At 62.5% G+C, this 112,856-nt stretch carries 107 protein-coding genes and 7 pseudogenes (2 of these 114 cut by a window edge); 38 read left to right on the top strand and 76 right to left on the bottom strand.

Annotated elements, in window-relative coordinates:
- The 18 genes from IVA91_RS34875 to IVA91_RS34790 all read right to left on the bottom strand — a co-directional run.
- Positions 1-32, bottom strand: the beginning of a protein-coding gene (locus IVA91_RS34875; RefSeq protein WP_247460672.1) for a DUF2274 domain-containing protein. It extends 214 nt beyond the left edge of the window; the window shows 32 of its 246 coding nt (coding positions 1-32); the start codon lies at positions 30-32; its stop codon lies beyond the left edge, outside the window.
- 3 nt (positions 33-35) lie between these two features.
- Positions 36-1,244 (bottom strand): TrbI/VirB10 family protein, encoded by a 1,209-nt coding sequence (locus IVA91_RS34870; protein WP_247460670.1) that lies wholly within the window; start codon positions 1,242-1,244, stop codon positions 36-38.
- A complete protein-coding gene (gene trbG, locus IVA91_RS34865; RefSeq protein ID WP_247460668.1) occupies positions 1,241-2,272 on the bottom strand; it encodes a P-type conjugative transfer protein TrbG in 1,032 nt (343 codons plus the stop codon). Before trbG ends, IVA91_RS34870 begins: the two co-directional genes overlap by 4 nt.
- Entirely contained in the window at positions 2,269-2,952 is a 684-nt protein-coding gene (gene trbF / locus IVA91_RS34860; protein ID WP_247460666.1) for a conjugal transfer protein TrbF, read from the bottom strand. Before trbF ends, trbG begins: the two co-directional genes overlap by 4 nt.
- A gap of 93 nt (positions 2,953-3,045) precedes the next feature.
- Entirely contained in the window at positions 3,046-4,275 is a 1,230-nt protein-coding gene (gene trbL / locus IVA91_RS34855) for a P-type conjugative transfer protein TrbL (protein WP_247460664.1), read from the bottom strand.
- Positions 4,272-4,643 (bottom strand): putative entry exclusion protein TrbK-alt, encoded by a 372-nt coding sequence (trbK-alt, locus tag IVA91_RS34850; protein WP_247460662.1) that lies wholly within the window; start codon positions 4,641-4,643, stop codon positions 4,272-4,274. Before trbK-alt ends, trbL begins: the two co-directional genes overlap by 4 nt.
- A complete protein-coding gene (gene trbJ / locus IVA91_RS34845) occupies positions 4,643-5,371 on the bottom strand; it encodes a P-type conjugative transfer protein TrbJ (protein WP_247460659.1) in 729 nt (242 codons plus the stop codon). Before trbJ ends, trbK-alt begins: the two co-directional genes overlap by 1 nt.
- The gene (gene trbE, locus IVA91_RS34840; RefSeq protein WP_247460657.1) at positions 5,368-8,082 is read right to left on the bottom strand and encodes a conjugal transfer protein TrbE; all 2,715 of its coding nucleotides are present in this window, start codon (positions 8,080-8,082) and stop codon (positions 5,368-5,370) included. The genes trbJ and trbE overlap by 4 nt, the downstream gene beginning before the upstream one ends.
- Positions 8,082-8,408 (bottom strand): TrbC/VirB2 family protein, encoded by a 327-nt coding sequence (locus tag IVA91_RS34835; protein WP_247460655.1) that lies wholly within the window; start codon positions 8,406-8,408, stop codon positions 8,082-8,084. Before IVA91_RS34835 ends, trbE begins: the two co-directional genes overlap by 1 nt.
- 1 nt (position 8,409) lies before the next feature.
- Complete coding sequence (gene trbB / locus IVA91_RS34830) at positions 8,410-9,324, bottom strand: P-type conjugative transfer ATPase TrbB (RefSeq protein ID WP_247460653.1); 915 nt, start codon at positions 9,322-9,324, stop codon at positions 8,410-8,412.
- A 226-nt stretch (positions 9,325-9,550) separates the two neighbouring features.
- Positions 9,551-10,885, bottom strand: coding sequence for an MFS transporter (locus IVA91_RS34825; RefSeq protein WP_247460651.1), 1,335 nt, complete (start codon positions 10,883-10,885; stop codon positions 9,551-9,553).
- A gap of 136 nt (positions 10,886-11,021) precedes the next feature.
- A complete protein-coding gene (locus IVA91_RS34820; protein WP_247460649.1) occupies positions 11,022-11,447 on the bottom strand; it encodes a CopG family transcriptional regulator in 426 nt (141 codons plus the stop codon).
- Positions 11,448-11,453: 6 nt separating this feature from the next.
- Positions 11,454-13,436, bottom strand: coding sequence for a conjugal transfer protein TraG (locus IVA91_RS34815; protein WP_247460647.1), 1,983 nt, complete (start codon positions 13,434-13,436; stop codon positions 11,454-11,456).
- Between the two features lie 35 nt (positions 13,437-13,471).
- Entirely contained in the window at positions 13,472-15,235 is a 1,764-nt protein-coding gene (locus tag IVA91_RS34810; RefSeq protein ID WP_247460645.1) for a DUF3363 domain-containing protein, read from the bottom strand.
- A 556-nt stretch (positions 15,236-15,791) separates the two neighbouring features.
- Positions 15,792-16,880: an IS110 family transposase gene (locus IVA91_RS34805; RefSeq protein WP_247355557.1), complete on the bottom strand. Its 1,089-nt coding sequence runs from the start codon at positions 16,878-16,880 to the stop codon at positions 15,792-15,794.
- Positions 16,881-17,529: 649 nt separating this feature from the next.
- Entirely contained in the window at positions 17,530-18,423 is an 894-nt protein-coding gene (locus IVA91_RS34800; protein WP_247460643.1) for a lytic transglycosylase domain-containing protein, read from the bottom strand.
- 2 nt (positions 18,424-18,425) lie between these two features.
- The gene (locus IVA91_RS34795) at positions 18,426-18,938 is read right to left on the bottom strand and encodes a S26 family signal peptidase (protein ID WP_247460640.1); all 513 of its coding nucleotides are present in this window, start codon (positions 18,936-18,938) and stop codon (positions 18,426-18,428) included.
- The gene (locus IVA91_RS34790) at positions 18,935-19,399 is read right to left on the bottom strand and encodes a DUF2840 domain-containing protein (RefSeq protein WP_247460638.1); all 465 of its coding nucleotides are present in this window, start codon (positions 19,397-19,399) and stop codon (positions 18,935-18,937) included. The genes IVA91_RS34795 and IVA91_RS34790 overlap by 4 nt, the downstream gene beginning before the upstream one ends.
- 278 nt (positions 19,400-19,677) lie before the next feature.
- On the opposite strand from IVA91_RS34790, the gene IVA91_RS34785 reads away from it, so the two are divergent.
- Complete coding sequence (locus tag IVA91_RS34785; protein WP_247460636.1) at positions 19,678-20,727, top strand: IS110 family transposase; 1,050 nt, start codon at positions 19,678-19,680, stop codon at positions 20,725-20,727.
- Positions 20,728-21,314: 587 nt separating this feature from the next.
- On the opposite strand, the pseudogene IVA91_RS34780 reads toward IVA91_RS34785, so the two are convergent.
- The 5 genes and pseudogenes from IVA91_RS34780 to IVA91_RS34760 all read right to left on the bottom strand — a co-directional run bounded on the left by IVA91_RS34780 (position 21,315) and on the right by IVA91_RS34760 (position 23,844).
- A pseudogene (locus IVA91_RS34780) lies at positions 21,315-22,197 on the bottom strand (replication initiator protein A).
- Positions 22,198-22,219: 22 nt separating this feature from the next.
- Complete coding sequence (locus IVA91_RS34775; protein WP_172789037.1) at positions 22,220-22,501, bottom strand: helix-turn-helix domain-containing protein; 282 nt, start codon at positions 22,499-22,501, stop codon at positions 22,220-22,222.
- A 133-nt stretch (positions 22,502-22,634) separates the two neighbouring features.
- The gene (locus IVA91_RS34770; protein ID WP_247460634.1) at positions 22,635-23,144 is read right to left on the bottom strand and encodes a DUF2285 domain-containing protein; all 510 of its coding nucleotides are present in this window, start codon (positions 23,142-23,144) and stop codon (positions 22,635-22,637) included.
- A 67-nt stretch (positions 23,145-23,211) separates the two neighbouring features.
- Positions 23,212-23,406: a DUF6499 domain-containing protein gene (locus IVA91_RS34765; RefSeq protein WP_247460632.1), complete on the bottom strand. Its 195-nt coding sequence runs from the start codon at positions 23,404-23,406 to the stop codon at positions 23,212-23,214.
- A 165-nt stretch (positions 23,407-23,571) separates the two neighbouring features.
- Positions 23,572-23,844 (bottom strand): DUF2285 domain-containing protein, encoded by a 273-nt coding sequence (locus IVA91_RS34760; protein WP_247460630.1) that lies wholly within the window; start codon positions 23,842-23,844, stop codon positions 23,572-23,574.
- A 110-nt stretch (positions 23,845-23,954) separates the two neighbouring features.
- Here IVA91_RS34760 and IVA91_RS34755 point away from each other — a divergent pair, with 110 nt between their 5' ends.
- On the top strand, positions 23,955-24,236 hold the full coding sequence (locus IVA91_RS34755; RefSeq protein ID WP_247460629.1) for a helix-turn-helix transcriptional regulator: 282 nt from the start codon (positions 23,955-23,957) through the stop codon (positions 24,234-24,236).
- Between the two features lie 206 nt (positions 24,237-24,442).
- Here IVA91_RS34755 and IVA91_RS34750 read toward each other — a convergent pair whose 3' ends face one another.
- From IVA91_RS34750 to IVA91_RS36715, 6 genes and pseudogenes are all read right to left on the bottom strand, one after another.
- The gene (locus IVA91_RS34750; RefSeq protein WP_346015554.1) at positions 24,443-25,255 is read right to left on the bottom strand and encodes an aminoglycoside phosphotransferase family protein; all 813 of its coding nucleotides are present in this window, start codon (positions 25,253-25,255) and stop codon (positions 24,443-24,445) included.
- Positions 25,256-25,305: 50 nt separating this feature from the next.
- Complete coding sequence (locus IVA91_RS34745) at positions 25,306-26,115, bottom strand: phosphotransferase (RefSeq protein WP_247460625.1); 810 nt, start codon at positions 26,113-26,115, stop codon at positions 25,306-25,308.
- 296 nt (positions 26,116-26,411) lie between these two features.
- The gene (locus IVA91_RS34740) at positions 26,412-27,749 is read right to left on the bottom strand and encodes an extracellular solute-binding protein (RefSeq protein WP_247460624.1); all 1,338 of its coding nucleotides are present in this window, start codon (positions 27,747-27,749) and stop codon (positions 26,412-26,414) included.
- Between the two features lie 54 nt (positions 27,750-27,803).
- Entirely contained in the window at positions 27,804-28,820 is a 1,017-nt protein-coding gene (locus IVA91_RS34735) for a methyltransferase (protein WP_247460622.1), read from the bottom strand.
- Between the two features lie 58 nt (positions 28,821-28,878).
- Positions 28,879-29,292 carry a tripartite tricarboxylate transporter substrate-binding protein gene (locus IVA91_RS36720; protein ID WP_253075420.1) on the bottom strand — a complete coding sequence of 138 codons (414 nt, stop codon included), beginning with the start codon at positions 29,290-29,292 and terminating at the stop codon, positions 28,879-28,881.
- A pseudogene (locus tag IVA91_RS36715) lies at positions 29,237-29,692 on the bottom strand (tripartite tricarboxylate transporter substrate-binding protein); the annotation flags it as partial. The gene IVA91_RS36720 and the pseudogene IVA91_RS36715, both read right to left, overlap by 56 nt.
- A 339-nt stretch (positions 29,693-30,031) precedes the next feature.
- On the opposite strand from IVA91_RS36715, the gene IVA91_RS34725 reads away from it, so the two are divergent.
- Positions 30,032-31,603 (top strand): winged helix-turn-helix domain-containing tetratricopeptide repeat protein, encoded by a 1,572-nt coding sequence (locus tag IVA91_RS34725; RefSeq protein WP_247460620.1) that lies wholly within the window; start codon positions 30,032-30,034, stop codon positions 31,601-31,603.
- A 184-nt stretch (positions 31,604-31,787) separates the two neighbouring features.
- Here the strand turns inward: IVA91_RS34725 and IVA91_RS34720 are convergent, their stop codons facing one another.
- From IVA91_RS34720 to IVA91_RS34695, 6 genes and pseudogenes are all read right to left on the bottom strand, one after another.
- Positions 31,788-32,126 (bottom strand): hypothetical protein, encoded by a 339-nt coding sequence (locus IVA91_RS34720; RefSeq protein ID WP_247460618.1) that lies wholly within the window; start codon positions 32,124-32,126, stop codon positions 31,788-31,790.
- A gap of 247 nt (positions 32,127-32,373) precedes the next feature.
- Positions 32,374-32,694 carry a DUF736 domain-containing protein gene (locus tag IVA91_RS34715; protein WP_247460617.1) on the bottom strand — a complete coding sequence of 107 codons (321 nt, stop codon included), beginning with the start codon at positions 32,692-32,694 and terminating at the stop codon, positions 32,374-32,376.
- A gap of 539 nt (positions 32,695-33,233) precedes the next feature.
- Positions 33,234-33,716 (bottom strand): hypothetical protein, encoded by a 483-nt coding sequence (locus IVA91_RS34710; protein ID WP_247460615.1) that lies wholly within the window; start codon positions 33,714-33,716, stop codon positions 33,234-33,236.
- Between the two features lie 141 nt (positions 33,717-33,857).
- Entirely contained in the window at positions 33,858-34,781 is a 924-nt protein-coding gene (locus tag IVA91_RS34705; RefSeq protein ID WP_247460614.1) for a DUF2493 domain-containing protein, read from the bottom strand.
- Between the two features lie 334 nt (positions 34,782-35,115).
- On the bottom strand, positions 35,116-36,177 hold the full coding sequence (locus IVA91_RS34700; RefSeq protein ID WP_247460612.1) for a toprim domain-containing protein: 1,062 nt from the start codon (positions 36,175-36,177) through the stop codon (positions 35,116-35,118).
- A 133-nt stretch (positions 36,178-36,310) separates the two neighbouring features.
- A pseudogene (locus IVA91_RS34695) lies at positions 36,311-36,620 on the bottom strand (DNA-binding protein); the annotation flags it as partial.
- 1,571 nt (positions 36,621-38,191) lie between these two features.
- Here IVA91_RS34695 and IVA91_RS34690 point away from each other — a divergent pair.
- Positions 38,192-39,493, top strand: a complete 1,302-nt coding sequence (locus tag IVA91_RS34690) for a hypothetical protein (protein WP_247460610.1) — start codon at positions 38,192-38,194, stop codon at positions 39,491-39,493.
- 49 nt (positions 39,494-39,542) lie between these two features.
- Here the strand turns inward: IVA91_RS34690 and IVA91_RS34685 are convergent, their stop codons facing one another.
- Positions 39,543-40,325: an enoyl-CoA hydratase/isomerase family protein gene (locus IVA91_RS34685; RefSeq protein WP_247460608.1), complete on the bottom strand. Its 783-nt coding sequence runs from the start codon at positions 40,323-40,325 to the stop codon at positions 39,543-39,545.
- 136 nt (positions 40,326-40,461) lie between these two features.
- The gene (locus IVA91_RS34680; protein WP_247460606.1) at positions 40,462-42,552 is read right to left on the bottom strand and encodes a molybdopterin-dependent oxidoreductase; all 2,091 of its coding nucleotides are present in this window, start codon (positions 42,550-42,552) and stop codon (positions 40,462-40,464) included.
- 234 nt (positions 42,553-42,786) lie between these two features.
- Here IVA91_RS34680 and IVA91_RS34675 point away from each other — a divergent pair, with 234 nt between their 5' ends.
- The 4 genes and pseudogenes from IVA91_RS34675 to IVA91_RS34650 all read left to right on the top strand — a co-directional run bounded on the left by IVA91_RS34675 (position 42,787) and on the right by IVA91_RS34650 (position 47,066).
- Positions 42,787-43,761, top strand: a complete 975-nt coding sequence (locus tag IVA91_RS34675; RefSeq protein WP_247460604.1) for a tripartite tricarboxylate transporter substrate binding protein — start codon at positions 42,787-42,789, stop codon at positions 43,759-43,761.
- Between the two features lie 15 nt (positions 43,762-43,776).
- Complete coding sequence (locus IVA91_RS34670; RefSeq protein WP_247451071.1) at positions 43,777-44,247, top strand: (2Fe-2S)-binding protein; 471 nt, start codon at positions 43,777-43,779, stop codon at positions 44,245-44,247.
- A pseudogene (locus IVA91_RS34665) lies at positions 44,244-46,371 on the top strand (molybdopterin cofactor-binding domain-containing protein). The gene IVA91_RS34670 and the pseudogene IVA91_RS34665 overlap by 4 nt, the downstream one beginning before the upstream one ends.
- Entirely contained in the window at positions 46,368-47,066 is a 699-nt protein-coding gene (locus IVA91_RS34650; protein ID WP_247451075.1) for a substrate-binding domain-containing protein, read from the top strand. Before IVA91_RS34665 ends, IVA91_RS34650 begins: the two are co-directional and overlap by 4 nt.
- 14 nt (positions 47,067-47,080) lie before the next feature.
- On the opposite strand, the gene IVA91_RS34645 is transcribed toward IVA91_RS34650, so the two are convergent.
- From IVA91_RS34645 to IVA91_RS34630, 4 genes are all read right to left on the bottom strand, one after another.
- A complete protein-coding gene (locus tag IVA91_RS34645; RefSeq protein WP_247451077.1) occupies positions 47,081-47,887 on the bottom strand; it encodes an SDR family oxidoreductase in 807 nt (268 codons plus the stop codon).
- A gap of 22 nt (positions 47,888-47,909) precedes the next feature.
- Positions 47,910-49,202, bottom strand: coding sequence for a TRAP transporter large permease (locus IVA91_RS34640; RefSeq protein ID WP_247303475.1), 1,293 nt, complete (start codon positions 49,200-49,202; stop codon positions 47,910-47,912).
- Positions 49,193-49,738 carry a TRAP transporter small permease gene (locus IVA91_RS34635; protein ID WP_247451079.1) on the bottom strand — a complete coding sequence of 182 codons (546 nt, stop codon included), beginning with the start codon at positions 49,736-49,738 and terminating at the stop codon, positions 49,193-49,195. The genes IVA91_RS34640 and IVA91_RS34635 overlap by 10 nt, the downstream gene beginning before the upstream one ends.
- 65 nt (positions 49,739-49,803) lie before the next feature.
- Positions 49,804-50,775 carry a TRAP transporter substrate-binding protein gene (locus IVA91_RS34630; protein ID WP_247451081.1) on the bottom strand — a complete coding sequence of 324 codons (972 nt, stop codon included), beginning with the start codon at positions 50,773-50,775 and terminating at the stop codon, positions 49,804-49,806.
- 305 nt (positions 50,776-51,080) lie between these two features.
- Here IVA91_RS34630 and IVA91_RS34625 point away from each other — a divergent pair, with 305 nt between their 5' ends.
- Positions 51,081-51,863: a cyclase family protein gene (locus IVA91_RS34625; protein ID WP_247460602.1), complete on the top strand. Its 783-nt coding sequence runs from the start codon at positions 51,081-51,083 to the stop codon at positions 51,861-51,863.
- A gap of 4 nt (positions 51,864-51,867) precedes the next feature.
- On the opposite strand, the gene IVA91_RS34620 is transcribed toward IVA91_RS34625, so the two are convergent.
- Positions 51,868-52,596 carry a Crp/Fnr family transcriptional regulator gene (locus IVA91_RS34620; protein ID WP_247280613.1) on the bottom strand — a complete coding sequence of 243 codons (729 nt, stop codon included), beginning with the start codon at positions 52,594-52,596 and terminating at the stop codon, positions 51,868-51,870.
- Positions 52,597-52,890: 294 nt separating this feature from the next.
- Positions 52,891-55,584: a bifunctional acetate--CoA ligase family protein/GNAT family N-acetyltransferase gene (locus tag IVA91_RS34615; protein ID WP_247460600.1), complete on the bottom strand. Its 2,694-nt coding sequence runs from the start codon at positions 55,582-55,584 to the stop codon at positions 52,891-52,893.
- 336 nt (positions 55,585-55,920) lie between these two features.
- On the opposite strand from IVA91_RS34615, the gene IVA91_RS34610 reads away from it, so the two are divergent.
- From IVA91_RS34610 to IVA91_RS34600, 3 genes and pseudogenes are all read left to right on the top strand, one after another.
- Complete coding sequence (locus tag IVA91_RS34610) at positions 55,921-57,447, top strand: bifunctional aminoglycoside phosphotransferase/ATP-binding protein (protein WP_247460598.1); 1,527 nt, start codon at positions 55,921-55,923, stop codon at positions 57,445-57,447.
- Positions 57,448-57,472: 25 nt separating this feature from the next.
- Positions 57,473-58,444 carry a CHAD domain-containing protein gene (locus IVA91_RS34605; RefSeq protein ID WP_247460596.1) on the top strand — a complete coding sequence of 324 codons (972 nt, stop codon included), beginning with the start codon at positions 57,473-57,475 and terminating at the stop codon, positions 58,442-58,444.
- A 2-nt stretch (positions 58,445-58,446) separates the two neighbouring features.
- Positions 58,447-58,626 (top strand): annotated as a pseudogene (locus IVA91_RS34600) (CBS domain-containing protein); the annotation flags it as partial.
- Positions 58,627-58,645: 19 nt separating this feature from the next.
- Here IVA91_RS34600 and IVA91_RS34595 read toward each other — a convergent pair.
- The 3 genes from IVA91_RS34595 to IVA91_RS34585 all read right to left on the bottom strand — a co-directional run bounded on the left by IVA91_RS34595 (position 58,646) and on the right by IVA91_RS34585 (position 61,477).
- Positions 58,646-59,107, bottom strand: coding sequence for a RidA family protein (locus tag IVA91_RS34595; protein WP_247460592.1), 462 nt, complete (start codon positions 59,105-59,107; stop codon positions 58,646-58,648).
- A 15-nt stretch (positions 59,108-59,122) separates the two neighbouring features.
- The gene (locus tag IVA91_RS34590) at positions 59,123-60,814 is read right to left on the bottom strand and encodes a benzoate-CoA ligase family protein (RefSeq protein WP_247460590.1); all 1,692 of its coding nucleotides are present in this window, start codon (positions 60,812-60,814) and stop codon (positions 59,123-59,125) included.
- A 144-nt stretch (positions 60,815-60,958) separates the two neighbouring features.
- Positions 60,959-61,477 carry a MarR family transcriptional regulator gene (locus IVA91_RS34585; protein WP_247280608.1) on the bottom strand — a complete coding sequence of 173 codons (519 nt, stop codon included), beginning with the start codon at positions 61,475-61,477 and terminating at the stop codon, positions 60,959-60,961.
- 250 nt (positions 61,478-61,727) lie between these two features.
- On the opposite strand from IVA91_RS34585, the gene IVA91_RS34580 reads away from it, so the two are divergent.
- A complete protein-coding gene (locus IVA91_RS34580; RefSeq protein WP_247422131.1) occupies positions 61,728-62,903 on the top strand; it encodes an ABC transporter substrate-binding protein in 1,176 nt (391 codons plus the stop codon).
- Positions 62,904-62,992: 89 nt separating this feature from the next.
- Positions 62,993-63,448 (top strand): cupin domain-containing protein, encoded by a 456-nt coding sequence (locus IVA91_RS34575; protein WP_080136282.1) that lies wholly within the window; start codon positions 62,993-62,995, stop codon positions 63,446-63,448.
- A 9-nt stretch (positions 63,449-63,457) separates the two neighbouring features.
- Here IVA91_RS34575 and IVA91_RS34570 read toward each other — a convergent pair whose 3' ends face one another.
- From IVA91_RS34570 to IVA91_RS34555, 4 genes are all read right to left on the bottom strand, one after another.
- Positions 63,458-64,708 carry a flavin-dependent oxidoreductase gene (locus IVA91_RS34570; protein WP_247460588.1) on the bottom strand — a complete coding sequence of 417 codons (1,251 nt, stop codon included), beginning with the start codon at positions 64,706-64,708 and terminating at the stop codon, positions 63,458-63,460.
- A 51-nt stretch (positions 64,709-64,759) separates the two neighbouring features.
- Positions 64,760-67,111, bottom strand: a complete 2,352-nt coding sequence (locus IVA91_RS34565) for a bifunctional salicylyl-CoA 5-hydroxylase/oxidoreductase (protein ID WP_247460586.1) — start codon at positions 67,109-67,111, stop codon at positions 64,760-64,762.
- A gap of 94 nt (positions 67,112-67,205) precedes the next feature.
- Positions 67,206-68,042 (bottom strand): enoyl-CoA hydratase family protein, encoded by an 837-nt coding sequence (locus IVA91_RS34560; RefSeq protein ID WP_247354505.1) that lies wholly within the window; start codon positions 68,040-68,042, stop codon positions 67,206-67,208.
- Positions 68,043-68,085: 43 nt separating this feature from the next.
- Positions 68,086-68,847 carry an SDR family oxidoreductase gene (locus IVA91_RS34555; RefSeq protein ID WP_247460583.1) on the bottom strand — a complete coding sequence of 254 codons (762 nt, stop codon included), beginning with the start codon at positions 68,845-68,847 and terminating at the stop codon, positions 68,086-68,088.
- Between the two features lie 210 nt (positions 68,848-69,057).
- Here IVA91_RS34555 and IVA91_RS34550 point away from each other — a divergent pair, with 210 nt between their 5' ends.
- The 5 genes from IVA91_RS34550 to IVA91_RS34530 are packed head-to-tail and all read left to right on the top strand — an operon-like array spanning position 69,058 to position 74,776.
- Positions 69,058-69,855: an alpha/beta fold hydrolase gene (locus IVA91_RS34550; protein WP_247354507.1), complete on the top strand. Its 798-nt coding sequence runs from the start codon at positions 69,058-69,060 to the stop codon at positions 69,853-69,855.
- A gap of 12 nt (positions 69,856-69,867) precedes the next feature.
- Entirely contained in the window at positions 69,868-71,157 is a 1,290-nt protein-coding gene (locus tag IVA91_RS34545; RefSeq protein ID WP_247354508.1) for an acyl-CoA dehydrogenase family protein, read from the top strand.
- Positions 71,158-71,159: 2 nt separating this feature from the next.
- Positions 71,160-72,695, top strand: a complete 1,536-nt coding sequence (locus IVA91_RS34540; RefSeq protein WP_247460582.1) for a long-chain-fatty-acid--CoA ligase — start codon at positions 71,160-71,162, stop codon at positions 72,693-72,695.
- On the top strand, positions 72,692-73,780 hold the full coding sequence (locus IVA91_RS34535) for an NAD/NADP-dependent octopine/nopaline dehydrogenase family protein (protein ID WP_247460581.1): 1,089 nt from the start codon (positions 72,692-72,694) through the stop codon (positions 73,778-73,780). The genes IVA91_RS34540 and IVA91_RS34535 overlap by 4 nt, the downstream gene beginning before the upstream one ends.
- Before the next feature lie 3 nt (positions 73,781-73,783).
- Complete coding sequence (locus IVA91_RS34530; protein ID WP_247460580.1) at positions 73,784-74,776, top strand: 3-hydroxybutyryl-CoA dehydrogenase; 993 nt, start codon at positions 73,784-73,786, stop codon at positions 74,774-74,776.
- Here the strand turns inward: IVA91_RS34530 and IVA91_RS34525 are convergent.
- The 6 genes from IVA91_RS34525 to IVA91_RS34500 form a co-directional block, all read right to left on the bottom strand.
- Positions 74,773-75,819 carry a peptidase M29 gene (locus tag IVA91_RS34525; protein WP_247303441.1) on the bottom strand — a complete coding sequence of 349 codons (1,047 nt, stop codon included), beginning with the start codon at positions 75,817-75,819 and terminating at the stop codon, positions 74,773-74,775. The two genes, IVA91_RS34530 and IVA91_RS34525, sit on opposite strands and share 4 nt — an antisense overlap.
- A gap of 37 nt (positions 75,820-75,856) precedes the next feature.
- Positions 75,857-76,624 (bottom strand): ABC transporter permease subunit, encoded by a 768-nt coding sequence (locus IVA91_RS34520; protein ID WP_247332757.1) that lies wholly within the window; start codon positions 76,622-76,624, stop codon positions 75,857-75,859.
- A complete protein-coding gene (locus tag IVA91_RS34515) occupies positions 76,621-77,406 on the bottom strand; it encodes an ABC transporter permease (RefSeq protein WP_247354513.1) in 786 nt (261 codons plus the stop codon). Before IVA91_RS34515 ends, IVA91_RS34520 begins: the two co-directional genes overlap by 4 nt.
- Positions 77,403-78,248 (bottom strand): ABC transporter ATP-binding protein, encoded by an 846-nt coding sequence (locus IVA91_RS34510; RefSeq protein WP_247460579.1) that lies wholly within the window; start codon positions 78,246-78,248, stop codon positions 77,403-77,405. The genes IVA91_RS34515 and IVA91_RS34510 overlap by 4 nt, the downstream gene beginning before the upstream one ends.
- A gap of 123 nt (positions 78,249-78,371) precedes the next feature.
- The gene (ilvD, locus tag IVA91_RS34505; RefSeq protein WP_247460578.1) at positions 78,372-80,066 is read right to left on the bottom strand and encodes a dihydroxy-acid dehydratase; all 1,695 of its coding nucleotides are present in this window, start codon (positions 80,064-80,066) and stop codon (positions 78,372-78,374) included.
- 77 nt (positions 80,067-80,143) lie between these two features.
- Positions 80,144-81,127 carry an ABC transporter substrate-binding protein gene (locus IVA91_RS34500; protein ID WP_247332800.1) on the bottom strand — a complete coding sequence of 328 codons (984 nt, stop codon included), beginning with the start codon at positions 81,125-81,127 and terminating at the stop codon, positions 80,144-80,146.
- On the opposite strand from IVA91_RS34500, the gene IVA91_RS34495 reads away from it, so the two are divergent.
- The gene (locus IVA91_RS34495; RefSeq protein ID WP_346015553.1) at positions 81,021-82,217 is read left to right on the top strand and encodes an NAD(P)-dependent oxidoreductase; all 1,197 of its coding nucleotides are present in this window, start codon (positions 81,021-81,023) and stop codon (positions 82,215-82,217) included. The genes IVA91_RS34500 and IVA91_RS34495 overlap by 107 nt on opposite strands.
- 16 nt (positions 82,218-82,233) lie before the next feature.
- On the opposite strand, the gene IVA91_RS34490 is transcribed toward IVA91_RS34495, so the two are convergent.
- The 4 genes from IVA91_RS34490 to IVA91_RS34470 form a co-directional block, all read right to left on the bottom strand.
- On the bottom strand, positions 82,234-82,797 hold the full coding sequence (locus tag IVA91_RS34490) for a flavin reductase family protein (protein ID WP_247332752.1): 564 nt from the start codon (positions 82,795-82,797) through the stop codon (positions 82,234-82,236).
- 9 nt (positions 82,798-82,806) lie between these two features.
- A complete protein-coding gene (locus tag IVA91_RS34485; RefSeq protein ID WP_346015552.1) occupies positions 82,807-84,036 on the bottom strand; it encodes an acyl-CoA dehydrogenase family protein in 1,230 nt (409 codons plus the stop codon).
- A 177-nt stretch (positions 84,037-84,213) separates the two neighbouring features.
- Positions 84,214-85,479: a CoA transferase gene (locus tag IVA91_RS34480; RefSeq protein WP_247460577.1), complete on the bottom strand. Its 1,266-nt coding sequence runs from the start codon at positions 85,477-85,479 to the stop codon at positions 84,214-84,216.
- A 724-nt stretch (positions 85,480-86,203) separates the two neighbouring features.
- Positions 86,204-86,503 carry a hypothetical protein gene (locus tag IVA91_RS34470; RefSeq protein WP_247422153.1) on the bottom strand — a complete coding sequence of 100 codons (300 nt, stop codon included), beginning with the start codon at positions 86,501-86,503 and terminating at the stop codon, positions 86,204-86,206.
- A 183-nt stretch (positions 86,504-86,686) separates the two neighbouring features.
- Here IVA91_RS34470 and IVA91_RS34465 point away from each other — a divergent pair, with 183 nt between their 5' ends.
- The 3 genes from IVA91_RS34465 to IVA91_RS34455 all read left to right on the top strand — a co-directional run bounded on the left by IVA91_RS34465 (position 86,687) and on the right by IVA91_RS34455 (position 89,082).
- Positions 86,687-86,923: a hypothetical protein gene (locus tag IVA91_RS34465; protein ID WP_247422155.1), complete on the top strand. Its 237-nt coding sequence runs from the start codon at positions 86,687-86,689 to the stop codon at positions 86,921-86,923.
- Between the two features lie 55 nt (positions 86,924-86,978).
- Complete coding sequence (locus IVA91_RS34460; RefSeq protein WP_256465509.1) at positions 86,979-87,323, top strand: response regulator; 345 nt, start codon at positions 86,979-86,981, stop codon at positions 87,321-87,323.
- Between the two features lie 226 nt (positions 87,324-87,549).
- A complete protein-coding gene (locus IVA91_RS34455; protein WP_247460576.1) occupies positions 87,550-89,082 on the top strand; it encodes an FAD-dependent monooxygenase in 1,533 nt (510 codons plus the stop codon).
- An 827-nt stretch (positions 89,083-89,909) separates the two neighbouring features.
- Here the strand turns inward: IVA91_RS34455 and IVA91_RS34450 are convergent.
- A complete protein-coding gene (locus tag IVA91_RS34450) occupies positions 89,910-90,395 on the bottom strand; it encodes a DUF417 family protein (protein WP_247280585.1) in 486 nt (161 codons plus the stop codon).
- Positions 90,396-90,743: 348 nt separating this feature from the next.
- Here IVA91_RS34450 and IVA91_RS34445 point away from each other — a divergent pair, with 348 nt between their 5' ends.
- The gene (locus IVA91_RS34445) at positions 90,744-90,944 is read left to right on the top strand and encodes a hypothetical protein (RefSeq protein WP_247280584.1); all 201 of its coding nucleotides are present in this window, start codon (positions 90,744-90,746) and stop codon (positions 90,942-90,944) included.
- Positions 90,941-91,147 carry a hypothetical protein gene (locus IVA91_RS34440; RefSeq protein WP_247280583.1) on the top strand — a complete coding sequence of 69 codons (207 nt, stop codon included), beginning with the start codon at positions 90,941-90,943 and terminating at the stop codon, positions 91,145-91,147. The genes IVA91_RS34445 and IVA91_RS34440 overlap by 4 nt, the downstream gene beginning before the upstream one ends.
- Here the strand turns inward: IVA91_RS34440 and IVA91_RS34435 are convergent.
- Positions 91,141-91,410 (bottom strand): hypothetical protein, encoded by a 270-nt coding sequence (locus IVA91_RS34435; protein ID WP_247280582.1) that lies wholly within the window; start codon positions 91,408-91,410, stop codon positions 91,141-91,143. The two genes, IVA91_RS34440 and IVA91_RS34435, sit on opposite strands and share 7 nt — an antisense overlap.
- A gap of 772 nt (positions 91,411-92,182) precedes the next feature.
- Between IVA91_RS34435 and IVA91_RS34430 the strand changes: the two genes are divergently transcribed.
- Positions 92,183-92,509: a nuclear transport factor 2 family protein gene (locus IVA91_RS34430; protein ID WP_247301792.1), complete on the top strand. Its 327-nt coding sequence runs from the start codon at positions 92,183-92,185 to the stop codon at positions 92,507-92,509.
- 264 nt (positions 92,510-92,773) lie between these two features.
- Here the strand turns inward: IVA91_RS34430 and IVA91_RS34425 are convergent.
- The 3 genes and pseudogenes from IVA91_RS34425 to IVA91_RS34415 form a co-directional block, all read right to left on the bottom strand.
- Positions 92,774-93,808, bottom strand: a pseudogene (locus IVA91_RS34425) (IS110 family transposase).
- Positions 93,809-94,048: 240 nt separating this feature from the next.
- Positions 94,049-94,462, bottom strand: a complete 414-nt coding sequence (locus tag IVA91_RS34420) for a hypothetical protein (RefSeq protein ID WP_247280579.1) — start codon at positions 94,460-94,462, stop codon at positions 94,049-94,051.
- Positions 94,463-94,731: 269 nt separating this feature from the next.
- Positions 94,732-94,908 (bottom strand): hypothetical protein, encoded by a 177-nt coding sequence (locus IVA91_RS34415; protein WP_247460575.1) that lies wholly within the window; start codon positions 94,906-94,908, stop codon positions 94,732-94,734.
- 486 nt (positions 94,909-95,394) lie between these two features.
- Here IVA91_RS34415 and IVA91_RS34410 point away from each other — a divergent pair, with 486 nt between their 5' ends.
- The 4 genes from IVA91_RS34410 (at position 95,395) to IVA91_RS34395 (ending at position 98,254) form a co-directional block, all read left to right on the top strand.
- On the top strand, positions 95,395-95,709 hold the full coding sequence (locus IVA91_RS34410) for a hypothetical protein (protein ID WP_247280577.1): 315 nt from the start codon (positions 95,395-95,397) through the stop codon (positions 95,707-95,709).
- 12 nt (positions 95,710-95,721) lie between these two features.
- Positions 95,722-96,348 (top strand): hypothetical protein, encoded by a 627-nt coding sequence (locus IVA91_RS34405; RefSeq protein ID WP_247422167.1) that lies wholly within the window; start codon positions 95,722-95,724, stop codon positions 96,346-96,348.
- A 234-nt stretch (positions 96,349-96,582) separates the two neighbouring features.
- A complete protein-coding gene (locus IVA91_RS34400) occupies positions 96,583-96,768 on the top strand; it encodes a hypothetical protein (protein WP_247301804.1) in 186 nt (61 codons plus the stop codon).
- A 199-nt stretch (positions 96,769-96,967) separates the two neighbouring features.
- Positions 96,968-98,254: a divalent metal cation transporter gene (locus IVA91_RS34395; RefSeq protein ID WP_247280574.1), complete on the top strand. Its 1,287-nt coding sequence runs from the start codon at positions 96,968-96,970 to the stop codon at positions 98,252-98,254.
- Between the two features lie 67 nt (positions 98,255-98,321).
- On the opposite strand, the gene IVA91_RS34390 is transcribed toward IVA91_RS34395, so the two are convergent.
- Positions 98,322-98,606: a hypothetical protein gene (locus tag IVA91_RS34390; RefSeq protein WP_247460574.1), complete on the bottom strand. Its 285-nt coding sequence runs from the start codon at positions 98,604-98,606 to the stop codon at positions 98,322-98,324.
- A gap of 115 nt (positions 98,607-98,721) precedes the next feature.
- Positions 98,722-99,699 carry an arginase gene (gene rocF / locus IVA91_RS34385; RefSeq protein ID WP_247422180.1) on the bottom strand — a complete coding sequence of 326 codons (978 nt, stop codon included), beginning with the start codon at positions 99,697-99,699 and terminating at the stop codon, positions 98,722-98,724.
- A 258-nt stretch (positions 99,700-99,957) separates the two neighbouring features.
- On the opposite strand from rocF, the gene IVA91_RS34380 reads away from it, so the two are divergent.
- Positions 99,958-100,218: a hypothetical protein gene (locus IVA91_RS34380; protein WP_247422181.1), complete on the top strand. Its 261-nt coding sequence runs from the start codon at positions 99,958-99,960 to the stop codon at positions 100,216-100,218.
- Positions 100,219-100,371: 153 nt separating this feature from the next.
- Here IVA91_RS34380 and IVA91_RS34375 read toward each other — a convergent pair.
- A pseudogene (locus tag IVA91_RS34375) lies at positions 100,372-100,760 on the bottom strand (EAL domain-containing protein); the annotation flags it as partial.
- Between the two features lie 218 nt (positions 100,761-100,978).
- On the opposite strand from IVA91_RS34375, the gene IVA91_RS34370 reads away from it, so the two are divergent.
- The gene (locus tag IVA91_RS34370) at positions 100,979-101,809 is read left to right on the top strand and encodes an alpha/beta hydrolase (protein WP_247422184.1); all 831 of its coding nucleotides are present in this window, start codon (positions 100,979-100,981) and stop codon (positions 101,807-101,809) included.
- Between the two features lie 461 nt (positions 101,810-102,270).
- On the opposite strand, the gene IVA91_RS34365 is transcribed toward IVA91_RS34370, so the two are convergent.
- The 4 genes from IVA91_RS34365 to IVA91_RS34350 form a co-directional block, all read right to left on the bottom strand.
- Positions 102,271-102,612, bottom strand: coding sequence for a phasin (locus IVA91_RS34365; RefSeq protein WP_247301816.1), 342 nt, complete (start codon positions 102,610-102,612; stop codon positions 102,271-102,273).
- Positions 102,613-102,752: 140 nt separating this feature from the next.
- Complete coding sequence (locus tag IVA91_RS34360) at positions 102,753-102,938, bottom strand: hypothetical protein (protein WP_247280633.1); 186 nt, start codon at positions 102,936-102,938, stop codon at positions 102,753-102,755.
- Between the two features lie 497 nt (positions 102,939-103,435).
- Positions 103,436-104,011 (bottom strand): hypothetical protein, encoded by a 576-nt coding sequence (locus IVA91_RS34355; RefSeq protein WP_247460572.1) that lies wholly within the window; start codon positions 104,009-104,011, stop codon positions 103,436-103,438.
- 47 nt (positions 104,012-104,058) lie between these two features.
- Entirely contained in the window at positions 104,059-104,592 is a 534-nt protein-coding gene (locus IVA91_RS34350) for a GcrA family cell cycle regulator (protein ID WP_247460570.1), read from the bottom strand.
- A gap of 166 nt (positions 104,593-104,758) precedes the next feature.
- Between IVA91_RS34350 and IVA91_RS34345 the strand changes: the two genes are divergently transcribed.
- The gene (locus tag IVA91_RS34345; protein ID WP_247280567.1) at positions 104,759-105,367 is read left to right on the top strand and encodes a S24 family peptidase; all 609 of its coding nucleotides are present in this window, start codon (positions 104,759-104,761) and stop codon (positions 105,365-105,367) included.
- A gap of 96 nt (positions 105,368-105,463) precedes the next feature.
- Positions 105,464-105,739, top strand: a complete 276-nt coding sequence (locus IVA91_RS34340) for a hypothetical protein (RefSeq protein ID WP_247460568.1) — start codon at positions 105,464-105,466, stop codon at positions 105,737-105,739.
- A gap of 40 nt (positions 105,740-105,779) precedes the next feature.
- On the opposite strand, the gene IVA91_RS34335 is transcribed toward IVA91_RS34340, so the two are convergent.
- Positions 105,780-106,754 carry a quinone oxidoreductase gene (locus tag IVA91_RS34335; protein WP_247460565.1) on the bottom strand — a complete coding sequence of 325 codons (975 nt, stop codon included), beginning with the start codon at positions 106,752-106,754 and terminating at the stop codon, positions 105,780-105,782.
- Positions 106,755-106,979: 225 nt separating this feature from the next.
- Between IVA91_RS34335 and IVA91_RS34330 the strand changes: the two genes are divergently transcribed.
- The 3 genes from IVA91_RS34330 (at position 106,980) to IVA91_RS34320 (ending at position 109,656) form a co-directional block, all read left to right on the top strand.
- Positions 106,980-107,180 (top strand): hypothetical protein, encoded by a 201-nt coding sequence (locus tag IVA91_RS34330; protein ID WP_247460564.1) that lies wholly within the window; start codon positions 106,980-106,982, stop codon positions 107,178-107,180.
- Positions 107,181-107,326: 146 nt separating this feature from the next.
- Complete coding sequence (locus IVA91_RS34325) at positions 107,327-108,274, top strand: MoxR family ATPase (protein ID WP_247460562.1); 948 nt, start codon at positions 107,327-107,329, stop codon at positions 108,272-108,274.
- A 5-nt stretch (positions 108,275-108,279) separates the two neighbouring features.
- The gene (locus IVA91_RS34320) at positions 108,280-109,656 is read left to right on the top strand and encodes a VWA domain-containing protein (RefSeq protein ID WP_247460560.1); all 1,377 of its coding nucleotides are present in this window, start codon (positions 108,280-108,282) and stop codon (positions 109,654-109,656) included.
- A 25-nt stretch (positions 109,657-109,681) separates the two neighbouring features.
- On the opposite strand, the gene IVA91_RS34315 is transcribed toward IVA91_RS34320, so the two are convergent.
- Positions 109,682-109,864 carry a hypothetical protein gene (locus IVA91_RS34315; protein WP_247460558.1) on the bottom strand — a complete coding sequence of 61 codons (183 nt, stop codon included), beginning with the start codon at positions 109,862-109,864 and terminating at the stop codon, positions 109,682-109,684.
- Positions 109,865-110,234: 370 nt separating this feature from the next.
- Here IVA91_RS34315 and IVA91_RS34310 point away from each other — a divergent pair, with 370 nt between their 5' ends.
- A complete protein-coding gene (locus tag IVA91_RS34310; protein WP_247460556.1) occupies positions 110,235-110,456 on the top strand; it encodes a hypothetical protein in 222 nt (73 codons plus the stop codon).
- A 131-nt stretch (positions 110,457-110,587) separates the two neighbouring features.
- Here IVA91_RS34310 and IVA91_RS34305 read toward each other — a convergent pair whose 3' ends face one another.
- Together IVA91_RS34305 and IVA91_RS34300 are read right to left on the bottom strand one after the other, a co-directional pair.
- Positions 110,588-111,952: a hypothetical protein gene (locus IVA91_RS34305; protein ID WP_247460555.1), complete on the bottom strand. Its 1,365-nt coding sequence runs from the start codon at positions 111,950-111,952 to the stop codon at positions 110,588-110,590.
- A 72-nt stretch (positions 111,953-112,024) separates the two neighbouring features.
- Positions 112,025-112,856, bottom strand: the 3' portion of a protein-coding gene (locus IVA91_RS34300; protein ID WP_247460553.1) for an allantoate amidohydrolase. 452 nt of this gene lie beyond the right edge of the window; 832 of the gene's 1,284 nt are visible here — the last part of the coding sequence; its start codon lies off the right edge, out of view — the gene reads right to left on this strand; the stop codon is at positions 112,025-112,027.

Here is a 112,856-nt window from a genome sequence, read left to right as displayed (position 1 = left end):
TCGGGCAGCGCTCCTATTCTAAGCTTTGGCATCTCCTACCCTCCGTAAGGCGCAAGTATAAGGTCACGATTGACGACAACGCGAACTGGGAAGCCGGGTCGCACGGTAAGAGTAGGCTGAATGTTGAGGCTGCGCCGAACTACCTGCTGCCCGGTTTGGTTCAGTGAATCCGAGGCGCCGTGGCGCAATGCCTGGATAATTGCGCTGTCGTTGCTGTTGGTGTCCGAACCAGCCCCCAGTTCGGTCCCAACCGCCAGAAACGTCGATAGTGCCGCAGCTTTGAACAGCTCACTCCAGTGATTATCAACCTGATCTTCGAGGCCTGCGTACCCGGCAGCATCAGCGCCAGGCTGTCGCTCGAGAACGATAGAACGGCCATTCGGCATTATGAGGCGGGTCCAGACAAGCAGGACGCGGGACTGGCCGAAGGTAACCTGGTTATCGTATGTGCCGATCAAACGCGCTCCCTGAGGCACAAGCAGAAAGCGGCCGGTCGGGGTATCAAATACATTTTCTGTAACCTGCGCGCTAATCTGGCCTGGCAGGTCCGACCGGATTCCAGTAATCAGGGCGCCCGGAATAACAGTCCCAGCCTGCACAATATACGGGGAAGCCGGCCTGGTGATGCGGTCGGGGCTGACCGTGCGACGGTCCACAGAAGCGTTCACAAAGGCAAGCTTCCTGTCCTGGCCGTTCTGGGTGAGTCCATCGTCGCTGTTGCGTGGACCAGCTGGCATAATGCGGTCGCTCCCTACAACAGGGACGGCCGGCGAACGCGCTTCTCTTCCATTGGTCGAAGCAAACAGATGGCTGACCCGGGCCGCTTCAGTTTCCTGGTCTCGTCGCTGTTGGTCGGGATCGGCGCCGCTTGGTGCCAGCTGGCCTTGAGCTGCAAGGATCGGCCGGCCAAGGTCGCCAGGAAGGGGCGGACCAAGCTGCGGGACGGAATGCGGTGCAGCGCGGGCGTAGTCCTTCGGCAGCGTCGTGATGCCATCGGCAACGTTGTGATGCTCGGTGCTGTAGAACTCGTCCGCCGTCTGGGATCGGGGATGGTTGCTCCGCAGTGACCACAACACGGCTCCGCTGATGACGAGCAACGCGAAGGCCGTTCCGCCAGCTAAAACTTTCCGCGACAGCCGCGTCACGCGCGGAGGCTCGGCCCTCAGCCGAAATCGCTCGGTTGGCTCGCCTGAGGGTGGGGCCGGAGCCGCACGCCCCTCGTCATTTGCATTCAGGATGTTCATGACGAGGGCCTCCCGTCGGTCCTGACAATCCTGACCTTCCGCTGGTGCTCTCCGCCGAGGCGAAGCTCGGCGGCTGCGAAGAGCCGGTCGACGATCAGCACGTTGCCATAGGCGCGATAATTGACGAGTTCGGTCTTGCCATCAGGGCCGATCACGAACAGCGGGGGCATTTCACCCTGCACGATACCGGCCGGGAATTCGATATAGACCTTGCGACCATCGTCATAGGCGGCAAGCGGTCGCCAAGGTGGGCTGTCCCCTTCGATCGCGTAGCGAGAGATACGCTGCGCCGGATCCGGAAGAACGGGTCTCAGAGCGGCGGCACGTGATCGTTCACGGACCGTTTCCGGATAGTACCAGGCAACGGATGGCATGTAGGGCCTCTCGCGGGAACGGAGCTCGATCAGGTAGGTGCGCCGATCGGTATTGACGACGAGATTGGTCTCGATCGATGTACGGGTAGGCTTGACCAGGATATGGATGCGCCGCGTGTCCCCGCTCCCGCTTTCAGTATCGCCCACAACCCAGCGCACGGTGTCGCCGGCTGCTATGGGTCCGGATCCTGTCAGTTGCTCTCCTTCCTCAAGCGCAATATCCGTGATCTGTCCGGGTGAAGCGTAAACCTGGTACAGCGCGCCCGGGCTATAGGCATAGATTTGCGCTGCGTTGAAGTACCCTCGCTTGCGCGGCTCAACACGAGCTGCGCTGTTTGCCGTCTCAACCCGGCTCACCGGTTCAGGCTCTTCCTTTCCTCCTGCCTTGCCGCCGAGAGCCGGCTTCCAGAGTGGTGGAACGTGAAGGGGTCGCGATCTGTCGTCGAGCGGCGGTGGTAGCGACGGCAACGGAGGCACTTCCGCGTCGTAGCTGATCTCGGGCGGAATGTAAGTCGCGCACCCACCGAGAGCCGATGAACAAATAAGAACGGACATTAGTGCTCGCTTCGCGGCCAGGACGTGAGACCAAGTGGAATTAAACGCCAGGCGCGGGATTGGACTCTTCGAACAAGCATCGGACGGCGTCTTGGTCACTGACTCAACTCCTTCGACCAGTTGATGGCGCGGACGTAGACGCCAAGAGGATTTTTGCGCAGGCGTTCGGCATCGTGCGGCGGCTCGATCACGATGGTGAGAATTGCGGTCCACCGCTCGGTCGAACTCAACGAGCCGTTGTCGTAGGTGCGCTGAGTCCATGCGACCCGAAAGCTCTCCGAGGAGGCCCGAATGACGCTCGAGACCTCGACGGAGATCTGCGCCTTGCCCAACTTGGCAAAGGGATCGTTGTTACGCGCATAGTCGTTGAGTGCGGCGGCGCCGCGATCGGTCGTAAAGTCATAAGCCCGGAGCCAGTTCTGGCGTAGGACAATCCCGTCCGTGGGAAGGCCCCTGACGTCTTCGATGAACCGAGCCAGATGGTAGGCGATCTGCGCATCATTGGGCTGATAGTCGAAGTTGGCGGGCGCGACCCTTTGGGCTTGGCCGAGGTGATCGACCTCGACCACCCAGGGAGTGATTGATCCTTGGTTCGATTGCCAAACAAGTCCGCCCGCAAGCCCCGCGGATAGCAACAGGCAGCCAAACGCCATCAGGCGCCAGTTCTTGGCTTGCACGCGCGCCGATCCAATGCGTTCATCCCAAACCTGAGCTGCCTTTTGGTAAGGCGTAGTCGGCTCAGGCATTCGTCCGTAGTGAACTAACGGTCGTTTGAACATCGATATTTGACCCCGAGATTAAGTGATCGATTTCGCGGTGTGCAGGTCTGAGGCGCTACCACGAGGCGAATAGTGAAAGCGAAGCGGCTGCGGTCAGCGCTCTCCATCGGACAAATCGACCGAAGAACCGCTGCCACCGTGATCGCCGGAGCGGACCGCGTGGCCGGCCGCCGATGCACCGTGCCGAATGGCCTCGGCACGTTTCATGCGTCGCGCCCAATTGGGTTGCCCGTCGGCCGAAGTGCTTGCGGCCTGCTCGCCTGCGTGCCCACCTCCGCCGAGCGCAGCCGCGGCGCGGCGCAAAGGGCTCATGGCAGCCGATCCACCGGCCTCAGCGACGCCAGCAAGGCCTCCGGTTCGGTAGGCGGCGGATACTCCACTCAAGACCGCGCCGCCACCGCGCGCGGCGCCTGCAATGGCGCCGCCGGCAAGACCAGCACCACCGGCGGCAAGTCCCGCGCCGGCAGCCACAACTCCGCCGGCGGCAAGTCCGGTACCGACAGCCGCACCGGCACCGAGTTGTGGTCCGCCGGAGACCAGGCCGTTTGCGATTCCGGGACCGAAGATACCGAGGCCCAGCAAAGAGAGCGCCGCAAGCACCAACGTCATTGCGTCTTCGATCGTCGGCTGTGCGCCGCCGAAGCCAGCGGTAAATTGCGAGAACAGGGTCGAGCCGATGCCGACGATGACGGCCAGGACCAGGACCTTGATTCCAGAAGAGATAACGTTGCCCAGCACCCGCTCTGCCGCGAAGGCAGTCTTGCCAAACAAGCCAAAGGGAATGAGGACGAAGCCTGCGAGCGTCGTGAGCTTGAACTCGATCAGGGTCACGAAGAGCTGGATCGCTAGAATGAAGAAAGCGAGCAGAACCACGACCCAGGCGAATAGGAGAACGACGATCTGGATGAAATTCTCGAAGAAGCTGATGTAGCCCATCAAGTTTGAGATCGAGTCGAGCAACGGTCGGCCGGCATCGAGCCCTACTTGGGCGATCTTTCCCGGTCGCAGAAAATCTGCCGCGGAGAGGCTTGCGCCGGACGCTTTCAGCCCAAGACCGGCAAAGCTTTCGAAGACGATGCGCGCCAGGCTATTCCAGTTGCCGATGAGGTAGGCAAAGACGCCGACGAAGAGCGTCTTTTTGACGAAGCGCGCGATGATGTCCTCGTCCGGCCCCCAACTCCACAACAACGCGGCGAGTGTGATGTCGATTGCCGCAAGGGTCGTTGCGAGATATCCGACATCGCTATCCAGCAGCCCGAAGCCGTTGTCGATATAGCGCGTGAACGTTTCTAGGAACTGGTCCATGATTCCGGTACCGGTCATGGCTTGCTCGCCTCAGGTATCGCCAAGGGCGGATATCCTTGCGGCATCCGGCTCTGATCCTTTGGGGCGGGCGCCAAGGTTGCGGCAGAATCATCATGGCCAGGAACTGCCGCACCGTCTTTCCCGGCAAGGAAGCGACGGCGGTTTTCGGCCCAAACCTGCTTGCAATGTTGATAGGCTGCCGATTCCTCCGAAGTGACGCTGCGGCAACGTGCGAGGTCTGAGCTCGTTACGCCTGTCGTCTGCTCCGCCTTGGGCGACGACGGAGATTCCTCTCCACCACGAAGCTGAATCGTACAAGCGGCGACGGCCACTAGGCCGATTGTCATGAGCAGCGACAGCGCCTTGAATGCCTTTACGTCGGTCATCAGTGGAACATCCGCACGTTTTGGGACTGATAGCCCTGTCCGGGGGTCAGGAACCGCCTGAGCTGTTCTCGCCCCTGGTCCTGGGCCGAGGCGCGCTGAGCCGCTTCGAGGCTCTGCGCCCTGCCCTGCGCGGCCACGGCAGCCGTGAGATCGGCGAGCTGTTGCGCTTGAAGCGCGAGGATCTGATTGCCGGCCTGAGTTGCCTGTAAGGCGCCACTGGCAGCCTGACTTGAAGTTACAAGCGCTGACGTCTGGACGCGGTTGGTGTCGAGGTTGCCGACGACACCGGCCTGAACACGGAGCGCATCCTGCAATGCGGCTACAGAATTTTGCCACCGCGATTGAGCGTTGGTGATCAAAACCTGGTTGGACTGGCTTCCAGTGACCGGCGCATAGCTGGTCGAAAACGCGCGATCGATCTGCTGGACGTCGTAAGCGATCCGCTGGGCCTGGGCCAGCAATTGCTGGGTCCGCTGAATCGATGATTGCAGTTGCTGCAACGACGAATAGGGCAGACTTGCCAGATTCCTTGCCTGGTTGATCAGCATCTGCGCCTCGTTCTGCAAGGAGGTGATCTGGTTGCTGATCTGCTGGAGTTCCCGCGCCGCAGTTAGGACGTTCTGAACGTAGTTGTTGGGGTCAAAGACGATCAGCGCCCGTGCGGGCACCGAGACGCCAAGTACCAGCGCGATGGTGCTAGCGGCTGCCAACAGGCCAAGACCCTTCATGGCGATTTCTCCAGATTGACGAGATTGGGGATCAGGTCGGTCGCCCAGTCGACGCCACGATGCTGGAGCCAGGCGGACACGAAGCCGTCAGGTCCATGTTCGGCGAGGAGCTGCGCGATCGCAGCCTGGTCGGTCTTGGAGGAAGCCGCGGTGAATGCGAGCGCAACTTCGCCGAGTCCAAGTTCAAACATCCGGTTGCCCCGGCGGGACTGGCAGTAATAGTCGCGCTTCGGCGTGGCTCGGCTCAAGAGCTCGATCTGGCGGTCATTCAGGCCGAACCGGCGGTAGATCGCAGTGATCTGAGGCTCGATCGCTCGTTCGTTCGGCAGCAACAGGCGCGTCGGGCAGCTTTCGATGATCGCCGGCGCAATTGCGGAGCCATCAATGTCCGAAAGCGACTGGGTAGCGAAGATGACGGATGCGTTCTTCTTCCGAAGTGTCTTCAGCCATTCGCGGAGCTGGCCGGCAAAATCGTCATCGTCGAGGGCCAGCCAACCTTCATCGACAATAAGAAGCGTCGGCCGGCCATCGAGACGGTCTCCGATACGATGGAACAGATACGCCAGCACGGCTGGGGCCGCGCTCGTTCCGATCAACCCTTCGGTTTCAAACGCTTGAACCGAGGCTTCGCCCAGCCGCTCGAATTCGGCATCAAGCAGGCGCCCCGAGGGGCCACCCAGGCAATAGGGTTGCAGGGCACGCTTCAGGGAGTTCGATTGCAGCAGGACAGACAGGCCCGTCAGGGTCCGTTCCTGCATTGGCGCCGAGGCGAGCGACGTCAGCGCCGACCACAGGTGATCCTTGACCTCCGGGGTGATCTCGATTTTCTCCCGTGCCAGGATCGCGCCGATCCATTCCGTGGCCCATCCGCGCTCGGAAGGATCGTCGATCCAGGCCAGCGGCTGCAGCGCAACGGGTTGGTCGCCTCCGTCGGTCAACGCACCGCCGAGGTCGTGCCAGTCTCCGCCCATGGCGAGCGCGGCCGCCCGGATCGAGCCGCCAAAATCGAACGCGAATATCTGAGCATTCGGGTAGCGGCGGAACTGCAGTGCCATTAGGGCCAGCAAGACGGACTTACCCGCGCCCGTCGGTCCGACCACGAGGGTATGGCCGACGTCGCCAACGTGGAGCGAGAATCGGAACGGTGTCGATCCCTCCGTCTTGCCGAACAGGAGGGGCGGACCCTTGAAGTGCAGATCCCTCGCCTCGCCCGCCCATACGGCCGACATCGGGATCATATGGGCAAGATTGAGGGTCGAAACCGGTGGCTGCCGTACGTTGGCGTAGACGTGCCCGGGTAGACTGCCGAGCCAGGCTTCCACGGCGTTCACTGTCTCGATCATGCAGGTGAAATCGCGGCCCTGAATGACCTTCTCGACCAGACGGAGCTTTTCATCGGCTGCTCCCGCATCGCCGTCCCACACCGTGATGGTCGCCGTGACAAGGGCTTGTCCGATCTGGTCTGAGCCCAGTTCCTGTAGCGCCGCGTCAGCGTCTATCGCCTTGTTATGAGCGTCGGTATCGAGGAGCGTCGATGCCTCGTTGGTCATGACCTCCTTGAGAATGGCGCCAATGGATTTTCTCTTGGCGAACCACTGCCGGCGAATCTTGGTCAGCAGCTTGGTGGCATCGGTCTTGTCGAGCATGATCGCACGGGTCGACCAGCGGTACGAGAATGCCAGGCGATTCAGGTCGTCCAGAATTCCCGGGGTCGTGGCGCCCGGAAAGCCCACGATCGTGAGAACCCGCACATTGGCCGAACCTAGCATCGGCTCGAGCCCGCCGGTCAGCGGCTGGTCAGCCAACAGCGCATCGAGGTACATCGGAATTTCTGGCACGCGAACGCGATGACGCTTGGTCGAGATCGTCGAGTGCAGGTAGGTCAGGGTGTCCTGATCATCGAGCCATGCGCATTCGGGCATGAACCCTTCGACCAGTTGCAACACACGATTGGTTTGATCGGCAAACCCGCGGAGCACCTCGCGTGCATCGGCTCCGACGGTGCGATCGCGGCCCTCATAGAGCAGGCGCTCTGCCCGGGCGGCCCCCTCCTCTGGCGGCAGGTAGAGGAAGGTCAGGAAATAGCTGGACTCATAGTGGGCGCCGGCCTCTTCAAACTGAGCTCTGCGCTCGGCGTCGACCAATGCGGATGCGACATCCGGAAAGGTGCTCGGGGGATAAGCACCCGCAGAGTGACGCTGCGCCTCAACGAACACGGCCCAGCCGGATCCCAAGCGACGCAGGGCGTTGTTCAGACGACCGGCGACGGCGACAAGCTCAGCCGGCACCGCGCTGTCGAGGTCGGGTCCCCGGAACTTCGCGGTCCGTTGGAACGAGCCGTCCTTGTTGAGGATGATGCCCTCGTCGACCAATGCTGCCCAAGGCAGGAAGTCGGCAAGACGCGCGTTGGAATGACGATATTCCGCAAGGTTCATCATGACCGTGAGCTCAAGTGTTGAGATGACTGGGAATGCGCAGATGTCGGCGCACGACATCGACAAAAGCGGATCGCGCTTGGCGGCCCACACGGCGGCCATGTGGCCGATGAACCAGATAACGAGGCCCGCAATCCAGAGCCGCAAGCCAAGTCCAAGGGCCGCTGCAAGCGTGCCGTTTACGATGGCGACTGACCGGGGTGCCCCGCCCATCAGGATTGGTTCGGTGAGTGCGCGGTGAACGGGCACCACAAAACCTGCGACCGGTTCATCCATCAGATCACCACGCCGCCGCCGAAAGAGAAGAACGACAGAAAGAAGCTCGAGGCGGCAAACGCGATCGACAAACCGAACACGATCTGGATCAACCTGCGGAAACCACCCGACGAATCTCCGAACGCGAGCGTGAGCCCAGTCACGACGATGATGATGACGGCGATGATCTTCGCGACCGGCCCCTCGACCGACTGCAGGATCTGATTGAGTGGCTGCTCCCACGGCATGTTCGAGCCAGCGGCCCATGCCGGCGCCGTCGCCAGAAGAACGATGCCGGAAGCGGCCAATGAAGTGGCTCCTCGAAGAATGCGAGATAGCGAACGCATGTCAGTCTCCTGCTGGTGAAAGGCTGTAGTCGCCGGCGGCACCAAGCCCCGTGACGAGGGCGAGCTCGGCAAGACGGCGGTCAGCGCCACGCCCCGCAAGAATGGCGACGAGGTTGATGGTCTCGGCGATCAGGGCGCGCGGAACAGTGATGACGGCTTCCTGGATGAGTTGCTCGAGCCGCCGCAGCGCGCCGAGCGCGCTGCCCGCGTGAATAGTTCCGATGCCGCCGGGATGACCGGTGCCCCACGCCTTAAGCAGGTCGAGCGCTTCCGCACCGCGAACCTCGCCGATCGGGATGCGATCCGGGCGCAGCCGCAGTGAGGACCGAACAAGGTCCGATAGCGTGGCCACGCCATCTTTGGTCCGCAAAGCCACAAGATTGGGTGCCGTGCACTGCAATTCACGGGTATCTTCAATCAGCACGACGCGGTCGGAGGTCTTTGCCACCTCGGCCAGGAGCGCGTTTGTCAAGGTTGTCTTGCCGGTCGATGTGCCACCGGCGACGAGGATGTTCTTCCGTGCGGTGACTGCGTTCTTCAGGATCTTGGCCTGCCCCGAGGTCATGATTCCCTTGGCGACATAGTCGTCGAGTGTAAACACGGCGACCGCGGCCTTGCGGATAGCAAAGGCCGGTGCGGCAACGACCGGAGGCAAGAGTCCTTCGAAGCGCTCGCCGGTTCCAGGCAGTTCGGCCGAAACCCGGGGCGCGCCGGCATGCACCTCGGCACCAACGTGGTGCGCTACCAGGCGAACAATGCGCTCGCCGTCCGCCGCGGACAGAATTTCACCCGTGTCGATCAGGCCATGCGAGAGCCGATCGATCCACAGCCGCCCATCTGGATTGAGCATGACCTCAATGATGGCTTCATCTTCTAGGTAGCTCGCGATTGCCGTGCCAAGCGCGCTACGCAGCATTCGCGCACCGCGCGAATTTGCCTCCGATTGAAAGGAATGGATTGCCACTGCCGTCCCCACAAATGAGGACGTTGAAGGAGCGCCCTCAGATGGGATGATTAGAAAAGCCACCGATGGATTTGGCGCAACAAGCGCTTTCGGTGATCGTAGACCGGCGTAGAAAAAGAAAGACCCGACAACTGATATGTGCGCCTAATCAGTCGAGTCGTTCGCTACGAGTTGCTGCTCACCACTCGCCGCCGTCATCCGCCGGCAATAGGACGACCGAATCTTCATACGAGACAACCGACTCGGCAGCGTTGGAAGCATTAGCCGGTATGACGAATGGAATTGAACTCATCCATGAAGCGAAGGATCGGCACCAAGGCAACGCGAAACAGACCAACGCCGCAATCTGCAGTGCTACGTTGAGACCGAACGCGACTTGATAGGCCTGGACGGGTCTATGGCCATCGCTCGAGGACCATTGCTCCAGGATCATGCCCATTGCGTATTGGGCTAGGAATGCCCAACCAAAATGCAAGACGTTCAAAGCGCCATTGGCACGACCGGCAAGCTCCGGCGGAAAGTAATCCGCTATTGCGGCAAAGCTGATCACGGTTGCCGCTCCGACAATCGCGACAACGGACCAGGGCAAGATGGACGGCATAGGCACTCGTAGGATCAACGCCAACTCGGCTGCGATGAACAGCACCGCGACTATCGCCAATACTGTCTCAGCCCCGGTTCCTCGCCGTCTCATGCAATGGACCGTCGCACCAAAAAGCCAGGCACCGCCGCAAAGTACGATCGACATGATGAAAAGCAGTCCGACCAGGCCCGCACGATCGACGCCCTCGACGTCCATTAACCATGGCGATGCCCACAATCCCTGCAGAGACCATGCCGACCCAACGCAAGTCGCCGACAACGGAGCAATTCGCCAGAAACGTTTATCGCTGAAAACGGACCTGAGGGTGGCGGAGCTTGACGCGGTCGATTGGACAATGACCCGTTCAGGAACCACGGCATAGATGAGCATGGCCGCCGCAGCGGTGGCAGCTGCCAGGATTTCAAAGAGCTGTCGCCAACCCATCCAGGCGAGCAGGTGCTCGGCGGGAGCCGTAGCAGTCACCGCCCCCAGTGACCCCAGCATAATCATGTAGCCGTTCAGCAGGGCTGCTCGTTCCGCGGGAAACCAGAGAACGATGGACTTCAATCCAGCCGTCAGGGCCGCCGCTACGCCGAGCCCGATCATCGCACGCGCGATCAAAAGTGACAGGAAACCGGTCGATATCGCGAACAGTTCGGCGCCGACGGCGGCGACCAAGAGCAGAACACTCTGGACTCGGCGCGGACCAAAGCGGTCCAACAATATGCCGACCGGGATCTGAGCCGCCGCGAAAACGAGGAAATAGACTGACGTAAGCAGTCCAAGGTCGGCGGTCCCAAGCCCGATATCCGAGCTGAGCTGACTGGCGATCAAAGCATTGATCGTTCGGAACAGATACGAAAGATAGTATCCAGCGGCAAAAGGGAGAAAAACGCGCGCGAGTCGACGACATGCTGTTGAGATTTGCATGCTGGCCCTTCCTGCTCCTCAGCTCATTCGAGCCGATAGCGCGTCCAGCCTTTTGTCAGTCGGGCTAAATCGCTGCAGTCGTAGGCTGGCGTAGAAATAGGAGGGCCCGACGCGATATCGTATTCAGGACCCTCAGTCAGGTTTCGTCGGCCGATCCCTGACCGCGGATATCTTCCGGAATCTCGCGCAGAAAGCTTTGCCCCTTTTGCAAACGACGCCCAAGCGCCTCGACAAATCCTTCAAAGCGTTCCCTGCCCTTTAGTTGCGCCGCCGGCTGCGCGTCGTTTGGCAACGGCGGCGTAATCGTCAGCCAGAAGCGGATGAAGAGCGCCAGGGTTTCGGCAGTCAAACCAACGTCTCGCTCCAGCCTCTGCATCTGACGCGAGAGCCGATCCAGGCGACGGGTGAACGCTGCCTCCCGCCTGTCTGCTCCATCCGGTGACAGAAAGGAAGCGACGGCCGCTTCCACGATCGCAGACCGGGAAAGCTTCTTGCGATCGGCGAGGTCCGAGATCTGTCTCAGGAGCTCTGGCGGGAAATACACATTCATCCGGTCGCGCATATTGCCTCAGAGCTCCATACCGTCATTCGGGTCCATGGCGACCTGACGGGCCACACCGCGCATCTGTTGGCGTAGTAGCCGGGACTGACGGACCGCGTCCTCATCGTCATCAAGGACGACAGCAAACTCCTCTGCCGGCGTCGGTTCGGTCGTCTCCTTGACGATCGCGACGTGATCGGGGAGTTCAGGTTCGCGACGCAGACCGCTGTTCGCCGTGTCTTCCTCTTGCCCCTCGACGGTTGGAAGCGGCGCCGGCTTCAGCGGTCCAAGGGTTGACCATCCGTCCGTCCGCGATGATCGACTGGATGCCGCCGGATCGGGCGGCAGCAGGACCCGCTCGGTAAACCGCCGGTCCTCGTAATAGCGGACCTTCTTCGCCCGGATCGGCGGCGTACCCGCCACCATGACGATCTCGTCCATCGGCGGAAGCTGCATGACCTCGCCTGGGGTCAAAAGCGGCCTCGCCGTCTCCTGGCGCGAGACCATGAGGTGCCCCAGCCAGGGGTTCAACCTGTGGCCGGCATAGTTCTTCATCGCCCGCATCTCGGTCGCCGTGCCCAGCGCATCGGATACTCGCTTGGCCGTCCGCTCGTCATTGGTCGCGAAGCTGACCCGGACGTGGCAGTTGTCCAGGATCGCATTGTTGGGCCCGTAGGCCTTCTCGATCTGATTGAGTGACTGCGCGATTAAAAAGCTCTTGATGCCGTAGCCTGCCATGAACGCGAGCGCGGACTCGAAGAAATCAAGCCGGCCCAGCGCCGGGAACTCATCGAGCATCATCAGCACTCGATGCCGGCGATCACGGGCGTGCAGATCCTCGGTCAGGCGTCGCCCGATCTGATTCAGCACCAGGCGGATCAGCGGTTTGGTTCGCGAGATGTCGGAGGGCGGCACTACGAGGTAGAGCGTCGTCGCGCGGCTATCTGCAATCAGATCCGCGATGCGCCAATCGCAGCGGCAAGTCACCTGCGCTACGACGGGATCTCGGTAGAGCCCGAGGAACGACATCGCCGTGGACAGAACGCCCGAACGCTCATTCTCGGACTTGTTGAGGAGTTCGCGCGCGGTCGAGGCGACCACGGGATGAGCGCCGTGCTCGCCAAGGTGCGGCGTGGTCATCATCGCCTTCAACGTCGCCTCGATCGGCCGCTTCGGGTCGGAGAGGAAAGCAGCGACTCCGGCCAGGGTCTTGTCCGCCTCGGCGTACAGGACATGAAGGATGGCGCCGACCAGGAGCGAATGGCTGGTCTTCTCCCAGTGGTTCCGCTTGTCGAGCGAGCCTTCGGGGTCGACCAGGACGTCGGCGACATTCTGGACGTCGCGAACCTCCCATTCCCCGCGCCGGACCTCGAGGAGCGGATTGTAGGCCGAAGACTTGGGGTTGGTCGGGTCGAATAACAGGACGCGGCCATGTACCGAGCGGAAGCCCGCGGTCAGTTGCCAGTTCTCACCCTTGATGTCGTGCACGATGGCCGATCCGGGCCAGGCCAGCAACGAGGGAACGACCAGGCCAACACCTTTGCCGGACCGTGTCGGTGCAAAACATAGCACGTGCTCCGGTCCGTCATGACGCAGATAGTCGCGGTCGAGCTTGCCTAACACCACACCATCCGGGCCAAGAAGTCCGGCCGCTCGAACCTCCTCGAGACCAGCCCAGCGCGCCGAGCCATAGGTCTCGACATCCTTGGCTTCGCGCGCCCGCCAGACCGACATGCCAATCGCCACAGCGATCGAAACGAAGGTCCCCGACGCTGCGATGAAAGCCCCCTCGACAAAGACCTGAGGTGCATAGGCGTCGTAGACGAACCACCACCAGAAGAAGACAGGCGGATAGTAGACCTTGAAGCCCAGCAGCTCGAACCAGGGCCGCCCGAGCTCCGGCTGCCAGGCGAGCCGCCAAGCCGTCCACTCGGTTGCCCCCCAGATGGCCAGCAAAACGATCAGTCCGACAGCGATCACTTGTCCCCAGAGGATCTTGGTTCCGGACATCTCAAACGCCTTCCGCAATTGAGTTGGAGAGATTGCTAGAGGCCGAGGTCGCGCCTGCGGCCAAAGCCCCATTCGATGCCGCCGCCATCCTTCACGAAGCCGGTGACGTGTTGGCCGAGTCTCTTTTCGAGCTCGGGCGACCAGGGGACGAGCTGGAAGCCAAGACCATTGTCGATCATGGCGAAGCGTCCCGAGGCGAGCGTCAGCCGCTGGCGATACGTGCCCGCCACATGCTCCCCAGAGTCAGGCTTCACGTTAGGCAGCCGAGTGTCGGCCGAGAGTTTTGCTGCCACCTCGTCCAGTTCACGCCGGCGCAACGTGTTCAGGAGGTCGCGCTGCAGGATGATGCGTTGGCCCTGCCGCCGCGCCAGGCCGTCCTGGATTAGATGCTCGGTACGGGCTTCCATGGCATCGCGGGTCTCGCGGCCGAATCCGCCCATGGCGAGCGGCGTCGGGTCGCGTTCGACCAGCCTGTGGTCGAGCCAAGTCGCTCCTTCTGCAGTGATCTGTCCCCTGAGATCGAGATCGGAACGGGTCGCGAGCACCAAGGTGGGACGCGGATCGCCGGCTCGACCGAAGCGCCGGATTTCAACGATACCGCCGATCGGCGGTGCGTGGTCGAAGGCCTCGACCCCTCGGAAGCGCACGTGGTGGGCACGTCCGTCGGTTCCATCGATCAAGGCGTAGGCCTCGCTAGTCAGTTCGTCATGCAATCCCCGGGCGACCAATCGTCCGATGATCTGGGAACTCTCCAGTCCACCCTCGATAACGAAGTCGGCAACGCCGCGCGCTTCCCCGCGCTCGGTAAAGACGCGATGCATTGTCTTGATGATGTCGCCGCGCATACCGAGCTCGTGTAAGCTGCGCTCAGCCTCCAGCCCAACCATCCATTCCCCCGGCGCGGCGGATGCGGCAAGGCCCATCTTCCCCAGGTGCTGAAGGCGTCCGACCATCAGGCGCCGTATCTCGGCATCGGACTTGCCGGGATTCTCCGGGCGAAGATCGATATAGCCGGTCTCATCTGCCGCCAGCCGGATTTCCCGATCGAGCCGCGTCCATCGCTCTGCCGTGACTTCCCTCTCCAGCGAATTGCGGATCTCGTGCTCCGGCTTTGGGCCCAGTTCGATGGCGACCAGTTCCTCGGCGCGTGAACGCAGGCCCCGGCTGATGTAGTCGCGGGAGATCACGAGATCGCCCCCTTCCTCGTCGACTCCCCGAACAAGAAGATGGACGTGGGCATTGTCCGTGTTCCAGTGATCGACGGCGACCCAATCGAGCCGCGTGCCGAGATCGGTCTCCATCTGCCTGGCCAGATCGCGGGTGAAGGCCTTGAGGTCGGTCATGTCGCCGGCGTCCTCGGGCGAGACGATGAACCGGAAATGATGCCGGTCGTCCTTGCAGCTTTCTGCGAAAGCCGCGCTATCGGCACGGTCGCTGCCGGCATCGAACATCTCGGCTCGCTCGCCACTACGGATCACACCATCTCGCTTAAGGTATGTGAGATGGGCCGTCAGTGGTGCTGAGCGGAAGGCTCGCCCTTTGTGACGAACCACACGCGCCTTCACCACAACGCGCCGCGCCGGGCTGAATAACCGGCTGCGGTTAAAGGACAGCCGGCCGCGGCCAAATGTCGAGCGCCCGTAGGCAGCAGAACGCCTGCCAGCCGTCGCTTGGCCCGAGGTGTGTCCGGCCTTCTTCGCTGCGCGCAGCACCTGGTTAATGAAGCTCTTTTGCTTCGGCGCGCGTGTGCTGCGGATGCGCCCAGGCCGAATGCGTAGGTCGCTGTCGCGCACGCTCACGGCAGGACCTCCGAACCATCAAAAGCGCGCAAGGTGCCGTAAACGCCCTTGATTGCGTTCTTGAAAATGCAAGGCGCGGCACGCGCCCCGACCGACCGGCACGCCGGAACCCAAGCCATGCCAATGGCTTGCGGTTCGACCGGCGAGCCTCTTTTATCTCGCCCTCTTAATCGGTCGTGTCGTCTCTCTGATCTCACCCATTCTCGCTTCCTTTCTCGCTTGCGACAAGGCCCTCTGCGCCACGCTTGAACACGCTGCGCCACCACAGCCACGAGTCCCGGTGCGCCGTGCACTCTTCCGCGCTCATCGACGGCATAATCTCGCTGCAGCAAGGCAGCGCGGACGCCGTCGCGGCGCATCTTTCCATCGGCATGACGGAGCCACATCACAGGCAGTCCGGCGTGGTCCACATTGCACGTCACGTGCGTGGCCACAGGCAAGATAGCGTGCGTTCCGTCGTCGTTGATCTGCACCAGGTCTCTTCCGCTTGTGGCGGAGCTCCGTGTTCAAAGCCTTGCGGTCATCGGGTCATTGATCTGCAATTGGCTCGGGCTGGTCATGCATGGGCTCCGAGCAGCTTGCGGTGCTTCGCGGCGGCACGTGCGCTCACGTCCGCCCTCGATGCGCCCGGATCGCCACAATAAAACGTGCCATCGACCCACATCGCATGCATGATCACCGCAAGCTTGCGTGCCACCGCAACGGTCGCCTTGCGGTGGCTCGTGCGCTTGGCGATCGCAAGCCCCCATGTCTTGACCTTGTCCTTGCGCTTGAAGCGGGTCAGCAACGCACTTGCCGCCTCATAAAGCGCCCGCCGCACGTCGCCATCGCCCGCCTTGCTGATCCGCCCCTGCACGTCGATCGACGTGCCGGACTGCCAACGCCGCGACGTCAAGCCAAAATAGGCCGCCACGTCACGCGACCGCTTGAAGCGTGCGGGGTCGTCGATCGCCGTCATGAAGCTCAGTGCGGCCACCGGGCCGACGCCGGGGATCTGCATGAAGCGCCGGCACAGTTCATGGCTCGCCACCAGCTTGACCACGAGATGGTGCAGCCGGCAGTACTCTTTCCACAGCGCCGCGCGCGCGTTCAGCATGGCATCGATCAGCTCGCTGACCAGCGCATCACCCGCCACCGCCTCGCGCACCGCTTGCGCAAAGCCGCCGCGGCCAACATGACTGAGGCGAATGCCAAACACCTTCAACGAGTGCCGAATCGCGTTTTCCAGATCGAGAAACTTGCGCTTCAGATTGCGCCGGTGCGTCAGGAGCAGCCGCAGCCGGTAGCAGGCTTCGCTCTTGATATGCGCCTTGCGGAACCAACCGGTGCGCATCAAATGCGCCAGGCCGAGCGCGTCCGTCCGGTCGGTCTTGTTGCGCTGCGCCTTCAGCGCGGCGCGGACGTGGAAGGTTTCAAGGCAGACAGCCGGCAAGCCGAGCTTCAACAGTTCCGGGTGCAGCCAGGGCGACAGCGACCCCGCCTCGTGGCCGAGCCGCCGCAAGCGGCCACGATACGGCTCGAGCGCCGTCTTGATCGCGTCCGGATCGGTCACCACCGCGACTTCCAGCGCCACCTTGCCGGTGCCGTCCACCACGCAGATTGCCGTCTCGTCCATGCCGACATCCAAACCACAGAAGAATTCCATCACACGCCTCCCGCGTTGCTGAGGCGGCGTAGTGTGCGGGTTATTCATCGCGCAGACCACTTGCTCGGCCGCCGCAAGACCCGGCGCGGACCGATTACGGGCGGCCGTCCTGCCGTCGTGGTCTCCCAGTCGCCGGATCCCGACAGAGCCGCAGCGACTTGGCAGCCAACTCGCGAAGCCCCCACTGCTTCCGCGCGCTTGCGATAGCGATCGTTACCCGAAGGGCCGAGACACCCGTAGGGTGGCTCGGTGAGGAGCGAAGCGACGAGTAGAGCGCGGGCCGAAGGCATCGCCCATACGCCGTCAGCTTGCGAACCCGCACGCTTGGTCATTGCGATGCTCCCGAATCGATCGAGGCACGAACACGCCAATTGGCCGAGAGAACCATGTGCCCGTCCTGCCGTCGTGGTCTCCCGGTCGCCGGTTCCCGAAACAGCCGCCGCGACTTCGCAGCCAACTCGCGAAGCCCCCACTGCTTCCGAGCGCTTGCGATAGCGATCGTTACCCGAAGGGCCGAGACACCCGAAGGGTGGCTCGGTGAGGAGCGAAGCGACGAGTAGAGCGCGGGCCGAAGGCATCGCCCATACGCCATCAACACGCGGCACCTGCTTGGTGAAGCACACTAAGGCTTGCGAACCCGCGCACTTGGTCATTGCGATACTCCCGCATCCGATCGAGGGACGAACACGCCAATAGGCCGGGGGACCATGGGCGAAACATCGGGCGCAGAGATTGCGGTCGTGACTCCGCTCGACGGCATGAGAGCCAGCAACCGATCGCGCTTTTTCATGAGATCGGATCGCGTGACGAATAGCGTTGCAGCTGCTGCTGACTGTCCGCTGGACGGCCATCTCGGCGGCAATTCGATGCCAAGTAGATTTGCAAGCTTCGCGACGTAGGCTCGCGTCTCCTCTGGCAGAGAGCCGCCTGCGAGATGCTCTTCATAGCGAGATGGTCCCGCGTTGTACGCGGCAAACACGCCAGGCGAGCCGTACCGGTCGAGCAGTTCGCGCAAATAGGCCGTACCGGCCAGAATGTTGTCGTGCGGGTCGTAGGGGTCGTTCCCGAGATTGTAGCGCTCGCGAAGTTCCACCCAAGTCGCCGGCATGATCTGCATCAGGCCCATTGCGCCTTTGGGCGACTTGGCGTGCAGGTCTCTAGCGCTTTCGACGTTAATGACCGAACCGATCCAGTTCACCGGAATTGCAAAACGCTTCGAGGCTTCGTCGACGAAAGCTGCAAACGGGTTGCTTGCCTGAGCAACCGCTTGAGCTAACACTGATCCACTCTCGGCTAGAGCAGCACTGTCCGACGCAGCGAAAACAAGCAGCAGCGACACGACAGCCCAAACACGCGCGCCCGACCGAGCCAAGCAGGCCGCCGTGCTCGCGAGCGTCCAGGGTAAAGCGGCTTCGCGCCGGCCATTCGGCCGCCCTGGACTGCCGCTGCGCGCGTCGGCCTTGCAGACTTCGATCAGAACGGAAGAATGATCCCGCAATCGATCGAACAGAGGAATGGCGAGATGAAAACGTCGAATACACACGATCACTCCTCCCACGTCCATATCGGGATCGCACTGCCGATCACGCTAGATGCCGGAAGAAATCCAAAATACCGACCATCAAGAGAGTCGTCCGACTGCCAGTTCATGAGAAAGAGCTCATCGTCGCCGACGACGCGGCAGCCCTGCCACTTCGGCAGCGGACGGCCGCGTCCGTCGCGATCCTTCGCCTCGCCGACCGCGATGGTATCGACCAAAATCGTGAGGCCGATTCTGCAGACCGTTTGCCCGGGCAGCGCCAAGACCCGTTTGAGCATGGGGACGCCAAGCGGCAGATAGCCGTTCAGGTCGAGGAAAGTCGCAAGCGGCTCCGGCGGCTCGACGGCGAGCAGGTCGGAGACCTGGAAGCGCGTCGTCGGCCGTAAACGATAGAGACCGACAGGCACGCTAGCCGATGCATTCCACAGGTAGAGTGGAAGTGGCTCGATGACGATGGTCGCAACGAGCGCAGCAGCAGCGCCAAACGCCGCGGCCAGGGTCTTCAGGCGGCTGGTCATCGCATCACCCTCTGACGGTGAAGCCAAGCCTGATGGCGTGCCTTGGTGTAGGGACGCGGGTTTTCGTTGACAGACAGGCGGTTATGAACGTGATGCCAGTGATCAGGTGCGACGTCGGCGGGATCGATGCCAAGTGCCTCGATGGCATCGACCATCTGCAGCACCCGTTCGACCTTTTGCCAGCCGGAAAGCCGCAGCAGGATCTCTCCACCAGGCTTCACATAAGGGACGGTCAAGCAGCGCTGTCCCGGCGAGACCGCTCGCAATATGTCGATCCGAGAAATGATTGTGCCGAAGTCGTTGGAGGTCCAACGGACGAAGGCAAAAATGCTGCCCGGGGCAAATGACAGGACACGCCGGTGACGATCAAGCTTCCGTTCGTTGACGATACGGCCGAACCGAATGCGGTTTTCGATACGCTTCTCGAGCCACAGCACTTCCACCTCGGTGAGGTCGCTCATGCCGCCGCTCCCTGCAGCCGGAACGGGCAACCGTGGGCTTGAGGCTCGGTGGAGATCGCGTGCGGTTTGCGAAGGCAAGCAGGACTGACAGCACCCTGTTGCCGGACGCCTCCAATGCGGCTTTCGGCCTGGTCCGTTAGAAGAAATCCGAAGGATTTCTGGTTAGCCGGGGTACTGACTAGTGCCCACTCGGCGGCGGCGTTGCGGCGATGATGCTTCGCAACGATTCGCGAACGGAACGCGCGGTGCGGTCCGGCGGTCGGCGGTGGAGGCGAACGATGGACTTTTATGCAGGGCTCGACGTGTCGCTGGAGGCGACGAATATTTGCGTGGTGGACGGCGACGGCAATGTCGTCCGGGAAGCGAAACTCGACACCGATCCGGACGCGATCGAGTTGTTCCTGGCGGAATGGGGCATCCACCTCAAACGCGTCGGGCTGGAAGCGTTCTCGTACTCCGCGTGGCTGTTCACGGCGCTCGTCGAAAAGGGCCTGCCCATGATCTGCATCGAAACCCGACACGCCAAGGCGGCGCTGAACGCGATGCTGAACAAGACCGATCGCAACGACGCCAAGGGCATCGCCCAGATCATGCGAACCGGCTGGTTCCGCGCGGTCCACGTCAAGTCGGACGGCGCGCAAACGCTGCGCGCGCTGCTGGTCGGACGCAAGGCGCTGCTCGGCAAGGTGCTGGACATGGAGAACATGATCCGCGGCCTGTTGCGGCCGTTCGGCCTGAAAGTCGGCGAGATCTCGGTCGGCCGTTTTGACGCGCGGGTGCGCGAGATCGTGGCGGGAAAGAAGGAGCTGGAAGCGATTGCGGCGCCATTGTTGGACGCTCGCAACGCGATGCGGCTGCAGCTGGCAAAACTGCACCGCTTGGCGCTGGCGGCAGCGCGCAGCGACAACGCGGTGCGGCGGATGATGACCGTGCCCGGCGTCGGCGCGCTCGTGGCGCTGACATTCCGCGCCACCGTCGACGATCCGGCTCGATTCAGGAAGTCGACCAATGTCGGCGCCCATTTTGGCCTGACGCCACGGCGCTATCAATCCGGACAGACCGACCGCATCGGCAGCATCTCCAAATGCGGCGACGAGCTGACGCGGGCGATGTTGTACGAGGCCGCGATCGCGATCCTGACGCGCATTCCGAAGAACTTTAAGCTGCGGCTGTGGGGCCTGCGGCTGGCCAGGAAGAAGGGTCTGAAGCGCGCGGCGACCGCCGTGGCGCGCGCGCTCGCCGTGCTGCTGCACAAGATCTGGACCAGTGGCACCACGTTCCGGTTTGGCGCCGGCGGCAAGCGCGGCCGGGTCGCTGCGGCGGCTTAAAAGCCTCCGCGACCCGGCCGCTTCCACGCGCGCCTTTTCCTTCCGCCACGGCGGAGCGGCGTCTCCCGGGGAGACGGGGATTTGGGTGAGATCGCAACTTTTCTTGCCGGCGGCTTCATGCAGACCATTGAAGCCATCACGCACGGCGCTGGTTAGCCTGACCGCCCTTTCCTCAGATTCCGGCTTGTGGTGGCCATCGTGCCAACCACGGATGTTAGCGAGTTCTCCTCGACGAGCGAGCGGCTGCAAAAGGACCGAACGCGCACCAGGCGATGATGTTGACGTGAGTGCTTGCGCAGACTTGCGCGCGATCGCGTTGGCGCGCGTGCATTGGCGACAAGAATCGCATTGCAGCGAAGCTTTGCGCGTGAGAGAGTGGATACATGAGGCATCCTCAAAGCACGCGCTGCCGACTTGTTCACAACGTACTGATTCACAACAAGAAGTTAGTGTCAGTATGTTAGTAAAGTTAGAGCGGCTGGAAGACGTCGGAAAACAAACACTTAGGCTCGATTCCGGTCCCCGATAGCACGAGGATCGGGTCCCCGATAGCACGAGAGTTACGGTCCCCGATAGCACGAGTTGATTCACAGGTTGTCCTCCGAATTTGCAATGAGACCGCGCTTGCGCAAGCGTGCCGCTAAAGGGATCAATAGGCGTAGGTGCGAAGTTCAGTCGCTCGCTGCCGTTCCGGTCTCGCGTGAGCACGAGCTGGTAACCGGGCAATGTCTGGCGCTGGACGATCTGACGTACGTCGTATGCAAAGTGCTTGAGCGGCGAGATGATGCCGGACTTGGCATAGAGGTGCACAAGGTCAAAGCTCCAGCCGCCATCCTGGCGACCGCCATGCTTACGCACGAGGCGGTAGAGCCACCGCTCAAGCCCGCCCGTGAGTTCGAAATAGGCGCGATCGATCGTCAGCACGAGCGCGTCATCGATGACGCCAGCGTAGAACCAATCCGGCAGGATCAGCTCGATCCCAAATGGCCGACCGTTTGCATCGGCCGTCTCCTTCCACTCGTTGATCCAGGAGAAGCGGTGCCGTCGCCGCTCTGCCGGCTGGCGGATCGATGTCAGCACAGTCGTCGACTGAAGTCTGTCGAGACCCGCCTTCAGCCGGTCGTAGTCACGCGCGCTGGTGCCGCGGCCGACGAACGTCAGAATTTCGTAAGGCGTTGCAGCCATCAGGCGCGACGTCTTCAAGCCGGCGTCACGCGCTTCGACGATCTGAGACGCGGCCCAGATCAGAACGTCTGCATCCCAGATGGTCGCCATGCCGTGCTCAGGCACTGCTTCGACACGAATTGCGATCGCACCCGCACGGAAATCGATCGGCACGATCCGCTTGGTCTTTGCGAGCGAGAAGAAAGGATAAGCCATCAAGTCCTGCGCGTCGCGAGGCGCAAGATCGCCGGGCAGCGCCCGAAACAGCTCAAGCTGGTCGCGCTCGGAATGTTGTTTACGCCGCATAGTCACAGCTCTCACGCTGATATCAGCGACGTTCCTGACCTGCGTAGGGACGCAGGGCCGGATGCTTTTTGGCGGGTAGCACAGTCCCCTTGCCGGGATCCGATGTCGACGTCTTAGCGCCTCGGTCTGCCCATGCTTTCAGGTCATCGACCGCGTAGACAACACGTCCGCCAATCTTCCGATACGTCGGCCCGGTGCCGTACGTCCGATGCTTCTCGAGTGTACGACCGGAGAGGCCAAGGTAACGCGCGGCTTCCGGTGTACGCAGGAAGCGCGGGGGCAGTCCGGCCATCGAATCGGGCATTTGAGAACTCCAAGGTGACAGCGCACCGCGTTTGGCGGCGTCGGCGTGTGTGCGGTCATGATGGAGAAGCGCGATCTCGGAGGGGGATGCCGAATATTGAGGGTATGATTTTCGATACCCCTCGGCCGAGGGGCTATTCGTCCCTGCGGCCGGGCCGCAGAAGTTTGCGGTAACCTACGCGTGCCAACGCGAGACCACCTTTCACCAGGCGGACCGTTCGAGTGCGCAAATCGTGCGTCTTCCAGGCGCGTTCAGGGATGCGCTTTTTGCCGAAGAGCGCTTCGGCCACGGTGCGATAGCTACCGCCGGCGCTGCGAGCATCGAGCGCACGGATCGCGGCGCTCAGACGTTCGCGCCGCTGTTGAGATAGTTTGTGAAATGCAGGACCTGGCGCGCGTCCGTCCATCGCGCGCCACAGCCGTCGGGCTGCATACGCGCGCGCGTCGAAATTGCCGTCAAACGGCAATTCGGCTGCGTATGACGCGCCGAGCACCGGCGGCTCCTTGGACCAGACACGGTGATCCACCGCGCCGATGCGCAGCACGGCGTGCCAGCCATCGGCGGCGCGGCGCACCTGACTTGCTGCAAGATCGAGCAATGGCTGAGACGCGGAACCGCGATCGGCGCCCGAGGCAACCGTCACTGGAACAACCGTCGCTAGAACCTCAGGCGCCCAAAAGATCGTCTGCTCGTCGAAGGACCTCTGCGGGTCATGGGCGAAAGCAGATGCCCCACCTCCTCCTGAACTCGGCGGTCGCTTGACCATCTGGGCTACTAGCGATCATCGCTTCGTAGTCGCGTCGGTAGTCAGCGTTGCGGCGAAGACATTCCCAGGCGATGTCGGTGATTTCGGCGTCTTGTAGACTCTTGTAGGAATCCGGCGACCGCCAGTCGAACTCAGGCATTGCTTCCGTCCCATTGAACTCAGCTAACAACGATTGCGGCGCAATAGGTATGAACGAAGCGGTTGTAGGAAGCCCCTAGTTTGGCACCACGTGGTGCACCGGAATGACCACCGATTAGCAAAAGGAAATAGTTCTGCCCGCAAGTCGCCAGCCAGCGATTTTCTTCTATTTCGAGCCGGTGCCGCGTAACAGGCGCCCTTGCTCAGTTAACCATTTGGCGCGGACGAGATGACTCTGATACGCAGTCCGCGCACGGTGAGGCTCTCGCTCCGGATCGATATGTAGCACAACGCGAGCCACCTCCCGCCAGTCCGCTCCTTCGCCCTCGGCCTGCAGAAGGCGAATGTACGTGACGACATGCTGCTCGTCATAAGCCGTCATCACCGATTCATTTGGCGCCGCATCTGCAACGTCGGGGTCCACTGGCGGTCGATTCATGTAAGATACGTCGGCTCCTTGAAGCCTTAGCCTCTCTTGTGGGCCAAACTATCGAAATAGATCGGTTATAGCCAGTGGTTTGATGGCCCACCAAATGGCTGCCTTTGCGCATGAAAGCTCGTGCGCTTGTGGCCTGGAATGTTCGCCGGATCCGCGTTGATCGCGGCATTCCGCAAGAGCAATTGGCATACGATGCCGGGATCGATCGATCATACATGGGCGGGCTTGAACGGCAATCGGAGAACCCAACGATTGATCTGCTCGACCGACTGGCGGAAACGCTTGGTGTTCAGTTATCGGAATTTTTTGTGCAGCCTCCCAAAGGAGCGACGACGCCCAAGACGTTGCCCAAGGGTCGCAAGCCGATCCGACTGAATCGCAAGAAGAAGTAATTGTCTGCCGCTCTCGCGTCTTGGAACTGGCTAAATGCCAAGAGCCACACTTCTTTCTTGGGCGTGTACTCATAGAACAAAGTCGGCTGCTGACGATAACGCGGAAAACATCTCCGCGGGTTAAGCTTTCCCAGTTTTGACCCAAAAAGAGACACTGACGCGTTGCTTCGACAGGCCACTCCGCTCGCGCGCGCGACCAAAATAATTCAGACTTCCGGGCGCAAAGCCGCTTCGATGCGCTGGATCAGCCGCTCTCGCAAGAAAGGCACCACGTTGCCAAGGACGACGAAGGTCCGGACGATGGGCAAATATGGCTCCATGGCCGACGTCAGCTCTGCGACAGACATGCCCGCCAGCCGCGCATATTCGGATTGCGCAGCCACATTGGTCGCGCGCGGACGCTCGGGATTGTCGGCGATTTCCGGGCCGAGTTCGGACAGGATGATGTGCAAGAAGCCAAGCTCGAAGGCGGCGGGCCCGCGCCTCGCCCCGCTCCAATCGACGAGCTTTGGGCCTTCTGCTGTCATGATCACGTTGCCCGGGCTAAGGTCGCAATGGCAAAGCCGGTCGCCCGGCGACAGGCCATCGATCAGCGCGAGGATCTCAGTGGCGATGCGCTTCGGAACCTTGCCGTCGTCGCCCCGCAGCTCATTCTCCATATAGTCACGTATCGAGATGACCTCCGGCGGCGGGGGCGTCTTGTGAACGGACATGGCTATAGCCGCGATGATCGAGCCCGCCTGTTCGAACGTTACCGCGCCGGTTCGGGTCAGGTGCAGCAGGGTCGGTCCGTCGAGGCGACGCAGCACGATGCCGAACCGCCCGTCCAGGGTCACCTCGCCGAACACCTCCGGCACCGGAACGCCGGAGGCGTGGACGGCGCGGAGCATGCGCACTTCGAACCAGGGCATCCATCGCGACACGCCGGGTTTGAACAGTTTGACGACTTGCCCAGGCGCCCAGGCATAAGCTTCGGAGTGGGCTCCTTCACCGATCTTTTCTCCCAGCGATCCCTGCATCTTTAGTTCCCCGCGTTCCTGTGACCCTCATCCTATGGGGCCGCTCGTCATCACCCCGCCGAGCGCAGGTCCGCCTCGACGCGCTCGATCTGCCGCGCCCGCATCTCAGGCTTGGCCCCGCCGAGCAGGAGGAAGACGCGGACGATCGGCAAATAGGGCTGCATCGCCGCCTTCAGCGCCGCAGGCGCTATGCCGGAAAGCCGCGCATACTCCGCCTGCAGAGCCGAATTGACCGCGGCCCGCTCCGGATCGTCGGCGTATTCCGGGTCGAGTTCGGCAATCAGGACGTGGCACTGTGCAATTTCGTAGGCGGCGGGCGCACGCGCCGCGCCGAGCCAGTCGATCAGTCTCGGACCCTGCGCCGTCATGATCACGTTGCCGGGGTGAAGATCGGAATGGCACAGCACGTCATCGGGCGCGACGTGCTCGATCAATGCGAGCACGCCAGTGATGACGCGCTCCGGAAGCACGCGGCCTGCGAACCGCAATCTGGCGTCCATCGCCTCGCGCAGCGAGAGTGCGCTCGGTGGCGGCCGCGTCTTGTGAACGGCAAGGCAGAGCGTCGCAAGGATTGCACCCGCTTGTTCACGCGTGACGGCGCCGGTGCGCGTAGCCTGCAGCAGGGTCGGCCCATCGAGCCGCGGCAGCACGAAGCCGAAGCGCCCGTCCAGGAGGACTTCGCCGAGCACCTCAGGCGCCGGACCGCCGGCGGCGAAAACCGCGCGGGTCATTTGCGCCTCGTGCTGGACGACCCACTGCGGGATACCCGGCTTGAACAGCTTGACGACCTGACCGGGCGCCCAGGCGTGGACATCAGCGAAGACGCCTTCACCGATCTTCTCTCCCAGCGATCCCTGCATGCCCATCCTCCGCTTTGCAGAGGAAACACGGCTGCCAGCAAAAAGAAACCCCTCCCGTCGCGGGGGCGGTGACCAAGTCCGGTTGTGGCTCCTTCGCAGCCATGTAGCCATCGAAAGTTAGGTAGTTATCGGGTGCGAAGCGTCCGCGGTCCGCCGATTCCGAGGCCCACCGGAAGCCGACGATCGTGATCTTTATCGTAGCGGCACGACAGTCCCGTCCAAAGTATAGTCGCGACCCTGTCAGCGCAGGAACGCGCCGTAGATCGATTCCATTGCGTCGTGCACGCCAACTCTTTTCAGGTCCGCATGAAGCCCTCGCATTCGCCTTCGGCCCAGGCGAGAACCCTCTCCATCGCCTCACCTTGCGCGTAACGGAGACACATCTTGGTTAGCGTCGCCTGGACATTGATCTGCAACGCAATCTTCGGCGGAGCCGGCGAAGCCGCGATGGAGAGCTTCTGATGATTGTAAGGATTGGGGTAGTGATAAAGGGTGCCCTTGGGTGGCTCTGCTTCCGCCCAAGTCTTCAACGTCGTGAACTTCTCGTAGGCCGGAAGATCATAGCCTCCACTTGCCACCACCATTCTCTCAATCGATGACGGCTGTGAGAGATGAACGAGGAGACTCTTGGCGGCTTCCTTGTTTTTGGAAAACTCCCATATCGCCCAGAAGAAGGGCAGATACGGCGCGAAGCGGCCTTTCGGACCTGCCGGGAAGCCGTGGGTCCAGCATTGCGAGGCGATCTGTGGCGCATCTCGCTTCGCCACCGCCCAGGCACTAGGCGCATTCATGATCAGCGCTCCTCTGCCGGAGATGAGCCATTTGTTATTGGATGCATCGTCCCATGCCGCTACGTCGAGAGGCAGAAACGCGATCAGCTTCCTGTAAAATTCCAGAGCCTGGCGCATTTCGTCGGTCTTGACGGTGACCTTGCCGTTGGCATCGACCAGCTGTGCGCCGAATGACTGGAAGAATGCGCCGGCGGCAGCCACGCTATCGATCGTCTCGCCCAATCCGATGCCGAAGGGAAATCCTCCCTTGTGACAGGCTTCTGCTGCCTTCAGGAAAGTTTCTGTTGTCCAATTGTCGGCTCTCGGCGCTTCTCCGGCCGGATACATGTCCTGCACGTCGATGCCGGTGTATTTTTTCACCAGGTCGATGCGAGAGCATGCAGCCTGGATTTGGCTACCAGCCGTAGCCGGAATGGCCATCCACACGCCGTTCACTTGGCCGAGATACTGCACGACGCCGTTAACTTCGCCGTTCTGCTTGATGATCGGCTCCATGATATCGTTGACCGGCTCGAGCTGCTCGGCATGCGTGTGAGGCCGCCACGTCGACATCGCGAGAATGTCGTGGCCAGCTCTCGCTTGGGCTTCGGCGGCGATGGTCAGCAAGAGCTTGTTGCCCTGGGTTGTAATGTAATCGATCTGAACCTCGACTTTTTCCTTCGTAGCCCATTCCTTGATGAGATCGCCCGACGCCTTGTTGGCCTCGGGCACAAAATGATCCCAGAGACCCATCGATAGCTTGCCGGCAGCGTAAGCACCGCGCACATGAGGCGCCGCGATGAGCGCGGCAGATGACATGGCCGTCGCTGCCGCAAATTGCCGTCGCGATATTCTGCGTGACATGGTTTCCCTCCAAACGGAGAAATCGGCTTTGCGGTGTATTTAAATTATCCGAGATCAGCCGGCGACCTTCTCGAACTGGATCAGGCTGAACGCACCGGCGCCGGACGTTCTGGCAAAAATGAAGCCGGCAGACTCAGCCAGGGTGCGGTATTCGGATTCCGTTCGTTCGACGCCGCCGGTTCCCCGCAGCATGTTGAGATCGCTCATGGCGCGCGAACGGTGTTCGGGGTCGGCCACGGCAGGCTCCGGCATGATCCGTTCGATAATGATCAGCTTGCCGCCGGACGGAAGTGCATCCCGGCAGTTGCGCAGGATGATCCTGCAACGATCGTCGTTCCAATTATGGATGATGCTCTTCATCAAGATCGTGTCGGCGCCGCATGGGACCGTTTCGAAGAAGTTACCGGCGGCGAAGCGACAGCGATTTGCGACACCCAGACGGTCGAAATGTGCCTGCGCACCTTCCTCGCAGCGTGCAAGGTCAAAGGCTATCCCTTCAAGACCGGGGTGGTGGCGCAGCACGCCGCCGAGCAGTTCGCCGGTGCCCCCGCCCACATCCAGGACGACACGCGCGGTCGAGAAGTCGAAGGCCTCAACGATGCTAGGAACCACAGTCCGCGTGAGATTAACCATCGCGCCGTTGAACCGAGCGATCCTTTCCGGTGAATTGCCTCCCGCGGCATAGCGGTCGTCGCCTTCTCCCCGAAGCTGGGTCGCGCTTTTCCCGGTGCGAACCGAATCGATTAGTCCGCTCCAAGTTTGCACGAGCATCTCGCCCTCAAAGAGAGCCCAGTCCTTGAAAGATTGATCGGCGCTGCCGTCGAGCTGCCGCCCAAGATCGGTCAAGGAAAATCGGTCCCGGTCGACCTGCTTGCAGAGGCCGACAGTTGTCATGCCAACGAGTAGTCTGCGTAGCGCGCGCTCGTCCGTGAACACCAGCCCGGCGAGCTCGGCGGCCGATTTCGCATCTTCTCCGATGGCCTCGGCGAGATTGAGCTTCGCCGCTACATAGATCACCGCCGTGATGCGATGCGACTGCACGAGATCATGGATGGATTCTGATTGGCCCATGTATTCTCCCGATGGTTCCTAAAACCGAAACAACTTCCGTCGGTCCGATCTCCGGCTTCTAATCGGTTGGGGCGAAGCCGGTTGCCTGTACGATCGCTTTCCACCGGTCGGATTCGGATGCGATCAGCCGGGCAAAGTCTCCCATGGCGATCGCGTCGGGCTCGACCGCCAATTTTCCCATGCCGGACTTCACCTCGTCGGTGCGTAGCGTCTCCTGGATGACAGTATTGAGCTTTTCGACGACGTTGGCCGGCGTCTTCGCGGGAAGGAAGAACCCATACCATGTGAGGTCCTCTAGCGCTGGATAGCCGGCTTCCCTCACCGTCGGTACCGCGGGAACGAATGGGCTGCGGCGCGGGGCCGGTGGTGGCCAAGGCACGAATATCTCCGGATTGGACGAGGCCGAGCGAGCTGCCCACAGGCATGATCGCCGACGCGATCTCGCCTTTGAGCAAATCCTGAATCGCGCCATTGCCCTGATAGGGTATGTGAAGATAATCGAAGCCCGCAGTGCGCCCCAGCATCGCACCAAGGAAATGCAGGGTGGTCCCGGCACCCGGCGTGCCGTAAGTGGCCTGTTTCGGATTGGCGCGGCACCAAGCGACGAAATCTGTAAGGGTCTTCACCTCGCCTGGCACCTTCGAACCGACCGTCAGCAATGTCGGGGTCGAGGCAATGGTCGAGACCGGGGTGAAATCCTGTGGCTGGTATCTCAGCGTCTTGTAGACGTGCGGAAACAAGATCATGAATCCAAGCGGCGCCAGCAGCATGACCGATCCGTCGGCGTCGGCCGTTTTCGCCGCCTCAACCGCGACACGACCGCCTGCACCCGGCCGGGTCTCGACTATAATCGTTTCCGCATAATCTTTCATCTGGCCGGCAACGAGCCTTGCCAGGGCGTCCTGCAGCCCGGGCGTGAAACCCGACAATATATGCGCGGTTCTTGCGAGCTGTTGTGCGGTGGCCCGCTTCGCGATGTTCGCGGCGGAGAACGCGACGCCAGCCGCCGCCACTGTCAATAAATCACGACGTGTGATCATCAACTGTCTCCTCACCGCGGTTTGATGGCTCGGCCCCCGCTCCACGTTTGCATGTACCACGGCGGGGATGGGGCTGGCTTGGTTTCCGGCTTACTTTTTCCTTACCGTCAGCTTATTCTTGCGCTCGGTTGAAAGAACATCGATGATTTATCGCGGTTGCGGGGAAGTGGCGTGCGCTATTTCTTTGAAGATTTTTCATTCGATACCGATCGGCGCGAGCTACGTCGCGGGACGGATGTAATCGCCATCGCGCCGCAGGTGTTCGACTTGCTCGGCTATTTGATCGACAATCGGAAGCGCGTCGTCAGCAAGGACGACCTCATACGCACCATCTGGGAAGGCCGCGCTGTCTCGGATGTGGCTCTGACCACTCGCCTGAATGCAGCGCGGAAGGCCATTGGTGACTCCGGCGATGAGCAACGTCTCATCAAGACCCTTCCGCGCAAGGGCTTCCGGTTCGTCGGCACGGTACATGAAATGCCCGATCCGGCGAGCGCGACCATCGCGAGCGCCTCGCCGGGAACCGCCTTCGCCGTCCCTGACAAACCCTCACTTGTCGTTCTGCCGTTCGCCAATCTGAGCCCTGACCCCGATCAGGAATATTTCGTCGACGGCGTGACCGAGAGCCTGACGACGGATTTATCACGCATGGCCGGTATTTTCGTGATCGGTCCCAACACTGCCTTCACCTACAAGGGAAAGCATGTCGATCTGAAGCAGATCGGTCGCGAACTTGGCGTTCGTTATGTCCTTGAAGGTTCTGTGCAGCGGGGTGGAGGCCGCATGCGCATCAACGTCCAGCTCATCGATGCCGAAACCGGCAATCATCTCTGGGCCGAACGATTCGATAAGCCGATCGCCGATATCTTCGATATGCAGGACGAAATCGGTGCGCGCCTTGCGGGCCAGCTCGGAACGGAATTGGTCACTGCCGAGGCCCGCCGGGCGGCGCGGGCGCCACATCCCGATTCGATGGATCTGTATTTCCAGGGCATGGCCAGTGTGAACCGGGGAGGAGCCCCCACAATCCTGGCGCAAGCGCGCAAGTTCTTCGAACGGGCCCTCTGCCTGGATGCCGGCAACGTTGAGGCCATGGTTGGGATGGCATTCGTCGATGCCATGCGGGGCACGTCCATGATGACCAGCGACCGAACCGCGCGCCTGTTGGCTGTCGAGGCGTCCCTGGCCGAGATACTGGCACACACGCCAGATCACGCGATGGCGCATTGCATCGTTGGTGTGACCCAGATTTTCACCAAGCGCGCCGCCCAGGGTATCGCCGAATGCGAGCGCGCCTTGGCGTTGGATCGAAATCTAGCCGCCGCTCACGCGTGGATTGGACTTGGCAAGTGCTATCTGGGCCGGGCTGAGGAAACCGAAGCCTGCATCATGAATGCATTTCGGCTGTCTCCCCGAGACAACCGGGCATCTAGCTGGATGAATACCGCGGGCGTCGCGCAGTCATATCTTGCCGCCGATGAGGCTGCGGTCAACTGGTTCAAGCGATCGATCGAGAACAACCGGAATGTCGCGGCGTTCGTTCACTTCTATCTAGCCGCGGCGCTGGCGCATCTCGGGCGGATCGAGGAAGCGCGGGCTTCGTTGCAGGCGGGCCTCGTTCTCGATCCCAATTTCAGCATCGCCCAATTCCACGCCAGTTCGCCAACAGACAATCCGATCTGTCTCGAACAGCGGATCCGGATAGCCGAGGGTTTGCGCAATGCAGGACTTCGCGAGAAGTGAACGGTAAGCAGCCAATCGGGGGCTGAGAACTCAATCTTGCGAACTTGTACTGTTGCTCCGCCTCACCACCCCACGCGAATCTTCCGCCGAGAACTGCCCTCCCCGCGAGGCTTCACTTCGCCGTTCGCGAGTTGGCCAAGTGTCCGCCTTGCCCGCCAAGCCTCCTTACGTCCTTGAGCATGGATCAGGTCATGCTGCCGGGCATGAAACAACGAACCCGTGGGTGGCCGTCGATGTAATATTTCCATACCATTGTCGGCCCGGCACGGTTCGGCTCCTTTACGACGGCGCCGTCAGGAACCACGACCCACTCGCCTTCGATGTGGACGCGATAATGTCCGCGATCAGAGTCCCAATCCGAATCAAGGACCATGTATTCGTCGGCATTCGTGCAGCACTGCCCAAAGTCACTCTGCAGGCTTTCGAACCATGACTTTAGCGGCGAGTTGGCGTAGCGCCCGTCATCACGAGCGAGCACCGGAGTCGCCGCCGCAATCAGGCAAAGTATCAGCGCTGCATGCATTCTCGTGAACATTGCTTCCTCTGTACGATGTTGCAGGCGCGCTATGCGCGTACCTGCTGTCTCGCTCCGTAGCTCATTGTCGCCTCCGCCGCGTTTTCTCGCCTGCCTAGACTGCCGAAGCTCGGCCCAGTGCGCTTTACGAGCGGCTTACATTTTCCTTATCGGTGGCTTATTCCCTTCCATTGCTGATGCCTGGAAGAATGAGCAGCCCCGCCCGGCGGGCCGGACGGGGCTTGGTGGAGTGGGCCTACTCGCCATTCTTTCGCGGGCGCGACCACAGGAGGGTGTAGCCTTCACCACTCTCGTCATCGAACAGGTTCGCGTAGATCGGCGCGTTGAAGGAGGGATCGTCGAGCTTGAGCGAGAGGTAATCGCGGCCCTCTTCGGAGCGCTTCGACCAGGCTGCGCCGATCTCCGCGCGTCCCACATAGATGCGGTGGCTGGGAGCGTTGTCGTTGGACCGGTTGGTCTCGGCGACAATGCGGACGCCTTTGGCTTGCAGGCTCAGGGTGACGATCCCGCCCTGGAAGTCGTTGCCGACCTTCTTGAAAGAACCGATGTTAGCCATGTCACTTCTCCTGTTGTGTTTCGAGCCCGCGACCACTGCGGCCTCGATGGCGATCTAGAGGCCGAGGACGATCGGCGACGCACCCGCTCGCGGGCCGGAGCGCAGCGGAGGACGCCGTTGAGGTGACTTTCTTGTCTCGCGAGGAATGGGCGAAGCCCAGGGGAAGAAAGTCGCAGCAACGGCGTTGCGGCTCAGACGATCGAGGCGAAGCCGGTCTTCGGCCAGATCAAGCCATCAAAGAGGCCACGTGCGTCCGCGTGCTGAACCGCAATCTTAAGGAGAAGACTTGGCGAAGCTCGGTTGAGCTGCACAAGAGGTTGGTACGGTTCGGCGCAGAAAGAGAAACAATCTGCTGCAAAGGGCGGAATCGTCCCGGAAGGAATGATCGAGAGCGGCGCGCCGCTCCACCGCAGCAATGTGGACCAGGCGGATCAAAAGGCTACGAGGAAGAGCGGGATTACCTCTCCCTCAAGCTCGATGATCCCTCGTTCAACGGGCGCCCTGTGCGGCCTTGCTCGACCGATGATGGCGACGAAGCGTCATCGCTCATGCGTGGCTGCTGTGAGCACCGGTCGAGGCATATTCTCCGCCACCCCGGCCGACTCCAACAGGCGGGTCTTCGCGAAAACGGTCAAGCGCGTCCATGCCGTGCCGCCGATGCAAACCGCACGCAGGCAAGCGAAGGCCTCGCGCCAAGCTAGCGAAGGCACCCCGATCTGCGACAGGGCGAACATCACATGATAGCCAGCGATGGCCGCAGGGACGGCGAATGCGGCTGCGATCGTGATGCGCAACGTCCGGATCCGACTGAGGGCGACGGCGACCTGACCGATATCACGCGTCAGTGCGCCGGAGGCCAATCCAATAAGCAGCGCGCCGACGACGCCGGCGCCGCCATGAAATACCAACATCCCGATACTGAGTGCGACGAAAAAAGGCAGCGCATACACCGCCAACGCAAAGATCACCCAGCAGAACAAGCCAATGCCGAGCGTGTTGAGAACAAGCCCAAGGGCGAGCATGGTGGTGGCTCCATGTGCATAGATGTACCAGTCGCGCCTTCCACCACCACCGCGGCGCGGCTTCGGACCTAATATCGAAACGAGGCGAAGTTGCGGCGTGCAACTCCACCTTGGTCGTCTTACAGGCGAGTAAGGCGGCGCTCATGCGCCGCCGAACTTCCAGACGGGGATGCCGAGCCGCTTCGCCTTGTCGGCGAGGCTGTCCTGAATTCCCGTGCCCGGGAAGTGCATGACGCCGATCGGCAGGAGCTCGAGCATGGCGTCATTGCGCTTGAACGGTGCCGCCTTGGCGTGCCTGGTCCAGTCGGGCTTGAAAGCGATCTGCGGCACCTTGCGATTGATCGCCCATTTGGATGCGATCAATTCGGCGCCCTTCGGCGAGCCGCCATGGAGCAGCACCATGTCGGGATGCTTGGCATGAACCTTGTCGAGGCGATCCCAGATGAGGTGATGGTCGTTGAAGTCGAGCCCGCCGGTGAGTGCGATCTTCGGCCCTGATGGCACCAGGACCTCGGTCTCGGCGCGGCGTTTTGCTGCGATGAAGTCGCGGGAGTCGATCATCGCTGCGGTCAGCGTTCGGTGATTGACCAATGATCCCGACCGAGGACGCCAGGCCGAGCCGGTGTGGACCTCAAATCGCTCGATGGCCTGGTCGCGAAAGAGCTCAAGGCAGTTGCGGCGCTCGATCAGCGTGATGCCTTCAGCCGTGAGGCGCTCGAGTTCGACCGATCGTACTTCAGAGCCGTTCTGCTCGCGCTGGCTCTTGTGCTGCGCCTGCTCGTTGTCGTCGAGCTGGCGTTCGATTCGATCGACGGCACGATGGAATAAGTTGACGGTCGACCAGAGCAGATCGTCAAGGTCCGACTCGAGCCGCGTGTCGTTCAGAGTCGCAACCAGGGCATCGAAGATATCGGCCACGGCACCGGAGATCGTCTTGCCTTCGGGAAGCGGTCTCGGATCAGGCTGGTCGTCGAAGGGACGGTAACCGAAGAGCTGTAGTTCGGTGAGGACATGGTCGGTCGGAGAGGAGGCGTGCGGCGGCTCGACGTCGTCATGGTCGGTCATGGAAGGAGGTCCTTTGCCGGGTTTGGCCGCGCCCTTCGCGGCCTTCGTGGCGATCACTCAGACGGCGGGCGGAACGGGCCAGAACCCGAAGGGCCGAAGCGGCAGCGGAGGATGGCGGAGGCCGGCTATTTTGCTTCGCGATGCAAAGCGCGCTGGCTAGACATATGATGTGTGTTTCAATTTCCGGCGCGCGGCGGAAAATAGCCGGACGCAGCCATTGCCGGCCCGGGCCGCTTGCCGTCCGATCGCCTTTAGAAGGCGCAAAGGTCGCGCCCTCTACCGGTATTGGCCTCACCCATGACCGAGCTGTCACGGTCGATCGAACCGTCGGGATCTATTCCGCGGGCACCGTCGACGAATGCAGGAAGCGGACGACATCCTCAGGTACGAGCTGAATCCGCAAGGCCGCTCGGAGATCGTCAAGACCGAAGACGTGCAGATCTTCGTTGAAATCGCCCAGCCGTGGCGACAACGCGATGGCTTCAATGCCGGCGTCTGCTGCGCGCTGGGTCAGAACGGCGAGCCCCGTATCACCGGCGGCATCGGCATCGCGAGCGATATAGAGCCGACGCAAGCCAGACGGCAGCAACATGGCCGCGAGGTGGTTGGCCGAAAGCGCAGCGGCCATCGGCATCGTCGGCAGCACGTAGCGCAGCGACAGCATGGTCTCGATGCCCTCGCCGGCGGCGAGCACGTCGTCCACCACGCCGAAACGAACGGCATTGCCGAGAAGGTCACCCATCGCGCGTCGTGGCGTATCGATCGGAGCCTTGCCCAGCCGAACGCGATCAAAGCCGTCCGGGTCGAGCCAGGTACGGTGTACGCCAGTGATCCTGTCATCGAGGTCCGTGACAGAGGCGATCATCGCCGGCCAGGTCTCGGTCGGCAGGTGCTCGTCCGGCCGATAGTAGCAGCGTGGATGGAAACGCAAGCTGCCGCCATGATGCACATGGGCTATTCCGCGCCCTTGCAAGTAAGTCTCGACCACAGTCCCCTCAATCGAGCTGGATATTGCAAAGAGCCGACGGGCGGCCTCCTGCGATCCGGCCGGTGCTGCCGGACCGACAGGCTTTGAGACGAGCTCCGGTTCAGCGCGAGGCAATTTCAAGAAGCGCCTTGCCTCCGCGGCCACCTCGCGGAAGTCGCGCAAGCCCAGACTTTCGCGGATGATGTCGAGGAGGTCGCCATGCTCACCGGTCGCAGCATCTATCCACTTGCCAGGTCGGCCTTTAGGTGATTCCTGGAGCCGCACGAACAGCGAGCGGCCCGGGGTGTTGTGGACGTCGCCGACGACCCAGTACCGACCCGACCGCTTGCCATTGGAGAGATAGTGTCGGCACACCGCCTCCGCCTCGCGCGCGAGGCGGCGTGCCAATTCAGACGCATCGCGAGACATTACGCAGCCTCCTGCTCGCCGATGGGTGCAAGCGGATAGCTGTCAAGCACTTTCGACTGGATCTCGGTGCCGCTTGCGTCCGTGGGCACGAACATGCGCAGCTTCCAAGAGATGATCTCGTCTCCATTGATGCCCCCTCGCGCACGATAAAAGGAACGGCTTGCGCCTTCGCCATTCGCTTCTGCATCGTGAGAAGTCCGAGCGCGCGGGTAGCGAAGACCGTCCGCCGGCACCTCAAGCATGCCAGTCTCGTTGCCTTCCGCCTCCACAATCGGCCGTACATTGAGGCTCTGCAGCAGCGAACGGTGCGTGATACTTTGGCGAATTGCTCGATCGAACTTCCGGCCGCGAGCCGCCGAACGTTCGATTGTCTGTGTACCAGTTTGTTCGAGGGGGATGTCGCGCGAAGGCGACAGGGTGATCTTTTGGACAGCCTCCGTCATCTCGATGCTCCACGACGGGTTGCCGGGAGCCACTCTCTCGGCCTCCAACCCATCGCGGAAAACCGCCGCAACCCTTTCACTCTCCTCCCGCCTCCCGCGCCGCTGGTGGTCATCATATCGACCTCAGGCTCCGGCAAGGATCCAAGGAGTTAGTTCAGGACCTTGCGAGCTTGTGAAGAAGCCCGCACCATCACGTTGTTCTTTCGAAGGCTGTCGTATAACCCGCCACGGCAAGCTCGGCGTTTGCATCAGAAAATGCGACAATCTACGACGCAGCCGCCTTTCGTCCCATTCTTGATGGGATTGAGGTGCCTAGGGCTGCAGGCGTGACCAGGCGCGCGCCAATGGCAAGTCGCCTCAACTGAAAATGGCACCCGGAGAGCGTGAGCATAGCGACCCGAAGGGGCACGCGGGTCCGAGTGCAGCGACGAGACCGGTTCAATAGCGGCACCCGGGAACGGGGCAGTGATAGCGATCGCCGCAGGCGAGCCCCTTTCCCGAGTGCCCCCGGCGAGGAGCTCCGCAAGTCTTTGCGCGAGGGATCGAAGCCGGACGGCCGAGACGCAGAGCGGCTCGGTTTCAACGAGAGCCCGGTGCGGCGGCAGCCGCACGCGCGCAAGCGAAAGAATCCGCCAATCGGAGGGCCGACATTTCCTTACGCGCACTCCTCTCCATTCCACAATCCTGATCTGGAGCATGGGAGAATGTTGTTCTTCTCACCTTCACCGGCGTCGCCTCTGGTTGCAAACTCGGCTTTGAATCGGCCGATCGCCTCAAGCATGTAGATAGAGGCGTCAGTTCACGGCTTGCTTATGCAACGAGGTGGTCGGGAATCCCCGCATGGGTCGATAAGAGACCGGCCCGATCATTTGGTCTGCGTCCACCACATTCCGACACCGTACAACGCTCGGACAGATTCAGTGCAAGCTCACCGGCGAATCTGTGGGAAAGTCCATTGATGATGCATCTAGAGCAGTTGACTGCCTGCTAGCGGCGCCCCACTCCGCGAACGGAGATACCATTAGCTCCGCTTTCGGGGATTTCGCCGGTCAGAATTGGTTCTCGCCGAGAACTGCACGCTAGGCCTCTTTTTCGCGCGTTAATCTGGCCTATGCCCCCCACGGCGGCACTGCGCAGTAGAGCGGAAAAGTCTTTCATCGTAAAAGTTCGTTTTATGACCCACCGCGACTCTCGCTCCACTGATCACGAGTCGAGCCCAATCTAGATCTTCCAGATCGGACGTCGTCGTTCAGTGAATTCGACTCTTGTTGGACCTAAGCGGCCCCATCAGTGAGATCAGACCGCCCACCTTCACGACGCACAGCGCTGCCTGCTCGCTACCCACCCGCTGGAACCTGGCCAGCGATGATGAGAGCGGATATGGCGGCCGCCTACCTGGACTTTGAAGACACAGGCGAACTTGCGTGCGCGATCCGCCGAGGAGATGCGCCGCCACCGGTCAGCTGTCGTGGAACAGGACGGCTGCGGGAGCCAGTCTGGTCGAAGGCGACCATGGACCATTTCGCAGCACCTCTTGGAAGAAGAGACGCCAGGGAGCCGGAGGATCTCTTATGTCTGGTATGATGTCACTTGATGCGGCACCGAAGCTTCCTCGATATTGTCAACGAAAACTGTTGGCGAACAATACGGTGGCTTACTATTTCGCGCCGCCAACCTGGGCTCGTCGGCAGGGCTGCCATTTGAGGCCTGAAGCTTTAGGGAGCGATTATGCGGGTGCCGTCGAGCGGGTTGAAAAAGTCCTCTTGCCGGCATTCGAGAGTTGGCGCTCACGGGGTCTAAGTGACATGATGCCGGCCTCTCCCGAGCCCGGCACGTTCGATTGGCTGGTCGGCATCTACCAAGCTCACCAGAAGTGGGGCGAAATCGAAAGCACCACTCAGCGGCAGTACAAAAAGAGTCTCGCGCTCTTTGCCAATCACGAGCTGAAAGATGGAAGTCGCGTTGGGTCGAAGCAATTGTCCGATTTTACAAAGGCTTTCGTCGACGCAGTTTATGGAAAGCTGCTAGTCGTAACAAAAGTAGGCAAGAATGGAGAGGTCGTCGTCCGCGAGCGTCGTCGCTACGCAAATGTGGCCATGGCGAGCTGCCGGCGGGCCTGGTTCGTCGGGCAGCGCGCTCAAGAAAAAATGGTACCAGCGAGCAATCCATTTTCACGCATGGGATTAAGATCACGTGCGCCCGGCCAGCCGATACGGCCCACACCAACCGCAACTTGGGATGAACTCGTCGCGTTCAGGGCTGCCGCGAAAAGGCTCGACTATCGCTCCATCGCAACTGCTGCTTTGTTGTCATGGGAGTGGCTGCAGCGAGAGCAGCACGTGTTTGGCTCCTTCGACATGTCGCACTACCGTCCTAGCGAACGGCCAAACAGCGTCAGGATCGTGCACCCAAAGAATGGAGAGGAAGCCTGGTGGCCACTGTTAGACGAAACGGGCGCCCCTCTCTTTCCTGAACTTATGGACGAGCTCGACGAGATGAAAAAGACCTCGCTCCCGGGGCTGGTATTCCGGCGTGACCATGCCCATCGTCGGTCGGTAACCCCGATTCCATGGATTACGCCGCGCAAGGACCTGCGCTATCTGCGCAGCGTGGTGAAAAAGATCATCGCAGCGGCCGACCTTCGTCAGGAACTTTCCTTTACTTCCTTCCGGCACGGAGGCTTCACCGAAGGTGCCGATAGCGATCTCACGGACGCAGAGTTGCGTGCCGCAGGCCGTCATAGATCAAGCCGCCAACTGCCAACCTACGCCAAGCGCACCGGCAAACAGTTGATCACAGCCACAAAGAAGCGTCGCGAGCAGCGCAGAAGAGCGCTCCTTGTTGGACTAAACGCCGATCACTCCTCGGAATAAAGCTGCTTTGAAGGACCACAGCATCCAAACCGTGCCCTGACATGATCGCCTATCTTCCAGTCCAAGATGGCAATCGCTTCTCGCTGAACGCCTTCAATCCCTCCTTGGCGTCCTCGGTCATCGCGAGCAGCGCGATCTGGCTTTCGGTGTAGGCGATGCTCTCGTCGAAAGACATCGACGCGATGGCGCGCATGGCGTATTTGCCGCGGCGGATCGCGGTCGGCGATTTGTCGACGATGCGGCCGATCAGCCAGTCGACCTTGGCGTCGAGTTCGGCCGTAGGCACGACGTAATTGAGGAGGCCCGCGGCCTGCGCCGCCTTGACATCGAACGGCTCACCCGTGAGCGCCCATTCGTTGACAAGCCGCGGCGGCGCGATCCTCTGCAGCAGGCTCAGGACCTGCATCGGGAACACGCCGACCTTCACCTCCGGCAGGTCGAAGATGACGTGATCGGCTGCAACCGCCATGTCGGTCATGCACAATAGGCCCATGCCGCCGGCCATGCAGACGCCGCCAACCCGCGCAATCGCAGGCTTGGTGGCGTTCTGTGACAAACGTAGCAGATCCGCATAGTCGACATTTGGTTTGGAATGATCCATCGCGAAAGCCGCGCCGGAATTCTGCAGGTCGGCGCCCGCGCAGAACGCCTTGTCGCCCGCGCCCGTCAGCACAATGACGCGGACGTCCTTGTCGTCATGCGCGTCGCGATAGCCTTTGCTGATGCCGGCGATGACATCGCCGTTCAGCGCGTTGCGCTTCTCCGGCCGGTTGATGGTGATCCAGAACGCCTGCCCGCGCTTCTCGGTAATCACGGCTGTGGTGTCGCTCATGGCACGCTCGCTTCCTTGGCTCCGTTTTGCTGTCATTTGCGGCAGCTCGGGCGCGAGGTGCAAGCGCAATCTGCGGCGAGGCGCCGCTTTAGCGCCTCGACACAAATTTAGAGAGCAATCGAAGCGACAGCGTGCTTCAGCCCGCGGCCGCCTTCCTGATCCAGACCTTGTTGTCGTGGAATGCCGCCCCGCCGATCGGCGCGATGGTATCCGCGCCCGTCAGCATGTTGATGCCGCGGCCGCCGATATGACCCTTGTTCGGATGAACGGATTCGGCGATCAGAACGCCACGCTGCACGCCGTCGAACGTCGTTGCGACCAGCGTGGTCTCGCCGCGACTGTTGCCGAGCGTCACCGCATCGCCGCCCGCGATGTCGAGCGCGGCCGCATCCAGCGGATGGATCATCACGCTCGCCCTGCCCTCGCGCGCCTGCGAGGACGGCGTCTCGTTGAAAGTCGTGTTGAGGAAGCTGCGCGACGGGCTGGTGGCGAGCCGGAATGGATGGGCCTGATCACTGTGCTCGATCACCGCCCAATGATCCGGCAGCGACGGCATCTTGTCGAAATCGCCCATGGTCTGACCGAACGGCGGATGCGCCCAGTCGGCCCTGAAATGGAACTTTCCGTCGGCATGGGCGAAGCCGTCGAGATAATGCGAGGTGCGGAAATCGGGTTGCAGGTCGCGCCAGATATCAGCCTCCAAGCCGGCGATGTCGCCGTGATTGCTGAGCTTGAGCGTCGCGTCGATCAGTTCGCGGGGCGTCATGTCGAAACCCGGATGCTTCGCACCAAGCCGCGGCGCCAGCCCCTGCAAGACCTCGTGATTGGAGCGGCATTCGCCGGGTGCGTCGATCAGCTTGGGCCCGACCGAGATGTGCTGATGGCCACCGCCGTAATAGAGATCGTCATGCTCCATGAACATGGTCGCCGGCAGCACGATGTCGGCCATCTCGGCGGTCTCGGTCATGAACTGCTCGTGCACCGCGACGAAAAGATCCTCGCGCGCAAAGCCCTGCCGTACCAGCGCCTGCTCCGGCGCCACCGTCATCGGGTTCGTGTTCTGGATCAGCATCGCCTTGACCGGGCCCCTGCCCTGCAGGGCTTCGGCATCGCCGGTGAGGATGCGGCCGATCTGCGACTGGTCGAGCGCGCGCGTGGTCTTGTCGATCGCATCGTGGCCTTCGATGATAGATTCGTTGAAATGCCAGAGCGCGTAATTGTTGAAGAAGGCGCCGCCGCCTTCGTATTGCCAGGCGCCGGTCACGGCGGGAATGCAGAGCGCCGCATGCATCTGCGTCGCGCCGTTGCGCGAGCGGGTGAAGCCGTAACCGAGACGCAGGAAGGTCCGCTTGGTCTCGCCGACCGCCTTGGCAAAGGCCTCGATCTCGGCCACCGGCACGCCTGAGATGGCCGAGGCCCATTCGGGTGTGCGCGTCTTCAGATGCGCCTCGAGCTCACGAGGGCAATCGGTGTATTTGTCCATGTAGGCGCGGTCGGCATAGCCGTCGCGGAACAGGACATGCATCACGCCGCAGGCAAACGCGCCGTCGGTGCCGGGCCGCAGAATGATCTTGATATCAGCCTGCTTCATGGTCTCGTTGTCGTAGATGTCGACCGCAGCGATTCTGGCGCCGCGCTCCTTGCGCGCGCGCGAGGCGTGCGTCATCACGTTGACCTGGGTGTTGACGGGATTTGTGCCCCAGATCACGACGAGGTCGGACAGCGCCATCTCGCGCGGATCGACGCCGGCGATCTTGCCGGTGCCGATCGCGAACCCGATGCGCGCGACATTGGCGCAGATTGTCTGATAGAAGCGCGAATATTTCTTCACATGGGTGAGGCGATTGAGACCGTCGCGCATCACGAGGCCCATGGTGCCGGCGTAGTAATAGGGCCAGATCGATTCCGCGCCGAATTCGCGCTCGGCTTGATTGAAGCGATCGGCAATCTCATCCAGCGCCTCGTCCCAGGAGATCCGCGCAAACTGCCCAGAACCCTTCGGCCCAATGCGGCGCATCGGAAACGTCACCCGCTCGGGGTGATGGATGCGCTCGGCGTAGCGAGCGACCTTGGCGCAGACGACGCCGGCCGTATAGGTCTGCTGCTTCGAACCGCGGACCCGGCCGATGCTGCGGCCCTCGACCACCTCGACATCGAGGGCACAGGCCGAGGGACAATCATGCGGGCAGGTCGAATGGCGGATTTCGATCTTGGCGTGCTGGTTCATGTCCCAGTTCGTAACACCAAAATACCCGTCAGCCGAGGGCATTTATCCGGCAATGCCCATGCGATTTGCTCAGATCACGTGCGCTTCCGGTTCCTGCCGCGACTGCGAAGAGCGGCGCGGCCACACCGACACGGTCGCGATATTCCCGGCACGAGCGGCTTTGTGAGCCGTCGACAGTCCACATCCCCTGCCGCTACAGTGTCGGCCAACAAGAACGACATCAGGGAGGTGGGCATGAAAGCCCGAAGATTCATGCTGGCTCTGGCGGCCGGCGTGGTTGCCGCGTTGTCCGCGGCCTCCTCCTTGGCACAGGATTATCCGACCCGCTCGGTCCGCATCATCGTGCCCTTTGGCGCCGGCGGGCCTGCGGACGTCGCGGCCCGGCTGATCGGCAACGTGCTCCAGGAAAGCCTTGGCCAACCCTTCGTGATCGAGAACCGCACCGGCGCGGGCGGCGTCATCGGCACGGTCGAAGCGGCAAAGGCGGCCGCCGACGGCTACACGCTGTTGATGATGTCCAATACCCAGACCGCGAACGAATCCCTGCTGACGCCGGACAAGCGCAAATACGAGCTGATGCGCGATCTCGCGCCGGTCGCGCCGGTGAACTCTTCCGATCTCGTCATCGTGGTGAATCCGCAAGTCGCAGCAAAGACGTTGCAGGAATTCATCGCGCTCGCTAGGGCGCAGCCAGGCAAACTGAACTACGCCTCCTCCGGCCAGGGCACGCCCTATCACATGGCCGGCGAGCTGTTCAAAGTCATGGCCGGCGTCGATATCGTCCATGTGCCTTATCGCAACAGTGGCGAGGCGCGCAGCGGCGTGATCGGCGGACAGGTGCAGATGATGATCGACGCCGTGCCGGCAATGGCGCCGAACATCGGTGAGAACCAGGTCCGCGCGCTCGCCACCACCGGCAAGCAGCGCTCGGCCGTGCTGCCGAACGTGCCGACCGCGATCGAGGCCGGGGTGCCTGGCTACGAGGCGACGATCTGGCTCGGCCTGATGGCGCCGGCGGGGACGCCGAAGCCTGTCATCGACAAGCTCAACGCGGCCGTCAACGCAATGGTAAAGCGGCCCGACATCATCAGGCTCTGGACAGAACAAGGTGCCGTGCCCATGTCGATGACGCCGGAACAGTTCGAAAAATTCCTGCGCGGCGACATCGAGAAATGGGCCGACGTGGTCAAGAAGTTCGACAAGTCGTGAGGCCTTAGCGCGAGAATGCCTGCCATTCAATTCCAGCTCAACGGCGCAGCGATGGCTGTGGATGTCGATCCTGATCAGATCCTGCTCGACGTGCTACGCAGCCGGCTCGGTGTCAACAGTGCGCATTTCGGCTGCGGCGCCGGTGAGTGCGGCGCCTGTTACGTCATGGTCGACGGCCGCGCGATGGCTTCATGCGACATGCCGATGTGGTCGGTCGCCGGCAAGGACGTCATCACGGTGGAGGGCCTCGGCACGGTCGAGCAACCGCACGCGCTGCAACGTGCCTTCATCTGCGAACAGGCGATGCAATGCGGCTATTGCGTATCGGGGATCCTGATCAGCGCTGCGGCGCTGCTGAAGCGCAATCCGTCACCGACAGAGGCCGAGGTTAGAGCCGCGCTGGACTGCAATCTGTGCCGCTGCGGATCGCACAACCGCATGGTCCGCGCCGTGCTGCGGGCGGCATCGGAGATGGCGACGTCATGAATGTGTCGCCCCCTGCCCCGAAGCTGTCGGCCAGCCTCGCAGCCAATCCAAAACTATCGTCCTGGGTGCGATTCACCGCCGACGGCCGGGTAGCGATCTCGCCCGGCAAAGTGGAAATCGGCCAGGGCATCGTCACGGCGCTGGCGCAAATTGCGGCGGACGAGCTCGATCTCGATATCATCAGGATCGAGATGATCCGCGCCTCGACGGCAATGAGCCCGAACGAAGGCGTCACCTCGGGCAGCCTGTCGATCCAGCAATCCGGCCGCGCACTGCGCCACGCCTGCGCCGAGGTGCGCCAGCGCTTCCTCACTGCTGCATCGGAGCGCTTCGGCGTCGATGCGGCGCTGCTCCGTATCGATGACGGCACGATCTCGGGACCGGGCAATGTCAGCACCAGCTATTGGGAGCTGGCTGGCGAGGTCTCGCTGGACCACGACGTCACCGCGGGCGCGACAGCGAAAAGCGCCACCGAGCGTCTCGTCGCCGGACATTCCGTGCAGCGCGTCGACATTCCCGACAAGGTGTTCGCGCGGCCGCGCTTCATCCACGACTGGGCACTGCCGGGCCTGCTGCACGGACGCGTGCTGCGGCCGGATGTCTCGGGCGCCAGATTGATTGCGCTCAATGAGGAGGCTGCGCGCGCTGTCCCCGCTCTCGTCACGATCGTTCGCGACGGCGGCTTTGCCGGCGTGGTTGCTGACAGCGAGGCAGCGGCGGAAGCCGCTCTGAAAGCCTTACGCAAGGGCGCGACATGGTCGGCCGGCGATGCGCTGCCCGATGAAGATGATTTGACGGGCTTCCTAAGAAGCCAGCCGGTCGAGACCACCATCATCGAGATCAGGACCGCGGCGGCGACGAACAAGCCGGCCCAAACCCTGCGCCGGCAATACACCCGCCCTTACATCGCACACGGCTCGATCGCGCCGTCCTGCGCCATGGCGCAATGGGATGGCGATCGCGTCCATGTCTGGACCCACAGCCAGGGCATCTATCTGCTGCGCGCCGATCTCGCGATCGTGCTGAAGCTGCCGGCCGGGAACATCGTCGTCGAGCACATGGAGGGCGCCGGCTGCTACGGACACAACGCGGCCGACGACGTCGCGCTCGACGCCGTGCTGCTGGCAAAGGCTGCCGGCGGCCATCCGGTGCGGGTGCAATGGTCGCGCCATGACGAGATGTCCCATGCCCCGTTCGGTGCGGCCATGGCTATCGAGATCGAGGCCGATGTCGACGCCGACAACGAGATCGTCGGCTGGCGTCACACCATCTGGAGCAACGGCCACGCGGCGCGGCCGGGGCGCGCGGCGCAGCCGGCGCTGCTTGCCGCGACTGAGATCGCAAATCCCTACCCGCGCATGATCTCGTCCAACCCGCCGGTCGCCAATGGCGGCGGCGCTGATCGCAACTCCGTTCCACTCTATGACCTCCCGGCCTGGACGATCACGAGCCACCGATTGCTGACGATGCCGGTACGCACCTCGGCGCTGCGGACCCTCGGCGCACAAGGCAATGTGTTCGCCATCGAATCCCTGCTGGACGAGATCGCCGCCCTGCGCGGCGAGGACCCGATCGCATTCCGTTTGCGCCATCTGCGCGACGAGCGCGCCAAGGACGTCATCCGCGCCGCTGCGCAACGCGCGGCGTGGAAACCGCAGAAGCGAATCGGCATCGGTCACGGCGTCGGCTTTGCGCGCTATAAGAACATGGGAGCCTACTGCGCCGCGATTGCCGAAATCGACCGACGACATCCGCGTGAAGCGGCTGACGCTTGCCGTCGACGTTGGCGAAGCCATCAATCCGGACGGCGCCATCAACCAGATCGAGGGCGGCGCGATCCAGGCAACGAGCTGGGTGCTGAAGGAGCGTGTCCGCTTCGACCGGGTGCGAATCACATCGACGTCCTGGACCGACTACCCGATCCTGAGATTCAGCGAAGTGCCGGCAGTGGATGTCGAACTCATCCAGCGGCCGGAGATCGAGCCGGTCGGCGCCGGTGAAGCCGCGCACGGCCCGGTGACGGCAGCGATCGCCAATGCGGTCTACGACTGCCTCGGCGTGCGTGTGCGCGACCTGCCAATCACGCGCGACAGGATCATTGCAGCTGCGGAGCTTGCATCGTGACGACAGTGAACATTTTGAGCGGCGGCGCAGCGCAAGGGCTGGTGCGCGGCCTCACCGACGCCTTCAAGGCGCAGACCGGCCTCAGTATCGACGGCGAATTTGGCGCGGTCGGTATCATGGCCGACAGGTTGCGCGCGGGAAAACCGGCGGACCTCGTGATCCTGACGCAAGCCCTTCTTGCAAAGCTCACCGGGGAAAAGCTTGTCACGGCCTCCTCGATCGCTGATATCGGCCAAGTCGAGACTGCACTGGCGGTCCGCAACCGAGATCCCGGGGTGACGGTGAGGACCGAATCCGATCTGCGTGAGGTCTTACGCAGCGCCGATGCGATCTACGTCCCCGATACCAAGGCTTCGACGGCGGGACAGCATGTCGCCAAGGTGCTGGATCAGCTCGGCATTGGCTATGAGGTCGCGTCACGCCTCATGATCTTTCCGAACGGAGCGACTGCGATGCGGGAGCTCGCGGCGTCCACCGCGCAAAGGCCGATCGGCTGCACGCAGGCGACCGAGATCATCGCAACCGACGGCATCGCGCTATCGGGATCGCTGCCGCCGGGCTGCGAGCTCGTGACCATGTACACGGCCGGCGCGACAGCGCGGGCCGCGCATCCAAAGGAGGCCGCCGCGCTGATCGCCCTGCTGACTGGCGCAGAGCAGAAGGAGCTGCGCCGCCGCGTGGGCTTTACTTGCTAGATGCGGATGGCCGCCTATTTGTGCAGCTGGGTAAGGCCTGTCGGTGGGCCGTCCACGGCCGTCCAGCCGCCGTCGACGAACATCGTGCTGCCGCTGACATAACTCGCGGCGTCCGAGGCGAGATAGGCCACCGCGGTGGCGACCTCGTCGGCGCTGCTCCAGCGGTTGAACACGGTGTGGCCGGCGTAGAGATTGTAGATGTCAGGCCGCTGCTTGAACGGGCCGGTCAACGCGGTCTCGGCGATGCTCGGCGCGATCGCATTGACGCGCACGCCGGCATGCCCGACCTCGGAGGCAAAGCCCTTCACCAGAAGGCCGATCGCCGCTTTGGTCGAGCCATAGACGCCGAGGCCCGGCTCGATCGTGACTGCGCGCACCGAGGAGCAGGCGATGATGCTGCCGCCCTTCTGCTCGACCATGATGCGGCCAAAGGCCTGGAAGAACCAGACCGTGCCTTTGACGTTGAGGTTCAGGACGCGATCGAGATCCTCCTCGGTATAGTCGAGGATGGTCTTGCGGATATTGAGCCCGGGCGTCGTCACGGCGATGTCGAGCCGCGGAAACTTCTGCATCACGGTTTTGGCCAGCGCCTTGACGTCCGCGGCGCTTGCGGCGTCGCAGCTCGCCGCTTCCGCCCAGCCGCCCTTGTCGCGAATGCCGGCGGCGGTCGCTCCCGCCGCGTCGAGCGCGCGATCGGCGCAAACGACGCGGGCACCGAGCCCGGCCAGCGCCTCGGCCGACGACTTGCCGATGCCGGATGCGGCGCCGAGAACGACTGCGGTCTTGCCGGTGAGATCGAAAAGCTTGCGATAGTCCGTCACTGATAGCTCCTCCCTGGTGCTGCTATCCCTTGTAGCCCATCAGCAGGCGAGGCAGCCACAGCGAGAACGCAGGGACGTAGGTCACGAACATCAGTGCTGCGATCAGCGCGGCATAGAACGGCAGGATGGTGCGCATCACCGCGCCGACCGAGATGCCGCCGATGGCGCAGCCCACGAACTGCGTCGTTCCAACCGGTGGCGTGTTCAGCCCCAGCGCGCAATTGATCAGCATCAGCATGCCGAACTGCACCGGATCCATGCCCGCCTTCATCGCGATCGGCAGGAAGATCGGGGTGCAGATCAGGATGGTCGCGGCCATGTCCATGAACGTGCCGAGCACGAACAGGATGACGTTGATGAGCAGGAAGATGATCCAGGGTTGGGTCGAGACCTTGCTCATCATCGCGCCGGCGAGATCGGCGACTTCATACAGCCCCATCAGATACTGGAACATGGTGGAGACGCCGATCAGCAACAGCACCACGCCGGTCGTCTTCACCGCCTTGGCGGCGGCACGCAGGAAGTTGCCCCAGGTCATGGTGCGGTAGATGAAGAACGTCAGCAGGATCGTGTAGGTGACCGCGACGGCTGCCGATTCAGTGGCCGTGAAGACGCCGGATAAGATGCCCGCCAGGATGATGCCGACGATCAGAAGGCCAGGCAGCGCGGCGGCGAGCGAGCGGAAGACCTCGGCCCAGCCTGGAAACTTGCCGGCCGGATAGCCGCGCTTCACCGCGACTGCGTAGGCGGCAACCAGCATGCACACCATCAGCACCAGCGCCGGCAGCAGGCCGGCGGCGATCAGCGCGCCGATCGAGACCTTGCCGCCGGCGGCCAGGGCATAGATGATCATGTTGTGGCTGGTCGGCATCAAGGCTCCAACCAGCGAGGCGTGGGTGGTGACGTTGACGGCGTAGTCGGTGTCGAAACCCTCCTTCTTCATCATCGGGATCATCACCGCGCCCATCGCCGACACGTCGGCCACTGGCGAGCCGGAGACGCCGCCGAACAGCGTGCAGGCGACAACGTTGGACATGCCGAGCCCGCCGCGGATGTGCCCGACGAGATTTTTGGCGAGCTGCACGATCTTGTCGGCGACGCCGCCATGCAGCATCAGCTCACCGCTGAAGACGAAGAACGGAATGGCGAGGAACGAGAAAATGTTCATCCCCGACATCATCTGCTGGAAGATGACGGCAACCGGCAGACCTTCGTAGAGGATGGTGCAGATCGCCGAGAGGCCAATCGCGAAGGCGACGGGGACGCCGAGGATCAGGAAGCCGAAGAACGTGGCGCCGAGGATGATCAGTTCCATGAGGGGACGACCTCTTCGCCGCGCAGGAGAGCAACGATATGCTCGATTGAAAAGGAGACGATCAGGACACCGGAGGCGATCAGCGGCACGTAACGGATCACCTCCGGCAGGCCGAGATTGGGGATCTTCACCGTTCCAACCGACGCCCCCAGGATCCAGCCGTTATAGGCCATCGCAATGCCGAACACGGCCACCAGGACGTGGATCACGAGCTCGATCTTCTCCCGCATGTGATCCGGTAGCATCACCAGGAGACTGTCCATGCCGATGTGTCCGGCATCGCGCACACCGACAGCGGCGCCGATCAAGGTGACATACAGGATCAGAACCAGCGCGAGGTTCTCCGTCCAGGTCGGGCTCGAATTGAGCACGTAACGCCCGAACACCTGGTAGAACACGATGATGACGATGCCGAGCAGGCCGGTCACGGACAGATACATGCCCGCGCGCGCGACGGGAGCATTGACCCGCGACAGCAAGCCGGTGGACGGGCGTCCGGCGACCGCCTCGTGGCTTGCGACGTGTGGATCTGTCATCCCGTGTCTCCCCGCGAGGGTCCGGCATCGCACGCTAGGCGACTCCGGACCCGACACCGCTGTGCTTACTTCGTGTCCTGGATGCGCTTGACGAGGCTCTGGAGCTTCTCGTCGCCGGCGAACTTCGTGTAGACCGGCTTCATCGCCTCGACGAATTCCGCCTTGTTGGCGATGGTCACGACCTGAACGCCGGCCGCCTCGACGGTCTTGCGGGAGGCGTGCTCGCGCTCGTCCCAGAGCTTGCGCATGACAGGCACCGATTCCTTGGCCGCCTTGCGGACCATCGCCTGATCTTCCTTGCTCAGGGTGTCCCAGACCTTCTTCGACATCACGAGAACTTCCGGCGCCAGCGAGTGCTCGGTGACATTGTAGAACTTGGCGGCCTCGAAATGGCGCGAGGACTCATAGGACGGCCAGTTGTTCTCGGCAGCGTCCACGAGGCCGGTCTTGAGAGCGGTATAGACCTCGCCATAGGGCATCGGCGTCGGGTTGGCCCCGAGGCTCTGGATCATACCGACCCACAGATCGGATTGCTGGACGCGGATCTTCAGGCCCTTGAGGTCGGCGAGCGACTTGACCGGTGCCTTGACGGTGTAGATGGACCGGGCCCCGCTATCATAATAGGCAAGGCCGACCAGTCCCGCCGGCTCCATCGCCGCCAGGATCTCATCGCCGATGGGACCGTCAAGGACGGTGCGCATGTGCTGCGTGTCCCGGAAGACGAAAGGCAGGCACAACGCGATGGTTTCCGGCACGAAATTGTTCAGCGGCGATGCGTTGATCCGCATCATGTCGAGAGCGCCGATCTTGAGCTGCTCGATGGTATCCTTCTCGGAGCCCAGGGCTCCGTTGGGAAACACCTTCACGCCGAGCTTGCCGCCGCTCGCCGCCGCGAGCTGCTTGCCCATGAACTTGACGGCCTCAACGGTCGGATAATCGACGGGGTGGATGTCGGCGGAGCGGAAATCGCGTGCGGTCGCCAGGGGCGCTGAGACCGCCAAGGCAACGGCTGTGATGATACCGGTGAGCGTCTTCATCTGGGCTTTCCTCCTGGTCGATTGAGTTGATTATGTCGTTGTCGGCCGGCTGCGGGCCGCCTGGGGTCGCTCCACTTCAGGTGTGAAGTCAAGCGCCAATGTCGTCCGTAGGGCGGGCGGCATTCTGAGTCCAAGCCAAATCCAGCATTGATCAATGCCAGACTTGCATCGATCAATTTCGGGCGCAATTCGCATTATGGTGGGGTACGGCGGGCTGGCTCGACGTCGCCGGCAGGTGACTTGACGCCGCCTACCGAGCCCCCTCAACATGTTCGAAACAGCGGACCATATCGAGGGAAATGCCCATGCCGCGGAAGCTGATCGATATCTCAGTGCCGCTCCGAAACGACGTGACTGCCGATCCGCCAGGCAACCATCCGGCGATCCAGTACATCGATCACCAACAGGGCCTGCCGCGCATGCTGCAGTTCTTCGACGGCCTCAAGGCGGAAAACCTTCCGGATGGCCAGGGCTGGGCCGTCGAGCAGGTCGCGCTGTCGACCCATAACGGGACGCATCTCGATGCGCCCTGGCACTTCCATCCGACGATGAACCGCGGCGAACGGTCGTGGACGATCGACGAAGTGCCGCTGGAATGGTGCTTTCAACCCGGCGTGAAGCTCGACTTCCGGCATCTGCCCGATGGCTATGTGGCGAGCGCCGACGATGTCGAGAAGGAGCTGAAACGGATCGGACACACGCTGTCCCCGCTGGAGATCGTGGTCGTCAACACCAGCGCCGGCGCGAAATTCGGCCAAGCCGATTACGTCAATTCCGGCTGCGGCATGGGCTATGAGGCCACGATGTACCTGCTCGAACGCGGCGTCCGCCTGACCGGCACCGATGGCTGGAGCTGGGACGCGCCGTTCGTCTACACCGCGAAGAAATATGCCGAAACAAGGGATGCCGGCCTGATCTGGGAAGGCCACAAGGCAGGGCGGCACATCGGCTATTGCCATCTCGAGAAGCTGCACAACCTCGATCAATTGCCCTCGACCGGCTTCACGGTCTCATGCTTCCCGGTCAAGATCGAACGCGCCTCCGCCGGTTGGACCCGCGCGGTCGCCATCCTCGACGATCAGGTCTGAGATATCACTCGCCGGAGAGGCCGCTCTCCGCGAGTTCGCGCAGCGCATCGATATCCAGCACAACGATGGCGCCGTGCTCGAGACGAACCCAATTGCGGCCGGCCCAGGCGCGCAATTGCTTGTTGATGCTCTCGCGCGTCATGCCCACCATCTCGCTGATCTCCTGCTGGGTGATCGCGAGTGTGCCGCTGCCGGAGTCGAACTTGCGCTCCTCGGTGAGACCGATCAGCGCGCTGGCGAGCCGGCCCGGCAGGTTCTGCAGGATCACCTGCTCGACCTGCTGGCTGGTCCAGCGCAGGCGGGCGCAGAGCAGCTCGATGAATTTCATCGCCAGCGCCGGCTGGCTCTTCACGAATGGCAGGAAATCCCGGCGATCGATGATGTAGAGCTCGCAATTGGTGTTCGCGGTCGCATCCGCCGACCTCGGCGCGCCGTCGAGCACCGCGATCTCGCCAAAGATCTCTCCGGGACCGATCAGATTGAGAATGGCATTCCGCCCATCCGGCGACGAAGAGGAGATCTTCACCGTTCCCGAAATCACCGCGAACAGATTGTTGCCGGGATCGCCCTTGGCGGCGATCGTCGCGCCGCGCTTCACGGTTGTGTGCTTGGCATAGCGGCAGAGCTGATCGAGCGCCTCCGGCTCCAGATCTGCGAAGATCGGGTGCTTGCGCAGAACCGATAGTTTGTTGCCCGCTGACTGTCGGGGGTCGCCGGTCTTGTCCTGAGGCACGCCACGGGGCTCCTAAGACTGCGAGGCATCGAGGTTCCTGCGTAGTCAACGTTATCAGGCTTTTCAACCGGAAAGCATGGGCGCGGTTTTAGGCAAATGCCGCGAAAATGCCGCGGTTAGGCGAAAGGGCGGCATCCGAAGGAGCGTCATGCATTCAGGTCGCTGCAGAATTGCAGGCAATGCAAGTCGCGATTGCGTTGAGGCGCTGCCGAACGGCCGAAACTGGTCGGGCGGGCATCGGTCGGCCAAGGGTGCTGTCACATCACCGGCTGAAGCCCCTCCTAGCGGGTGAGCTCAGAGCTTCAGCCTGACTTCGCAGATATCAGGCTCAGTCCGATCCGGCTTGATCTCGAAGCCGAGCTGGCGGCACATCTCGAGCATCACGATGTTCTCCTGGAGCACGTCGCCCGATATGGTCTTGAGCCCTTCCGACTTCGCGTAGTCGATGATCAGCTGCATCAGGGCCCATCCTAATCCCCTGCCCTTGAGATCGGACCGCAGCAGGATGGCATATTCGCCGCTTTCGTAGATCGAGTCCGAGTGGAGCCGGACGACGCCGACCATCTCACCGGTCTCCTCGGCGAATGCGATGAAGGCCATCGCACGCGCATAGTCGAGCTGGGTCAGGCGCGCGATGAACTCGTGGGTGAACTCCTTCATGGGCGCGAAGAAGCGCAGGCGGAGGTCGTGCGGCGTGACGTGACGCAGGAATTCGTGGATGGTCGGCTCGTCCTCCGGGCGCAAGGGCCGCACGAAGATACGCCAGCCGTCCTTCAGTACAAGGCGGCGCTCCCATTGCGACGGATAGGCCCGAACGGCGAAATTGGCCGGGCCGGAGCCGGCGAACTTCCGCTGCGGCGGCGCCACGGCGACGCGGGCATCGACCGCAGTGACACCGGTTTCGTCCGCGAGTAGCGGGTTGATGTCGAATTCGCTGATTTCGGGAATGTCGGCGGCCATCTGCGCCAGCTTAACCAGCACCGTGGCGACGGCATCCGGCTTCACTGCCGGTACGTCTCGGTAGGCGCGAAGCAGCCGTGACACGCGCGTGCGATCGATCAGATCGCGGGCGAGTTGCAAGTCGAGCGGCGGAAGCGCAAGCGCCTTGTCGTTGATGATCTCCACAGCCGTCCCGCCCCGGCCGAAGACGACGACGGTGCCGAAGGTGGGGTCATCGGCAAGACCGAGGATCAGCTCGCGCGCCTTCGCCTTGACCACCATCGCTTGCACGATGACGCCGCCGATGCGGGCTTCAGGACGCAGTTTTCTGGCCCGGTCGAGAATATCGGTGGCAGCCGCGCGCACCGCATCCGGCGTGGTCAGATTGAGAACGACGCCGCCGACATCCGATTTGTGGACGATGTCACGCGACATGATCTTCAGCACGACAGTCAGGCCTTGCGCGAACATGTCGCGCGCATAGGCCACCGCCTGCTCGACATTGGTCGCAGCATAGGTCGGCACCATCGCGATGTCGTAGGTTTCGAGCAGGTGCTTGATCTCGACCGGCTCGAGCCATTTGCGGCCGTCGGCGATCGCAGCAGTGACGATCCGCTTCGCGGCCAGCGCGTCCGGCACGAACGTATCGGGCATCGCCGGCGGAACCTGGCTCAGCTCCTCCACCACCTCGCGGTGCCGGACCAGATACATGAAGCCGCGCACGGCATCGTCCTCGGTCGGGTAGTTCGGAATGCCCGCGCCGGAGAGCGTCTGAATAATGTCTTGATCGGCTCCGACCCAGGCGGCAAGGACGGGCTTTGCCCATTGGCGGTGCTGCTCGCGGTATTTTCTGACGAACTCCGTCACGCTCGTGGCGATGTCGGCCGCTGAGGCGATCGCCGTCTGCACGTTGAGGACAAGCACGGCATCATTGTCGGGATCGGCGAGCAGCACCTCCAGCGCCGCCGCGTAGCGCGAGGCGTCGGCGTCGCCCACGATGTCGACGGGATTTGCACCGGACCAGGTCGGCGGCAGCACGTCATCGAGCTTCCTGCGCCCGTCCGCCGAGATCGACGCCGGGATTCCGCCAAGCTCGACCAATCGATCGATGGCAAGGACGCCGATGCCACCGCCATTGGTCAGGATAGCAAGGCGCTTGCCCGTCGGCGATTCAACGCGGCCGAGCGTCTCGGCGCAATCGAACAGCTCGCGCAGATCGGAGACCCGCAGCGCGCCCGCGCGGCGGAACGCCGCGTCATAGACGGCGTCGGCGCCGGCGAGCGCGCCGGTATGCGTGGCCGCGGCCTTCGCCCCCTGCGCCATCCGGCCGGACTTCACCAGGACGACCGGTTTCACGCGCGCGGCGGCGCGCGCCGCCGACATGAACTTGCGAGCGTCCTTGATAGCTTCGATATAGAGCAGGATCGCGCGGGTCTTGTGATCCATCGCGAAATAGTCCAGCAAATCGGCAAGGTCGACATCGATCTGATCGCCGATCGAGACAATGCCGGAGAAACCGACGCCGCGCTGCGCCGCCCAATCGACCATGCCGGCCGCGATCGCGCCCGATTGCGAGATCAGCGCGAGACTTCCCGCGCCTGGCATGTGTGCTGCGAAGCTGGCATTGAGGCTCACTCCAGGCATCATGATGCCGAGACAATTTGGACCAATCAGCCGCATGCCGTATTTGCGGGCAGCAGTGATAGCAGCCTCGTGCAGGGATCCCGGTCCGTGGCCGAGCCCGGCCGAGACGATCAGCGCGCCCGCCGACCCGCGACGTCCGGCCTGGTCGATGATGCCGGGAACTTCCCGCGCCGGCGCAGTAATGATCACGAGCTCGGGGACGAAGTCCAACCTGTCCAGATTCTTCACCGCGGCTATGCCGCCGATCTCGGCGTGACGCGGATTGACCAGGCCGAATTCCCCTTTGAATTCTGCGCTGCGGATGTTCTCCAGGACGGCGCGTCCCACGGAGACCGGGCGGGCACTCGCGCCGATCAGCGCGAGGGAACGCGGCGACAGCAGATTCTTGAGGCGGTAGGTCGACATGAAAGCAAATGCGCCCGGTCGCTGGCGGTTCCGATGGTGGAAGATCGCGCCGCAAACTGTTCGGCTTAGTGCGAGATCATAACCCAGCAGGGTGGCTGGCCAATGACGGTCTTTATCACACCGCCCCTAACGTTCAGACGCGAATGATGGCGGATCGCTTTTCCTTGGCCGCCAGAGTAGTCCGGCTTTCGTCGCGACGCTTGATCCTCGTCGAGCCCGGTACCGGCAGCTTGAAGGGACGTTGACCAAAGTCAAGGACTGGCCACCATCTCGTTCCAGAGGGTAACCTGATTGCGGCCGGACTGCCGTCCGACGCATCTGGATGTGCCAGCAGGAATGACAGACGAGTCCGCGACCCAGGACCGGATCTTTGCGGCTCTCACCAATTCCGCCACGCATCCGGGTGTGAGGCGGATCGATACGCACGCAGCTTCGGTGTTTCTCGACGGCGACCGCGCGCTGAAGATCAAGCGGGCCGTGCAGTTTCCGTTCCTCGACTATTCGACTCTCGACAAACGCAAGGCGGCCTGCGAGGAGGAGATCAGGATCAACCGGCCGCTGGCCCCGCAGATCTATCATCGCGTCGTGGCGATCACGGAGGAGCCGGATGGGTCGGTGCAGATCGGCGGCCCCGGCCGGCCGATCGAGTATGCGGTCGACATGTCGCGCTTCGACGAAAGCCAAACGCTGGATCATCTGGCCAAGGCCGGTCCGCTGGATGACGATCTAGCCTCCGCCGCCGCCGACGCGATCGTGGCTTCGCATGCGGCGGCAGGCCACTTGGACGGCAGGGCTTGGATTTCCTCCATCCCTGGTCTGATCGATGGCAACAGCAATGGCCTGGACAATCATTTTGACGCTGAAGAAATCGCGCAGCTCGGCAGAGCCTCGCACGCGATGTTCCTGCGCCTCCGCACCTTGCTTGAAGCGCGCAGCCACCGCGGCTTCGTGCGGCGTTGCCACGGCGACCTGCATCTTGCGAACATCGTCTTGATCGGCGAACAGCCGGTCCTGTTCGACGCCATCGAGTTCGATGCCAAGATGGCAACAGTCGACGTGCTCTACGATCTCGCATTCACGCTGATGGACCTGTTGCACCACGATCAAGCACGCGCGGCCAACGTTGTCTTGAACCGATATCTCGCTGCGACGCCAAACGACAATCTCGACGCGCTCTCCGTCCTGCCGCTGTTCATGTCGATCCGGGCGGCGATCCGCGCTCAGGTGGCGCTGGCACGGCTGAAGCCGCCGCGTTCTGACGACCCCGGCACCCTTGACGACGCACGGCGCTATTTCGGCCTCGCCCGGATGCTGATCCATCCTCCCGCTCCGCGCCTGATCGCGGTCGGGGGATTGTCCGGCACCGGAAAGACGGTTTTGGCGCGCGCGCTCGCACCAATCGTCACGCCACAGCCGGGGGCGATCGTGCTGCGCAGCGACATCGTCCGCAAGCAGATGTTCGGGGTCAAGGACACGCAGCCGCTGCCACCATCCGCATACACGCCAGAGGTCACGGCCCGCGTCTACGACACCTTGGCTCAGTACGCCCGGCGGGTGCTGGCGCAAGGCCATTCGGCGATCATCGACGGTGTCTTCGCCGCCGAGGAGGAACGAGACGCGATCGCCGCACTGGCGCGCGAGCGCAACGTGCCGCTGAACGGCCTGTTCCTCGTCGCCGACCTCGCGACGAGGCAAGCGCGTATCGGAAGCCGCCGGGGAGATGCATCCGACGCCACGCAAGAGGTTGCCGCGCAGCAGGAGCGCTATAATATCGGTCATGTCGGTTGGGCGACCATCGATGCATCCGGGACACAAGAGCAGACGCTCCAGAGCTGTCGGGACGCAATCACTGAGGGCAAATAAGGCAATCTGATTGACGCGGGCAAGGATGGCGCGACCCAGCACGACCTCGACGGCCGCCCGCGCAATGCCGGCAATGCGGCGCAATGCACTGCCCGGCCGCCTCAGTCCCAGCATGGCCTGCGACACGGCGTTCCGGATCATCGCCCGCCGTCACCTCGATGCCGTTCTCGCCCAGCATGACGGCACTTGCCGCGGCGATCCCGATGCCCTGCACCAGATCCGGATCGCGCTGACACATCTGCGCACCGCCATCCGCTTCTTCTCGCCGATGGTCGACGATGCGCTGCGCCCGAATGTCTGGGCCGAACTGAAATGGCTCAACAGCCAGCTCGGCATGGTGCGTGACCTCGACGTGGCGATCGAGCGGCTCGTCGCCGAGACTGGCGACGAGCTCGCCGTGATCGCCGAGCTCCGGCACTGGGACGAGAAGCGCGCCGAGAGCCACCGCCTGCTGGCGCGCGCGCTGCAATCCGCGCGCTATCGCCGCCTGGTCGAGCAGACCTCGGCCTGGATCGAGAGCGGCCCCTGGTCGACTCATCGCAGCAAGGAAGCCATCAGATTGCGTCGCTGTTCGCTCGCCGAGCATGCGACGGCGCAGCTGGCGGCGTGGGAAAAGACGCTGCTCAGGAAGGCGCGGAAGCTGAGCAACCTTGACGTCGAGAAACGGCACAAGCTGCGGCTGCTCAACAAGCGGATGACCTATTCGATCGAATCGCTCGCGGATCTGTTCACCGACGGGGCGGCGACGAAGCAGAAGTCCATGCTCAAGCAATTGCGCAAGGCGCAAAAGTCTCTCGGGCAATTGAACGACGATGCGCGAGGGCAAGCGCTGGCGGCCGCGCTGAACGGTGCCGGTCTCGAGGCCGCCGCTCGCTTTCTCAACCGCAAGCGGGAAAAGAAGCTGCTGCAAACCGCCGCGGCGGCCTACCGCAAACTGGACAGGGCCAAGCCCTTCCGCTCCTCCGACCTCGCGCCGAACGCAGAGCCTGAGAATTAGGTGTGAGGCAGTCGGTCATCTCGGTTAGCCCCGAGATCAGCATCGTCGAGACCGCGAACATCATGCTGAAGCGGCATGTCAGCGGCCTTATGGTCGTCGTCGATACCGGCAAGCTGGTCGGCGTCGTCTCGGAAGGAGATTTCATCCGTCGTAGCGAAATCAGCACCGGAGGCAGGCGCGGGCGCCGCCGGACGGCCGAGCTCAGCGAGGAATGACGGCGGTGGCCTCAATTTCGACGCGCGCCGCCTTCTCGACGAGACGGACCACCTGGACCAGGGCCATCGCAGGATAGTGCGCTCCGAAGACGTCGCGGTAGGCCCTGCCCAGCTCCTTCAGATTGGCCAGGTATTCGTCCATATCGACGACATACCAGGTCAGGCGCACGAGGTGCTCGGGCCGTGCTCCGGCTTCGGCCAGGATCGCAGCGATGTTGCTCAGGGTCTGGCGTACCTGCGCGACGAAGCCGTCCGCGAGGCGCTCTTCGGCATCCCAGCCGATCACCCCGCCAGTGACGACGATCCGCCCGTCAGCAGCCATGCCGTTGGCATAGCCCTTCGGCATTGGCCAGCCAGATGGCTGGAGGATCTGCGCCTTGGGGCGGATTTCCTGCTCGGCTGCTGTCGGCAGCACCGCGAACTGCGGGCCTTTTGACGTCACGGACAATTCTCTATCCTTCTCTCATTCCGCAGCGACGCCTGAGGACGCCGCTGCAGCCTGCGCCAGCTGACGCAGGGCAAAGCGCTTCAACTTGCCGGTCTCGGTTTTTGGCAGTTGCGCAACGAATTCGATCGCGCGCGGATATTTATATGGCGCGATCTCGCGTTTGACATGCTCCTGCAATTCGGTCACGAGCTGCGCGTCCGGCGTCACGCCCGGCGCGACGACGACATAGGCTTTCACGATCATGCCGCGCGCCTCGTCCGGCGCGCCGACCACCCCGCATTCGGCGACCGCCGGATGCGTGAGCAGCGCCGCCTCGACATCGGTTCCTGCGATGTTGTAGCCGGCCGACACGATCATGTCGTCGGAGCGCGACTGGTACCAGAAATAACCGTCGCCATCCATCACATAGGTATCGCCGGTGATGTTCCAGCCGTTCTGGACGTATTTCCGTTGTCGCTCATCGGCAAGATAGCGACAGCCGGTCGGGCCACGCACGGCGAGACGACCCATCGTCCCCGGCGGCACGTCACGGCCTTCATCGTCGACGATCTTGGCCTCATAGCCTGGCACCGGCTTGCCGGTCGCGCCTGGGCGAATCTCGTCCTCGGTCGCGCTGATGAAGATGTGCAGCAATTCGGTCGAACCGATACCGTCCATCAGCTTGATGCCGGTGGCCTTCAGCCAGGCCTCGAATGTCGGCTTGGGCAGCGTCTCGCCCGCGGAGACGCATTTGCGAAGCGAGGAGATGTCACGGCCCGCGAGCTTGCCGAGCATGGCCCGATATGCGGTCGGCGCAGTGAAGCAGACCGTGATCTTGTACTGCTCGATCGCATTCAGAATGTCGTCCGGCGTCGTCTTCTCCAGCACCACGAAGGAGGCGCCAATATGCATCGGAAACAACACGCCGCCGAAGCCGAAGGTGAAGGCGAGCGGTGCCGAGCCGACGAAGCGATCCTTCCGCTCGGCGCGCAAGATGTTGCGCGCATAGCCGTCGCAGACCGCCAGCATGTCCCGGTGGAAATGCATGGTGCCCTTGGGATCGCCTGTCGTGCCCGAGGTGAAGGCGATCAGGCAGACGTCGTCGGAGGGGGTATCGACAGCCCTGAACTCGGGGCTCGCATCCGCGATCAGCGCTTCGAGCGATTCGGCCGCGCCATTGCCCCAATAGACCACGTGCTTGAGGCCGGGCGCCGCGGCCTTCGCCTTCTCCATCTCCTCGGAGAGCTTTCCGTCACACAGCGCGAGCCCGATCTCCGCCTTCTGGATCGGATATGACAGCTCCTTGGCCCGCAGGAGCGGCATGGTCGCCACGACGATGCCGCCGGCCTTGATGACCGCGAGATAGGTCGCGACCATCATCGGATTGTTGGCCGAGCGCAGCAGCACGCGTCCGCCGGTCACGAGACCCAGCTTGCCGACCAGCACATTGGCGATGCGGTTCACGAGCGCTTGCAGCTCGCGATAGGTGTAGCTGACCGCAGGACTGATGACGCAAGGCGCATCGCCGTGGCCTTGCTCGACCCAGCGATCGAGGAAATAGCTGACGCAGTTCAATCGCGCGGGATAGCGCAGCTCCGGTCGCGTGAAGATGAATTCGGGCCAGAGCTCGCGCGGTGGCAGATATTGCCGCGCGAACGTATCGACATGGGCCGTCGCAGTATTGCCGTCACATGAGCCCGACACTTGACCCTTGGCAGCGTTGGCCATCGCACGCTCCTTTCAGCATGGATTGCACCCGGCAGCACGATCTGGAAAACATTTTAGGCTTAAAGCAATTTGGTGCAATAGCGGATTCTGGGCATTCCTTGCTTTTTGCTGCGGCAAATGGGGTCGGCGGCCCGTCCCGGCCGCCTACGGCCGGCTGCGCGCGGCCGATTTCTGCGCCGACGCCTTGGTCTTGGCCAGGAGCCGCATCAATTCCCGCACATCCTTCGGCGTCAGATCGGCGAAGAGGTCGGCAATCCAGGCTTCGTGTTCCGCAGCCATCCTGCGAAACTCGGCGCGCCCGAGTTTTGTGAGGCGGATCACTTGGACGCGGCGGTCCGTCTCCGAGGTACGCCGATCGAGGTGACCGGATTCAACCAGACGCTCGACAAGGCCGGTGACGTTGCCGTTCGACACCATCATGCGCTTGGAGACGTCGGACAGCGTCATGCCGTCCGGCGCCTTGTCGAGCTGCGCCATAAGGTCAAACCGAGGCAGCGTGACGTCGAACCGCTGCCGCAACCGGCCGCGGACTTCCCCTTCGATCAGGGTCGTGCAGGTCAAGAGCCGCAGCCACAGCCGAAGCTCTTCGGCATGGTCCTCCGGCGTTTCCACGGCCTTGGTTTCGGAATCGAGCATGTTGATGCAGTCACTCACGGCCGGCATTGGCGCCGGCACAGATTCCCCAACGTTTTGAGCTTCAAATAAATCGGAGCCGGCCGCAAGTCCAAAGCTGCAACAATCGACCGCAGGTCAATTTCTTTAGGCTTCAAATAATTGGCGCGCCGCTTGCATGCGCTGCTGCCCGCAGGATGCGACGTCTTGAGCTCGGCTTGCCGCGGCGGCCATCATCGGCATAAGCTTGGATTGGAGTACGCGGCTTGCAGCGCAAGCCGATCGTCATGAAGGACAGATCATGAAGACGCAAATGACCTTGGCCGCAGCCGCCATGCTGCTCGGCACCGCGATGAGCCCTGCCCTCGCCCAGGAGAAAATCAAGCTCGGCGTGGTCGTAACCCTGTCGGGACCTGCCGCTGCGCTGGGCCAGCAAGTCCGTGATGGCTTTGCGCTCGCGGTGAAGGATCTCGGCGGCAAGATGGGCGGCCGCGATGTCGAGGTGATCGTCGCAGACGACGAATTGAAGCCCGATGCGGCGGTGACCAAGGTGAAAGGCCTGCTCGAGCGCGACAAGGTCGACTTTGTGGTCGGCCCGATCTTCTCCAACATCCTCCAAGCGATCCACCGGCCCATTACAGAATCGAAAACCTTTCTGATCAGCCCCAATGCCGGTCCGTCGACGTTTGCCGGCAAGGACTGCAACCCGTTCTTCTATGTGACGTCTTATCAGAACGATCAGGTCCACGAGATCCTTGGCAAGGTCGCGCAGGATCGCGGCTACAAGCGCATGTACCTGATGGTCCCGAACTATCAGGCCGGCAAGGATTCGGTGGCGGGCTTCAAGCTCGATTACAAGGGCGAGATCGTCGAGGAATCCTACATGCCGCTGAACACGCTGGACTTCCAGCCGGAGCTTTCGAAGATCTCCTCGAAGAAGCCCGATGCGCTGTTCACGTTCATGCCGGGCGGCCTCGGCGTCAACCTCGTCAAGCAATACCGGCAGGCAGGGCTCGCCGATACCATCCCGGTGCTCTCGGCCTTTACGGTGGATGAATCGACCTTGCCGGCGCAGCAGGACGCGGCCGTCGGCATGTTCGGCGGCGCGAACTGGGCGCCCAATCTCGACAATCCGCAGAACAGGAAGTTCGTTGCCGCCTATGAGGCCGCCTACAACAGCGTGCCCGGCACCTACGCCTTCCAGGCCTATGACGCCGCCATGCTGATCAACAGCGCGATCAAGGCCGTGAAGGGCGACCTCTCCAACAAGGAGGCAGTCGCCGCCGCCTTGAAGAAAGCCGATTTTACCTCGCTCCGCGGCGCCTTCAAATTCAACACCAACGGCTATCCGATCCAGGATTTCTACCTGACCAAGGTCGCCAAGCGTCCGGACGGCAAGTTCCAGACCGAGATCGTGCAGAAGGTCTTCGAGAATTACGGCGACCGCTATGCCAAGGACTGCAAGGCGGCGAACTAAGGCATGATCCGGAAAAGTGCGCAGCGGTTTTCCGAAAAGATCATGCTCAACCATAACCTAAAACCGTATCGCGTTACGGGAGGACTGCAATGAAGAGCGAAATCACCGGCATCACTCGGGCCAATGAGGGCATCCAGGGCATTTCCTGGAACATCCTTGGCCAGACCTATGTGCCGAAGAGCTACGCCGAAAACAGCTTCTCCTGGCATGCGACACTGCCGCCGGGCACGTTCGTGCCGCCGCACATTCACCCCGATCAGGATGAGTATCTGTACATGCTGGAGGGCAAGCTCGATTTCATGCTCGGCAATTCGGAGGCGCAGGCGACCGCGGGCGACCTGATCCGCCTCGGCATGGGCGTGCCGCACGGCATCTTCAACAAGTCGGAGCAGACCGCAAAGGTGCTGTTCTGGGTGTCGCCGAGCCGCAAGCTGTTCGATCTGTTCTGGGGGCTTCACAACATGAAGGAGCAGAAGCCCGAGGACGTGGTGGCGATGGCCGCCGAGTTCAACATCCACTTCCTGCCGCCGCCGCCTGGCGGCTAGCCGCGTCTTTTAAGCGCGCACCGCCGCAAGTCCCGGCACTGCGGCGAAGCCTGCCTTGGTGGCGTAGCCACGCACGATCGCTTCGCGCTGAGAATAGCTCAGGACGTTCTCGACATTGTCGAAGCCATCAGGCGCAAGCTGCTCGACGGCGTCGATGACGCCTTCGGGACCGCCGCGCCGGTTGGAGCGGACGATCTCCGTCGTCATCGGCAGACGCTTCTTCTCGTACTCGACCAGCGCCTGGCGCGGATGCTCGGCGCGCACCAGTGCATCGGCAAGGCAACGCGCATCGAGGATCGCCTGCGAGGCGCCGTTCGAGCCAACCGGATACATCGGATGCGCGGCGTCGCCGAGCAGCGTGACGCGCCCGGACGACCAATAGGGCAAGGGATCGCGGTCGCAGGTCGGATATTCGTAGAATTCGGGCGTCGCCGAGATCAGGCTCTTCACGTCGATGTAGGGGACCGAGAAGCGCGCGACATGCGGCATCAGCTCCTCGCGGCGGCCCGGCCGCGACCAATCTTCTTTCCGCGGTGGGGGTGCATTGCCTTCGCCCACCTTGACCAGCACCGCCCAGTTGGTGAGCCGGCTCGCCGGGCTTGATCCTTCCGCTATCGGATAGATCACCACCTTGGCGTTGAGACCGCCGGCCACGATCATGGATTTGCCGGTGAGGAACAGCGGCCAGTCGCGGGCGCCGCGCCACAGCATCAGGCCGTTCCAGCACGGCGGCCCCTCATTCGGGAACAGCGTGTCGCGGACGCGCGAATGGATGCCGTCGGCACCGATCAGGATATCGCCGCGCGCGGTGTGGACATGGGCGCCGACCCGATCGAAGAAATAAGCGGTGACGCCGCCCTCGTCCTGCGTGAAAGCGCCGAGCCGGCGGCCGGTGTGAATCGCTTGCTGCCCGAGCCGCTCCTCGACGGCGCGATGAATGACGCCCTGAAGGCGGCCGCGATGGATCGAGAATTGCGGCACGTCGTGGCCGGCGTCGATGCCGCGGGCTTCGCGCCAGACCTCCTGGCCGTGGCGATTGAGATAATAGAGCTGATCGGTGCGGATCGCCACCTCGTCGAGCTTCTGCAACAGGCCGAGCCCCGCCAACTCGCGCATGGCATGCGGCAGCGTGTTGATCCCGACGCCGAGCTCGCGAATGGTGTCGGCCTGCTCGAAGATCTCACAATCCAGGCCTCGCGAGCGCAGCATCAATGCCGTGGTGAGACCACCGATACCGCCACCGACGATAATCGCCTTCATCGCCCTCACTCCACTCGAAACACAGGCAATGGGTTAAGGTCGCACGGGCGGTCACTCCGCCGCAAGCGGCTTTGTCGCCTCCGCCTTGAGCTCGGCCCGGGTCTTGGGCTTAGCCTTAATTCTCAGCTCCTCGAGGTCCTCCCGGTCGCGAACGCTGTTGCGGAAAATCTGATCTTTTCCGGGCAGATATTGCGGCGGGCAGAACACGTCGTTTGCCCCGTACCAGGCTGCCGCCTTCATGGTGAAGAACGGGTCGACAAGATGCGGACGGCCGAGCGCGACGAGATCCGCCCGGCCGGCGGCCAAAATGGTGTTGGCCTGATCCGCCGTCGTAATGTTGCCGACGCACATGGTGGCCACGCGCGCCTCGTTGCGGACCTGGTCCGAAAAGGGCGTCTGGAACATGCGCCCGTAGACCGGCTGTGCGTCGCGCACGGTCTGGCCGGTCGAGACGTCGACGAGATCGACACCAGCCTCCGCAAAGGCGCGCGCGATGGCGACGGCATCATCGCCAGTGATGCCGCCATCAGCCCAGTCGGTTGCGGAGATGCGCACCGACATCGGCTTGTGCGACGGCCATGTCGCGCGTAGCGCCTCGAAGACCTCGAGCGGGAAACGCAGACGGTTGGCGAGCGAACCGCCATAGTCGTCCGTGCGGGTGTTCGTGAGCGGCGAGATGAAGCTCGCGAGCAGATAGCCGTGGGCACAGTGCAATTCGAGCATGTCGAAGCCGCAGCGCTCGCCGCGCTCGGCCGCCGCGACGAAAGCGTCCCTCACCGCCTTCATGCCGGCACGATCGAGCTCGCGCGGCACCTGACTGTCGGGGAAATAGGGCAGCGGCGATGCCGAACAGACCTCCCAACCGCCCTGCTCCAGCGGCCGGTCCATGCCGTCCCACATCAATTTGGTCGCGCCCTTGCGGCCGGCGTGGCCCACTTGCAGGCAAATTTTCGCGGCCGAATTGCCGTGGACGAAATCCACGATGCGCCGCCACGCGGCTTCCTGCTCGTCGTTCCAGAGACCGGCGCAGCCGGGCGTAATCCGGGCATCGCGGCCCACACAGGTCATCTCGGTGAAGATCAGCCCGGCGCCGCCGATCGCACGCGAACCGTAATGCACCAGGTGGAAATCGGTCGGCACGCCTTCCTTGGCCGAATACATGCACATCGGCGATACCACGGCGCGATTGGCAACCTCCATCTCGCGCAAGCGGAAGGGTTGGAACAGCGGCACGCTCGGTTTGTCGATGTCGACATCGAAGCCGCTGCTGCGCACCTGCCTGGCGAACGTCTTTTCGACCTCGGCCACAAAATCCGGCGCGCGGAGCTTGAGGTTGTCGTAGGTGATTGCCTTCGAGCGAGTCATGACACCGAAGGCGAATTGCACGGGATCAAAATCCCAGAAGCGGTCGACGTGCTCGAACCAAACCAGCGAGACGTCCGCGGCATGCTGCGTCTTTTCGACCTCCTCGCGGCGGCCGTTCTCATACTCCGCCAGCGCCGCCTCGATGCTGGGCGCCTTCTCCATCGCTTCGGCCAGCGCGATGGCGTCTTCCATCGCGAGCTTGGTGCCCGAGCCGATGGAGAAATGGGCGCTCGCCTTGGCGTCGCCGAGCAGGACCATGTTGTCCTTGACCCAGCGCTTGCTGCGGATCATCGGGAAGTTGCGCCACATCGAGCGGTTGGTCAGCAGCTTGTGCCCATCGAGGAACCAGCCGAAGATCTCCGCCATCCGCGCGGCGGACTGAGCCTCGTCCAGCCCCATCAGCCCGGCGCGCGCAAACGTCTGCGGATCAGTCTCAAAAATCCAGGTCGAATGCCCGGCCTCATACTGATAGGCATGGGCGATGAATGGCCCCCACTCGGTTTCCTGGAAGATAAAGGTGAAGGCATCGAGCGGCCTTGTCGACCCCATCCAGGCGAACTTGTTGGAGCGGACGTCGACCTCGGGCTGGAAGTGATCGACGTATTTCTCGCGGAAGCGGCTGTTGATGCCGTCCGCGAGCAGGATGAGATCGACATCGGCGAAACGGGATTCGTCGTCGATATCCACTTCGAAATGCAGGGAGACGCCGAGCTCGCGTGCCCGCTCCTGAAGAATCAGCAGCAGCTTCTGCCGTGAGCAGCCGCAAAAGCCGTTGCCGCCGACCCGGTGCACCGTGCCGCGGAAATGCACGGCAATGTCGTCCCAATAGGCGAATTCCTGAGTGATGCGGCGGTAGCTCGGAAGATCGTGCTTCTCGAAATTGTCCAGCGTGGCGTCGGAGAACACGACGCCAAAGCCGAAAGTGTCATCGGCTCGATTGCGCTCATACACCGTGACTTCGGCGCCTGGGCGCTGCTTCTTGAGCAGGATCGCAGCGTAGAGACCCGCAGGTCCGCCACCGATGATCGCGATTTTCATGGGAGCCTCGCCAATTCACCTGCAAACTATTTTAAGCCTAAAATAATTTCGCGCAAGCCCCCGTCGCTGGTCTGGCCCCGTACAGACGGTTATCCTAGTCGCCCCTGAAGACCGGCTTCACCTTGTTAGCGAAAGCCTCGAAGGCGCGCTCGAAATCGGCCGTCGTCATGCACAACGCCTGCGCGACGGCTTCCGCCTCGATCGCCTCTTCCACCGACATCGCCCATTCCATCGCCAGCATCCGCTTGGTCATGGTGTTGGCGAAGGTCGGCCCTTCCGCGACCTGCTTGGCCAGCAATTGCGCCTGGGGCAGCACCTGCTCGGGCGTAACGAGGCGGCTGAAAAAGCCCCAGCGCTCGCCCTCCTCCGCGGTCATGAACCGGCCGGTGTAGAGCAGTTCGGAGGCGCGTGACTGACCGATGATCCGCGGCAGGATCGCGCAGGCGCCCATGTCGCAGCCGGCAAGGCCAACCTTATTAAACAGGAACGCGACCTTTGTGCCACTCGCCGCGAGGCGCATGTCCGACGCCATGGCGATGATCGCCCCAGCGCCGGCGCAGATGCCCTCGACGGCAGCCACGATCGGCTGCGGGCAGGCGCGCATCGCCTTGACGAGGTCGCCGGTCATGCGCGTGAAGGCCGTCAGCCCCTTGGTGTCCATCTTCACGAGCGGGCCGATGATCTCGAACACGTCGCCACCAGACGAGAAATTACCGCCAGCGCCGGTGACGACGATGGCCTTGACCGCTTCGTCGAACGCGCAGGCGCGAAAGAAATCGGTCAGTTCCCGATAGCTTTCGAAGGTGAGCGGATTCTTTCGTTCGGGGCGATTGAGCGTAACCGTCGCAACACCATCGACCACCGCCAGCAGGAAATGCTGCGGCGAGTAATCTGCAAGCGGTATGGTGACGGGATTGGCTGGTCTGCTCATGCGATCTCCTTAGCTTCCTTGTTCCGCGCCTGCGCCACACACGCTAGATTTCACCGCCCGCAACCGCGATCGCCTGCCCGGTGATCGCGCCGGCACCCTCGCCACACAGCCACAGCACGGCATCGGCCACCTCTTGAGGCGTGATCAGCCTTCCTTGCGGATTATGTTTGGCGAGCTCGGCAATCGCCTGCTCGCGGGTTCTGCCGGTCTTCGCCATGATGTTTTCGATACTGCCGGCGACGAGATCGGTGTCGGTGAAGCCGGGACACACTGCATTCACGGTCACATTGCTTCCGGCCATCTCGAGAGCGAGCGAACGCACGAGACCGACCACGGCGTGCTTGGCCGCGGCGTAGGCGCTGACATAGGCATAGCCCTTGAGCCCGGCCGTGGACGCAACTGCGACAATGCGGCCATAGGGGCGGTCTTTCATGCCCGGTAATACACCGCGGATGGCATGGACCACGCCCATGAAATTGACATCCATCATGCGGCTGAACAGAGCGCTGTCCGACTTCGCGAATGGCGCCGATTCAGCACTGCCTGCGTTGGCAACCAGGATGTCGATCGGCTTGCGCGTACTCGCCTCAAGGATGGCGGTCTTCAATGAGGCTTCATCAGAGACGTCGGCAACAGCCGCGAAATGCGCCGCGCCTGCGTTGACGGCCCCTGCAAGAGTCGCGGCATTCCGACCGAGCACGGTCACGGTCGCGCCGGCACCGACAAGCGAGGCCGCGATGGCACGGCCGATGCCGCGACCGCCGCCGGTCACCAGCGCGTGCGGCGAATGCGGCAATCCGGACATGCGCTGGCTCCCTGAGATGCTGATCGTTTCCTGGATATATTTTAACCTTCAAATTTTTGCAACGAAAGCGCCGATAGACGATCGGGAACGGCCGCACGGCGATCGGCCCGAAAATTGCTTTAAGTATAAAATTATCCCTTCCCATCGCCCGCGAGCCTGTTAGCATCATAGAGCCAAGCAAAAGGATGTCGCGTGTCGCGGCCAGTGCCAATGATAACAAAGGACGGACGCTTCGCCTACGAAGCCGCGGGCGATCCGGTCGCGACACCTTTGATTTTCCTGCATGGCATTGGCGGCGCGGCGAGAGCCTGGCGGCACCAGCTCGCCACATTCGGCAACCGCTTCCACGCGATCGCATGGGACATGCCGGGCTATGGCGGATCGGCGCCGCTCGCCAGCGTCAGCATCGCTGCCCTGGCGGATGCACTCAAGAGATTCATCGAGCAGCTCGGCGCAAGCAGGCCCATTCTGGTCGGCCATTCGATCGGCGGCATGATCGTCCAGAAGTGGCTGGTGCAGTCGCCGAAACTGGCGCGCGCGGTCGTCCTGGCGCAGACCAGCCCGGCCTTCGGCAAGGCTGAGGGCGATTGGCAGAGATCCTTCATCGCAGCGCGGCTCGGGCCGCTCGATCGTGGGGAGACCATGATGTCGCTGGCGCCTTCGTTGGTGAAGGAGCTGGTCGGCGACGATCCCGATCCAAAGGGAATGGAGCTCGCCCGCGAATGCATGGCAAACGTGCCTGAAGCCAGTTATCGCGCCATGATGCTGGCTCTCATCGGTTTCGATCAGCGCAGCACGCTCAGGGATATTTCAGTCCCAACGCTGCTGCTCTCCGGCTCAAAGGACAACAACGCGCCGGCGCCGATGATGGCGAAGACGGCGACCTTTATTCCTGGAGCTGAATATGTCGAGCTCGCCGGCGTGGGCCATCTCGCCAATCTCGAACGCCCCGATACCTTCAACGAAGCGCTCGGCCGATTCCTGAACTCTCTCGCGACCAAAGCCTAAGGTGATTGCGCCATGACCATGCAAGTCGGCAAGAATATCGGCGCAAGCGACAAGGCCGTGCTCGATGCTCCGATCTTCGATCCTGTCGCATACCGCCTCAGTGACGAGCAGGCCGGCATCATCGCGCGCGCCCGCGAGATCGGCCAGAGCGTGTTCGCCGGCCGCGCTGCGACCTACGATCGCGAGGCGACCTTCCCGACCGAGAATTATCGCGATCTGCATCGCATCGGCCTGCTCGGTATTGCCATCCCCAAGAAGCACGGCGGCCTCGGCGCGAACTACCAGACTTATGCCTTGGCGGCGGCCGAGATCGGCCGGTACTGCGGCGCGACCGCGCTGACCTGGAACATGCATGTGTGCTCGACGCTGTGGTCGGGCCCGCTGGCCGACGATCTCGACATGGACGCGGACACCCGCGCCGCGCACGAGCAGCGGCGCGCGGTCCATTACAAGCGCATCGTCGAGGACGGCGCGATCTACTCGCAGCCGTTCTCGGAAGGTGGTGCGGCGGCGGCGGGCGGTGTCGCTTTCGGCACGGAAGCAAGGCCGGTCGAGGGCGGCTGGATCGTCAACGGCAAGAAGATCTTTGCATCGCTCTCCGGTCATGCCGATTATTACGGCGTGCTCTGCACCGAGATCGAGGTAGGCGGGAAGGCATCGCGCCGCAATACGCTTTATCTGGCTATTCCTGCCAAATCGGAAGGCGTCTCGGTCGTTGGTGACTGGGATCCGCTTGGCATGCGTGGCACCGTCTCGCGGACGCTTCTGTTCACGGACGTGTTCGTGCCGGAGGATTCTGCGCTGATGCCGCGCGGCGTCTATTTTCAAGCCGCAATGCGCTGGCCGCACATGTTCCTGACGCTGTCGCCGACCTACATGGGCCTGGCGCAAGCCGCTTATGATTTCACCGTACGTTATCTACGCGGCGCGGTGCCGGGCATGCCGCCGGTCAAACGCCGGATGTACCCGACCAAGCAGATCGCGGTCGCTCAGATGCAGATCAAGCTAGAGCAGATCAAGGCAATCTGGTTCCAGGCCGTGACCGAAGCCCGCGCCAATCCAAGCAAGGAACAGGTGCTGCGCGCCTACGCCGCACAATATTCGGTGATGGAGGGCGCAAATGAGCTCGCCGCGCTCGCAATCCGCACCTGCGGCGGTCAGGCCATGCTGCGGTCGCTGCCGCTGGAGCGGATCTACCGCGACAGCCGCTGCGGTTCGCTGATGCTGCCCTGGACCGCCGAGCTCTGCCTCGACCGGATCGGACGCGAGGCGCTGTACGAGGCCGGCGAGACGGACGACTGACGGTGGACCTCTGTAGCCTGATCGACCGCAACGCGGCGTTCGCGCCAGACAAGACGGCCATTGCCTTCGAAGGGGAACGGCTGAGCTATGCCGCATTCGCCGCGCGCATCGAACGGACCGCAACTGCTTTGAAGCGGGAACTCGGCGTCGGCCACGGCGACCGCGTCGCGATCCTGAGCCTGAACCGGCCTGACTACCTGGTTCTGCTCTACGCTTGTGCGCGGCTCGGGGCGATGCTGGTGCCGCTGAACTGGCGGCTGGCGGTCGCCGAGCAGCTGTTCATTCTGAGCGATGCCGGCGCCAAGATCCTGGTGCTCGAGCAGGCATTTGAGGGAGTGCTTGGCGAACTTGGGCGGACTGCGCCAGGGACATCGGTCGTCTGCCTCGACTTCACGCCGCCTCGCGGCACGACATTCGAAGATCTGCTGGCTCGCAGCCCGGGCAGCGGCCGCAATCCGCACACCGATCTCTCCTGCCCGCTCCTCATCGTCTACACCTCAGGAACGACGGGACGGCCGAAGGGCGCGGTGCTGCGGCAGGAAGCGCTGTTCTGGAACGGCGTCATGAGCCAGCACATGCACAACATGACGTCGGACGACCACGTGCTGACCGTGCTGCCGTTCTTCCACGTCGGCGGCCTCAATATCCAGACGACGCCGGCGCTGCAGTTGGGCGCAACCGTCACGATCCACGCCCGCTTCACGCCGGATACAGCGCTCGCAGCGATCGAACGCGAGCGGCCGACGCTGACCGTGATGGTGCCGGCGATCATCCAGGCCGTGAGCGAGCATCCCGCCTGGACGACGGCCGATCTCTCGTCACTCAAGGCCGTCGCCACGGGCTCGACGATCGTGCCGCCGCACTTGATCGACCGTTTCGTCGCGCGGGGCGTTCCCGTGCTTCAGGTCTACGGCTCGACGGAAACCTGCCCCATCGCCATCTACACCCGCCTCGGCGGTGACCTCTCGAGGGTGGGATCGACCGGACTGGCCGGCCTGTGCTGCGAGGCAAAGGTGGTCGATCAGGCCGGAGCCGAGGTGCCGGCCGGCACACCGGGCGAAATCGCGGTGCGCGGCGCCAACGTGTTCTTCGAATATTGGGGCAATGCGGACGCCACACGTGATGCGCTGCACGACGGCTGGTATCGCACCGGAGATATTGGCCTGTGCGATGCGGACGGCTATTTCTGGGTGCGCGACCGCAAGAAGAACCTGATCATTTCCGGCGGCGAGAATGTCTATCCAGCTGAGGTCGAGCGCGTCCTGCTCGAACATCCCGATGTCAGCGAATGCGCCGTAATCGGCCGGCCGGACCCGCGCTGGGACGAAGTCCCCATCGCTTATGTCATCCGGCGATCCGGCTCGCATCTCGAAGCGGATGAGCTCAGAGCGTACATCCAGGCACAGCTCGCGCGATTCAAAGTTCCACGCGATATCGTCTTCGTCACCGACCTGCCGCGCACTGCGCTCGGCAAGGTGCAGCATTTCTTGCTGAAGCAGCTCGATTCGCAATCGCGCGCGCAGGGAGAAAGATCTTGAAGATTGCGGTTCTGGGTGGGGGAAACGGCTCGTTCGCAGCCGCGGGCGATTTTGCGCTGGCGGGGAACGAGGTCCGGCTCTGGCGCCGCGATGCGGATCAGGTCGCAGCGCATCGCGCCACCGGCTCGCGCATTCTGGTCAAGGATCATAACGGCCGCCACGACGTGGAGCTCGCGCTGGTCACGGCCGACATCGCCGAAGCCGTCAACGGCGTCGAGCTGATCCTCTGCCCCGCGCCTGCCTTCGCACAGCCGGATATTGCCCGTCAGCTCGCCCCGCATCTGCAGGACGGCCAGGTTATTTTTCTGCCGCCGGCGACATTCGGCTCGATGATATTCGCCCAAGCCGCCCGAGATGCCGGTAACCACGCCGAGGTGAGCTTTGCCGAGACTGGGACGTTGCCCTGGCTGACCCGCAAGCATGGACCATTCGAGGTCGCGATCACGATTCGTGCCAAGCGACTGCCCGTCGGCGTGTTCCCGCTCGATCGTGCCGCACATGCGCTCGAAGTCATTGGACGCGCTTTCCCCGGCGTGATCGAACCGTGCGGAGATGCGCTGTCCGGCGCGCTGATGAATGCAGGGCCTATCATCCATCCACCGTTGATCGTGATGAACGCCGGCCCCATCGAACATTTCGAGCGCTGGGACATTCACAAGGAAGGCACCCAAGCCGCGATCCGCCGGGTCACCGACGCGCTCGACGCGGAACGCATCGCGGTGCGCGAGGCGCTCGGTTACGGCACGCCGCATTTCCCGCTGGCTCATCACTATGCGATGGAAGGCGAGATTTGGATGTATGGCCGCGGCTCGCACGACCGGCTGACCGATTCCGGCGACTGGCGCGAACGGATCGTGCTGACCGAGCACCGCTACATGCGAGAGGATCTGCGGCTCGGGCTGTCGTTGCTGGTCTCCGTCGCCGCCTTGGCTAGCGTGGCCACACCGCTGGCCAAAGCGTTCCTCGCGATCGGCGGTGCGATCTGCGGCGAGGATTTTGCGCGAGAGGGCCGAACGCTCGAGACGCTGAGGCTCGGCAATCTCAACAAGGCTGAATTGCAGACGCTGCTTCGCAATGGATTCTGATCGATGACCAATCGCGTCAATATCGCCTGTCTCGGGGCTGGCCGCATGGGACGCGGCATCGCCGTCGCGTTCGCCTATGCGGGGCACAGGGTCACGATGATCGACATCAAGGCGCGCTCCGCGGACGATTTCGCCAAGCTGGAGGCGGACGCGCTCGGCGAAATCAGGAAGACCTTTGCCAGCCTGTCGAAGCTGGGGCTACTGACGGAGATGGACGTCGATCCGCTGATCGCGCGGGTCTCGGTGGTAGCGGCCGGCGACAGCGGCGCAACGCTGTCCGAGGCCGGTATGGTCTTCGAGGGCGTCCCTGAGGTCGTCGAGCTCAAGCGGGAGGTACTGGCGGCCGCCTCGAGGCAAGTCGGCCCGGACACGATCATTGCATCGACGACGTCGACGATCCTCGTCGACGATCTGTCCGGCGCGATCGTGAACCCTCGCCGCTTCCTGAACGTGCATTGGCTCAACCCGGCCTATCTGATCCCCCTGGTCGAAGTTTCGCCTGGCAAGGCCACCGACCCCGCCATCATCAACAAGGTCAAGGTGCTGCTCGAAGGCATCGGCAAGATACCGGTGGTCTGTGCGGCGACGCCCGGATTCATCGTCCCGCGCATCCAGGCGCTGGCGATGAACGAGGCCGCTCGGATGGTTGAGGAGGGTGTCGCCAGCGCGGAGGAAATCGACAAGGCGATCCGCTACGGCTTCGGCTTCCGCTACGCCGTGCTCGGCCTGCTCGAATTCATCGACTGGGGTGGCGGCGACATCCTGTACTATGCGAGCCGCTATCTCGAAGGTGCACTGGGGAGCGATCGCTATCGGGCGCCAGAGGTGATTTCGCGCAACATGAGCGAGGGCCGGATCGGCCTGCGGACGGGCGCGGGCTTCCTCGACTACTCCGGCCTCGATGTCGATGCCTATCGTGTCGAGCGACTCAGGGCCATGGTCGACCTGCTCCGCCACTTTGGCCTGGCGCGACCGCCCGTGCTCGATCGCGGCTAGCCGAAGACGTCCTGGAGCACACCTTCGCGGACGACGGCAACACCGTCGAGCTCGATCGTCGTTCCCATCATTGGCAGGTCGAAATGACCCGCCGTGTAGCGGCCCGCGAATTCATTCGCACCAGTCGAGAACAGGAAATTGCCCGACACAGCGCGAAGCTCGGTACCGTTGGTATCGCGCTGGTCGTACATCGAGAGCGCCTCGTACCGCGCGCCGGGGTTCATGCCAAAACCGACATGCGAGACCGCATAGGCTTCGCGATCACCCCAGGCGGCGAGATAGCTGCGCATCATCGCGGCATCCGTACCTTCGCCTTCCAGCTCGACGACGTAATCGTCCTTCAGCGTCATCTTCACCGGTGACGTCAGATAACGTTTGAAGGTCAGGTTGATGTCGCCGGGCGCCATCACCAGCGTGCCGTTGATGGTCCCACTCTTGGGGAAGCTGACGACGATGCCACCCGGCCAATGCGCGAGTGTGCCGGGTTTGTCGGTCCAGCCCCACACGCCGACCGTGGAGGCTCCGACCATGTCGACGTCAAGCGCCGTTCCGGCCTTTGAAGTGACCCGCATCCGCTTCGTTCCGCGCAGCATCTTCGCCGCGGCACGAACGCGCTTCTCGAGCGCGGGATCCGGCACCATCCGTTCCAGCGCCTCGGGATGCTCGTTCGAAATCACCAGAATGCGCGCGCCAGCCTTGAGAATTTCGGGTGTCTCCACCGCATGCATCAGGCCCTCGATGGTGCAATCCACCACAAAGCCGGCCTGCTGAAGCGCGCTGATCACCGGCCCCAGCTGCTGGATCGCCTCGCTCGCCCCGGTCGAGCGAACCGGAACGACATGACGGTTACGCGGTGTCGGCATTACCACGTGAAACGGCCGTGCTCCCATCCGCAGCAGCGCGAGCTCCGCCAGATGCACGTTCAACGCGCGCGACTGGGTTTCCGAGAGGATCGCCGCGGTATCGCCTGCCCTGACGGCGCATCGGTCAAAGATTTCGCAAAATGCGTCGATCCATTTTGCCTCGATGCGATCAGCCAGCATGGTCCACTCCCGGTCGTCAGGATTTTCTATTTGTCTGTTACGCTTCGGGGAAGCCCCGGAGCAGATACGATCGCACGGCGCCCAGCAGACCGTTCAGGATCAAACCCAGCAGCGAGATCGTGATCAATGGAACGAACATGTCCACGGCCTGGAAAGTTCGAGCCGCCGTCACGAGCGCATGGCCTAGTCCATCCGTTGACGTGATCATCTCGGCCAGAAACACCACGATGCAGGAAATGACAAGGCCGATCCGGCAGCCGGTCAGGATCGACGGCATCGCCGCCGGCAGCACGACCTTGAAGAGGATTTCATAGCGCGGCGTTCCTGCCGCCATTGCCGACCAGATCAGCTTCTGCTCCACGGTCGACGCGCCGTAATAGGTCGAGAGCAGAATGGGAAAGAGTGCGTCCGCGGCCACCAATGTGATCTTGGATCCGTGGCCGAAGCCGAGCAGCAACAGCAATGCCGGATAGAGCGCGACCTTGGGCAAAGGCGCCAATACGCGCACGATTGGTCGAACCACGGCATCGATCGCGGGACTGGCGGCGGCGGCGATGCCGATACTGACACCCAGCACGACGGCAATCGCGAATCCTGCAAACAGCCGGATCAGGGTCGCCGCGATCTCCTGCTGAAACGTCCACGTTACGAGTTGCTGGAGCAGCCGACTGAAGACATATCCCGGCGGCGGCAGCAGAGCCACAGGCGCAAGGCCTGTTGACACGAGGCCTTGCCACACTGCGATCACCAGTACGATTGGCGCGAGCCCGAGAGCAAGATTTGGGGAGAGAAGGCGCGACATCACGAGAAGCTCAGCGGCAGGTCGAATTGAGGCGCGGACCAGCGGACAAGGTGGGCACGAACCCTTTCGAAAATCGCGTCGAGGCAGATTCCCATTGCCCCCACGATGATGATCATCGCAAAGACGGTGTCGTATTGGCCCATGTCGAGTGCGTTGAACAGGATGTTCCCGGCGCCGGACTGACGGGCGATCATCTCGCTGGTGATCATCGTGATCAGCGCCAGCACCAATCCCGTGCGGCAGCCGGTCAGAATTTCCGGCAGAGCGGCGGGCAACACGATCCGCACCAGGCGCTGCGCCGGAGAAAGCCCCATCGCGGCGCCCGACCACAGCATCTTTTCCTCAACCGCTTTGGCGCCCTCAAAACTGTGATAGATCACGGGCAGGCTGACGCCAAGGAAGATCACCAACGTCTTCGTAACGTCGCCAACCCCCAGCCACAGCATGATGATCGGCATCAAGGCCGCCTTCGGCACCGGATAGATCACCATCAGGAGCGGATTGAAGAAGGCCGCGACAGCAACGCTACGTCCCATTAACAGCCCAAGTGGAATCGAAACAAGCACGGCCACGCCAAACCCGATTGCCATGCGGCGGAGCGAGGCCAGGATATTGATCAGCGCTTCCCTGTCGCCAAGGATGTCCGGAATCGCGCGGATTGCTTCGATCGCCGTGGGAAAGCTGTCATTCTTCAGCGCGAGTGACGCGACCTGCCACACCGCCAGCAGTCCGATGCAGGCGAGCACCGGGGCAGCGCGTTTGACTATGGCGGCCGACGACATCATGCGAGCGAGCCGGCTTGGTCGCTTTCATCGAACATGCGCTCGATGTCGACGACGTACTTCTGGTAGCGCGGATCAAGCAACAGCTCGCTGCGGCGGCGCGGCCGCGGCAGATCGATGTCGATGACCTGCCGGATGCGGCCTGGCGATTTCGACATCATCACGACCTTGTCGGAAAGGAAGACGGCTTCGTCGACCGAATGGGTGACGAATAGCACCGTCTTGCGATCACGCTCCCAGATGTTCAAGAGATCGTTCTGCAAGCGGGTCCGGGTATAGGCGTCGAGCGCGCCGAATGGTTCGTCCATCAACAGGACTTCGGGATGGTAGGCGAGCGTTCGCGCCAGCGCGACACGCTGCTTCATTCCGCCTGACAGCTCCTTGGGGTAGAAGTTCTCGTAGCCCTTGAGGCCGACCATCTCGATCAAGGTCCGGCTCTGCGCTTCGGCGTCGGTGGCGCGCACGCCTTGCTGGCGGGGGCCGTACATCACATTTCCGAGCACGGTCTTCCAGGGAAACAGCGCAAATTCCTGGAACACCGGTCCGCGATCCGGACCCGGCCCTGTGATCGCCTTTCCCTTCATCTTCGCCGCGCCGCTGGTCGGACTGACGAAGCCTCCGACTATGTAGAGCAGGGTCGACTTGCCACAACCGGATGGGCCGAGGATGGAAACAAAAGCGCGTTCCTCGATCGTCAGCGAGATGTCCGACAGCGCCACATGAGCTCTGCGCGCCGAGGTCTGAAAGACCTGCGACACGTGGTCGATCTCGATGATCGCAGGAGCCGGCTCTTGTCGCGTCACCGGTTTCACCCATTTGCTTGATCTTGAAGGCACTACCTTCATCGCGTCTCTCGCCTCGCTCGCGCGCGAATATCGCGCGACACGCCCCGCTGAATGTCCATCAGCGGCAAGACCTTAGCAAGAAACTTGCCAGACTGACGGTCGTGTTCGCACGGGTGCAGTTCGTCATTCGAACCAAGGCCATTCCGCCGGGCCCTCGTGCGTAACGGCTCCGCCCGGCGCCTGCCCGACAAGTCGCGCATACTTTGCGAGCGCGCCGGCGCGATGGCGCGGTGACCGCGGCTTCCAATGGCACCGACGTGCCGCAAGTTCCTGCTCATCAACCAGCAAATCCATCCGTCGGTTTGTGGCATCAATCCGGATCCTGTCGCCGTCACGCACAAGCGCCAAGGGACCGCCAACAAAGGCTTCGGGAGACACGTAGCCGATACACATGCCGCGGGTCGCGCCAGAAAACCGTCCGTCGGTGATCAGGGCCACCTTCTCGCCCATGCCCTGCCCGTAGATCAGCGCGGTGACGCCGAGCATCTCGCGCATGCCGGGGCCGCCGACCGGCCCTTCATTGCGGATCACCAGCACATCGCCTGCCTTGTAGCTGCGGTCGCGAACCGCCGCGACGCAAGCCTCCTCGTCTTCAAAAACGCGTGCGACGCCCTCGAAGAACTGGCTCTTCAATCCCGCAACCTTGATCACCGCGCCGTCGGGGCAAAGATTGCCTTTCAGCACCGACACGCCGCCATCGGGCATGATCGGCGCGCGGGCCGCGTAAACGACCTCACCATCGGGCGCATTAGCCGCACCATATTCTTCGGCAAGCGTGCGGCCTGTGATGGTGATGCAGCTGCCATCGATATGCCCGCTCTGGATCAGTTCGCGGACCACCACGGCGGCGCCGCCGATGTCGTAGACGTCCTTCGCAGTGTATTTGCCTCCGGGCCGCAGATTCCCGATCAATGGTGTCCTGGCAAAGACCTCGCCGACGTCATCGATCGTGAACGCGATGCCCGCCTCGTTCGCGATCGCCGGAAGATGCAGAGCGGCATTGGTCGAACCGCCCGTCGCTGCGACGATCGCCGCACCATTCTCCAGGGACTTCCGCGTCACGATGTCGCGCGGCAGCGGACCGCCGCGGTCCAGCATCTCCATGATTAGGCGCCCGGCCCGGCGCGAGATTTGCGCTCGCTCAGCGTAGACACCGGGGATCATCGAGACGTTGGGGATGGTGAGGCCCAGCGCCTCCGACACCATACCCATGGTATTCGCAGTGAACTGGCCCGCGCACGCACCGATGGTCGGCAGGCAGGCGCGCTCGATCCGCTCGAGCGTCGCGTCATCGATCTCGCCGGTCATAAAGCTGCCGACGGCCTCATAGGAGTCGAGCACCGTCAGGGTCCGCCCGTCCGCGCGGCCCGGCAGCGAGCTGCCGCCGTAGATGAAAATGGACGGCACGTTGCAGCGAACCATGCCCATCATCACGCCGGGAAGCGTCTTGTCGCATCCACCGTATCCGATCAGGGCGTCGTAAGCCAGACCATGGACGACCGCTTCGATCGAGTCCGCGATCAACTCGCGCGAAAACAGGGAGAACTTCATCCCCTCATGATTCATGCTGATGCCGTCGGAAACCGACACGGTGGAGAACTCCCGCGGTGTGCCACCGGCCTCCTCGATTCCGGTCTTGGCCGCGGCGACCTGAAAGTCATGGGTCATGTTGCAGGGCGTCTGCTCGCCCTTCATGCTGACGACGCCGACCATCGGCTTGGCGATCGCGGCATCGTCGAGACCCATTGCGCGCATGAATGCACGGTGTGGAGCTCGGTCGAGACCGTCTGTGGTGACCCGTGATCGCAGCTTCTTCATACGTGGATCTTCTTCATGCTGCGTTCCGGATGATCCGGGACGCCACGACCCCTGGCCTGGATAATTCGCCTGCTCGCTTATTGCAGCGGAGCGACGATCGTCGGATGCTTGAACTGTGCGACATCCAGCTTCGGCAGCATTCCCGTCTCTGCATAGATGTCCAGCATCTTCTGGATCGCGGGGAAATTCGGTGCCGCACCCGGATCGCGACCGAAATCGTTGTCCTTGAGCAGGTAAGTCTCAAGCACCGGAATAGGCGCCTTCAGAACTTCATTGACCACCTTGAGGGTCTCTTCGCGGTTTGCCAACGCTTTCTTCATGCCCGACGTGATGTCGCGGACATAGGTCTTGACCAGTTCGGGGTTCTTATCGACGAAATCGGCACGGCAGGCTTCCAGGATATGCACGATGTTTGGCATGGCCTGCGACAACGAGAACAATTTCCTTGTGCCGCCCTTCGCCTCCGCACGCGCGGCAAAGGGCTGGTTCATGTTGACCGCATCGACACGGCCCTGCCGGAGCGCGTCTTCAGAGACGGCAAAGCCAACCTCGACCAGCTTGATGTCCTTGGCAGGATCGACACCATTCTGCTTCAGGAGCAGGTTGAATGGCCCCTGCGTGCCGCCGCCGATCACAGAAATTCCGACCGTCTTGCCCTTGAGATCGGCAATGGTCTTGATCGGCGAGTCATCCATGACAGCCCAATAGACCGAAAAGCCGCCGGGCTTCTCGAAGACGTGCTGTGCCACGATGTAGGCTTTGAGGTTGCCTCCGACCACGCCATTGGAGAGCGAGAGTGGCGCCTGCGTCGCGCAATCCAGCGCCCCGGCTGCGAGTGCCTGCGTCATTGGGGCGGTGCCCTGAAATTGAGTCCATTCGATGTTGTAGGTCTTGCCGATGTTGGGAAACTCGGCCGGGCGCCGCATCATCCAATACTTGGATTCTTCGGCAGGGATGGTCCAGCCGACGCGGATTGTCTGCTGCGCCTGCGACGGGGCTGCGTCCGCGATCAGGGCCGCAACCGCGCTCATTGCCAGGATCCACCTCGAAACGGTTCGCATCATCCCACTCCGCTGCTCCGGCGCCGACGGGCGCCACCGAACCCGACCTGTCCAAATGTTTCATGGTTCAAACAATCAGGCAAGCCATGCATGCCGACCGGTGTCACCGAACGATACGCCATGTAAGGTAAGTCGGCGGTCGCACGGCGTTGCGCTGCGGCAGAGGAGGCAACCTATGGCTGATGCGAGCAGAACAAACCCGCAAGATGTCGAGAGGCTCGGTTATATCGGCCTTGGGCTCATGGGGGCACCCATGACCAGGCGCCTGCTCAAGGCTGGCCATCAGGTCACCATCTGGAACCGTTCGCAGGACAAGACGACTCCGCTGGTCGAGGCCGGCGCAGTTCGCGCAGCCACGCCCCGCGACGTGATGGCGAAATCGGACATCGTTTTCATGTGCGTGACAGACGCCGCCGCCGTTCAAGAGGTGATCTTCGGGCGCGAAGGTCTTTCATCGGCGCCCGGCGCCGGCAAGCTCGTGGTCGACTTCTCGTCGATCCATCCTGACGCCGCACGCGATCTTGCAGCGCGTCTGAAAGACGCGAACGATACCGGTTGGATCGATGCGCCTGTGTCCGGGGGTACGAAGGGCGCTGAGGAGGGCACCCTTGCGATCATGGCTGGCGGAGAAGCGCGCGACATCGAGAGGGTGCGGCCCTATGTGCTCGCCATGGCGCGCAGGTTCACCCACATGGGCTCGATCGGCGCCGGCCAGACCACGAAGCTGTGCAATCAGGTGATCGTCGGATGCGCGATGGCCGTGCTCGCGGAGGCAACGCGCCTTGCCGTGAACGCCGGAATTGACGCCAACCGATTGCCCGAAGCGCTCGCCGGCGGCTTTGCGGATTCCATCCCACTCCAGCTCTTCGTGCCGCGAATGGTTCAGGGCATTCACACCCCACCGCTCGGTCACATCGCAACGATGCTCAAGGACCTCGATACGGTCGCGGACGTCGCACAGGCGACGTCGACGCCGGTGCCGATGGCTCGCTTGCAGGGCAACTTTTCAGGTTGGCGAAGGCGGCGCGCGGCGCGCAAGCGGATGCGCTTGAGATCTACAAGCTTTCAGGGCAGAGCCTTGCATCGTTGAACGCGACCTAAGTACGCTACGGCGCTTTCTTGCGCTCATCGTCGGACCGGAACCGACCAAATGTCCCACGCGCGAAGAGCAGCGGCTCTTTCGCGTTGTAAGTATAGGCCTCGACCGCGCCGAGAAAGATCACATGGTCGCCGCCATAGTAACGATTCACCGAGCGGCATTGAAAATTGGCAACGCTCTCAGCGAGCACGGGCGCATTGCCGAGGCCCGGCGACCAAACCACGCCAGTGAACTTGTCGTCCGACGACTTGGCGAATTTGTTCGCGAGCGCCTGTTGCGAAGCGCCAAGCACGTTGACCGTAAAATGACTGGCGTTTTGGAATACGGTCAGACTCGAGGAATAAACGACAAGGCTCCACAGAACCAGCGGCGGATTCAGCGAGACCGAGGCGAACGAATTGCAGGTCAGGCCATAGGGCTTCCCATCAGCGGCCGCGGCCGTGATGATCGTCACACCCGTCGCGTAGGTGCCGAGCGCGTTGCGAAAATCGCGGGGGTCGATTGGCGAGTTGTCGCTCGCGAATTCGTTTGCTGGATCGGAAGCGGCCGGCTTCTTCGGCAGATCATTCATCGGCCGGCCTCACAGCGTGAGATTCTCGGACGGCAGGCCCAGCGCCACGCGTCCGTAATTGGTCCCGGCCGCGTCAAAGTTGAACGCCAGATGCGAGTTGATCGCGTGCGCATCGCGGAACTGCCGCTGCAGCACGCCCGTCGTGAACAGGCCGCGCGCTCCGCTCGCGGCAAACAGCATGGAGACCGCCTCGGTGCACAGATTCACCGAAAAGGCTCCATCGCGCCGATATCTGGTCTTGGTCGCCATATCTGGAATACGACCGCACCGAGCGTCCTCCATCGCATTAAGGCAGGCCGAGCGCATGATCAGGCGTCCAGCGTCGATCTTGGCCGAGGCCTCAGCGATCTTGATTTGCGTGCTTTGAAAGTCGCTCAGCTTGGCGCGGTTGTAAGTCGAAATGCGATGACGCGCGACCTCGGCGTAATCGTCGAGGCAGGCCTGCGCGTTTCCAAGCGCAACACCGGACAGGACGTAAGGAAAAAGCGAGAAGACAGGGAGCGCATACAGCGGATTCGGATTGACCTTGCTGCCCGGCGTTGGGCCTCCGGCGAGTTCGCCGACGGCGACCGTCATATGGTCAGCCACGAAGGCGTCCTTGACCTCCACGTCGCATGATCCCGTCCCGCGTAATCCCGCGACATTCCAGGTATCGAGGACTTTGTAGTCGCCTTTGGGCAGCAAGAAGATTCGATACGCGATGCCGTCGGCCTCGTCATCGGAGTAAACGACGCTTGCAAGCATATTCCATTCGCAGGAGGCAACGCCGGAGGAGAACGGCCAGCTACCATGCAGCCGATATCCACCCGCGACCCTGGTGGCGCGGCCGGCCGGAAAAATGAAGGAGGACGCAATCAACACGTCCGGATCGCGGTCCCAGACCAGATCCTGAGCCTTCTGCTCGAACATGCCGAGCATCCAATGATGACTCGCCAGGTTGGCGAGGTTCCAAGCCACGGAGGCATCCGCCGATCCGAGCAGTTCGGCGCAGTCGACCAGGGCGACGTAATCAAGCTCGGCGCCGCCAATCCGCCTCGGCTGCAGCATCCGGAACAGACCGGCATCGTGGAGATCCCTTTCAGTCTCCGGCGGAAGACGCCGCAGCTCCTCTGTCCGCGCCGCCCGCTCTCGCAACCGAGGTAGGAGCGCCCGGGCCTTCGCGATCATTGCCGCATAGGCGCGCTCACCGGCTTCCAGCCCGGCGGGCTCGCTCATGCTCGGCTCTCGACCAGGCGCCATGCCGTATCCCTCCTCACATATTTATGCGGCTGGGCCTTCACCAAATCAAGGGAGGGCTAGCAGGTGCGGTCGCGGGGCACCTCGGCCGGACAATGAAGCAGGATCGCTTGCGCGAGCATTGCAAGGCGGTGATCCGCGGCATCGCCATACTTGCTCCGCGGCGATCAACTGCCTAGCTCAATCGGTCGAAGGCTTGACTGATCCAAAGGCGCCCTTTTCGGCGAACTCCGCGATGCGACGTTCGTCGTAGCCGAGCGTATCGTGCAAGACTTGTCTCGTATGCTCGCCCAGCAGCGGAGCAGCCACGGGATCAATGGCCGCAGTCAGGCTCATCGTGATCGGGGGCTCGATGTTGGGGACCCATTCTGCTGTACGATGCGGAATCCGGCTCAAGCGGTGGCGCTCGCGCGCCTCCGGCGCATTGAACCCCTCCTCAACCGTTCGAAGATAGCCGACCGGGATATTTGCCAGCTTCATCTTTGCCATCCAGTTCTCGAGGGTATCGCTTGCAAAGACCTCCGCAATAGCTGCCCGCAGGAGCTCCTTGTTCTCGGAGCGGGCCTTCCGCGTTGCAAATCGCGGATCGGTGATCAGATCGGGCCGGTTGAGCACCTCGACCACGAGCCGGCGATAGAGCCGGTCGTTGGCACAAGCCATGTAGAGCGGCCCATCGGAGGCCTCGTAGACGCCGACGGTGGGAGAGCCGCTCGGCGAATTGCCAAACCGGCCAGGATTCTCGCCGTTGATCAGATAGGCCATGCCGTAGAAACCCGTCATCCCCATCGCGACATCGAACAGCGCCACCTCGACATGCTGCCCGCGGCCGAGCCGGTCCCGCGCCAGTAATGCCAGCAGGATTGCGTTGCAGGCAGACATTCCCGTTGCCATATCCACGATCGGCGGGCCGGTACGAACCGCCGGGCCGTCGGCAAACCCGTTGAGCGACATGAAGCCGCTCTCCGCCTGCGTGATGGGATCGAAGCCCGGGCGCGAAGCGAACGGTCCGGTGCGTCCGTAGGCGGAGATCGAGCAATAGACCAGCCGCGGATTGAGCGAAGCGACAGCTTCGTAATCGAGGCCGAACCTCTTCATGACCCCACTGGAAAAATTCTCGACGACGACGTCCGCTTTGCGGATCAGGTCGAGCGCGATTTCGCGGGCCTCTGGCACGGCAAGATCGAGCACGATGCCACGCTTGTTGCGGTTCAGGCTAAGATAGGCGGCACTCTCTCCGCCGATTTCGGCGTGTTCGTAGGCACGTGTATCGTCGCCGCCGTCGGGATTCTCGATCTTGATGACTTGCGCGCCGAAATCAGCAAGCGTCTGTGTGCAGGCCGGGCCGGCAACGACACGCGTAAAATCGACAATCAGCAGACCATTGAGCGCAGTTGGCCCTTCCGTCGTCCGCGACGAACGTTCCGGCAATTGAGGCTTGGTAGGCATTGATGGCGCTCCTTTACATCGGCTTATGGCCGCCGAATTTCCTGCAAGACCGCACTTAAAGCCCGACGCTACCGAATTCGCAAGTGTTTCACCCGGCTCGCCTGAAACGCAAAAGGGCCCGGCAGCCATCCAGCTGCCGGGCCTCTTGACACTCTGCGCATTTGGGCTGCGCCACATCTCGTCAGCGAGGTTGGTAGTCGCGTTCCGCATCACGGGAAGCTCAGCGCCACCACTCAGCGCAGCCACTTTCGCCAGCAAAGCGTATGAGACCAGGCCCAGCGCACCTCGGGCTGACAGAGGCCGACAGCCCGTCTGGATGAAGTATTGGCGGACACGGGATTGTCCATCGTATCCCAAACGACGCTGTCCCAGCCGATACCGCGCCCCCTTGCCTCGATGGCTGCCATCAACCTGATTTGGAGCCCGCGCCTCAATGCCGCCGCAAGATCCCGAACCTTGAGAAATAGCCGCAATGTCGCACGGGTGTGGACGATACAACATCGGCAAAAGGCGACTGCGGCATCGCCAGATAGACCAGGCACCAGGTTCCAAGTCGAACCGGGGCATCGCCGCGGCGTCGAAAAACGTCTGCTGATGCAGATCGGCGAAGCTGCCGGCAACGTCATCATCAGACGCTTCGGCCACACAAATTCTGTACATGGCATACCCATCGGGGAGAAGTGACCTTGATCCGTCGTGCGGCGATGTCGCCGCAGTGGAAGCCTCACTTGCTCAGCACGACCTTGACGCCGACCCAGATGGCCCCCATCAGACCGGTGGCGATCACCGTGATTACGACCTTGAATGCATAGCTCTGCGCCTGCTCCACGCTCTTCCGCCATCGCCGCAGATGCTGGAAGTCCGCCCTGAGCTCTTTCCGATCGTCATCCTCAATTCCAAAAGAGGCCAGCACCGACGCCATTGCTTTCAATACGATCGCATCGATGCTCTCCTGCCGCAGTCTGTGTTGCGCGGCCAGCGTCTCGGCAACGATGGCCTTGATTTCGTCGTCCGGCATCTTCACCGCCTGATGATCCTTGCAACGTTCTCGAAGCCGCGCTTGGCGAAGTAGAATGTGGCGACGAGATTGGCTGTGACAGCCGCAAATCCTGCGAGAGCGTCCGTAGAGTCAAGACCAAGCACTTTTACCCAACGTTCAAACGAACTTGCGGGTCTGGCAAAAGTTAGCCGATCAGGAGAATCGGCCATGACACCCAAGGCGACGTCCGAAGAGAGATCGCGAAACCTGCCGGCAGCCAAGCCGCGCAGCGACAACAAGCCGCGGAGCGCTGATAGGCTGCGCATCGACAAGGCGCGAGAGACGCAACAAGTGATCATTGAAGACGCCAGCGAGACCGAGGACAGGGACCCCGACCTCGTGCGCGGCGATGGCGGCACCATCGACCTTCCCACTAAACCCGGCGATTTGTCGAAGGACGATTAGGCGGAACCTACCTGACGCGAGGCGCGTTTACTCTCGTTGGAAGGAACGTTCGTCGATGAGTCACACTGTCCTGGTTGTTGACGACGACCCCGCCGTCCTCGAGGTGATCGTCGGCATGCTGGAAGATCTCGGCTGCCAGGTGGTCAGCGCCCAAAACGGTCGGGATGCGCTCGATCAGATCAAGGAGAACCAGGACATCTCCGTCCTGATCACGGACATCAATATGCCGGGCATGGATGGTCATGAACTGGCCGAGCTGGCCAAGCGAATCCGCCCCGAGTTGAAGATGCTTCAACTATCTGGTCGCGAACCCCGGCGCGGCGGCCTGCCGATGATCAGGAAACCGTTCTCGTTCGAGGAACTCGCTGACGTCATCCAGCGAACCACCGGCATTTGCTGACGTCACGCCCAAAAGAAAGGCCCGCAGCGGAATGCTCCGTGCGGGCTGAACCAAACTCTTTGGACGATGCCATTCTGCCAGTGTTTTGCCCGACGTGTCAAACACCGTCGCACGCAAGAGGAAGCCCTTCCTCCCAGCTAGATATGTGGTGGGCAAGGGGCTTGCTTCAAGTCCCTGCTCCTGCCGTAGAACCCGTGGCCCGGCCAACACATCGAGGGGTCACGACATGCCTGTATTGCTTCCGACGTCCCGTTCGCGCCACGAGGCTCGTCGCGCCGGCGCGGGCAGCGCAGCGACGACCGATCATGCCGTGGTGATCGCCGGCTGTGGCCCGACCGGCCTGATGCTGGCTGCGGAGCTCGCTCTCGCCAATGTCGACGTCGCAGTGGTCGAGCGGCGTGCGAACCAGGAGCTGGCCGAGACGCGCGCCGGCGGATTGCACGCCCGCACCATCGAGATCCTCGATCAGCGCGGCGTCGCCGACCGCTTTCTGCGCGAGGGCCAGATCACCCAGCTCGCCGGCTTCGCCTGGACGCGGCTCGACATCAGCGACCTCCCGACCCGGCACGCTTACGGCCTCGCGCTGCGGCAGAGCCACATCGAACGCATCCTGGCCGGCTGGGTCGAAGAGCTCGCAGTGCCGGTCTATCGCCACGCCGAGGTGACGGGATTTGCGCAGGATGAGACCGGCATCGACGTCGCACTGTCGGGCGGAAAGAAGCTGCGCGCAAATTATCTCGTCGGCTGCGATGGCGGCCGCAGCATCGTGCGCAAGACTGCAGGCATCGACTTCGCCGGCTTCGATCCGACGCTCAGCAATCTCATGGCCGAGGTCGAAATGCGCGAGGCGCCAGCCCTTGGCCTGCGTCACGACGCGCTCGGCTTTCACGGCCTCAGCGAGACCGAGAGCGGCCGCGTGCTGGTCGTCGTGACGGAAGCAACGCTCGAGCGCACCGGCGAGCCCACCTTGCGCGACCTCAGCAAGGCCCTCGTCGCGGTCTACGGCACCGATTTCGGCCTCCACAGCCCCGCCTGGATCTCCCGTTTCACCGATGCGGCACGGCAGGCGGTATCCTATCGCAGCGGACGCGTGCTGCTCGCCGGCGATGCCGCGCATATCCATCACTCCGTCGGCGGGCAAGGCCTCAACCTAGGTGTGCAGGACGCCGTCAATCTCAGCTGGAAGCTGGCGCAGGTGGTCAGGGGCATCTCGCCCGACAGGCTGCTCGACACCTACCATTCCGAACGTCACCCCGTTGCCGCACGCGTCTTGCGCAACACCATGGCGCAGATCGCGCTGCTCCGCCGCGGCGATGACGGCCTCAAGGCCGCGCGCGACGTCGTCTCCGAGGTGCTCGCCATGGACCAGCCGCGCCAGCGCGTTGGCGCAATGATGAGCGGGCTCGACATCCGCTACGATCTCGGCGATGGCCACGCGCTGCTCGGGCACCGCATGCCGGATCCCGGTCTGTCGGTCGAAGGCCAGAAGCTCAAACTGTTCACGCTGCTGCACAGCGCGCGCGGAGTGCTGCTCAATTTTGGCAAGCCCGACGGCATCGACGTTACGGCCTGGGCGGATCGCGTCAGTTACATTGTCGCCGATTACGATGGCCCATGGGAGCTTCCGGCTATCGGATGGGTCGCCCCGCCGAGCGCAGTGCTGGTGCGACCCGACGGCCATGTGGCCTGGGTGGGAGACGAGAGTCAACGCGGACTGGCGGATGCGCTGACAACCTGGTTCGGACCGGCTGCTGCGTAGCGCACGAACGTCACAGCCGCGACACCCCGCGGGCTGATCCGAACTCTTTCGATGATGCCATTCTGCCAGTGTTTACCAGTCCAGAACTCGATCTCGCGCCCGACGAAAGCGGACAATCTCACCGTGATTGTGCCAATCTTCCCATCCGACTGGAAGGGAAGAATGTCGACCCACAGGGTGAAGGGCTGGTCACGAACGGCCGAACGATCGGCTGGACATGTCCAGCCAGAGACTAGAAGGCCGCGCGACTTTGCTAGCCGACACCACGCGGCAGCATTCCGGCTTGCGGCGATCAACGCGCCCATGACCGCGGTGGTTATGCGCGGCAACGAGCAGTCGCTCGTTCTTTCCCAGCATGGAGACGATCAGGTGACCTCGATGCCGCATCGCTACCACCTTACTCCCCGGCCAAGTCGTGGTAGCGTGCGCCCACCGGCCCGAGCCGCCATCGAATGACCGCGATAAGCTCTTTGCCGCAGCGAATGAGCGGCGAATTTGCCAGAGACTGTTGCGGATCGTCACCCGGCTATGTTGCCAAATTCGGATGTCGCGAGCGCAGGATCTTGGCAACGGCGAACATTTCGGGCGTTGCCGGACGTCCAACAAGACCAAAGCGAGAAGCGAATTACTCATCGACCAACCCCGCAGAAAATTTAGGACGAGATTCGCTCCTTCCCCAAAGGTTGAAACTTCAGTCTAGAACAAACAACAATGTCCACAGACCTTCCTTGGCGCGTGTCGCTGAGCAAGAAGATCGGTGTGCGAATTAATTCGAGCATGAGAAAGTCGTTGAGCTAAGTCGCGCCCCTCTTCCACCCCTCAGCTCCTCACTCCCGCACCCGACCCATCGCCTCCGGCAGTGACGCCAACAGCAACACGACGCAGACGCACAGCAGCACGATGTCCTTGAACAGAAACTCGCCGGTGAGATTCCAGGCCATCGGATCGGTCGAGAGGCTCCATGTCACCACGCCCGGCGTGGTGAAGAAGAACGAGAAGGTGACGGCGAAGGTGACGACGCCCATGAAGGCGCCGAGCGCCGACATCAGCGGATTGAACGCGCCGGCGATCAGCAGCGCGCCGATCGCGAATTCGGTGACACCCAGCACATAGGCTTCGCCGCGCAGGCCAAACAGCGAAAGCCAGGAGATGAACGGGCTGTTGCTGATGAACTGCGCGATGCCTTGCGCCGATTGCGGCGTGAATTTCTGCATGCCGAACGAGACGAAGATGATCACCATGACCCAGCGCAGGATCGCGAGAAGGCGATAGGATCCGTTGCCGGCTTCGGCGACGTTGAATTCTGCTTTCATTGGACGTGGTCTTCCCCTGGCTGCTCCCCGCTTGTTGCGGGCTGCCGGTGATACGCAGGCGGCGCCCGGTCCGTTACGCCGTCCCGGTCACGACGGGTTCACGAGCTCGTGGGCGCCGGGTCGGCCGAGGCCGGCTCTGTACAAAATTGGACACAGCCTCGCTGCACTCAGTTGAGTAAGTGGCTCAACTTGCTCTCGAAAATAGTTCTTCGCTTCATATCAAAAGATACTGACTCTGCGCCGCCGTGGGCGTACGGTTCATACATCACCGCAAGGCCCGTGGCATGAGATCGGTGATGAGAACGCCGGATTGCGCTCCCGTCCTATCTCGAACAAGGGAGATGCGCCATGCAGACGCGTCGTCGCTTCAAGCAGACTAAGACACTCACCGAACGGCTCGCAGACGATGCCGCACGCCTGCGCGAGGAAGCGCGCACGCTGACCCCGGGGCGCCGTCGCGAGATGCTGCTGCGCCGGGCGCGGCAGGACGAGACCGCCATGCAAATCGATGCCTGGCTGCATTCGCCCGGCCTGAGGGCGCCCACATGACAAATCAATATCGCGCCTATCTGGTCGGCGAGAACGGCGTGTTCCGCTCCGCCGAGGCGTTCGAGGCGGCCTCCGACGCCTCCGCCCTCACCTTCGCGCGGCAGTTCACGCGCCACGGCAAGGTCGAGGTCTGGCAGCTCGGCCGCAAGATCGCCGTGCTGGAGCCCGAGCAATCGCCGGCGCACCAGCTCACGCGTCAATGATCGCGCCCGCGCGGCCGCGTCTCGTAACTCTCGATGGCGAAGGAGAACGTCACCTGCATCACGGGACCGTTGCCATCGCGAACCTCGATCGCCATCGTCTGCCTGCTGCCGCTTAGCGACGCCGAGAGGATGGCGTCGCGTGCCATGTCGCCCAGCGACTTGGCCGCCTCCGCCTGAACGGCGCGAGGACTGGACAGTTCCAGCCCCTCCTCGTCAAGCGCGGTACCGTTCTCGTCGCGCAGGTCGAAATAATATCGGGGCATTTCGGCATCCTTTGCCCTAATAGGCGCGAAGGCGGCAAAGGTTTCTATGGGGGGCGAAAAAGTTGCCTTGGCATCACCGGATTGTTCCGGCGGCGAGGCCCGTCACCCCGCCGACGTCCGCACGCTCCTCCGTCAGCTTACGCGCGATATATAGGCGTCCACTGTCTCCGCGAACGAGCGCTGCACCCCGATCGCGGCCCCGTGCGCCGCGCTGGAGCTCGCACAGGCCGCGTCCGCGGGCGCCGGCCGGCGTGATGGCCAGATACTGATCGATCGCATTTTCGGCCAGTGGGATCGCCTGGGATCTCCCCTCGCAATCAAGAGACGCAGGAAGCTCGGCCAAACCGGGCATGGGACGCGCCTCATCCGCGGGAGGATTTCGGCCTCGGCGTCCTGATGGGCTGGGTGTGGGTGCCGAACAGCGCCAGCAGCAACGCGACTTCTTCCTTCGAACCGACCTGGATCATGATTGTCTCCTTTTCGCAGGGTTGGTCGGAGGCGACGGCTGTGGAGTTCAGGACAATCGGGTTTCAGCATTGTTTCAGGCGCGTTTCGTCGGGGGCGCCGCCTGGCCACGCGACTTGTGTGCACAATTGAACACCGCAATGCGCGAAGCCGCCGGGCGCCGTCTGCACCCGGCATCGACTAATGCGGCAAGCTCCTGTTCACCCTTCCGACAGATAGGTGAACGGCCACCCGCCACGACTTTCACGTCGCATTCATTGTCCCTGTCCTAAACCGCCGGCCGACGAAACGGCACGTAGGTAGGACGATGTCCTTTGACCCGATGGCCGCTGCGGTCGACTGGCTTGATGCCTACCGCGCCGGCGATATCGAGACCATCCTGGGAATGTATGCCGATGACGCGGTGATTCACTGCGGCTGCGGCGGCATGAAGACGTGCTCCGGCAAGGATGGCCGACGCGCCTATTGGCGCGATCGTCTCCGGGACTATCCCGCCACAAGCCTGAACGACCTCAAGCCGTCGGGAGATACGACGGTCATTTCATATATCGCGAGCGGCGGCGTCGTCAGCGCAAGCCTGAGCTTCAACGCGCAGGGGCAGATCGCCTCGCACGTTTGCGGTCCTTCGAATTAAGGCCGTACTCATCTGTGGACGCCCCGCGAGATGCAAGCGATTTTTGAAGAAGATCGGCACGTAGTCGGATGCTGCCATCTGTCCGGCCTCTGATGGTGCAGCGATGAAGCTGCGGGCCCGTATGGGAGTTCGCAGACCGGGACCAAATCATGCGTGCTCTGCGCACGATGAGTACGCCTGGTTCTTCCGGCCTCGTCTCGCCGACTGTTGCGCCATACTCTCCTTCGACCGACTACACCTCCGACGACCTCAGGTCCGCCAGGATCACGCCTTGGCTGCGACCGGAGCCCTGTAATTCTCCTGCTTGATAAGTAGCGCCCAGACGATCCGCGCCATCTTGTTGGCGAGCGCGACCGTTACCAGCATGCGTGGTTTGCGAGCCAGCATCTGTTCGAGCCACGAACCCCTTGGCGCACCGCGTTTGCTCGCCTGTTGCACAACCGCGCTGCTGCCGATGATGAGGAGGCGCCTAAGCGTGCGTTCGCCCATCTTGGATGTCGCACCGAGCTTCTGCTTGCCGCCTGTCGATCTTTGAAGAGGCGTGAGTCCGAGCCATGCCGCGAAGTCACGGCCTTTGGAAAAGGTCTCGGCCGCCGGTGCTAGAGCGGCGATCGCGGTGGCGGAGATTGGGCCAATGCCAGGAATGGTCATTAGCCTGCGCGATACCTCGTCTTCGCGAGCGCGCCGAGCGATCTCCCGGTCGAAATATGCGATCTTGCCATTCAACTCGGCGAGCAGGTCTAGCATCACTCATAACATGGGGCGGGCCGCTTCGGGAAGTGAACTGGCCATAGCTTCTTCTTCGATGTGGTCGGTAAGTTTCGCCACATGTGATGGCCCCTTGGGCGCGACCCAACCATACTCCGGGAGGTGTCCTCGAATCGCGTTGATGAGCTGGGTTCGTTGCCGCACTAACAGGTCACGGGTTCGAAATACCAAGCCCGCAGCCTGTTGCTCCTCGCTCTTTACGGCAACGAACCGCATGCTCGGCCGCTGCGCGGCTTCGCAGATCGCCTCAGCATCAATCGCGTCGTTCTTTTGTCGCTTCACAAATGGCTTTACATACGCGGGAGGGATCAGCCGAACGCTATGGCCAAGCTGCGCGAGCTGCCGAGCCCAGTGATGAGCTCCTCCACATGCCTCTAAGGCTACTGTGCAAATCGGCTGAGCCGCGAAGAAATCCAGCAACTTTCCCCGGCTGATCCGTTTGCTGAATAAAGTCCGTCCTTTCCCGTCCGCGCCATGAACGTGGAAAACATGCTTGGCGATATCCAGACCGATTATGCTAACCTCTGCCACGGACGCCTCCCTTAAGTGGTGCTAAACACCTCCACTTTGGCACATCGATGCCGTCGGCGGGGCGTCCACCCCATCATGAAAGTACCGTCGGCTCCTGAGTAAGTGAGCGCCGTCGCCATGCGATCCTTCGCCTCCGTCAGCCCTCGCGCCATTCCGATGATCTCGCCGATGCGCTCTGCAAGCGCTAAATAGAGGGGCCGCGCCGATGTAGCGCGGCCCCACGTCAACGCTGCGGAGTTTCTAAATCCCGTTTGGCGTACAGGCCATTAGCAACTTGGCCGTCTCAAGAAGATTTGTTCCGTTCACGCGTGAAGCTTTTGGGAGCACGAAGACCACATCTTCGTCAGTTTCCATCGTGTATCCACTATCGTGCTCGTCTTCCGTGATTATTACGGCCCGCATTAAACCGTATCCCGGTGCCGCTGCATTGATTGCCGCTGTGGCTTGTGCGACGGCATCTGCCGTGGCCATTCCTTTGTTCGGTCCGGCAGTGGTACGGTCCAGTATCTTGTCGAGGCTTGGATCGCCTTGCCATGCATTGACGATCACTTGCGCAATGCCGGGAACAGCACTTGCCGGCATCGCAAATTCCGGGACCGTCATCTCTCCGCCACCCTTCTTCTTTTTGATGCCGCCTGGTGCCGTTGGTGCCATTGTTAGGCCCTCCCTGATGAAAGCTGCCACGGCACCTGACCGCCTGGCCAGGTGCCTGGCATCATCTCACACCTGAGCCCGGAGAACCGCAAGGCCCAGCGAGGCGCGCCCCATTCACCAACTCCGCTTCGGGTAAAGCCTTTGTCCGGTGTGGCCCATCGGTGGCGTTCAACGATGTCGGCCGTTTGTGCCGCTGTCGAGGGATGAGCGGACATCATCTGGAGCGCTCAAGCTCAACGCATGATTTGTGAGTAGATGTCTAGCTGCGCTCACTTGCCGCGCTTGAGGCGCAGCGCAATGCCGTGCTGCCAGGCGCGTATCCTGACGGCCGCTTCACTGCGATTGAGCTCTTTCGCAATCTCGTCCGGTTGCCGGCCCGCTTCAGCCATGCCCTTTAATTGCTCATGCTCTTCCACTGTCCATTCTTCAACAACGGATGATTGCATAGGTCGCCTGGAGAGTCGAAGCGTTCGAGAAGGGCAACAAGGCTTCCCTACCCAAGTTCCTACATCACTCCGTTCGAGCGCACGCAGGCCGTCCAGCAGCTCGGCCTCCAGCTCACGGATATGCTCGGCCGGGGGCCCGCTCGAAATCACGCGGGAGCTTCCGGCAGCGCTCCAGCCGTTCCTGAAGAATCCGCTTGTCTCTGTCTCGGTCCATGCTGGCCTTGATTCAACAGAGCACAGACGGCTTCAAGGGAATGTCCAAAAGTGCACGCCGCCATGGGGCGCAATTGAACAGCGGTCGCGTGTTGAAGTGGCGGTTGGATCGAAGGTCGCCAACGGGACAAAGCGGCAGAAGTTCCTACTTCAGCGCCTTCCCAAGCTCGGTCGCAGCAAGATCGTGCTGCGGCACTCCGTGCCTTCGATCGCAGGCAACCAATTTGAATCTCACTTGTTGTCGCCGGCACAATCCATTGCAGGAGACAAAACATGTCACGTCTGACTTTGCTGGCCGCAACCTTGTTGCTGCTCGCATCTGCGCCCGCGGGCGCCCAGCCCGCGCAAAGCGGACCGGGCAACAATGCCGTCAACAGCTCCGACCAGAACAACTCGAACGCGCCGGTCGCCGGCCGCAACAGCTTCACCGAGGGACAGGCGAAGTCGCGGATCGAGAACGCGGGATATTCCAACGTCTCCGGCCTGCAGAAGGACAACGAAGGCGTCTGGCGAGGCAAGGCCGACAAGGCCGGCACCAAGACCGATGTCAGCGTTGACTTCCAAGGCAACGTCAATCCCGCGAAGTAAGGAGGAAACAGCATGACGATCACCATTTCTCGTCTCTACGACAATTATTCCGATGCCGAGCAGGCCGTCACCCGGCTCCAGAGCGCCGGCGTGCCGCACTCCGACATCAGCATCGTCGCCAACAATTCCGACAATTGGTACGGCTCATCGCGCGGCAAGATCGATCGTGACCGCGACGGCGTCGACGATCGCGCCGAAGGCGCCGGCACGGGTGCCGGCATCGGCGCCGGCCTCGGCGGCGCAGCAGGCCTTCTCGCCGGTCTCGGCCTGCTCGCCATTCCCGGTCTCGGACCGGTCGTGGCTGCGGGATGGCTCGCCTCCACGGCTGCCGGCGCCGCCGCGGGCGCGGCCACGGGCGGCATCGTCGGCGCACTGACCCAAGCAGGCATCTCCAAGGAAGACGCCTCGCGCTACGCTGAAGGCGTCCGCCGCGGCGGCACGCTCGTCTCGGCGAGGGTCCCTGACCAGGATCGCGCACGGCTCGATGCGCTTCTCCATGACAGATCCGTCAACCTTCAGGAGCGCAGCTCTGCCTGGCAGAAAGCCGGCTGGACCGACTTCGATGCCGCAAGCCCGCCTCTCGCTCCCGACGACATCCGCCGCGAGCGGGAGCTTTACGGCATGGGCGCGCGGCGATAGGTCCCGGCCGACCCGACAAGACAAAGGCCCCGCGCTGGTGGGGCCTTTTTTGATGGTGGAGCGGGTCTGCCTTACCGAAGCCGCGTCGGGAAAAACAGGAACCACGTGTCAAACTTTATCTAAAAGGCGCCGAATCGGTTTCGGCGAAATGAAAGCTTTTCGCGCCATGCTGGGCATGTCGATTTGCTCTCGTTGCGAAAGAACGCAAACGGGACCGCTTTGGAGAGACCACCGATGTACTTCGTCGCCGCTGCATTGCTGGGGCTGTCGGGACTGTTCTACTCCGCCAGCCGTCATGAGCTCGGCCAGTTCGGAGCAGACGTGTGCCGCTATGGCGGGGCGTTCTGCGACAATCCGGTGGTCCTCTTCACGGGCGCAGCGCTCGCCGCCGCCTGGGGCATGTTCGTTAGCGTCAAGTAGCATCGCGCTGGCCCAAAGACGATCTTGCGAAGCCGGCGAGGATCTGACGGCTCTTGCGATGGTCCGTTTCTAACACTGTTTTGCCCGACGATCAATCAAAATTCGCCTCATCCGAAGTGGCGGCCGGGAGCTCCACTGGGGAACTTCTGTTCCCCCATTAGCATTTGCTATGAAGTTCTCATAGCAAGGGCCTTCCTTCATGCGCGACAGCGCTCACGCTTCCAAGACGTCCGCGCCGTCGCTTTTGAAAAGGCTGGGGCCCGGTCTGATCACCGGCGCGGCCGACGACGATCCGTCGGGCATCGCCACCTACTCGCAAGCCGGCGCGCAATTCGGTTTCGCGCTGCTCTGGACGGTGTTTCTGACCACCCCGTTCATGATCGCCATTCAACTCGTCAGCGCCCGGATCGGCCGGGTCACCGGCAAGGGGCTCGCCGCCAACGTCATGCGGCTCGCGCCTCGCTGGGCGGTGCTCGCGCTCGTGTCCATGCTCGTCGTCGCGAACACGTTCAACATCGCGGCCGACATTGCCGCGATGGCGGAGGCGCTTGGGCTCGTGATCGGCGGGCTCCAGCACGAACATGCGCTGATCTTCGCCGCCGGCTCGACCCTGCTCCAGATCTTCCTGCCCTATCGCCGCTATTCGCCGGTGCTGAAATTCCTCACTCTTGCGCTGTTCGCCTATGTCGCCACCGCCTTCACCGTGCAGATTCCGTGGAGCACGGCGCTGCTCGCCGCAGTGTGGCCCAAGGCGAATGTCAGCGCCGACTATTTCCTGATGGTCGTCGCCGTGCTCGGCACCACCATCAGCCCTTACCTGTTCTTCTGGCAGGCCTCGCAGGAGGTCGAGGAGATGAACCAGGGCAAGCGCGACAAGCCGCTGCGCGATGTTCCGAGCGGCGGCAATCCGGAGCTCGCGCGCATCAGGGCCGACACTATCTCCGGCATGTTGCTGTCCAACGGCATCGCCTTCTTCATCATCCTGACCACTGCATCGGTGCTGAATGCCAACGGCGTGACCAAGATCAATTCGGCGACGGAGGCCGCCGAAGCGCTGCGGCCGCTCGCCGGCGACTTCACCTTCGCGCTGTTCGCGCTCGGCATCATCGGCACGGGTCTCTTGGCCATCCCGGTGCTGGCGGGCTCGGCGGCTTACGGCGTCGCCGAGATCTTCGGCTGGCACGCCACGCTGGAGGCGAAACCTGAGAAAGCAGTCGGCTTCTATACGATCATTGCGGCAGCAACCATCATCGGCTTCGGCCTGGGCTTCACGGGAATCGACTCGATACACATGCTGGTGTGGAGCGCGGTGCTCAACGGTATCGTCGCCGTCCCCATCATGACGATGATGATGCTGATCGTCTCGAGTCGCGCCATCATGGGCCACTTCAGGGCCCGCTCATGGCTGATCGCGCTGGGCTGGCTCGGCACTGCACTGATGGCGCTCGCCGTCCTCGCTCTGCTCGGCTCGTCCGTGATCGGCTGATGAGAAACGAAACGAGCCGGAAGGGCCTCCCGGCCGCGCACCCATGCCGGAGATCAACGTCGATAGGCTACGGTATGACGGGATTAACGGTTGGCGACGTCTTCGGCCCCGGCCGGGCCGGCTCTATCGGCGATTTCGGTTCGGTCGGAAGCACGGCGGCCCCTGCGGCGCGCGCAGCTTCCCCGGTCGTCGCATACATCGCGACGTGGGCCGGCTGGGTTTTAGCGCGGTTCCAAGGTCCGTAGTCGACGATCAGCATCGCTGCAATCGTCACGCCAGCCACGATCAGCGCGATCACGCCGGGATGACGAAGTGCCGCAGAGATGGAACTCGCGAAACGATCAGCTGTCATCAGAAGCGTCCGCAATTATCCTATTGCAGGTTAATTCAATTGCGTGCGCCCGGTTCCGCTCCGGCTTCGGTAAGGTCCCGGCGAAGGCGGGAACACCCCGTCATGCTTTACCGATTCACTCGCCCGGCGCGATGGCATTGCTCGGGGTCGGCCGGTCCGTGATCTGCTGACCGAACAGACTGCCGATCAGCTCGACCGCTGTGCGTGCCGTCCGGCCACGTTCGTCCAAGAAGGGATTGAGTTCGACGATGTCGACCGATCCCACCACGCCGGAATCGTGCAGCAGCTCCATGATAAGATGGGCCTCGCGATAGGTGGCGCCACCGGGCACGGTGGTGCCGACGCCTGGCGCCACGCAAGGGTCGAGAAAATCGACATCGAAGCTGACATGCAATACGCCATTGCTTGCCTTGACCCGCTCGATGACGCGCCGGATCAAGACAGCGACGCCGAATTCGTCGATCTGCCGCATGTCGACAACCCTGATCCGGCGCGCGCGCATCAAGTCCTTCTCGAGCTTGTCGATCGAACGCGCGCCGAACAGATCTAGCCTCTCAGGGGTGATCGAAGCGCGGGGATCGTCACCCAGCAGTCCGTCGAGGCCGGGCTCCCCGCACAGGAACGCGGCCGACATCCCGTGCATATTGGCCGTGATCGTCGTTTCCGGCGTGTTGTAGTCGGCATGGGCATCGAGCCAGAGCACAAACAGGTCGCGGCCGCGCTCCTTCCAATGACGCGCCATCGCATTCACCGAGCCCATCGACAGCGTGTGATCGCCGCCGAGGAAGATCGGCACTGCGCCGCTTTTCGCGATCTCATAGCCTCTGCGACTCAGCACGCGCGTCCAGCGCTGGATTTCCCGGTAATGATTGGCTTTCTCGGGCGGCCTGTCGGCGAGGTCACGGACCTCGGCCACGGAAAGATCGCCGTAGTCGACGACCTCAAAATCGAGGCTATCGAGCAGTGTCGCAAGGCCTGCGGTGCGCAGCGCAGCAGGGCCCATCAAGGTGCCGCGCTGCGAAGCTCCCATATCGATGGGAGCGCCGAGCAAGGCGATGCGCCGGGTTCGATCCGTCGCGGTCCGATCGGTCACGGCAATCTCCTGATATCAGCAGGGCTACCGCCAGCCTAACAGAGATTCGCATCCGTCGTTTCCCGGGGGGCCGCCGTGGGCCTATTGTCCCGGAACAAAATCCCGCGCGCTGAATTGCCCATTCCAGGGCCGGCACCCGCCGTAAAGCCACGGCGCCTGTCGCGGATAGCCAAAGGTCGTCAGACCCGCTGTTCAAAACGAGCGCTCGCGCGGATAGCCAAAGGTGCCGGCCTCCATCATCGGGCCTGGAGGTCGCGCTTGAGCACGGAGACACCGCAGTCCAATCCCCAGCCCGGCATGGCCGAACGCGCCATCGATGCAGCGACGGATGTATCCCGTACGATCGGTGAAGTCGCGGGGGGCCTGCATGCAGCGGTCGATCGTCTTACCTCTGCGATCGAGGAAGCGCGAAAGCCGGGCCGGCCGCTCTCGACGATTGCGGCGATCACGCGCGAAGCGCCGCTCGCCAGCCTGTTCGTTGCTTTCCTGTTCGGCGTCGCGGTTGCGCGTCGACGCTAGAACATGATCCGAAAAGCTATCGAGCGGTACTCCGAAGAGGCCATGCTCAAACAATAACCCTAAATCGAAGCGGGCCCGTCAGGCCGCAGTGACGGCGGCGGCGCACTCAGCGCCAGGAACTGCCGATCGACGCTTCCACCGGCATTGGACGACAAAGAAGTACCCCTGCCCTTCCTCGCATCCCATGCTCACCAGAAAGTCCGCCGTGGCGCGGTTCTCGATACCTTCAGCCACGACTGTGAGACCGACCTGCTTGCTAAGCCCGATAGTCGAGCTGACGATCGCAGCATCGTCAGAAAGGCAAGCAGATCGACCACGAACGAACGATCGATCTTGAGCCCGTCGAGCGGAAACTTCTTCAGGTAGCTCAGGCTTGCATAACCGGTACCGAAATCGTCGAACAGAACGCGGACGCCCAGCTCTTGGATCCGTTTGAACCTGTCGAGCACGCGGCTTTCGTCATGGAGCAGGATGTCTTCGGTGACCTCCAGCTCGAGCAGCGACGGCGTGAGTCCCGTCGCTTCGAGCAACGCCGCAACCGTCGGAAGACCGCCGCTCCGCCGCCGTGATCAGACCGATGAGGCTCGCATGCAGCATGCTGCGGTTCGCAAGACCTGTCAGCGTATCATGTTCCGCGCACGGCGCTTATGTGGCCTTTGCTCACAGACTTGCCTAAATTTAATCCCGTAACCTGCTCATGATCGCTCGATCCAGCGGTTGCCATTGACCATGTTCAGCCAAAGGTGATTGAGACGGAGTCATGAAGAGGGTGTTTGCAATCCTGGCGTTTCTCTGCGTCCTCGGGTTCGGCCAGTATTTCGTCGTCAGCCGGTTCGCGATCCGCCATGAGGCTTTGGCCCTGTTCGACGCTTCTCGCCAGCGGCCGATCTCGGTTGAGATCGCGGTGAGACGCGACTACGAGACCAAGGCCAATCTCGGCCTCTGGAAGCTTCCGCTCGCCGTCATCAGCAACGGCAACACTGTCAAGGCAACCGAATATTCCTTCCTGGCCAACGTACTCGCCGCACGCGGCTATCTGGTTGCCAGCATCCAGCAGGATCTACCGAGCGATCCGCCGCTGATGACCCATGCCGGCCAGCAATATGTCGGCCGGCGTGAAGTCTATATCCGCTGCGAGGCCAACATACTGTTCGTCTTAGGCGAGTTGAAGAGGCGGCAGGTGAACGTCGACTACGACCACATCACTCTAGTCGGCCATTCCAACGGCGGCGATGTCTCGATGTATGTCGCCCATCAGCACCCGGAGCTGGTATCGAAGGTGATCACGCTCGACAATCTGCGGGTGCCTTTGGTGCTCAGCGACAACATGAAGATCCTGTCGTTCCGCTCGAAGGATCCGCATTTCGTGGCCGATCCCGGCGTGCTGCCGACGCCGGAAGAGGCAAAAGCGCGCGGTATCGACATCGTCCATACCGGCGCACAGCACACCGAGATGAGCGATCGCGGTCCCGATTCGGTTAAGGCGAAGATCCAGGAGACGCTCGACCGCTTCCTGCGTGACAGCGCCAGCAGCGCGCTCGCGCCGGCCGATACGAAGAGCCCGATGATCATGAACCCCGGCGACTATTAGCCAGAAACCCCTTTGCGGCAGGTCAAGGCAGCTCCGAGCCGCCACGATAGGAGGGTCCCGCGATCTCGGAGGGACACCGCGGCACGGGCGCCCGCATTCGTAGATCTATCGTTCGAGGCGCAGGCTGCTGCAGTCGATCATCGCGCACATCGATCTCTCGCAATTCCAGATTACTCGATTTGATCCTGCTCGACGGCGCGAAGATGCCGAGCTTCCCTTGAGCCGCACGGAAGCCGGCGACATCATGGCCTATGCCGGATCGCTGCGCCGGTAGAACGCCGGGCCAACGTGACAGGTGGAACTGCAAATCCCTGCCGGAAGACCGACAGGATCAGCAGAAAAGGATGATGGACGGCGAATGAACCCATTAAGTGCGCATCATGGACCTGCCCGGCATCAGAATGCGCACTCGCCGGCGCGCAAAGTCAAATTTGTGGGCATGCAGCGCCGCACCAACAGAATCAGGACTTGTCCTTGCCCGGTTGCATGAAGCTGCCAGTCATCTGGCGCATGTGGTCCCCTGCGTTGGTGAACTGACTGCGCAGGAAGTCGGACTGAATTCGCATCGCTTCCTGAAGGTCTGTGGCGTGAACGAGCTTGCGCGCATGCTCGAACGCCGACTTCATGTTCTGTTCGGTGAAAGCGAGCGCCTGCTTCGACACCTCGGTCCCCGCGCCGGGAACGGTCGTCATCGATTTGGTGGCGGCTTCGAAAAACATGCCGAATGCCTTTTCCGCCTGGTCAATCGTCTTCTCGGCCAGGTCGCGCAGTTCGGCCGGAACTTCAAGCTTCGGGTCGATCATGGTCGCACTCCTCCCTTTTCCCGACTGAATACCACACTTACCGGATCGCCTTCCAGCGGGCCGGCCCCTGACGAGGGCTGCCTGGTGGGCCGAATCTGGCAGGAAACCAAGGAGAAGGCGTAGGGCCGGTGCGGCCTTACTCAGGACAGGGGATGTTCGGGAAGAGCTTCTTCGGTGGCGAGGTCTTCGACGAGCTTGATGACCTCGAAACGCTGCCGAGGCTCGAGCTTCAGGAACGCACGGAGCAGGCGCAGGCTTTCGACGGTGCCGCCCGCGGGCGCGCCGAGCTTGAGGTGCAGTTCAGCTGCGAAATTAAGGTTCTTCATCTCGCACCTATGACAAGCATCGGCCTTCATATTCTTGCGTCGAAGTCGCACGCGAGGGACCGAACGCCGCAACCCGATACTATGGGGATCAGTTCTCGGCCGCAGGCCCGGGTCTAGCATGGCCCAACCGAACAGGTTGCAATTATGCCAAGGAACAACTCATCCGGCAAGCCCAACAGCCCCTGTAGCAATGCGCCCGGATCGCGCCACGGCAATTCCGGATAACACGAATATCGACCGCCGTCACCTACCTGCGTCAAGAAGCGCCATCGATCACGTACACAGCCGAGATCGCTGTCAATCGGCCCTGCGTTTCCACTTTTTTCCGATGTGAACAGAGATGGGCTGACGCAAACTGGCGCATCGGCAGCATATAAACGCAATTGTTGAGTCGCGTCTCAGCGGTTGTATCGTTGGCGATAGAAAGCCAGTGGCCCGTACCGCATCTATAAGCAGCCGATCGCACTCCCGCGGGCGAAGCCGCGGGCATGCGATCGTCATTTGCGCTGCCCTGCCCGTGGTGCCCCCGTTGTCGTGACGAAGCCGTAGATCAGCGCCAGCCGGTCCAGGCATTCACGGAAACGCCGCGCAAAATAGTCGTTCCAGCGCTGCGTACGAACGGCGCGGCGCTGCCCGATCTGATCCATGGTCAACCCCAGCACAAGCACGTCGTGCACCAGCGCTGCGCCGTCGGTGCCGAGCTCGCGCTCGACCCGATTCAGCCGCAGCACCGCCTGGCGCTGGCTTTCGGTAATCGGCTCGCGTGTGCGAGCGCCATCGACATATTCACGGGTCGGGTCCATGGCCTGGGGCCCCCGCTCCGCCCTCTCCCAATCGCTCTGGAAGGCGCGCCCGCCGCGGTATTGTGCCTCGTCGATCTGATGATGCGCGTGCAGCCGGCCGAGCGGATCGCTCCGGACCGACCGGATGGCCACGATCTTCTCGCCGGGATCGACCGCCAGCGGATTGTCGACCTCGACTTCTGCCACTTCAGCATTGAACAGCACGTCGCGGGACCGCCGGTCGTAGATTCCAGCCAATTTGTAAGATTTGTTGCGTCGGGCACGTGCCACTCGGATACTCCTTTGCGAAATCGACGATGAACGGCTGGCCGCCGGTTTCAGGCAGCGCAGATCAGCCTGAGCACGACAGGACGGGTGGCACGGGCGGACTCAGCTGCAGAACGGCGCGTCAGACGCGCATGCGGCGTGCAATAGCTGGAACCCGGCTGGCGCGGATGGCCACAGAAAGTGATTTCCTTCCCGTCCTTGTCGCCGCCATAGGGGTAGCGGCAGTCGTCGTCGGCAACGTCGACCAGTGGGACCAACCGCGGCTGGATGCCGACGCAGCGCAATTTGGCGCGCGCAGCAGGCTTCATGGCGGATTTCGGCGGCACATTCAGGTTCGGCAACGCCGACCGGCGCGGCGACGGCGGGCAAGCCTCGCCGGGCAGCGACGGCACGACCGATGGGCTCGTCATCCAAGCCGGTATGACGAGACCGAGCCGCTTGGCGCGGCCGACCACCGCGCTACGTGTGTAAGCCGTTCCAAACCTTGCATTAATCTCTCGGCCGATGGCCGCATAAGACATCCCCTTCAGAAAATAGTCGCGAAGCGCGTCGGAGTGCTCCGACGGCCAATGGCCCGGTTCCATGCTGCTGTCCTGTGATGCGCCCCCTCCGACCGCATGATCGCGAGGCGGAAGATACATTCCGGTATTCCGAATCGAAAGTCAAGCGACAATTCTGATATTCATAATTGCATCAATTCCGAATTTCGGATTATAAGAGGCAAGACCATGCGCAATCGAGGGAATCACCATGTTGGACGTTGCAATGATCGAGCGGGGCCTGGAAAAGACCGGCAAGAGCAAGGGTGGCCTGGCGGCGGCCATGGGCGTGCGACCCGGCGCGGTCTCGGAGATTCTCGGCGGCGAGCGCCTAGTGAAGGCTTCGGAGATCATTCCGATCATGGAATATCTCGAACTCAACCTCGCGCCGATCATGGGCCGCGTCGGCGCCGGCGCCGTGATCGAGCCCGATTATGAACAAGTTCCGCCGGAGGGACTCGGTGACATCACGCTGCCCTTCCCGATCATGGAAGAGACGGTCGCCTTCGAGATCGTGGGCGATTCGATGCTGCCCAAGTACGAGAGCGGCGACGTGATCGTGGTCTACAAGGACCAGCGTCATCCGCTGTCGAGCTTCTATGGCGAGGAGGCCGTGGTCCGGCTCAAGACCGGCGAGCGCTATTTGAAGACCATCGAGCGTGGCAAAAGCCCCTCCGTGGTCAACCTCACCAGCTTCAACGCGAAGCCGATCGTCGGCGTGAAGCTCGAATGGGTCGGAGAGATCTGCCTGTCCATGCCCAAGGGACAGCTCGAGCGGCTGCGCGCCAAGTCGGCCCGCCCCCGCAAGAAGGGCAGGTAGCCGCCGATTTCCATTTTTTGGAAGTCGCTCTTGACTTTTTTCTGATTTTCAGAAATACTCTGCCGCACTCTCGACTGGGTGCGGCAGGTTCGTTCTATGCAATATTTCGTCGTGATGATCGATTATGGGCGGCGCGGCCGCGAAGCGGTCGTCGACCCCGAAATCACGAGGCGCGAGATCATCTCCCGCATCGTTTCGGGCGAATACCGGAACGTCTCGTTCATCCACGAAATCGCCGACAATTCGGTCGAGGACGTGACCGAGGCCATCCTGTCCGAGGCCGCCCTGCCCCAGATCCCGCCCGAAGATATCGACCTCCAGGCATGCCGCCTCGATCACGCCCGCGATCTGCGCAAGCACGAGCGGACGTGACGCAAGCCGGCAGCCTGCATCGCGCCGTCTCGAATGAACGTCACACCGTAAGCACGGTCGATCCCGTGGTCTTGCGCGCGGCGAGATCGGCATGCGCCTTGGCGGCGTCCTTAAGGGGATAGGTTTGGTGCACCTCGATCTTGACTGCACCGGACTTGACGACCTCGAACAGCTCGCCTGCCATCGCGACCAAACTTTCACGCTTGGCGGCATAAGTGAACAGCGTCGGCCGCGTGACGTAGAGCGAGCCCTTCTGGGCCAGCAGGCCGAGATTGAGCGGATCGACGGCGCCGGAGGACTGACCGAACAGCGCGGCAACGCCGAGCGGCGCGAGGCAGTCCAGCGATTTCAAGAACGTGTCCTTGCCGACGGAATCATAGACGACAGGCACCTTCTTGCCGCCGGTGATTTCGTCGACGCGCTTCACGAAATCCTCGCGCGTGTAGATGATGACATGGTCGCAGCCATGCGCCTTGGCGAGCTTCGCCTTCTCGTCATTGCTGACGGTGCCAATCACGGTTGCGCCGAGGTGCTTGGCCCACTGGCTCAGGATCAGACCGACGCCGCCGGCCGCGGCGTGGAGCAGGATGGTGTCGCCGGACTTCACCCGATAGGTCTGCCGGATCAGATACTGCGTCGTCAGCCCCTTGAGCATCATCGCCGCCGCAGTCTTGTCATCGACACCGTCAGGCAGCTTCAACAAGCGGTCGGCGGGGATCAGCCGGGCCTCGGAATAGGCGCCGAGCGGCGAGGCGCCGTAGGCAACACGATCGCCCGGCTTCAGATCGGTGACGCCTGGGCCGACTTCCTCGATGACGCCGGCCGCCTCGCTGCCGAGCCCGCTCGGCAGCTGCGCCGGATACAGGCCCGAGCGGTTGTAGATGTCGACGAAATTGAGACCAACGGCGGTGTGGCGGATGCGTGCCTCGCCCGGTCCGGGCTTGCCGACGCTGACCTCCTCCCAGACCAGGACTTCCGGGCCGCCGGTCTTGTGAAAGCGAATGGCATGCGTCATGGGTGTTACTCCCTTATCGTTGCAGTGAAGTTCAGAGAACCTGATCGCACTGGGAAGTAGGCATTTGGTCCGGCCGTTACAGTACCGACGCGTAACAAGAATGTCACAGCGGCCGACAAATGTCCGCCGTTCCGTCTCTGTTCGGAAGAGTTGATGACGGGCGCGGGGGCGAGTGGCAGTAGCCTTCACGCGGGGTTTGGTGGTCGCCTGCGAAGGAGAGCCGAGATGCCAGCTTATGTTCAGCATCATCAGGATGTCGAGATCGCGCCAGTGACTTGCCCCACCTGCATGGGGTTCCTGCCGATGTATGTCCGCGAGGTCGAACCGCATTGGAGCCTTGCCAAGATCGACCTTGTCTATGAATGCGCCGATTGCGGCGCCGAGGTCAGACAGACCATCCGCAAACCGGAGCTGGTGCGGCACTGATCGCGCGCCGGCGCACCGTTCAACTATTTGCGCTAAGCGGAAAAAACGCCGCTCCCGCGGGTCTGGTCGCTCCCAAACGAGGCTTGTTCTTTGCCCGGAACGCAGGCAGAACAAGCCTCAAGCAAGACCTTTGGGAGCGCCGTTTCGTGGCTGATCAGAAGGCCTCGACCTCGATCGAGGCAGTGGAGAGCGGCCTCGCCGCGCAAGGCTATATCGCGAGCCGGCAGATCGCGACCGCCGTCTATCTGTCGCAACAGATCGAGAAGCCGATCCTGGTCGAGGGCCCCGCGGGCGTCGGCAAGACCGAGCTTGCCAAGGCGATTGCCGCTTGGCGCGGCATGAAGATGATCCGCCTGCAATGCTATGAAGGCCTGGACGAGGCCAAGGCGCTCTACGAATGGAAATACGCCAAGCAGCTTCTCTATACCCAGATCCTGAAGGACAAGCTCGGCGAAGTCCTGGGTGGCGCGCAGACGCTGAATGCAGCGCTCGACCAGCTCCACGATTTCGGTGACGTGTTCTTCTCGAAGGAATTCGTCGAGCCGCGGCCCCTGCTCCAGGCGCTGGAGCAGCCGGGCGGCTGCGTGCTCCTGATTGACGAGATCGACAAGTCGGATGCGGAATTCGAATCGCTGCTGCTGGAGATCCTGTCCGACTTCCAGGTCACCATCCCCGAGCTCGGCACCGTCTCGGCGATCACGCCGCCGACCGTGATCCTCACCTCCAACAGTGAGCGCGACCTCGGCGACGCCTTGAAGCGACGCTGCCTGCATCTGCACATCGGCTTTCCCGAGCACAGGCTGGAAGAACGCATCGTCGAGAGCCGCGTGCCTGGCATCTCGCAGGCGCTGCGCCGGCAGATGGTCGGTTTCATCCACGAGATCCGCTCACTCGATCTGAAGAAGCTACCCTCGGTCAGCGAGACCATCGATTGGGCGCGCGTGCTGGTGCTGCTTCAGACCACCGAACTCGATACCGAGATCGTCAAGGACACGCTCAACGTGCTCCTGAAATACGAAGCCGATATTGAAGCCGCGTCGCCGCAAGTTACGACCTTCATTGCCAAAGCGGCGCGGTCCAACGTCTTCGGTTGAGACCGATGCGCGAGAACCTCCATCGTTTTTTTCGGGCGGCCCGCGGCGCCGGCGTTCATGTCTCGCCCGCCGAAAGCATTGATGCGATGCGTGCGGTCAAGCAGGTCGGTTTCTCCGACCGCGCGATCTTGCGCGATGCCCTGCTGCTGACGCTCGCCAAGTCGCAGGACGAGAAGCTCGCACTCGGCGATTGTTTTGATCTCTTCTTCAGTCAGCCGGAACAGCGGCAGGATCAGCCTGAGGCCAGCAGCGATGACGCTTCGCAGGACCTGGATCAGTCGCCCTCATCGGACGCGGGCAGCGAAGCCGGTGAAGGTCAGCCTCCCCAGGAACTGGGCGCTCTTGCTCAGATGCTGCTGTCGCAGGATCGCAATGCGATCGCGGCGGCGATCGCCAGTGCCTCCGGTGTCGCCGCGCTGTCCGATATCCGCTATTCCACCCAGCGCGGCATCTTCTCCAGCCGCATCCTCGACGCCATGGGCCTCCAGCGCCTGCGGGACGATCTGGACCAACTGACCGCGACCAACCCGTCACTGGCCGAGCGTCTGCGCGCTGCGCTCGATGCCTTGCGCGAAGCGGTGCGCGACACGGTCTCCCAGGGGCTTGCGCTCTACGCCCGCGAGGAGGCCGAAAGCCTCCGCAACGAGATCCTGCGCAACGCGCCGCTCGCGCGCATCGAGCGGCGCCAGGTCGCCGAGATGCGCGCCCTCATCCGCCAGATCGCGCGCCGGCTGCGCGAGCGCTACTCGAAGCCGCGCAAGCGCCAGCGCCGCGGCCATCTCGACGTTCGCCGTACGCTCCGCCGCAACGCGGCCTGGGGCGGGGTGCCGTTCCTCACCGCCTGGAAACGCAAACATCGCGACCGGCCCAAGATCGTGGCCCTCTGCGACGTCTCCGGCTCGGTCGCCCAGGTCTCCGACTTCTTCCTGCTGTTGATCCACTCGCTGCATGAGGTGGTCGACGACGTCCGCTCCTTTGCCTTTTCCTCGCATCTGATCGAGGTCAGCGAGATCCTGGAGAACAACTCGCCGGAAGAGGCGATGGCCGAGATCATGTCCAAGGTCGGTTTCGGCTCGTCCGACTACGGCTCCTCGCTGGTCGATTTCGAGAAGGAATTCATGAGCGCGCTGACGCCGCAGACCACGGTCATCGTGCTCGGCGACGCTCGCAGCAATAACCTCGACCCGCGCGCCGACATCCTGCGCCGTATCTCCGAGCGCTCAAAGCGGCTGGTCTGGCTCAATCCCGAAGGACGGCTCGCCTGGGGCTTTGGCGATTCCGAGATGCCGCGCTATGCGACCTTTTGCAGTGTCGTGCGCCAATGCGCCACCGCGCAGCAGCTCGAGCGCGCGGTGTCCGATATCGTGGCCACTTATCAGTGAAGGCCGGTCACGCCCCTCTCTGAGGTCAGGCGGAGGTCAACTCGGCCCGGGCGATATTGCACTCCCGAAAGTGATACGCAATTTCGTCGAGCGCGCGCTGTTCCCATTCCTGGGCTTGCGCGAGCCAGAAAACCCGCCGCTCAAAATCGAGCGCGGCACGCTCGCGGCACAGACATTCCTGACTGCGAATTTCCACCAGCCTGTTCATGCAGTCCACTCCTGCCTGTGAAGCCATTCCCCGCGAACCTAACAGGGCCCCGAACGCTCCGTCTCATCATTTCTGTGCATATTGCGACGCAGAATGGGACAGTAGCTGTTCCCGTGCAGCGCAGCAGTTCGCGCCGCAACACAAGCCTAAATCATCAATATGTGATCGAGGTCTGGGACAATATTTGCGCTCAAACGATCTTAACTCCTATGACGCAATCAAGTGCGGCAATTTGTGAAGAGACGTTCTAAACAACTCACCGAATTCCCGACTCATTGTCGTCGCATGGTGTTCATGCAGCGCCGCTAACATGGTGTTCATGCAGCGCCGCTAACAGGGGCGCGCAGACGTTACTATCGCTTGAGGCAGTATGAGCAACGACGTCGACTTCGATCTTTCGCCGGATCAATGGGAAGCGCTACGCACGCTTCGCAATCCGGCATCGAACAGTCGCCTCTCGAAGGCCTATCTGGTCGAAAGCCTCATCAAGCTCGGCCTTGTTGTCGTCAATGGCGGCGTGCCTGAGATGACGCCCACCGGACGCAAAGTGCTGGTCCGCGGATCATGCCGGCTGCTGGATCTCGTAGCGTAGTGCGAACGGCGGTTGGCCGCCCTCACCCGAACATCAATTCTCGCCGAAATCGGAATTAGATGACCTTGGCAGCAAGAGTGCCCGAGGGTAGCAACGCCGACTGCTTAACCGACGTTGCGGATCAGTCACTCCTAGCGGAGGAGCGGCGTTCCATACGCCCTCCTCCAGACCGACAGGAAACGCGGGAACCAGGAGTGCGCCACAGCACCCTTGTAGGCCCAGGTGCGATATTTGAGGCCTTGCTCGGACAGCAATTCCTGATAGCCGCCATGGACCTCGGTTGCGGTCCGAATGTCCTTCAATATTCCCTGGGCGCAGGCTCGGTAGGTGTCGCCCCCTGAGAATTCGTCGTAGTCCAGCATGCGATCCGCAAACTCGACATTGAATGTCGGCCAGGATGAGCGTCCCTGGTAGGCGGGAGCCGCGATCTTGTGAATCATCTTGGTCTGCGAATTATCCGCCGACACCAGGAAGTGGAACGTGTTAGGGACGCGGAAGCGCGGCTCCGCAATAATTAGATCCGCCGTTGCCGCGAACAGCGCGCGCTCGCACTCCTCGTTCAGGTCCCAGAAGCCGCGATGCACGCTGACGAAATCCAGCGCAACCGAGGACGCCGGCGGAGCCGCCGGGCCGTCCAGCGAATGTCTGATATAGCCGTCCTTGCCGAACAGCCGGAGCAGGTCCTTCTTGTACTGCCCGAGGTGACGTCCCAGCAGCCGCTTTAGCTCATTCTCGTCCACGACTCCGAGCTGAATGCCCCACACGAACGTCGTGTACACACAGGCATTTGTGACGAACCGCCGTCGCTCGGCGCGGGTGTCGGTGGCTGCAGAGCGCGGGGCGCGGGCATCGCACAGCAAATATCTGGTGCCGCCATCGTCGAATGACTCCAGCTCGCTTGCGAGCTGCAAGATCGCCCGCTTCAGGTCGCCTCCGTATTCGGCCAACAGCAGACGGCCGGCATGCGCGCATTGCGACATCGCCAGATAGGACGATGCCCTGTCCTCCGCGGAAATCATCTGCTGGAGACCGGCCAGGATGCCGAGCAGCGTATCCGAAGGACGCGAGAAATAGTTCACGCCGAGATACCGCCCGCGTCCCGCCGGCACGATGGTCGTGGTGACGACGCCAGCGCGAACCGCCTCCAGCAACAGATGCACGCTCTTTTCGAGCAGATTGGCCCGTCGCACCGCGTCATGCGAATCCATGATGGTTTGGGGATCGAGAATGTCGGGATAGAACCAGGCGAAGTCGCGCGGATAGTACGCGCAGGCGTGCGGCGCCCCCGTGACCAGGAAAGCCTCGGTCGCCGAGAAGGCGCTGTCCATCGAGTGCCGGTAAAGGTCCGCGATGGCCGAGAGTGAATGAGGTGACTGCCTCAGGAATCGATCGCCGAGAAAATTCACCGCCTGAAGCGCGTTGGCAACGAAGGTCGCCGTCAGGCCCTGATAAAACCGGTTCTCACGACGTGACGGAAAAGAGGTGCCGCTGTTCATAGGTGTCTTCGAATTGTGTCTCGTAATCCCGGCAATACGCCGCCACTTTCTAGAGCTGTCTGATTCGTGTCTCTATCCGGTGACTTGCGGGCTCGACTTACCTTCCCAGGGCCTGAAATTCTCGATCACCCGCAGCAGCACGCGGGCGCCAGCTTCGGCATCGGCGAGCTCGACATGCTCGTCAGGATGATGGCTGATGCCGCCGCGGCAGCGCACGAAGATCATGCCGACATCGGCAATGTCGACCATCGCCATGCCGTCGTGGCCTGCTCCGCTCGGCAGCTCGAATACGGAAAAGCCTTCCGCTCCGATCGCCTGAGCGATCTGCTCCTTGAGCCAGGGCGCACAGGGTGCCGTGCCGTTCTCGTGCGTGACGTCGAGCTGAAGCACCAATTGCCGGCGCTTCGCGACCGCCTCGATCTGGCGGACGATTTCGGCGACTGCACGCTTGCGATGCATGTCGATTGGCGCGCGCATGTCGATGGTGAAAGACACCTCGCCCGGGATGACGTTGGTCGCGCCGGGCCTTGCCTGGATGTATCCGACGGTCCCGACCAGCCCGCCGTCGTCGGTCCGGCAAAACTGCTCGATCGCGCCAATGCATTCGGCCGCGCCGGCGAGCGCATCACGCCGAAGCGCCATCGGCACCGTGCCGGCGTGCCCGGCCACGCCGGTCAGCCGCGCGGCAAGACGCGTCGCGCCCGCAATCGCGGTGACGACGCCGACAGGCAGGTTCTGTGCTTCCAGCACCGGACCCTGCTCGATATGCAATTCAAGGTAGGCAATTAGCTCGCGCCGCGTCCGTGCAGCCGCGCCGATATGATCGGGGTCAAGGCCGAACGTGATGAGCGCATCGCGCATCGACACGCCGTCACGGTCGCGCGTGTTCAGGACGCTCTTGTCG

This window comes from Bradyrhizobium sp. 153, from assembly GCF_023073835.1.
GTDB lineage: Bacteria > Pseudomonadota > Alphaproteobacteria > Rhizobiales > Xanthobacteraceae > Bradyrhizobium.
Note: the sequence above shows the minus strand (reverse complement) of the source record. Positions and strands in the feature narration are given on the sequence as shown.

What these genes read in the sequence shown, in the direction of transcription:
- IVA91_RS34870 (WP_247460670.1), bottom strand. Translation starts at nt 1,244, where the DNA reads ATGAACATCCTGAATGCAAATGACGAGGGGCGTGCGGCTCCGGCCCCA.
- trbF (WP_247460666.1), bottom strand. Translation starts at nt 2,952, where the DNA reads ATGTTCAAACGACCGTTAGTTCACTACGGACGAATGCCTGAGCCGACT.
- trbL (WP_247460664.1), bottom strand. Translation starts at nt 4,275, where the DNA reads ATGACCGGTACCGGAATCATGGACCAGTTCCTAGAAACGTTCACGCGC.
- trbK-alt (WP_247460662.1), bottom strand. Translation starts at nt 4,643, where the DNA reads ATGACCGACGTAAAGGCATTCAAGGCGCTGTCGCTGCTCATGACAATC.
- trbJ (WP_247460659.1), bottom strand. Translation starts at nt 5,371, where the DNA reads ATGAAGGGTCTTGGCCTGTTGGCAGCCGCTAGCACCATCGCGCTGGTA.
- trbE (WP_247460657.1), bottom strand. Translation starts at nt 8,082, where the DNA reads ATGGATGAACCGGTCGCAGGTTTTGTGGTGCCCGTTCACCGCGCACTC.
- IVA91_RS34835 (WP_247460655.1), bottom strand. Translation starts at nt 8,408, where the DNA reads ATGCGTTCGCTATCTCGCATTCTTCGAGGAGCCACTTCATTGGCCGCT.
- trbB (WP_247460653.1), bottom strand. Translation starts at nt 9,324, where the DNA reads ATGCTGCGTAGCGCGCTTGGCACGGCAATCGCGAGCTACCTAGAAGAT.
- IVA91_RS34825 (WP_247460651.1), bottom strand. Translation starts at nt 10,885, where the DNA reads ATGCAAATCTCAACAGCATGTCGTCGACTCGCGCGCGTTTTTCTCCCT.
- IVA91_RS34820 (WP_247460649.1), bottom strand. Translation starts at nt 11,447, where the DNA reads ATGCGCGACCGGATGAATGTGTATTTCCCGCCAGAGCTCCTGAGACAG.
- IVA91_RS34815 (WP_247460647.1), bottom strand. Translation starts at nt 13,436, where the DNA reads ATGTCCGGAACCAAGATCCTCTGGGGACAAGTGATCGCTGTCGGACTG.
- IVA91_RS34805 (WP_247355557.1), bottom strand. Translation starts at nt 16,880, where the DNA reads ATGGAATTCTTCTGTGGTTTGGATGTCGGCATGGACGAGACGGCAATC.
- IVA91_RS34795 (WP_247460640.1), bottom strand. Translation starts at nt 18,938, where the DNA reads ATGACCAGCCGCCTGAAGACCCTGGCCGCGGCGTTTGGCGCTGCTGCT.
- IVA91_RS34790 (WP_247460638.1), bottom strand. Translation starts at nt 19,399, where the DNA reads ATGAGCGACCTCACCGAGGTGGAAGTGCTGTGGCTCGAGAAGCGTATC.
- IVA91_RS34785 (WP_247460636.1), top strand. Translation starts at nt 19,678, where the DNA reads ATGGACTTTTATGCAGGGCTCGACGTGTCGCTGGAGGCGACGAATATT.
- IVA91_RS34775 (WP_172789037.1), bottom strand. Translation starts at nt 22,501, where the DNA reads ATGCCCGATTCGATGGCCGGACTGCCCCCGCGCTTCCTGCGTACACCG.
- IVA91_RS34765 (WP_247460632.1), bottom strand. Translation starts at nt 23,406, where the DNA reads ATGCCTGAGTTCGACTGGCGGTCGCCGGATTCCTACAAGAGTCTACAA.
- IVA91_RS34760 (WP_247460630.1), bottom strand. Translation starts at nt 23,844, where the DNA reads ATGAATCGACCGCCAGTGGACCCCGACGTTGCAGATGCGGCGCCAAAT.
- IVA91_RS34755 (WP_247460629.1), top strand. Translation starts at nt 23,955, where the DNA reads ATGAAAGCTCGTGCGCTTGTGGCCTGGAATGTTCGCCGGATCCGCGTT.
- IVA91_RS34750 (WP_346015554.1), bottom strand. Translation starts at nt 25,255, where the DNA reads ATGCAGGGATCGCTGGGAGAAAAGATCGGTGAAGGAGCCCACTCCGAA.
- IVA91_RS34745 (WP_247460625.1), bottom strand. Translation starts at nt 26,115, where the DNA reads ATGCAGGGATCGCTGGGAGAGAAGATCGGTGAAGGCGTCTTCGCTGAT.
- IVA91_RS34740 (WP_247460624.1), bottom strand. Translation starts at nt 27,749, where the DNA reads ATGTCACGCAGAATATCGCGACGGCAATTTGCGGCAGCGACGGCCATG.
- IVA91_RS34735 (WP_247460622.1), bottom strand. Translation starts at nt 28,820, where the DNA reads ATGGGCCAATCAGAATCCATCCATGATCTCGTGCAGTCGCATCGCATC.
- IVA91_RS36720 (WP_253075420.1), bottom strand. Translation starts at nt 29,292, where the DNA reads ATGGCGCGATTCAGGATTTGCTCAAAGGCGAGATCGCGTCGGCGATCA.
- IVA91_RS34720 (WP_247460618.1), bottom strand. Translation starts at nt 32,126, where the DNA reads ATGCATGCAGCGCTGATACTTTGCCTGATTGCGGCGGCGACTCCGGTG.
- IVA91_RS34715 (WP_247460617.1), bottom strand. Translation starts at nt 32,694, where the DNA reads ATGGCTAACATCGGTTCTTTCAAGAAGGTCGGCAACGACTTCCAGGGC.
- IVA91_RS34710 (WP_247460615.1), bottom strand. Translation starts at nt 33,716, where the DNA reads ATGCTCGCCCTTGGGCTTGTTCTCAACACGCTCGGCATTGGCTTGTTC.
- IVA91_RS34705 (WP_247460614.1), bottom strand. Translation starts at nt 34,781, where the DNA reads ATGACCGACCATGACGACGTCGAGCCGCCGCACGCCTCCTCTCCGACC.
- IVA91_RS34700 (WP_247460612.1), bottom strand. Translation starts at nt 36,177, where the DNA reads ATGTCTCGCGATGCGTCTGAATTGGCACGCCGCCTCGCGCGCGAGGCG.
- IVA91_RS34690 (WP_247460610.1), top strand. Translation starts at nt 38,192, where the DNA reads ATGTCTGGTATGATGTCACTTGATGCGGCACCGAAGCTTCCTCGATAT.
- IVA91_RS34685 (WP_247460608.1), bottom strand. Translation starts at nt 40,325, where the DNA reads ATGAGCGACACCACAGCCGTGATTACCGAGAAGCGCGGGCAGGCGTTC.
- IVA91_RS34680 (WP_247460606.1), bottom strand. Translation starts at nt 42,552, where the DNA reads ATGAACCAGCACGCCAAGATCGAAATCCGCCATTCGACCTGCCCGCAT.
- IVA91_RS34675 (WP_247460604.1), top strand. Translation starts at nt 42,787, where the DNA reads ATGAAAGCCCGAAGATTCATGCTGGCTCTGGCGGCCGGCGTGGTTGCC.
- IVA91_RS34670 (WP_247451071.1), top strand. Translation starts at nt 43,777, where the DNA reads ATGCCTGCCATTCAATTCCAGCTCAACGGCGCAGCGATGGCTGTGGAT.
- IVA91_RS34640 (WP_247303475.1), bottom strand. Translation starts at nt 49,202, where the DNA reads ATGGAACTGATCATCCTCGGCGCCACGTTCTTCGGCTTCCTGATCCTC.
- IVA91_RS34635 (WP_247451079.1), bottom strand. Translation starts at nt 49,738, where the DNA reads ATGACAGATCCACACGTCGCAAGCCACGAGGCGGTCGCCGGACGCCCG.
- IVA91_RS34630 (WP_247451081.1), bottom strand. Translation starts at nt 50,775, where the DNA reads ATGAAGACGCTCACCGGTATCATCACAGCCGTTGCCTTGGCGGTCTCA.
- IVA91_RS34625 (WP_247460602.1), top strand. Translation starts at nt 51,081, where the DNA reads ATGCCGCGGAAGCTGATCGATATCTCAGTGCCGCTCCGAAACGACGTG.
- IVA91_RS34615 (WP_247460600.1), bottom strand. Translation starts at nt 55,584, where the DNA reads ATGTCGACCTACCGCCTCAAGAATCTGCTGTCGCCGCGTTCCCTCGCG.
- IVA91_RS34610 (WP_247460598.1), top strand. Translation starts at nt 55,921, where the DNA reads ATGACAGACGAGTCCGCGACCCAGGACCGGATCTTTGCGGCTCTCACC.
- IVA91_RS34605 (WP_247460596.1), top strand. Translation starts at nt 57,473, where the DNA reads ATGGCGCGACCCAGCACGACCTCGACGGCCGCCCGCGCAATGCCGGCA.
- IVA91_RS34590 (WP_247460590.1), bottom strand. Translation starts at nt 60,814, where the DNA reads ATGGCCAACGCTGCCAAGGGTCAAGTGTCGGGCTCATGTGACGGCAAT.
- IVA91_RS34585 (WP_247280608.1), bottom strand. Translation starts at nt 61,477, where the DNA reads ATGCCGGCCGTGAGTGACTGCATCAACATGCTCGATTCCGAAACCAAG.
- IVA91_RS34580 (WP_247422131.1), top strand. Translation starts at nt 61,728, where the DNA reads ATGAAGACGCAAATGACCTTGGCCGCAGCCGCCATGCTGCTCGGCACC.
- IVA91_RS34575 (WP_080136282.1), top strand. Translation starts at nt 62,993, where the DNA reads ATGAAGAGCGAAATCACCGGCATCACTCGGGCCAATGAGGGCATCCAG.
- IVA91_RS34570 (WP_247460588.1), bottom strand. Translation starts at nt 64,708, where the DNA reads ATGAAGGCGATTATCGTCGGTGGCGGTATCGGTGGTCTCACCACGGCA.
- IVA91_RS34565 (WP_247460586.1), bottom strand. Translation starts at nt 67,111, where the DNA reads ATGAAAATCGCGATCATCGGTGGCGGACCTGCGGGTCTCTACGCTGCG.
- IVA91_RS34560 (WP_247354505.1), bottom strand. Translation starts at nt 68,042, where the DNA reads ATGAGCAGACCAGCCAATCCCGTCACCATACCGCTTGCAGATTACTCG.
- IVA91_RS34555 (WP_247460583.1), bottom strand. Translation starts at nt 68,847, where the DNA reads ATGTCCGGATTGCCGCATTCGCCGCACGCGCTGGTGACCGGCGGCGGT.
- IVA91_RS34550 (WP_247354507.1), top strand. Translation starts at nt 69,058, where the DNA reads ATGATAACAAAGGACGGACGCTTCGCCTACGAAGCCGCGGGCGATCCG.
- IVA91_RS34545 (WP_247354508.1), top strand. Translation starts at nt 69,868, where the DNA reads ATGACCATGCAAGTCGGCAAGAATATCGGCGCAAGCGACAAGGCCGTG.
- IVA91_RS34530 (WP_247460580.1), top strand. Translation starts at nt 73,784, where the DNA reads ATGACCAATCGCGTCAATATCGCCTGTCTCGGGGCTGGCCGCATGGGA.
- IVA91_RS34525 (WP_247303441.1), bottom strand. Translation starts at nt 75,819, where the DNA reads ATGCTGGCTGATCGCATCGAGGCAAAATGGATCGACGCATTTTGCGAA.
- IVA91_RS34515 (WP_247354513.1), bottom strand. Translation starts at nt 77,406, where the DNA reads ATGATGTCGTCGGCCGCCATAGTCAAACGCGCTGCCCCGGTGCTCGCC.
- IVA91_RS34510 (WP_247460579.1), bottom strand. Translation starts at nt 78,248, where the DNA reads ATGAAGGTAGTGCCTTCAAGATCAAGCAAATGGGTGAAACCGGTGACG.
- ilvD (WP_247460578.1), bottom strand. Translation starts at nt 80,066, where the DNA reads ATGAAGAAGCTGCGATCACGGGTCACCACAGACGGTCTCGACCGAGCT.
- IVA91_RS34495 (WP_346015553.1), top strand. Translation starts at nt 81,021, where the DNA reads ATGGTCCAGCCGACGCGGATTGTCTGCTGCGCCTGCGACGGGGCTGCG.
- IVA91_RS34500 (WP_247332800.1), bottom strand. Translation starts at nt 81,127, where the DNA reads ATGCGAACCGTTTCGAGGTGGATCCTGGCAATGAGCGCGGTTGCGGCC.
- IVA91_RS34490 (WP_247332752.1), bottom strand. Translation starts at nt 82,797, where the DNA reads ATGAATGATCTGCCGAAGAAGCCGGCCGCTTCCGATCCAGCAAACGAA.
- IVA91_RS34485 (WP_346015552.1), bottom strand. Translation starts at nt 84,036, where the DNA reads ATGGCGCCTGGTCGAGAGCCGAGCATGAGCGAGCCCGCCGGGCTGGAA.
- IVA91_RS34480 (WP_247460577.1), bottom strand. Translation starts at nt 85,479, where the DNA reads ATGCCTACCAAGCCTCAATTGCCGGAACGTTCGTCGCGGACGACGGAA.
- IVA91_RS34465 (WP_247422155.1), top strand. Translation starts at nt 86,687, where the DNA reads ATGACACCCAAGGCGACGTCCGAAGAGAGATCGCGAAACCTGCCGGCA.
- IVA91_RS34460 (WP_256465509.1), top strand. Translation starts at nt 86,979, where the DNA reads ATGAGTCACACTGTCCTGGTTGTTGACGACGACCCCGCCGTCCTCGAG.
- IVA91_RS34455 (WP_247460576.1), top strand. Translation starts at nt 87,550, where the DNA reads ATGCCTGTATTGCTTCCGACGTCCCGTTCGCGCCACGAGGCTCGTCGC.
- IVA91_RS34450 (WP_247280585.1), bottom strand. Translation starts at nt 90,395, where the DNA reads ATGAAAGCAGAATTCAACGTCGCCGAAGCCGGCAACGGATCCTATCGC.
- IVA91_RS34445 (WP_247280584.1), top strand. Translation starts at nt 90,744, where the DNA reads ATGCAGACGCGTCGTCGCTTCAAGCAGACTAAGACACTCACCGAACGG.
- IVA91_RS34440 (WP_247280583.1), top strand. Translation starts at nt 90,941, where the DNA reads ATGACAAATCAATATCGCGCCTATCTGGTCGGCGAGAACGGCGTGTTC.
- IVA91_RS34435 (WP_247280582.1), bottom strand. Translation starts at nt 91,410, where the DNA reads ATGCCCCGATATTATTTCGACCTGCGCGACGAGAACGGTACCGCGCTT.
- IVA91_RS34430 (WP_247301792.1), top strand. Translation starts at nt 92,183, where the DNA reads ATGTCCTTTGACCCGATGGCCGCTGCGGTCGACTGGCTTGATGCCTAC.
- IVA91_RS34420 (WP_247280579.1), bottom strand. Translation starts at nt 94,462, where the DNA reads ATGGCACCAACGGCACCAGGCGGCATCAAAAAGAAGAAGGGTGGCGGA.
- IVA91_RS34415 (WP_247460575.1), bottom strand. Translation starts at nt 94,908, where the DNA reads ATGCAATCATCCGTTGTTGAAGAATGGACAGTGGAAGAGCATGAGCAA.
- IVA91_RS34410 (WP_247280577.1), top strand. Translation starts at nt 95,395, where the DNA reads ATGTCACGTCTGACTTTGCTGGCCGCAACCTTGTTGCTGCTCGCATCT.
- IVA91_RS34405 (WP_247422167.1), top strand. Translation starts at nt 95,722, where the DNA reads ATGACGATCACCATTTCTCGTCTCTACGACAATTATTCCGATGCCGAG.
- IVA91_RS34400 (WP_247301804.1), top strand. Translation starts at nt 96,583, where the DNA reads ATGTACTTCGTCGCCGCTGCATTGCTGGGGCTGTCGGGACTGTTCTAC.
- IVA91_RS34395 (WP_247280574.1), top strand. Translation starts at nt 96,968, where the DNA reads ATGCGCGACAGCGCTCACGCTTCCAAGACGTCCGCGCCGTCGCTTTTG.
- IVA91_RS34390 (WP_247460574.1), bottom strand. Translation starts at nt 98,606, where the DNA reads ATGACAGCTGATCGTTTCGCGAGTTCCATCTCTGCGGCACTTCGTCAT.
- IVA91_RS34370 (WP_247422184.1), top strand. Translation starts at nt 100,979, where the DNA reads ATGAAGAGGGTGTTTGCAATCCTGGCGTTTCTCTGCGTCCTCGGGTTC.
- IVA91_RS34365 (WP_247301816.1), bottom strand. Translation starts at nt 102,612, where the DNA reads ATGATCGACCCGAAGCTTGAAGTTCCGGCCGAACTGCGCGACCTGGCC.
- IVA91_RS34360 (WP_247280633.1), bottom strand. Translation starts at nt 102,938, where the DNA reads ATGAAGAACCTTAATTTCGCAGCTGAACTGCACCTCAAGCTCGGCGCG.
- IVA91_RS34350 (WP_247460570.1), bottom strand. Translation starts at nt 104,592, where the DNA reads ATGGAACCGGGCCATTGGCCGTCGGAGCACTCCGACGCGCTTCGCGAC.
- IVA91_RS34345 (WP_247280567.1), top strand. Translation starts at nt 104,759, where the DNA reads ATGTTGGACGTTGCAATGATCGAGCGGGGCCTGGAAAAGACCGGCAAG.
- IVA91_RS34340 (WP_247460568.1), top strand. Translation starts at nt 105,464, where the DNA reads ATGCAATATTTCGTCGTGATGATCGATTATGGGCGGCGCGGCCGCGAA.
- IVA91_RS34335 (WP_247460565.1), bottom strand. Translation starts at nt 106,754, where the DNA reads ATGACGCATGCCATTCGCTTTCACAAGACCGGCGGCCCGGAAGTCCTG.
- IVA91_RS34330 (WP_247460564.1), top strand. Translation starts at nt 106,980, where the DNA reads ATGCCAGCTTATGTTCAGCATCATCAGGATGTCGAGATCGCGCCAGTG.
- IVA91_RS34320 (WP_247460560.1), top strand. Translation starts at nt 108,280, where the DNA reads ATGCGCGAGAACCTCCATCGTTTTTTTCGGGCGGCCCGCGGCGCCGGC.
- IVA91_RS34315 (WP_247460558.1), bottom strand. Translation starts at nt 109,864, where the DNA reads ATGAACAGGCTGGTGGAAATTCGCAGTCAGGAATGTCTGTGCCGCGAG.
- IVA91_RS34310 (WP_247460556.1), top strand. Translation starts at nt 110,235, where the DNA reads ATGAGCAACGACGTCGACTTCGATCTTTCGCCGGATCAATGGGAAGCG.
- IVA91_RS34305 (WP_247460555.1), bottom strand. Translation starts at nt 111,952, where the DNA reads ATGAACAGCGGCACCTCTTTTCCGTCACGTCGTGAGAACCGGTTTTAT.